Here is a 115,343-nt window from a genome sequence, read left to right on the forward strand (position 1 = left end):
TTATAAAAGCAAGCTATGGATTTGCATTAACAGACAAGTGTCCATATACATATTTTTCAGATTTAATAGTGGGAGAAACTACTTGTGATGGAAAAAAGAAAATGTATGAATATCTAGAAGAAATAAAACCACTACATGTTATGCAATTACCTCAAAATACTAATAGAGAACATGCTCTTAAAGTATGGAAAGAAGAAATCAAATATTTTATAGAAAAGCTTGAAAATCAATTTGATGTTAAAGTAACAGAAGAAGCACTTAAAGAAGCAATTAAAACTCGTAATGAAGAAAGAACTGTGTTAAAAGAGCTTTATTCATTGGGAAAATTAAATCCAGCACCAATAAGTGGATTACAACTTCATAAAATAATAGATGCAACTCACTATACTTTTGATAAAAAAGAACAAAATAGAATGTTAAAAGAAACAGTAGAAGATATAAAAGCTAATTATGATGCAAAAAAAGATACTTATAAAAATGGACCAAGAATATTAATTACTGGTTGTCCTATAGGTGGAGTAGCAGACAAAGTTTTAACTGCCATTGAAGAAAGTGGTGGAGTAGCAGTTTGTTTTGAGAACTGTTCTGGAATTAAAGAAAAAATTAGATTAGTTGATGAAACAAAAGATCCAATTGATGCATTAGCAGAAAAATATTTAAGTATTCCATGCTCAGTTATGGCACCAAATGATGGTAGATTAGATTTAATTAGCCAATTAGTTGACGAGTTCTCAGTTGATGGCGTTATAGATATAACATTACAAGCTTGTCATACTTATAATGTTGAGACCCATAGAATTAAGAAATTTGTAAATGAAGAAAAGAAAATACCATACATGAGTATAGAAACAGATTATTCTACATCAGATATTGGACAACTTAAAACTCGTATGGCTGCATTTATAGAAATGCTTTAAAAGGAGAAGATAAGTGTGTACTATATAGGAATAGACATAGGATCTACTGCTGCTAAAGTAGCTATATTTGAAGATGATAGTTTAAAAGACACTTTTGTTATGCCTACAGGATGGAGCAGTATTGAAACTTCAAAAACTATAGACGAAAAATTAAAGTCTATGTGTATATATGAAGAAAATAGAAAAGTAGTAGCAACTGGATATGGAAGAGTTTCTGTCCCTTATGCACATAAGTCAGTAACGGAAATAACCTGTCATGGTAAGGGAGCTTCATATCTTTTAGGGGAAGATTGTACTGTAATTGATATAGGTGGACAAGATACTAAAATCATAACTGTTAAAGATGATATGGTTACAAATTTTATAATGAATGATAAATGTTCTGCAGGTACAGGAAGATTTATTGAAATTATGTCTAATATATTATCAGTAGATATAGAAGAATTATGTAATTTAGCTTCCAAGGGAGGAAATACTACAATAAGTTCAATGTGTACTGTTTTTGCAGAGTCAGAAGTCATAAGTCTTATAGGAAGTGGGAAAAAAAGAGAAGATATAGCATTTGCAATTATTGACTCAGTAGTTACAAAGGTGTCTTCATTGTGTAAAAAACATGATGAAGGAGAAAAATATTTTTTAACTGGTGGTCTATGTGAATGTGACTATATTATAGAAAGTCTTAGTAGTAAATTAAATAGTGAAGTAAAATCAGATAAACTAGCTAGATATGCTGGCGCAATTGGTGCAGCAATATTAGCTAAAAAAATAAAAAAATAGTTAAGAGGCTGCCACTTTAGGCAGCCTCTTAACTATTTTTATTGGTATAGTATTATTTAAAACATATATAAAAGTTATACTAAAAAATGAAGTATGGATACAGTAGATGGAATATTAATAGCTTCTTGTACTACTATAATAATTAATGAATTAAGAAGAGATGAAGAAAATCTTGTAGAATAGAGAAAAGGTAACATAAAAATTTATGTTACCTTCTTTACTTTAGATTTTTTTAGTATTCTAATGTCATTTCCATAAAATTTAAAAAGACTAAAATTACCGAATAATCTCGAAGTAAATCTTTCAGAATAAACATCTGATAGTTCGCTTAATGCATAATTGGTGGAAATAAGCATTTTCTTTTGCTTTAAAAGCTTTGTATTAAGTAAATTAAAAAGTTCTTTTTTAGAGAAGTCTGAGATTTGCTCTGTGCCTAAGTCATCAATTATAAGCAAATCACAATTTATAAGACAATCTTCCATATTACTGTTGTTATTAAATTTAACTTCTTTTAAAGCAGAAATTAAATCATCAGAGGTTTTGTAAACTACAAAATATCCATTTTCAATAAGCTCTTTAGCAATACAATGAGATAAAAAAGTTTTCCCAGTTCCTGAATTACCGTAGAAAAGTAAATTATCTTCAACATCGTTAAAGCTTTTTATAAATTCTATAGCTCTTTCATAGTTACGTTCCATATTTATTCTAGAACTTACCTTTTCATTATTATTTAGCTTATTAGTAAAATAATTTATGTTAAAGTTATTAAAGTTATTTTTATTAAGTAAATGCTTTAAATCTGAGTTATTGTAATAAAGTTGAACTAAATATTGTTTATAGCAATTACACTTTTCTATATAGATATATCCTGTGTCCTTACATTTATTACATCTATACTTTAAAGTTAAGTAATTAACGTCATATCCATTAGAAGCCAATAGTTCACCTTTTTTCATTCTAAGATCTATAATTTTTTCTTTTATAGAGTCTATGAAGGTTTCTTTGTTATCCATAGATTTGATTGCTGCTAAGGATAATTTTAAAGAAAGTTTTTTAATTTCGTCCTCTATTTCTATAACCATAGGTAGTTTTTGCTCAATTTCTTCTTTTCTTAACTTTAAAGCATCTTCTTCAGATTTGCGAATATCTTCATAAAATTTCATTATTTCAGAATGATGTTGTTTAATCATTATTATCCCATCCTAGTAATTGTTTCTCTAATTCTTCAAAGTTATAGGATCTTTGTTCATAATTGTTGAAGGTGCCTTTATTTGATAAATTATTGTTAACTATAGGCTTATGAGTCAGTTTTTTTCTATCCTTCTTTTCGATATCTTCCAAAGTTGAAATTCCATCTCTAAACCAACTGTTTAATATTCCATCTATATATTTAAAGTCTGCTCTATTAAGTCTTTCAAAACAGATATCACAGGATTTATATATAATATCTAGAGGAAATTTATAAACTGTTAGCCATTTAGTAAGTATTTCTTCTTGAGGCTTCATAATATCTGGTGTATTAATACCTAAATATTTTAAAATTTTTCTTATATTAATCCATTTATCTTCATGCTTTGTGATGAAACTTTGAGCATCTTCAACAGTCTGAATTTTATCATCATGCCATGCCATAGCAATTTTTTCAAAGTATCTATAATCAACCTTACCTTTAGATACGCAGTATTGTATTAAAAGAAGTATCAATTCAGGTGAAAAGTTAAAATCCTTTTGCCATCCTAAATATATTTCAATCTCTTTAGGTGATAAGGTTCTTCCTATAAGTTTTTCTATATCTTGAAGCATATCCTTAATTGAATTGTTGTTTAATTCCTTAAGAATATCAATTTTTTTATTGCTATCTTCAAGGTTATTAATTAAATCTAAAAATTCTATAGTATAGTTACTCATATTATCTATAGCAGCCATCTTTATAACGCCTACTTCACTCCAATAATTCCACGCATTTAATACGTCAGTTTCTAACAGAGATAAAGTATTTGCAATTACTGCAGAGTTAGCGCCTAGCTCTCCACTTATACAATATTTAAGTCCTAGTAGATATACTTTTACATATTCTCCTCTAGCTGTAGCCATATATTTATCTATAAAGATATTGCTTACAGGCGTGTATCCAAAATCTTTATTCTTAAACATGAAAGTACTCATGTACCATCCCTCACTTTTAGTATAAAAATACCAACATAATTATTTGCATTGTTTTAAAATATTATTCATTTTATTATCGGCTTAATCAATTGACAATTGATAGAGAACGATTGTCAATTATGCAGATTTTAACATTATTTTAAAACAGCATATATTTTTTTCTCATACTTAGTATACCACATAGTTAAATTTAAATTATGAAAATTACCTAAATACTTATATTATATTATGTTTAAAAATTATCTATAGGGGAATATTATCCTATTAGAAAGGAGGTATAGCTTGAAAAAAATTAAAAAACATATTAAGGAGATTATAGTAGTTGCAGTCACTATAATTGCTGTAAGCTACATGTTACTTCTTAATAGTTTAGATTACAATGGGTATGTGGTATATAGTGAAGATAAAGCTGTGGCTTATGTAAAAGATAAATTTTGCATAAATGATGCTTATAATAGTTTAAAAGAAAAAGCAGCTTTTAAGGAAATTCAATTAGAAGAGTACTTTAGATTTGAAAAAGGTAAAATTAATATAGACAAATTTTTTACAGAAGAACAATTAAAAAATATGCTTTCAAACTACATAATTGTTGATGCCTATGCAATGAAATCCGATGAAAAACTGATTGGATTTGTAGAAAGTGATAAGGTAGGAGAAGATGCTTTAAAAAAGGTAAAAGACAAATATATAGATACAGCAAAGCTTGAAGATATAGAAAGTATAGATGCAAATAATAATATTTCTTATGAAAAAGTAAAATGTAATTTAAGTTCAGTAATGAATAGTGAACAGATAGCAAATAATATTATATACCATAATAATAACGAGGAAAAACTAATAACTTTTACCATAACTAAAATAGAAAAAGCAAAACCAGTTATTAATTTAGATTATGAAGATTCCTCAGTTGCATTTTTAGAAAAACAGCTTTATGTGCCTGCCAATGGGGTTATTACCTCATATTTTGGAGAACGATGGGGTACTATACATAAGGGATTAGATATTGCTGCAAATGAAAATACTCCAATAAAAGCTGCTTTTAATGGAAAGGTGACATTTTCAGGAGTTTTAAATGGCTATGGTAATGTAATTATTTTATTACATGATAATAATGTAGAAACCTTGTATGCACATTGCAATAAGCTTTATGCAAATGAGGGGGAGAGTATTTCCAAGGGACAACATATAGCGGATGTAGGAAATACAGGAAACAGTACAGGGCCTCATCTTCATTTTGAGATAAGGGTAAATGGAGAAGCTGTAGATCCATTAAAATATATAATGGAAAAATAATTTCAGATATCTGGAATAAAATAGCTAGTCAAAATGCCATGAATATTTTGTGTTATATCAAGGCAAAGATTCTAATGATAGTTGCACTTAAGCAAGTTATAACGGGGAGTATAACTCAAATAGACTAGCATATTGACTAGTTATTAAGAACACATATAAAATTTTACTCTACTATATATTATATAAAGCTATTTTAGCTATATTTATAGAGTGAGGTTTTATAATATGAATTATAGCTTAATAATTTTAATAGGAGAGATTTTCAATATTATATTATATGGAAGCATAGTAGCTATATGTACATCATTAATTTGTATAGCTTTACCTTTTAAACTGTTAAGAACATTAGCAGAATATATCTGTATAACGTTTTTAATATTATGGGTATTGGTCAGCATACTATGTATAGCCACATTAATATTTGAAGTTTTACCTATAAAATAATCTCCGTAACCTATGTTACGGTTATTTTTATGATAACGTGGTAATATATAAACAAATTTGGTAATACAGGAGGAATAAGTATGAGTGCATTTTTGGCTCCAATACATACATGGTTATTTAATAAAATTGTTTTATTTGAGGATATAGAAAAAGCTTTTATTAAAGCTTATATAGAAAAGTATGGTGAAAAAGCAGAAACTATAATAAATGAATCTAAAGTTTATGGTGAAATGATAGATACAGACAAACAATTAGAGGAGATTATAGATTTAACCAATATTCATGGATGGCTTCAAAATAAAATAGTTAATGCAGAAACCCGCCAAGCTTTCATAATAACTAAGCTTAAGGAAATTTATGGAAAAGAGGTTGAGGACATAGCAGCTAAGTTTTATAGAGACAATGGGGTTAAATGTGGACTTATGTCAAAGGAAAAAGAACATCCCAATAATGTAATAGATATATTCGATGCTATGAATAACTATTTATTAGAAGGTATGCCTTGTGATAGGGTACAATCCGTTGTAACTAAAGAAGATGATATTGTTGAGTGGTATAATTCAAGATGTATTCATAAAAGCAATTATGATAAGATAGGTGGAAATGTGGAAGTATTTTATAGACTAAGATTTCATTGGTTAGCTTCATTTGTAAAATATGTAAATAGTGCATATAAATTTGAATATGAGAATGATGTAAACAAAGTTATATATAAAATAGTAAAAGTTATGGATTAATCCATAACTTTTACTATTTTATTAATGTGTTTAGGATTTTTATAAATAGCTATGGACTTAGTTTCCATTGTAATATTTAGTAATAGGATTATATATACATAGAGTATGTAGACAAAAATCTTATAACCTTAGAATAAATAATAGGGTTTTATGGGGGGGATTTATAAAAAAGTTAAAATTAGGATTGAAATGTATACTTTTTAGGTATACAATAAAGTTATACGGTTTAAGTATACTTTTAGGTAATACATTTAAATAGATAATTTTCACAAATAAAAGATAACTGGATAAGTCGATAAAATCAATGCAGAATGATAGTTATGAACCGTGTTAATTAAAGGGGAGGTGCAGTTATGTTTTTTAAAACTACAGAAGATCATGAAAATTTGAGAATGAGAATCAGAAAGTTTGCTGAAGAGAAAATTAAGCCTATTGCATTTATGTTGGATGAGGAAAATAAGTTTCCTTCAGAAGAAATTAAAGAACTAGCTGATATGGGTATGATGGGGATTCCATATCCAAAAGAATATGGTGGAGCAGGGCTGGATGTAATCAGCTATGCAATTGCCGTTGAAGAATTATCAAGAGTGGATGGTGGTACAGGTGTAATTCTTTCTGCTCATACATCTTTAGGCGCATATCCAATTGCTGGTTATGGAACAGAAGAACAAAAACAAAAATATTTAGTTCCATTAGCAAAGGGAGAAAAAATTGGAGCATTTGGTTTAACTGAGGAGAATGCTGGAAGTGACGCCGGTGGTACTGAGACTACTGCTGTACTAGAAGGCGATTATTATATTTTAAATGGTGAAAAAATCTTCATTACTAATGGTGGTGAGGCTGATATTTATATTGTTTTTGCAGTTACTACACCAGATATAGGTACTCGTGGTATTAGTGCATTTATTGTGGAAAAAGGATGGGAAGGATTTACTTTTGGACAACATTACAACAAAATGGGTATTCGTTCTTCCGCAACTGCAGAACTTGTCTTCAATAATGTGAAAGTTCCTAAGGAAAATTTATTAGGTAAAGAGGGCGAAGGTTTTAAAATTGCCATGTTAACTTTAGATGGTGGACGTATTGGTATAGCGGCACAAGCTCTTGGTATAGCGCAAGGTGCTTATGAAAATGCGCTAGAATATTCAAAAGAAAGAGTTCAATTTGGTAAACCTATTTGCCAACAACAAGCTATTTCTTTTAAATTAGCTGATATGGCAACAAAGCTTAGAGCAGCTAGATTACTTATTTATAGTGCAGCAGAGTTAAAAGAAAATCATGAACATTATGGTATGGAAGCTGCTATGGCTAAACAATACGCTTCTGACGTTTGTCTTGAGATTGTAAATGATGCACTTCAAATCTTTGGTGGAAGTGGATATCTAAAAGGTATGGAAGTTGAACGTGCTTATAGAGATGCTAAAATTTGTACAATATATGAAGGAACTAATGAAATTCAACGTATAGTTATTGCTGCTAACATAATTGGTAAAATGCCAAAGACAGAAAGTACAGGCAAGGCTACTAAAAGGGGACCTGCTACAGGTTATCGTAAGAAAGTTATCTTCAAAGATGGAACTCCTAAAGAAAAAGTTGATGCACTTGTGGAAGCACTTAAAGCAGATGGATACGACTTTACAGTAGGAATTCCTATAGACACTCCTATAGCTAAAGCTGAAAGAGTGGTAAGTGTAGGTCAAGGTATAGGTGAAAGAAAAAATATGAAACTTATAGAAGACTTGGCAGTTCAAGCTGGTGCAGCTATAGGTTCATCACGTCCAGTAGCTGAAACACTTAAATATGTACCAATAAATCGTTATGTTGGTATGTCAGGTCAAAAATTCAAAGGAAATCTTTATATTGCTTGCGGTATTTCAGGTGCAGGTCAACACTTAAAGGGTATAAAAGATGCTTCTACTATTGTTGCTATAAATATTGATGCAAATGCTAAAATATTTAAAAACGCAGACTATGGTATTGTTGGGGATTTAATGGAGATACTACCAATACTTGCTGAAGCTTTAGATAATGGAGAACCGAAGAAAGAAGCTCCACAAATGAAGAAAATTAAGAGAGCTGTTCCAAAGAAAGTTGCTCCAAGCTGGAAATATCATGTATGTAACGGATGTGGTTATGAATACGATCCAGCTGTAGGTGATTCAGAAGGAGAAATAAACCCAGGTACACTTTTCGAGAAATTACCTGAAGAATGGACCTGCCCTGCTTGTGGTGAAGAGAAAGATATGTTTATAGAAGTTTAGTTTCTATAATAATTAAGCATAATAAAAGGTTTCTAGGTAAGGAGGATTTAATCTATGTATTGTGTTAGAAATATAACTGAGGATCTTTATTGGGTTGGAGGCAATGACCGTCGTCTTGCTCTTTTCGAAAATATTCACCCTATTCAAAAAGGGGTTTCATATAACTCTTATTTACTTTTAGATGAGAAAACAGTGCTATTTGATACAGTTGACTGGTCAATTTGCCGTCAATTACTTGAAAATGTTAAAGGGCTTCTTGGGGAGAGAACTTTAGATTATATGATAATAAATCATATGGAGCCAGATCATGCTGCTTGCATTGAAGAAATTATTCTTCGTTATCCAGATGTACAAATTGTATGTACTGAAAAAGCTTCTTTATTTATGCGTCAATTTGGTTTCCAAGTTGATGGAAAATTGATAGAAGTCAAAGAAGGAGATACTATGTCATTTGGAAAACATAATGTTGTATTTGTGTCTGCTCCAATGATACACTGGCCAGAGGCTATGGTAACATATGATACTACTAACGGCGTATTATTCTCAGCTGATGCTTTTGGTTCTTTTGGAGCATTAGATGGCAAATTATTTAATGATGAAGTAAACTTTGATCGTGATTGGATTGATGATGCAAGAAGATACTATACAAATATCGTAGGTAAATACGGTCCTCATGTTCAAGCTCTTTTAAAGAAAGCAAGTACTATAGATATAAAAATTATATGTCCATTACATGGACCAGTATGGCGTAATGATTTTGAATATTTACTAGGTAAATATGATAAATGGAGTCGTTATGAACCTGAGGAAAAGGGTGTAATGATTGTTTACGGAACAATGTACGGAAATACAGAGGCAGCTGCTAATGACTTAGCAACAAGATTAGTGAAAAAAGGAATAACTAATGTAGCTATGTATGATGTTTCAAAAACTCATGTTTCTTATTTGATTTCTGAAACATTTAAATATAGTCACGTAGTCCTTGCTTCAGTAACTTATAACTTAAATATTTATCCACCAATGCTAAATTATATAATGGACATGAAGGCATTAAATCTTCAAAAACGTACATTTGCTCTTATTGAAAATGGTTCATGGGCACCTCAATCTGGAAAGTTAATGCGTGAACTTTTAGATGAGATGAAAGAAATGACTATTTTAGATAGTGATATGACAGTAAACTCTAGCATGAAAGAAGATGACGGAGATTCAATGGATGCCATTGTTGATAGCATTATCGAATCAATGAAATAATTTTTAAAAATATAAATTTAGGATCAACTTATGAGTTAAACTCATAAGTTGATCTTTTTATATCATTATATATTATAAAATTAATTATAATAACTATTAAAGAATTTAACAGAACTTTTAAAATTTATATGATAAAATTATCTAAAAAACTAATTATTATCTTGATAGAGCATTGCAAAAGTGTTATTCTTGTTCAATATAAAAATTATTTTTAAATAATCATACATATATCTTAAATCCTGAAGTAGCAAGATTTTTAATTCCTACTTTCATAAAGAAATTTATACATTTGCAATGTATATTTTATACTTAATTTGTAAATATTTAAATATATATTACATATTACATAATCGTTATATTAAAAAAATATTGACATAGAATAATTATAAGTTTATACTTTGATTATCAAAATATTTGAATATCAAAATAAAGGAAGTAGAAAAATATGAAACAATCTTCTTTAAAAAAACAGGTATTAAATGAATTATTAGTTCAAACTTTTAATGACATTTTGAAAATAGAACAAAAAGCATTAGCAGAAAGTGTTTTAAAGGATTTATCTATAACTGAAACACATACCATTGAAGCTATAGGTATGTATGAGGTTAAAACTATGAGTGAAGTTGCACAAAATTTAAAAATCACTGTAGGAACTTTAACTACAGCAATAAATAAGCTTGTAAAAAAGGGATATGTTGAAAGAAATAGATGTGAAGAAGATAGAAGATCTGTAAAGATAAACCTAACTAGAAAAGGTAAGCTTGCTTATAGAATACATGAAAAATTTCATCATGAGATGATAAAAGCTACCGTTGAAGGACTTTCACAGGAAGAAGAAGATGTTTTAATTAGATCCCTAGAAAAGCTTAATGAATTTTTTAAATCTAAATATTAGACTTTATGAACGGGGGTTAATAATGAAAAACGTTCAAATTTTAGGTACAGGAAGTTATGTACCTAGCAATATAGTAACTAATGATATGTTGTCTCAATATGTAGAAACTAGTGATGAATGGATAGTTAGTAGAACTGGAATTAAAACTAGATATATATCTAAAGATGAAACTACAACAGAGCTTGCTATAAATGCAGCTAAATTGGCATTACAAGATAGCAATACAACAGCAGATGAAATAGAGTTAATTATAGTTGCTACAATAACGCAAGATACATTAACACCATCAACAGCTTGTAATGTTCAAGCGGCAATAGGTGCTAAGAATGCTATGGCATTTGATATATCTTCAGCTTGTAGTGGTTTTATATATGGTATAGATATTGCAAGCCAATTTATAAAAAATGGTGCTTACAAAAAAGCTTTAGTTATAGGTGCAGAAGTATTATCAAAAATAATTGATTGGAATGATAGAAGTACTTGTGTACTTTTTGGAGATGGTGCTGGTGCAGCAGTAATTGCTACAGGTGATGAAGTTGGTATAACTTCTGTTCAATGTAAGGCTGATGGTAGCAAAGGAGAGTCACTAACTTGCTCTGCTGTAGATTTAAAGAACATATATAATGCTGGCACTAAAGATTTTCACGATAAAGTTGTAATGAATGGCAAAGATATATTTAAGTTTGCTGTAGCTGTATTAGAAAAATCCATAGAAAGAATTTTAGTAGAAAACAATCTTAATATTGATGATATAGACTATATTGTACCTCATCAAGCTAATTTTAGGATAATTGAGGCAGTATCTAAAAGAAAAAATTATGATATTAATAAATTTTATATGAATTTAAGTAAGTATGGCAATACTTCAAGTGCAAGTATTATATTAGCACTTGATGAACTGAATAAAAAAAATTTACTTAAAAAAGGAAGTAAAATTATTATCATAGGATTTGGTGGAGGCCTTACCTATGGTAGTGCATTAATAAATTGGAGTAAGGTATCTAAATAAAAAGATTATATGGAGGAATAAAAATGGTATTTGAAAAAGTTAAAAAAATAATAGCAGATCAATTAGGATTAGAAGAGGCTGAAGTGACATTAAATTCAACTTTTAGTGATGATTTAGGAGTAGATTCATTAGAACTATTTGAAGTAATTATTTCATTAGAGGAAGAATTTAATATAGAAATTCCTAATGAAGAAATAGAAGACATAAAAGATGTTAAAGGTATTGTTGATTATATTGAAAAAAAGATAAATAATTAATATGTATAGCTTCTCAGTTATAGCTGAGAAGCTTCCACAATTGTACATTTTAAACTGTAAATTGTGCATTAAAAATTGTGGCAAAACCACAATTTTATTTTTATAGGAGGAATAGATATGAGTTCTACAATTTGTGAAATGCTAAATATAAAATATCCTATAATTCAAGGAGCGATGGCTTGGATTGCGGATAGTTCACTAGCAGCAGCAGTTTCAAATGCTGGAGGTCTTGGGGTTATAGCGGCAGGAAATGCTCCAGCAGAGCATGTAAGAGAAGAAATAAGAAAGGCAAAACAGCTAACAGATAAGCCTTTCGGGGTAAATGTTATGATGCTTAGTCCTCATGCAGAAGATATAGCTAAATTAGTTTGTGAAGAAAGAGTAAAAGTAGTTACAACTGGTGCCGGAAATCCCGGTAAATATATTGCAATGTGGAAAGCTCATGGCATAAAAATTATACCAGTAGTACCTTCTGTTGGATTAGCAAAGAGAATGGAACGTTATGGAGCAGACGCTGTAGTAGCAGAAGGATGTGAAGCTGGTGGACACATAGGAGAACTTACAACTATGGCATTAATTCCACAGGTTGCAGACGGAGTAAATATACCTGTTATAGCCGCTGGTGGTATAGGTGATGGTAGAGGTGTAGCAGCTGCATTCATGTTAGGAGCTAAAGGAGTACAATTGGGTACTAGATTTCTAGTTGCACATGAATGTAACGTACATAAAAATTACAAAGAAAAAGTTATATCTGCAAAAGATATAGATTCAACAGTAACAGGTAGAAGTACAGGGCATCCTGTTAGAGTGTTAAAAAATAAATTGGCTAGAGAATTTCAAAAGCTTGAAAAAGAAAATGTATCTCCAGAACAATTAGATCAATTAGGAAGAGGTGCATTGCCAAAAGCTGTTATAGAGGGAGATATTGATATGGGTTCTGTAATGGCAGGACAAATAGCAGGACTTGTAAGCAAAGAACAAAGCTGTGAAGAAATAATAAAGGAAATTTTTGAAGAAACATATAAGGTGATGCTTAACTTTAGTCATTATTAATAGGAGGAAATTATGGGTAAAATAGCTTTTATATTTCCTGGGCAAGGTTCTCAGTATGTAGGAATGGGAAAAGAACTTTATGAAAATATAGATATATGTAGGGATATATTTAATATAGCTAACGAAAAATTAGGGTTTGAAATAAGTAAACTTTGTTTTGAAGGACCTATAGAGGAACTTAGCATTACAGAAAATACTCAGCCAGCTATATTAACTATGAGCATAGCTTGTCTTAAAGCACTAGAACATTATGGAATAAAATCTGATATAGCAGCAGGATTAAGTCTTGGAGAGTATTCAGCACTTATTTATAGCAATGTTATAAAATTTGAAGATGCAGTTAAATTAGTTAAAAAAAGAGGAAGATTCATGCAAGAAGCAGTACCAATAGGGCTTGGTGGAATGTCAGCTGTGTTAGGTTTAGAAGAAAATATTATAAAAGAAATTTGTAATGAAGTAAGTAATGAAGGTATTGTAGAACTTGCTAACTTAAATTGTCCAGGACAAATTGTTATAGCAGGAGAGATAAAAGCTTTAGAAAAAGCATCACAGTTATGCAAAGAAAAGGGAGCTAAGAAAGTGGTACAATTACCACTTAGTGCACCTTTTCATACATCAATGCTAAAAACAGCAGCGGAAAAATTATCACTAGAACTTGATAAAATAGAATTTAATTCAATGAAAATTCCTGTAATAACTAATATGACTGGAGATTACATAAATGAAAATGAAAACATCAAAAATATTTTAAAGTTACAAGTTATGAGTTCAGTTAGGTGGGAGGATACCATACGAGCTATGATAAGAGATGGTGTTGATACTTTTATTGAAATTGGACCAGGTAAGACTTTAAATGGATTTGTTAAGAAAATAGATAGAAAATTAAAGATACTAAATGTGGAAGATATATCTTCTTTAGAAAATACAGTAAAAAAAATAAAGAGCTAATAGGAGTGAGGAATATGTTACAGGGAAAGAATGTTGTAATAACAGGTGCAAGTAGAGGTATAGGTAGAGCAATAGCATTAAAATTAGCTTCTTTAGGTGCTAATATAGTCTTTAATTTTAAAAATAGTATTAATAAAGCTGATGAGCTTGTAAAAGAAATAGAAGCTTTAGGTGTAAAGGCTAAGGCAGTTCAAGGTGATATTGCTAAACTAAAAGATGCAGAAGAATTAATTAGGATTTGTAAAGAAAATTTTGGTTCTGTAGATGTGCTAGTAAACAATGCTGGAGTAACTAAAGATAATCTTGTTATGAGAATGAAAGAAGAAGACTTCGATATTGTTATAGATACAAACTTAAAAGGTACATTTAATACCATAAAGCATGCAACTCCTATTATGATGAAACAAAGAAGTGGAAAGATTATCAATATAAGTTCAGTAGTAGGTGTAGTAGGAAATGCAGGGCAAGCAAACTATAGTGCTTCTAAAGCAGGGGTTATAGGACTTACTAAGTCAGTAGCTAAAGAGCTTGGCAGCAGAGGAGTAAATGTAAATGCAATAGCACCAGGATTTATAGAAACAGATATGACAGAGACTTTAAAGGACAATATTAAGGAAAACTTACTTAATAACATACCATTAAAAAAGTTAGGTAGTAGTGAGGATGTTGCAAATTTAGTAGCTTTCTTAGCCTCTGAACAATCTAAGTATATAACTGGTCAAGTAATAAATGTAGATGGCGGAATGGTGATGTAGAATTTATAGGAGGATGCATTTATGGATAGAAGAGTTGTTATAACAGGTATGGGAGCATTAACTCCACTAGGAAATAATTTAGAAACTTTTTGGAATAGCATTAAAGATGGAAAGTGTGGAATAGATTTTATAAAAACTTTTGATGTTTCAAATTTTAAAGCAAAAGTTGCAGGAGAGCTTAAAAATTTTAATATAGAAGATTATATGGATAAAAAAGAAGCAAAAAGAATGGATAAGTATTGCCAATATGCCATGGTAGCTGCTGAAGAAGCTATTAAAAATTCAAATTTGGATATTGAGTCTTTAAATAAAGAAAAATTTGGAGTAATTATTGGATCAGGCATAGGTGGACTTGAAACTATAACAGTTGAGTATAAAAAATTAATGGAAAAGGGACCTAATAGAGTTTCACCATTTATGATACCTATGATAATAGGAAATATAGCAGCTGGAAATGTAGCTATAAAATACGGTGCAAAAGGAATTTGTTCTACTGTGGTTACTGCTTGTGCAACAGGTACAAATGCAATAGGAGAAGCTTTTGAAATGATAAAATCTGGTAGAGCAGATGTAATTATTGCAGGAGGATGTGAAGCACCTATAGTTGATATAGCAATGGCAGGATTTTCTTCATTAACAGCACTGACAAAAAGTGAAGATCCTTTAAGGGCATCAATTCCTTTTGATAAAGAACGTAATGGATTTGTTATGGGAGAAGGAGCAGGAATTGTTATTCTTGAATCCCTTGATCATGCAAAGTCAAGAGAAGCGAGGATATATGGAGAAATGTTAGGATATGGTGTAACTTGTGATGCTTTTCATATAACTCAACCATCACCAGATGGTGAAGGAGCAGCAAGGGCTATGAAAATGGCTATAGAAGAAGCTCAAATAGAAGCAAAAGATGTTTCTTATATAAATGCTCATGGAACTAGTACTCCATATAATGATAAATTTGAAACCTTAGCGATAAAATCGGTATTTGGAGAAGAAGCATATAAAATACCAATAAGTTCAACTAAGTCTATGATAGGACATTTACTTGGAGCAGCTGGAGCAGTAGAGGCTATAGTATGTATTAAATCTTTAGAAGAAGGATTTATACCTCCTACTATAGGGCTTAAAATTCAAGATGAAGATTGCGATTTAGATTATGTTCCTAATGTGGGAAGAAGTAGAAAATTAAAATATGCACTATCTAACTCTTTAGGATTTGGTGGACATAATGCTAGTATTTTACTTAAAAAATGGGAGGAGTAATTATGGATTTTAAAAGCTTACAGCAGCTTATAAAAGCTGTTAGTGAATCAAATCTTACATCCTTTGAGGTAGAGCAAGATGGCCTAAAAATAAAAATGAAAAAAGAAATTGAAGTTGTTAATACTCTAGAGAAGAATTCATCTTCTGTTATGCATGAAACATTAGTAGATACTCAGCCAAATTTAGAAAATAATGGTAAAAAAACTATGGAAAAATCGCCGGAGAGAGTTGAAGCAGAGGCTTATTGTAGCGAAGACATATGCACTATAAATTCACCTATAGTAGGAGCCTTTTATTCATCACCTAGTCCTGATTCCAAAGTTTTTGTAGAGGTAGGAAGTAAAGTTAAAAAGGGAGATATACTTTGCATAATAGAAGCTATGAAGCTTATGAATGAAATTGAAAGCGATGTAGATGGCATTATTACAGAGATATTAGTACAAAATGAAGATATGGTCGAATATGGGCAATGTCTATTTAAGATAAAGAAGGATTAAAATTTAATAAAAAATTATTATATGGGAGGGAAAAAATTGGAAAAGAAAAGTTATGATATAAAACAAATACAAGAAATAATACCTCATAGATATCCCTTTTTATTTATAGATAAAATTGAAGAAGTTATTCCAGGTAAAAGTGCTATAGGAATAAAAAATATAACTATGAATGAATACTTTTTTCAAGGACATTTTCCTAAGGAGCCTGTACTCCCAGGAGTGATAATTATTGAAGCATTGGCACAAGTAGGTGCAGTTGCATTACTTGATACTGATGACTTTAGAGGTAAAACTGCTTATTTTGGCGGAATTAAAAATGCTAGATTTAGAAGGAAAGTAGTTCCAGGAGATACTTTAAAGCTAAAGGTAGAAATAATAAAAATGAGGGGACCTATGGGTATAGGTAAAGCAATAGCAACAGTAAATGGAGAAGTAGCTTGTGAAGCAGAGTTAACTTTTGCAGTAGGTGATTAATTTTTGAGATAGTTTATCTATAGTGGAACTTATATTTTAATTTTATAAAAAGTTAAATTTTAAATATTATTTAGGCATGCTTTTTCACATGCCTAAGCTAGGGAAGGTACAGTTATGTTTAAAAAAATATTGATAGCAAATAGAGGTGAAATAGCTGTTAGAATTATTAGAGCTTGCAGAGAAATGGGCATAAAGACTGTAGCAGTTTATTCTGAAATAGATGTGAATGCACTTCATACTCAATTGGCAGATGAAGCAATTTGTATAGGACCTGCTAAATCTAAAGATAGTTATTTAAATGAAGAAAATATATTAAGTGCTACAGTATTAACAGGAGCAGAAGCTATTCATCCCGGATTTGGATTTTTATCGGAAAATAGTAAATTTGCAAAGATGTGTGAGGAATGTAATATAACATTTATAGGACCAAGTTTTGAAAATATAGAGAATATGGGAAACAAAGCAAGGGCTAGAGAAATGATGATTAATGCTAATGTTCCTATAGTACCTGGTTCTGATGGAATAGTAGAAAATCCTCAAAGTGCTTTAGAAGTATCAAGAAAAATAGGATACCCTGTTATGATAAAGGCATCAGCAGGTGGTGGAGGAAGAGGAATAAGGGTTATAAGAAATGAAGAAGAATTCATATCTTCTTTTGAAACTGCTAAAGCAGAGGCAAAGACTGCTTTTGGAGATGATTCTATGTATATTGAAAAATTTATTGAGGAACCAAGGCACATAGAAATACAAATACTTGCAGATAATTATGGAAATACTATCTATCTTGGAGAAAGAGATTGTTCAATACAAAGAAGAAATCAAAAAGTTATGGAAGAAGCTCCAGGTCCTACTATTTCTGAGGAATTGAGGATATCAATGGGAGAAGTAGCAGTAAAAGCAGCTAAAAGTATCGGTTATAAAAATGCTGGTACCATTGAATTCCTGTTAGATAAGCATGGAAATTATTATTTTATGGAGATGAATACCAGAATACAGGTTGAACATCCTATAACAGAAATGATTACAGGAATGGATCTAATAAAAGAACAAATAAAAATAGCTTATGGAGAGAGTTTAGCATTTACTCAAGAAGATATAAAGTTAAATGGGCATGCTATTGAATGTAGAATAAATGCAGAAAATCCAAGTAAAAATTTTATGCCATGTCCTGGGCAAATAAATTATCTTCATTTGCCAGGAGGATTAGGGGTAAGGATAGATAGTTCAGTATATCAAGGATATATTATACCACCTACTTACGATTCTATGATTGCGAAGCTTATTGTATATGGAAGAACAAGAGAGGAAGCAATAAGCAGGATGGAAAGAGCATTAGGAGAAGTTATAATTGATGGAGTTACTACTAATATAGGGTTTCAATTAGAAATTTTAAGTAACCCTAAGTTTTTAAGTGGAGACTTTGATACTAGCTTTGTTACTAGTGAACTAGGTTATAACTCTTAAGAGGGGGTAACTCAATGTTTGAGCTTAATAAATTTTTTAAGAAGAATAAATATATTCAATTAAAGATAGATAATATTGATGGCAATTCATCTAAATATGAAGATAATCAAAGTAAACCTAATATACCTAATGGCTTATGGATAAAGTGCAACAATTGTGGTAAGGCACTTTATAAAGGAGATCTAAAAAATAACCACATGGTTTGTGATAGTTGTGGCTATCATTTTAGAATAGGTGCAAGAGAGAGAATTTGTCAAGTTATAGATAATGGCACTTTCATAGAATATGATAAATATATGACATCTTCAAATCCTCTTAATTTTAAAGGATATGAAGATAAAATTAGTTCACTTAGAGAGTCTACCAACATCGAAGAAGCCGTAATTACAGGAGAAGGAAAGATTAATGGTATTGATATTGTAATTGGAGTTATGGATAGCAGATTTATGATGGGAAGTATGGGATCTGTAGTAGGAGAAAAAATTGCAAGAGCTATTGAAAATGCTACAAAATTTAAAAAGCCTATAATAATATTTACAGCTTCAGGTGGTGCTAGAATGCAAGAGGGAATATATTCCCTTATGCAGATGGCGAAAACCTCAGCAGCTATAGCAAAACATAACGAAGATGGCAACCTATATATTACTGTACTTACAGATCCAACAACAGGAGGAGTAACTGCTAGTTTTGCCATGCTTGGCGATATAATACTATCTGAACCTAATGCATTAATTGGTTTTGCAGGAAGAAGGGTAATTGAGCAAACTATTAAAGAAAAATTGCCTGATGATTTTCAAAGAGCTGAATTTTTATTAAAAAAAGGTTTTATTGATAAGGTAGTAAAAAGAAACGAATTAAAAGAAACATTATCAAAGCTTTTAAAATATCATAATTTATAATTAATTAGTGATAAAACAGGAGTGAATTTTATGGCACCATTAGAGTTTGAAAAAAGATTATATGAACTTAAAAATAATATAATGGAATTAAAAAAACAAGCTGCTGAAAATGATATGAATTTAGATAATGATATACAAGAATTAGAAATTAAGCTTTATAAAATGCAAAAAGAAGCTTATAAAAACCTTACTTCTTGGGATAAGGTTAGTATAGCAAGATTGGTAGAAAGACCTACTGCCCTTGATTATATAGAGAGAGTATTTAAAGATTTTATAGAGCTTCATGGAGATAGATATTTTGGAGATGATCCTGCTATTGTAGGTGGAATTGCTGATTTTAAAGGAACGCCTGTTACAATAATAGGAATTCAAAAAGGAAAAAATACTAAAGAGAACATAATGAGAAACTTTGGAATGCCTAATGCTGAAGGATACAGGAAAGCATTAAGACTTATGAAACAAGCGGAAAAGTTTAGAAGACCTGTTATATGTTTTATAGATACACCTGGTGCTTTTTGTGGTGTAGGTGCAGAAGAAAGAGGCCAAGGAGAGGCCATTGCGAGAAATCTTATGGAGATGTCCAGCCTAAAAGTACCTATAATATCAATAGTTATAGGAGAAGGTGGAAGTGGCGGAGCATTGGCTATGGCAGTAGCAGATGAAGTGTGGATGCTAGAACATGCTATATATTCAATACTATCTCCAGAAGGATTTGCAAGTATTCTTTATAAGGATGCTTCAAAAGCAAAAGTGGCTGCTGAAGATATGAAAATAACATCAGAACATTTATTAAACTTTGGAATCATAGATAGAATAATTAAAGAGCCAATAGGTGGTGCACATAAAGATATAGAAGAAATGTCTAACAGCATATATAGACATTTAGAAGAAACAGTATTTAGATTAAAAAAAGAACCAATAGAAGCATTATTAACACAAAGATATTATAAGTTTAGAAAGATAGGAAAAGTTATTGAATAAGTATTAAGGCGTCTGAAAGCATAAAATATCTTAATTTTTAAGATATTTTATGCTTTCTATTATTTTTAGAGGAATTTTTAGGTTAAACATCTAATAATAGGTATAACCTATTACTAGATTCAATTTAAGTATCCTTTGAATAGTTGTTTTATTTCAGACACTTTATCTAGCTTGTAATAATTAAATAGCAAATGATAACAATAATTATAGCTAGGGAAATAATTATTATTAATTTTAGATTATAATTATTAATTTTAGATTATAATTATCAATTTATATTATAATAAACTAATAAATTTTGATAAAATTATAATAAGACATCTTCGAAAAATAATTTATTAGTATGACAATCTGTTTTGTAATATACTGCTTTAGAAGAAGTTGTCAAATTATCTCACATAAAATATTTGTTGAGTTTTTGAGCAGCTATTTTTGTCTTAAACACTTAAAAATTTCTAAATAATAACTATTGAAAGCTATTAAGCTCTATGGAAGGGATGATAAGATGAATAAAAATATAGTTTTAATAATAGACTCTGCTAGTACTGTAACCCTTGACTTTATAAAACAAGAAAATGTTATAGGTATAGGAATTAATTGTAGCTATAAAGGCAAAGATGTAATAGATGACTTTGGTGAAAAATTTAATCGTAAGGAATTTTATAAAGCATTGAAATCAGGAGAAATGCCTACAACATCTCAAATAAATAGTTTTAGATTTGAGGAAGTTTTTAAACCTTTAGTTAAGGAAGGCAAATCTATAATATACATATCTTTAGGTGGAGCGTTATCAGGTACTGTTGATAGTGCTAGAATGGCTGTAGAAAATATAAAAGAAGAATATGCTAATGTAGACATATCTGTTATAGATTCAATGTCTGCTAGTTTAGGAGAGGGATTGTTAGGATACTATGCTTATGAAATGATGAAGCAAGGAAAAACTAAAGATGAAATTGTAGATTTTCTAGAAGAAGCAAAAACAAGAACTCATGCCTTCTTTACAGTAAATGATTTATCACATTTAAAAAGAGGAGGAAGAATATCAAGTTCAGCAGCGGTGGTAGGAAGTCTTTTAAATGTTAAGCCTATACTGTATGTAAACCATGAGGGACAAATAGTAAGCTATTCAAAGACAAGAGGAACGAAAAAGGCAATAGCAACATTAGTTGAAAAATTTAAAGATAATATAAATCCTGATGAAAAAATAACTGTGGCTATAAGTTATGGGGATAATTATGAAGATGGAAAGCTTTTAGAAGAAGCAATAAGAAAATTTGATAATGTAGAAAAAATAATAACTAATGAAGAAGGAACTATAATTACTAGTCATACAGGACCAGATATGGTTGGATTATTTTTCATGGGAAAATTAAGAGAAAAAATTTAGTATAGAAAATATTAGTTAACAAATTATATATAGTTGCGTATATAATTAATAATAGGAATAATAAGTAGGTGGTAATTTGAGTTTTAGAAATATGGCACGTAAAATTAAGAAAAACATAATTAACCCTCTACTTAACGATGAAAAAAGCAACAAGAGAGCTGGAAAGTATAATAGAGAGGCTGCAAAAGCTTATGCTGAGATGCATGCAGAAATTCCTAATATTAATAAATATCCTTTATTTAAGGGGGATGACTGTACGAATTTTATATCTCAGGTTTTATTTGCTGGCGGTATGGAAATGAGAGGCCAAGATTATGGTAGCTATCAAAGTTGGTTTTGTTATACAAAGGATGAGAAACAATTAAAAAAAATCTCTTTGAGTTGGAGAAGTGCAAGATATTTTAAGCGATACTGGGGTAATGAAAATGGATTTGGTCAAAATGCTGCTAAGGTATTTAAAAAAATGACAGTATTAGAAGCACTGAATGACTTTAATTCATTATATGATTTTCTTGAAATAGGGGATATAGTTCAATATGGAGATCCTCAAAATTATAATCATCCTTATCACTCTCAAGTTATACATGCCAAAGAATATAATTTAGTTCTTGGTCAAAATGATTTATTTATGGCGCAACATAGTGTAAACAGAAAAGATGTGTCCTTATACGATTATTTAAAGTTATTACAAAATAAAGAAATTAGGTATATATATATCTATCATATTGAGTAAATATTATAAAATAATTAGTCAAAGATATGACGAATATTTTGTGTCATATAGAGTCATATAGATCGATAGATTTTGTTAATAAGTAGTTACATTAGTAATATGCTGATTTAGTATAATACAAAATGATTTAGTATATTGATTAGTTATTTTTAAAAAGATATCTAAAGTAGGGCTAAGGAATTTCCTTAGCTTTATTTAGACTTCAAACTTAGTAAATATCCTGATATATTTCTTATTAGTTTCAAGTTTACATAGCGAGTGAAAAAATAAGTTTCAAGTTATCATATATTAATAACTGATTTTTATTTAAAAAATTGTATTACCTTTATTATAATATTTATAAACAATATACCTATAACTTATTTAGATATAGTTGAGTAATAAAATATTAAAACTATAATATAATTTATGTATTATAAATTCAAATATTTATATTGTATTTAAATATATTTAACATAGATAAGATTTATAATAATAAGGTTAAGTTACCTTGTTTTCTATAATTAGGAGGAAAAAAAGATGAACAAATTTAATAGGAATGATATTTGTTGGTGTGGAAGTGGGAAAAAATATAAAAAATGTCATATGAATCAAGATGAATTTTTAGGAAAATTAGAGCTTGAAGTAGGATATACAATACCTAGAGATATCATGAAAACTGAAGAACAAATAGAGGGAATTAGAAAGGCATGTAAGCTTACTAGGGATATATTAGACATGGTAGGTGAAAAAATAAAATCAGGTATTAGTACAGAAGAGATCAATACATGGATACATGAATACACAATTTCACATGGTGGATATCCTGCTACATTAGGATATCACGGGTATCCTAAAAGCACTTGTATTTCTATAAATAATGTAGTATGTCATGGTATTCCAAATGAAAAAACTATATTAAAAGATGGGGACATTGTTAATGTAGATGTTACGTCTATTTTAGATGGGTATTATGGAGATGCAAGTAGAATGTATATCATTGGAGAAGCATCAGAAGAAGCTAAAAATCTTGTAAAAGTTGCAAAAGAATGTTTAGAAATAGGAATAGAGCAAGTTAAGCCTTATAAAACTATTGGAGATATAGGGCATGCTATTCAAAAGCATGCTGAAAGCCATGGCTATTCTGTAGTATACGATTTTGGTGGTCATGGAGTAGGATTAGAGTTTCATGAAGAACCTTTTGTAGCCCATATAGGAAGACCAGGAGAAGGCATGATATTACTCCCAAATATGACTTTAACTATTGAACCTATGATTAATATAGGAAAGCCTGAGGTTGTGATACTTGAAGATAATTGGACTGCAGTTACAGAAGATAACTCATTATCTGCTCAGTGGGAGCATACTATAAGAGTTACTGAAAATGGATATGAAATCTTAACATAAAAGTTTGAGTAGATACTTATATTTTCATTATGTTTTAAAATAATGCTGATTTCTAAATGAAGGCACTACTAATTAGTACGATTAAAAAGAGATATGAATAAGGAAGAATTTATTTTACAAATTCCTCATTTTTTAATTTAGTAGTTTTAAGAAGAAGTATAGTAGATCATGATTATTTTACAACATAATATCTATATTAGAGTATCTACTCTATTTTTAAGCAATTTATTTAGATATAAATGGTAAATATTTAAAAAAATGTTTTATTTTGATATAATTATGGTAAATGATTTAGTGAGGGTCATTGAAAAAGGGGTGTAATTAAGGATGGAAATTTTAAATAATAGATATAGGGTAATTGAACATAAAAAGCAAAGCAGACTATATTCTTCTTATAAGGCAGTAGATATATTAAATAATTCGAAAATAGTACAACTTAACATTCTTAATTCAAAATACATTCCAAAAAATTTTATTAATTTTTGTATAGATAATTGTTCAAGTTTAGGTAGTATTAATAAGGTAGGATTGCTGTCTATATTTGAGTTTGGATTAGTAGACATGATCGATAATAAACAAGTTTATAATAAAATGTACTATTATACTATTGAATTAATGGATAAAGAAGATAAGCTTATTGATTTACAATGGGACACCAAAGAAAAAATAATTGATATTTTTGCTACTCTATGTCAACTTTTAAACTATCTAAATGTACAAGGATATATTTATGAACATTTAAATGGAGATAGTGTTTATTATGATAGTGAAAATAATATTATAAAATTAAAAGATTTAATTACTGTTGAATTAACAAAATATGAATTTACAGAAGAGCTTGCAAAGGAAAATTTATTCAAAGCTCCAGAAAATATAAATAAACAAGAATATACAATAAAATCTCAAATTTATTCTTTAGGTGTGTTTTTACTAATATTATGCTTACAAAGTAATGACTACAACTTAAGCAATAAAAGTATTAGTAATGTTATTAAAAATATAAACAACTATCTTTATGAAGATTATGAAGCTATAAATAAATTTGACAAAAAATTTTATGGCATTATTGAAAAGATGATAAAGTTTGACCCTAAAGAAAGATATGATAGTGTGACAGATATTATAGTAGATATCAATAATAAATTTAATACAAACTATAAACCTTATAAAAAAGAAGTACTTGAAAAATTAAATTTTAATAATAAATTAGTAGGCCGTGAAGAAGAAATAAAATCTATAATAAATATTTATAATTCTTTAATTAAGTATGAGATGTTGAACAAAATAGTTACTATACATGGGGAAACAGGCATAGGAAAAACTAAATTTTTAAAGCATTTAGAGTATTTATTAAGGTTAAAGAACACAAATGTTTATAGTACCTTAGATAAAAAAATAGATTGTAAAAGCAGTGAGAAAGTTTTTAGTGAATTTATACGACAAGTTGTTTCAAAAGCAAAACAAGAAACTATAAATAAATATGCTTATGATATTGTAAAATTTGTTCCAGAAATAGCAGATAACATAGATATAACACCTATAGAAACTTTAATAGGAGCTAAAGAAAAATTTAGAGTTATAAATAATATCAGTAATTTTATTGAAGAGGTATTTTGGGATAAGCCTATAATAGTATTAATTGATAATTTACACTGTGCAGATGATTTTACATTGGAATTTATTCTTTATAATTTTAGTAAATGTAATAAGAATAATAAATTGATGCTGATATTTACTTATTGTGATGGTGAGTGCCTAAAAAATAAAAAGTTTATGGAATTTATATATAAAGTAAAAGAAGATATAAGACTGGAAATTATACTTAAAGAACTTAATATTGATGAAGTAGGTATTATGATTAAGGATATATTATGTATGCAGTATATACCGGAAAATTTTACTGAATTAATTTATAAAAATACCAGTGGGAATCCCCTATTTGTAGAGGAATTATTAAAAGATATTTTCTTTAGAAAATATATATATATAAATGATAGTAGTGGAAAATGGTATAAAAAATATGATTTTGAAAATCTTCAATTTCCTAAAAATATGCATGAAGCGCTAGAAAGCCAAATAAATGAGTTTGATAAAATAACTTATGAGATCCTTTCAGTAATTTCTATATTTGATAAAGCAACTTCTTTAGAAATGATAAGTATATTTGTAGATATAGACATTAATAAACTTGAAAAATTTATAGATGATTTAATATCTAAAGGAGTATTATGTAAGAAAATTGAAGATAGAGGTTTTGTCTTTGATTTCTATAATAAGTTTTTAAAAATATATATTAACGAGAGAATAGATAAATATGAAAAAAAGAGTAAACATAAATTAGCGGCAGAGATGCTAGAAAAATATTATTTAGAAGGAGGAAATGAATATTTAGAGGAGCTTATTTATCATTTAGAAGGAGCAGAAGACAAAATAAAATTAATAAATTATTATAATAAAAACGCAGAGACAATGTTAATGCTGAATAATAGAAAAGATGCCATAAGTAATTTTCTTAAAATATTACATCATTTAAAAAGTAGTGGAAGCAATAGTAAGTATATATTAAATGTGATGCTAAATATAGGGAATTTATATGTTCAAGAAGATGAACAAAGCACTGCTTTAGAATATTTTAAAGATGCAGTGACCTTAGGGGAAAAAGAGCATTGTTATGAGGAAGTAGTGGATGCCCTAATTAATATATTAGAGATATATGTTGAAAGAAATTATATAAAAGAAGCTAAGGTATATGAAGAAAAAGCAAAAGAAGTCTTAAGTAAAATAAATTATGAAGATGGCTTAATAGCATATAATTTTATACTGGCTTCTATGTATTTAGCAGAAAGAAAATATGAAGAATCCTATAATATTTGTATAGAGACCTTAAAAAAATGTGATAAAAAAAACTCAGAATATAAATTTAAATTTTATAGTATAATATGCAGCATATTTATATATACAAATGAAATAAAAGAAGCATTACAAATGCTTACTGAATGTTTAGCATTGTGTAATGATGAAAATTATAGAGAAAAAATAAGGATACTGAATAATATAGGAGTTATATATAGTGATTATTATGAGGACACAGATAAAGCTTTTGAATACTTTAATACAGTATATAATTTAAGTAAGGAAAAGAATTTAGTATATGACGAGATAATAGCATTAATAAATATAGCTTTTGTTCATTATAGCTTGAATCAATATAATGATGCCTACGATAATTATATTTTAGCATCAGAAAAAGCTAAAAAGTATGATTATCCTTCTATAGGGTTTTATTGTAATACTTATTTAGGAAATATACTATATAAATTTGGAAGATATAGTGAAACTTATAAATATTATTTACTGAGTAAGAGATATATTGATGAATACAATGTAACAGAAAGGGATGCAGGGCAATTTTATCTTTTAGGATATAGGATTCACTATATTTGTGGAGAGATATGTATAGCAGAAAATTATATGAAAAAAGCTTTAGATTCTTACAATAACTCTGATGTAATATTTAGATTTGAAATTGAGCTTTTAAACTTAATTTTTAAACTTGAACAAAATAAATATGAAGATATAGAAGAATTGTTTAAAGAATTAGAAGAAAAATTTAATAATTTTACTAATAAAGATGCTGCGGCTTCAATAATATGTATTTCAGCGACAAATTTTTATTTAAACAACAGTATTAAATTAGCTAAAAGATTGCTAAAATTAATTGAACCAATAGAAAATGAAGTTAAATCCTATAGAAACATTACAAGAGTAATTTTTCTTAAGACAGTATTATATGATAATGTTAATTTAGAAAGCTTAATTGATGTTTTGAACAGTTGTAAGGAAGAAGAGCAAAGTTATTTATTATGGATAGTTTATTTAACTATAGCAAATTATTTTTATAATAAAAAAGAATTTTCTTATGCAGCAATCTATTATTTTGAAGCTTGTGGAGTAATTATAGATTTAACATTACAAGTACCTAAAGATTTTAGAGTAGGTTTTATTACTTGCAATAATATGGTATTACCATTTGAAAGATTTAAGTGTATAGTTGATTGTTATAAATATGGAAAAAATACTATAGATTCTAGTAAGAATAAAATTGAAGTTAATACAGAGAATGATGTAGAAGATTTATTTAATTTATTAAATTATAATGAATTTATAAAGAGTAATTTTTTTATGGATTCTTTAAGAGAACTAAGTTCTTTATCACTACCTACAAAAATAACAGATATAACAGATATTTTTGAACATTTAACAACAAACAGTATAAAGAATATGGAAATAATAGTTGAATACTTATGTTATTTAACTATATCCAGTAGAGCAATAGTAGTAGTTGAAAATGACAGAAAATTTGAAATTTTAGCAAGTAGTAATAGCAATAAACAATTACCCAAAGATTTAACTATACTTAATAGAGTGAGAGATATCAGAAAATCACTTATTATTAAAGATGATTTTATAGAAAGGTTTACTCTTACATCTTGTAAAATAACTAGTTCATCTATTAAATCAAGTATGTGTATTCCAATAATAATGGATGGTAAAGGTGATAAAGGAATTAAAATTTTAAAAAGGAATTCTGATATATATTATATAGATAATACTATAGGATATATTTATTTAGAATCTGAGAGAATATTAAATAATATTAATGAAGATAGCTTAAAAGAATGCTTAAAAATTACTAAGATATTAGGTATTATACTTGATAAATATAATACTCAAATCAGCTCTACTACAGATAAATTAACTTCTACTCTTACTAGAAAGTATTTAGAAAAAGCAATTAATAATCAATTAGAATATTGCAATGAATACAATTCTAATTTTTCTATTCTTATGATTGATATAGATTTATTTAAAGATATAAATGATAGGTTTGGTCATAGAACAGGAGATTTAGTATTAAAAGAAATTTGTGATATTATACTAGATAATATAAGAGAAACAGATATATGTGGAAGATATGGAGGAGAAGAATTTATAGTAATTCTTCCAGAAACAGATATGTATGGAGCTTATACAGTTGCAGAAAAAATTCGTGATAAAATCCATAAGAAAAATATATTAAAGGGTAAACGAGATGTGACTATAAGCTTGGGAGTAGCTACTTTTCCAGAACATGCTACTCAGTATGAAGAATTAATAGAAAAGGTAGATCAAGCTCTGTATATTGCTAAAAATACAGGTAGGAATAGATCAGTAGTTTGGAGTGAAAAATATAGAGGCAAATTGAATCCAACAAACAAGCTTACAGGAATTATTTCTGGTAATATAAATCAAGATTTTAGAAATGTTTCCACCATGATTGAGCTTATTGAAATTGTTGGAGCCAGTAAAGAAAGAGAAGAAATGCTCTATAATGCATTAGGAAGAATTATAGAATCAACAGAGTCAGATAATGGAATCATATTCCTAGTAAGTGATAGTGAAATAAGAGATATCTATGGAAGAAGAGCATTTGATAAAGAATGGATAAATTCTGAAAAATATAATGAAAGCTTAGTAAGAGATGTTATAGTTAATAAGAATAATATTTGTACTATAGATTGGGATAATATCAATGAATATGATTCTTTAAGTTCTATGCCAAATTGGAAATCAGTGATTGTTTCACCTATTATAAAAAATGACAAAGTTAGAGCAATTTTATATTTATCTGTTTCAGCTAGAAAAAAGGAATTTGCTTTAGATGATGTAAATTTTGTAACTATACTAGGAAAGACCTTACTTTCAAAATTATAAAGTAAAGCCATTTGTTTTATACAAATGGCTTTATTTCCGCTCTATAATTTTCATATATAGAATAAAAGTAAGTATATTATGTATGAAAAAGGGTAAAATCATAAAATGATGCTCATATATTATGGATACTATTCATGATGTAGGTGACATTAGGCATCTGAAGGAAAATAGGCTAACATATGGTCTATTATTTTTTTGAAGATGCCTTAATAATGATAGTACTGGAGCGAGAAGTTTATGAAAGAAATATTACATTTAGGAGTGGATGTAGGATCAACTACTATTAAGCTTGTATTATTAGATATGAAAGATAATATTATTTATAGTAAATATGAACGACACTACTCTAATATAAAAGAAACTACAGCTTTACTTATAAAAGAAGCTTTTAACAAATATAAAGATTATAATATTACAGCAATGATGACAGGGTCTAGTGGATTATCACTTTCAAAGCTTTTAGAATTATCTTTTATTCAAGAGGTTATTGCTTGCACAAAAGCAATTGAAGCTTTTATAGATACTGCTGATGTAGCGATAGAATTAGGTGGAGAAGATGCAAAAATAACATACTTTGAAGGCAGTTTAGAGCAACGTATGAATGGAGTTTGTGCTGGTGGTACAGGAGCTTTTATAGATCAGATGGCTACATTACTTGAAACTGATGCTCAAGGATTAAATGAGTTAGCTAAAAATTATAAGATTATTTATCCAATTGCTGCAAGATGTGGAGTTTTTGCAAAAACTGATATACAATCTCTTATAAATGAAGGAGCTACAAAGGAAGATATAGCTGCATCTATATTTCAAGCTGTTGTAAATCAAACCATAAGTGGTCTTGCTTGTGGAAAGCCAATAAAGGGGAATGTAGCATTTTTAGGAGGACCTTTGTACTTTTTATCAGAGCTTAGAAAAAGATTCATTGAGACTTTAAAATTAAAACAGGAAGAAATATTATTTCCACAAAACTCTCAACTATTTGTAGCTATTGGTACAGCTATTGAATCTAAAAAAGAGAAAGCTATAACCTTTGAACAATTATTAAAATCTGTTAAAAACTTAGATAATAACAATGTATCTGCTTCATATACATTAGAGCCATTATTTAAAGATGAACAAGAATTACAAAGCTTTAGAGAAAGGCACTATAACTATAAGGCTAAAAGAAGAGATATAACTACATATGAAGGTGAAGCTTTCCTAGGTATAGATGCTGGTTCTACAACTACTAAAGCTATATTAATAGATAATGAAGGTGCCATATTATATTCTTTTTATGATGGTAATAAGGGAAATCCTTTAGAAAGTACTATAAACATATTAAGAGATATATATAGTAAGATGGATGAGAAAATAAAAATTGTTAAAGCCACTGTTACTGGATATGGAGAAGCTCTTATAAAGTCAGCTTTAAATATTGATATTGGAGAAGTTGAAACCATCGCACATTATAAAGCATCGGAGCACTTTTTAAAGGGTGTAGACTTTATACTTGATATAGGAGGTCAAGATATGAAGTGCATTAAAATAAAGGATGGAGTGATAAATTCTATTCAATTAAACGAAGCTTGCTCATCAGGATGTGGTTCTTTTCTTGATATGTTTTCACAATCTTTAAATATGAGTATTGAAGAGTTTTCTAGTGAAGGTTTATTATCACAAAGTCCAGTAGACTTAGGATCAAGATGCACCGTGTTCATGAACTCTAAAGTTAAGCAGGTTCAAAAAGAAGGTGCAAATATTGGAGATATATCTGCTGGATTATCTTATTCTGTAATTAAAAATGCTCTTTATAAAGTTATAAAAATAAAAAATCCTGAGGAACTTGGCGAAAAAATTATAGTTCAAGGGGGAACTTTTTATAATGAAGCTGTTTTAAGAGCCTTTGAGAAAGTTTCTGGCAAAGAAGCTATAAGACCTGATATTGCAGGGCTTATGGGAGCATTTGGTGCTGCTCTTATTGCAAAAGAAAATTATAATAAAAATGAAGTTTCGAGTATTATAGCAGAATCTGACCTTAAGAAATTTAAAGTAGCAAATGAATTTAATCATTGTGGATTATGTAGTAACAACTGCTTGCTTACTATAAATAAATTTTCCGATGGTAGAAAATTTATTTCTGGTAATAGATGTGAGAGGTGTGTAGGAGTTGCTAAAAATAAAAAGAAAGCGGCAAATTTATTTGATTATAAATATAAAAGAATTTTTGGATATACACCTCTCACCATAGAAGAGGCAACAAGAGGAGAAGTAGGAATACCAAGAGTTTTAAATATGTATGAAAACTATCCATTTTGGTATACTTTCTTTACGGAACTAGGTTTTAGAGTAGTATTATCTCCAAATTCTACAAAGAAAATTTATAATGAAGGAATTGATACTATACCATCTGAGTCTCTTTGTTATCCTGCAAAAATTGCTCATGGTCATATAGTAAATCTTATAAAAAAGGGTTTAAAATTTATATTTTATCCATGTATTCCTTATGAGAAACTGGAAGATGAGACCGCAGATAATCACTATAACTGCGCTATAGTAATTTCTTATCCAGAAGTTATTAAAAACAATATTGAATTTTTGAGAAGTGGAGATATTATATATAAAAATCCATTCTTAAATTTTAATGATAAAAAGTCAATGAAAAAAAATTTATATGATGAATTAAGAGCCTTTGATATAAGTCAAAAAGAAATAAATATTGCAATTGATAAATCTTATGAGGAAGCTATAAAGGTTAAGGAAGATTTAAAAAATAAAGCATTAGAAATTTTAGGAGATTTAGATAAAAGTGGCGGAAAGGGAATTGTATTAAGCGGTAGACCATATCATTTAGATTTAGAAATAAATCATGGTATAGCCAATATGATATCAGAAGAAGGTCTGGCAGTTTTTACAGAGGATTCCGTAGCTGATTTAGCTAAAACTTCAAGGCCATTAAGAGTGCTTGATCAATGGACTTACCATTCAAGAACATATAGGGCTGCAAATTTTGTAGGTAATAGAGAAAATCTAGAGTTAATCCAATTAAACTCTTTTGGATGTGGATTAGATGCAATTGCTACAGATCAAGTACAAGAGATATTAGAAAGTTTTGGCAAAATATATACATTACTAAAAATAGACGAAGTCAATAATTTAGGTGCAGCTAGGATTAGAATACGCTCTCTTAAGGCTGCTATAGATAATAGAAATAAATTACAAATTTCTAAGTTAAAAATTATAAAGACATACGATAAAACTATATTTACAAAAGAGATGAGAGAAAAACATACAATACTTTGTCCACAATTTTCTCCAATACATTTTGAACTATTGGAAGTTGCTTTTAAAAGTTCAGGATACAATTTAAAAGTGTTACCAACAGTTAATAGGCATACCATAGAAGAAGGATTAAAATATGTAAATAATGATACTTGTTATCCTGCCATTGTAGTAATAGGTCAAATCATAAGTGCACTTAAGTCTGGAGATTATGATTTAAGTAGTACTTCTGTAGTAATTTCTCAGACAGGAGGTACTTGTAGAGCATCTAACTATATTGGTCTTATAAGAAAAGCATTAAAAGATGCAGGATATGAAAATATACCAGTTATATCTTTAAGTGTTCAAGGAATAGAGAATAATTCAGGATTTAAAATAACTGTACCAATGATTAATAAAGGTTTGATGGCAGTAACCTATGGTGATCTGTTTATGAAAATGATAAATAGAGTAAGGCCTTATGAGAAGATAAAAAATTCAACAGATTTACTTTATTTAAAATGGTTAGAAATATGTAAAAACAACATAATTAGTGGAAGTTTTAAAGAATTTAAAAATATTATAAGCCAAATGGTAAATGAATTTGATAGTTTGGAAATTAAGAATACAATTAAGCCAGAGGTAGCAGTAGTTGGGGAAATTTTCTTAAAGTATCATAGCTTAGCAAATAATAATATTATAGAAATATTAGAAAAAGAAGGAGCAGAAGTAATAATACCGGATTTAATGTATTTTCTATTATATTGTTCTTATAATCAGAAGTTTAAATATGAGAAGTTAGGCGGAAGTTTAAAAGATTTCTTAGGTGGTAAATTGGCTATTAAATATATAGAATTTTATATAAGAGAAATGAAAAAAGCTCTTAGCAGCAGTAAAAGATTCACACCACCAGAGACAATTGAAAAATTAGCCAAAAGAACAGATGACATTTTATCTCTTGGCAATCAAGCTGGAGAAGGATGGTTATTAACAGCGGAGATTGTTAAATTGTTAGAAGCTGGAATTAATAATATGGTTTGTATACAGCCATTTGCCTGTTTACCAAATCATGTAATAGGAAAAGGGATGATTAGAGAAATTAAGAGAAGATACCCTTATTTAAATATTACACTAATAGATTATGATCCTGGTGCTAGTGAAGTAAATCAATTAAATAGAATGAAGCTTATGCTTTCTACTGCAACTAAAAATCTAGAAAAATTAGAAAAAAGTAAAACAGAGATAAAAAATTAATATATTATTAAGTGAATTAATTTTAAATTTTAATGACTTCTTTATAATAAAGAAGTCATTAAAATTTAAGGATATAAAAAGTATTCATTTAAATTACAATATAAATATTTAAATGAATATTAAACTTTAACTAAGCAAAATATATTTAAAGGGATATGTGTTTCATTTATTTATCTTTGATATAATGTAATAAAGTTAGGAGTGATTTTATGAGATATGAAGTAGGTAAAATTTATAATGGATTTAAACTTATAGAAGAAAAAAATATAAAAGAAATAAATTCAATATCAAGAATTTTTGAACATGAAAAGACTAAAGCAAGGTTATTACATCTAGAAAATGATGATAACAATAAAGTTTTTTCAATAGGGTTTAGAACCCCACCAGAGGACAGTACAGGGGTAGCACATATATTAGAGCATAGTGTACTTTGTGGTTCAAGAAAATTTCCAACAAAAGAACCTTTTGTTGAACTTATAAAAGGATCCTTAAACACATTTTTAAATGCTATGACCTTTTCAGATAAGACTATATATCCTCTTGCTAGTAAGAACGAGAAAGACTTCTTAAACTTAATGGATGTATATTTAGATGCAGTATTTTACCCTAACATATATAATGAGCCAGAAATATTAATGCAAGAAGGTTGGCATTATGAGCTTGAAAATAAAGAAGATGATTTAACCTATAAAGGTGTCGTATACAATGAAATGAAAGGTGCATTTTCTTCACCAGAAGGAGTGCTAATGAGAAAGATTCAGGAAGGACTATTTCCTGATACAACCTACGGAGTAGAGTCAGGTGGAGATCCTGAACATATTCCAGATTTAACTTATGAAGAGTTTTTAGCATTCCATACTAAATATTATCATCCATCTAATAGCTATATTTTCTTGTATGGAGATATGCATTTAGATAATTGCTTAAAGCTTATAAATGAAGAATATTTAAGTAATTTTGACTGTAAAGATATAAATTCTAAGATAGAACTTCAATCACTACCTAAAGAAAAAATTGAAATCATAGAAGAATATCCTATAGCTATAGATGATAGTGAGAAAGATAAAACTTTTATGGCTTTAAATTTTATAACAGGAAGAGCCTATGAGCCTGAAGTGCATTTAGCATTAGATACTTTAGAATATTTATTATTAGAAACTCAAGGTGCACCACTTAAAAAAGCATTATTAGATGCTAATATAGGTAAAGATGTATATGGAAGTTTAGATGCAAGTATATTGCAACCTATATTTAGTATAGTAGTCAAAAATTCTGATGAAAGTAAAAAAGAAGAATTTGAAAGAATTGTTTATAATACTTTAAAGGAGCTTGTAAATAACGGAATAGATAAAAAGCTTATAGAGGCTTGTATTAACATAACAGAGTTTAGATTAAGAGAAGCAGATCTTCAGGGATTTCCTAAAGGGCTATTTTATTACATATCTCTTATGGATAGTTGGCTATATGGAAAGAGCCCTACAATTCATTTAGAATATGACGATATGATTAATAAAATGAAAACTGCATTAACTACAAATTATTTTGAGGATCTTATTAATAAATATTTATTAAATAATAATCACTCATCATTATTAATCTTAAAACCTAAAAAAGGATTAGCGGAAGAAATAGATAAGAAAACTTCTGAAAAGCTAAAAGCTTATAAAGAAACGTTAAATGATGAGGAAATTGAGAATATAATAAAACAAACTAATTCTTTAATGGAACGTCAAAATACACCTGATTCACCAGAAGTATTAGAAACCATTCCTATGCTTTCATTAACGGATATAGAAAGAACCGTTGATGACTTAACAATAGTAGATAAAGAGATTAATGGAGTTAGAGTTTTATGGCATGACACTTTTAGTAGTAAAATAGCATATATAAACGTTCATTTTGATGCTATGTCCTTAGAAGAACAATATATACCTTACGCAAGTTTACTTTCTTCATTATTAGGCAAACTTGATACAGATAAAAAATCCTATGTGGATTTATCTAATGAAATGCTAATTAATACAGGTGGAATTTATTTTAAGAGTGAAATATTTGCAGATGATTTAGATAGTAACAAATATTATCCATATATTGTGGGTTATTCTAAAGGTATTGTGGATAAAATTCCTCATCAATTAGAGTTATTATCAGAGATATTTAACTATACTAATTTTAAGAATAAAAGACGTATAAAGGAAATTGTTCAGCAATTAAAATCTAGAATAGAAATGAAAATGATTGATAGAGGACATCAAGTGGCTGCTTCAAGACTAAACTCTTATTATACACCAGCAGCTAAATATATGGAATATATCTCTGGCTACGAATACTATAAGTTCATAAAGGATATAGAAGAAAACTTTGATAATAAAATAGATGAAGTTATAGAAAAGTTAGAGCATGTTAAAAAGGTTATATTTAATAAAAATAATTTAATGGTATCTATCACAGGTGAGAAAGAAGAACTTAATGTTCTAGGAGAAAATATAAATATATTAGTTAAAGACTTAAAAGATGAAAAATATGAGAAGCAATATTACAAATTTGAAGAAGAACAGAAAAACGAAGGATTATTAACTTCTTCCAATGTTCAATATGTAGCTAAAGGATATAATTTGAAAAAACTAGGTTACGAATATAGTGGGAAATTATTAGTATTAAAAACAATAATGAGCCTTGATTATTTATGGAATAAGGTAAGAGTTCAAGGTGGAGCTTATGGTGGCTTTGCAAGTTTAGTTAGAAGTGGAAATTTAGTATTTGTATCATATAGAGATCCTAATTTAGCTGAAACTTTAAAAGCTTATGATAATGTTGTAAATTATATTAAAAACTTTTCTACCTCTGAAAGAGAAATGACTAAATATATTATAGGTACAATTAGTGAATTAGACGCACCTCTAACACCTTCAATGAAGGGAGATAGAGCTGTAGCCTTTTACTTAAGACATATTACTAAAGAAGATAGAGTAAAAGAAAGAGAAGAAGTTTTAAGTACAACAGAAAAAGATATAAGAAATTATGCAAAAATGATGGAAGAGATAATGAATAAAAACTTTTATACTGTATTAGGAAATGACAATAAAATTAAAGCAAATAGCAGCCTATTTAATAATTTAGAAAATGTATTTAAATAGGGCATATTCAAAAAAATAACTAGTCAGTATGATCGTCTATTTTTCATCATACTGCGTTGTCAGATTTCCATGATAGCCTAACTATCATGGAAATCTGTCTCCTTGTCTAATGTAAAATATACATCCATCTTTGACTAGTTATTTTCGTTCATATGCTAGAATAAAATGCCTTATGGATTTCTATAAGGCATTTTATTTTTAAAGTCTAATTGATAAAATCTTATTGATAGAAAATAATTTAATAAAGTTTCTTATTAGCTAAAAGTTATGATTAATTGACCCGTACTTAGGAATATAATAGTTTGGAGGTATATTTATGAAAGTATTATTTACTTATAATTATGGTAGAGAAAAGATTAAGGCAATAGAAGATTTAGGTTATGAAGTTATAATTAAAGATGAAAAAACTATAACCTACAGTGAAGAACTAGATGATGTAGAAATATTAGTTTGCTATAATCCTTTTGAAACTTTAGATATAATAAAAATGAAAAGTTTAAAATTAATATTATTGTCTAGTATAGGCATAGATCAAGTGCCTAAAGATATCATAAAAGAAAAAAGTATAATACTTTGTAATAATAAAGGTGGATATAGCATTCCTATAGGAGAATGGATTGTATTAAAAATATTGGAAATGCTTAAAAAGAGTAAAGCTGCTTATGAGAATCAAAGAATTCATAAATGGAAGATGGATACTTCCTTACTAGAGCTTTATGGAAAGACAGTTACCTTTATAGGTACAGGAAGTCTTGCAAAGGAAGGCGCTAAAAGACTTCAAGGTTTTGAAGCTAATATATTAGGAATTAATACTTCAGGTCATGAAGAAGAGTATTTTCATAAATGTTATTCTATAGATGAATTAGAGAAAGCACTTAATATTAGTGATGTTATAGTCATAACTATACCTTATACAGAGAAAACTCATCATTTAATAAATAAGGATATTATAAATAAAATGAAGGATGGGGTATTTTTAGTGAATGTAGCAAGGGGAAGTATAATAGATGAAAATTCACTTATTGAAGCTTTAAAAACAGGTAAAATTTCCTTTGCAGCATTAGATGTTTTTGAGGAAGAACCATTAAATGAAGATAGTATCCTTTGGAAATTAGAAAATGTAATAATAAATTCTCATAATTCATGGATTTCAGAAATGAGAAATGAACGAAGATTTACTACTGTATATAAAAATTTAAGCCATTATAAAAACAATGAAAATTTATTTAATGTTGTAGATTTAAATAAAGGATATTAATTTAAATGATGTAAAGTATTAAAAGAGCTTTTATGGATTTTATCATAAAGGCTTTTTGTTCGTTAAAGAGCTTTAGACAAAGATTTATTACATTTATAATTAGCTATTTTACAAAGATAACTATATAAAAATATAATCAATAAATTACAAGCTATAGAATCTTATAATAAATGAATACATTTTATGTATATTATATTATAATATTTTTCGTATAAAGCATTAAGAATAATTTGGGATTTAGGGAGGATATATTATGAAAAAGATATTATCATTATTAATGGTTTTAGTTTTAAGCATTGGTATGATAGGATGTTCTAGCAAAAGTACAGACAAGGCAGAAGAAAAGAAAGAAGATACTATTGCAGTTAATGTAACTGTTGATGAAGCTAAAAAAATGATTGACGAAAGTAAAGAATTACTTGTACTTGACGTAAGAAGTGAAGAAGATTTTGCTAAAGGTCATTTAAAAGATTCAAAACGCATTTTAGTTGATGAACTTGATTCTAAAGCAAATGAAATTGAGCAATACAAAGATAAAGAAGTTTTAGTTTATTGCAATTCTGGAAAGAAAAGTGATAAAGCTATGAAGATCTTAGAAGATAAAGGATTCACTAAGTTATATCACATGAATGAAGGTATATCTAAATGGACATATGATATAGAAAAATAACTTAATTTGAGAGAATATTACTTATAAAAGGTAATATTCTCTTTTTTATAACATTTTGCATATTTAAAGTTATAACTTTTTAATCTTTAGCCATTCCAGTATTATTATCTGTATTCCAAGACTGAGATTGAAAAGCAAGAAATACTGCTGTCCATGTATTTTGAGTTGGGTAATGTATTAAAAGTCCGCCATCTTGATAAACACCATTTTCACATTGATGATTCCCTTTATTACCTTGATTCATATGAATATTATGCATACCACAATTAGGTACTAATTTAAATGAGTCTTTGCCTCTATTTGCTTTATATATTCCAGGTGACCATTTTGCTCCAAAAGCATATAGGTCAGCATTTTTATTCTTTGCTTCACTTATTATCTGAATAAATTTATCTGTAATATCATTGTCAGCACCTTTTGCATCATAAGGTAAAGTAATCATATCTTCTTTAGTAAAGCCAAGATCTCCACGAATATAATCTAAAGTGTATTCAAAGCTATAAGAAAATCCATATGATACATCAATTATCTTTGAGATAATAGGATGAATAAAATTTTTATTTAAATAAAATCTTAATTCACTAGGTTTCTCAACAGATTTAACATTTATAGCTAAACTATAATGATCATTATTTGCTTGAACATGAATTTGAAAATGAGGAGTTATGTCATCCTCTCTGTCTTCCTTATAATCTATAATTTTGCACTTAAGCATTCCATAGCTATCCAAACCTAGAGATCTACATCGATTATTTTTATATTTATTACGATTATTTTTAGTTTTTCTAGGCATAATATCAATCCTTTCAGATTTAATTTCATAATAGTATCCTTAACTAAAAAAGTTATTATTAAACTAAAGCTAAAATATAGAAAGTGTATTAAATATTATTTGTTTATAAATTTAATTTTATTATTTAATAATAAAATTAGCTAGAGTAAGTAATTTACTTATAGTTTTACATTAATAGGATAATATATTTATAGACATAAAAAATATTAAAAGTAGGTGTGATATAATATAAAGTATAATTATTTTTAAAATTTAAAAAAGTAAAAAGAGGGATTTAAAATGATAGCAGAGATACTATGTGTTGGAACAGAACTATTACTTGGAGATATTGTCAATACTAATGCTCAATATTTAGCAAGAAGACTTAGTGAACTTGGAGTATTTGTTTATCATCAAAGTGTTATAGGAGATAATCCTGAAAGATTAAAGGATGCCTATAAATTAGCATTTAGTAGGTCAGATTTAGTTATTACTACTGGAGGACTAGGACCTACAAAGGATGATTTAACCAAAGAAGTAGCTTTTGAATATTTTGGGAAAGAAAGTGTATTACATAACGAATCTTTAGAAATAATAGAAGGATATTTCAACAAATTAGGAAAGCCTATGTCAGAGAGCAATAAAAAGCAAGCATATTTTCCTAAAGACGCTATAATACTTCCCAATAATAATGGTACAGCACCAGGATGCATTATTGATGAGGAAGGGAAAATACTTATAACTCTTCCAGGGCCACCAAAAGAGATGAAACCTATGTTTGAAGAAGCGGCAGTACCATATCTCTTAAAATATCAAGATGGTATATTAGTTTCTAAGGTTTTAAGAGTCATAGGAGTAGGTGAAAGTGAAGCCGCAGACATGTTAACTGATATTATAGATAATCAAACAAATCCTACTGTAGCTCCTTATGCAAAAGATGGAGAAGTAACCTTTAGAATAACTGCTAAATCACATAGTGAAGAGGAAAGTTATGAATTAATAAAACCTATAGAAGAAAAAGTAAGAAAAATATTAGGAGATAGGATTTATGGAGAAGGAGAAACTTCCTTAGAAGAAGTATTGGCAGAAATGTTAGTAAAAAATAATTTAACTATTGCTACTGCTGAATCCTGTACAGGAGGAATGATTGCTGCAAAACTTGTAAATCATTCTGGTGTATCTTCTTCATTTTTAGAAGGTGCAGTAACTTATAGTAATGAATCAAAGATAAGAAGGTTAGGTGTTAACAAAAATACCTTAGAGAATTATGGTGCAGTAAGTAGTGAAACAGCTGAAGAAATGGTAAAAGGAATAACAAAAACTTCAGGGGCAGATATAGGTATATCTACTACAGGAATAGCAGGACCAAGTGGTGGAACAGAAGAAAAACCTGTAGGACTTGTATATATAGGGTTATCTATTAAAGATGAAATAATAATTAAAAAATTAAATCTTGCAGGAAATCGTCAAAAAATAAGGGAGAGAGCTACAAATATAGCTTTAGATTTATTACGTAGAGAACTTTTAAAAAGAGGGATAAGATAGGATTAAAATCTCTTTATTACCTATTTTTTAATAAAATAATATATTTATATAAAAATAACCTTGATATTAGCTAAAGAGTTAAGTATCAAGGTTTGTTTTCTATCACCATTAAATAATACCTCTCCATATGTTTATGTAAATTAAGGAATAATCTACTAATAGGACAAGCATTAATAGCAAAATAGTCATAAAAATATAAGATAATATTCTCTTTGATATTAAAAACTCTAGAAAAAGAACTGTAGATAGGTGCATTAATTTTTATATACCTATCTACAGTTCAAGTTATATATTTATTTTTTTTGAGGGAGGATATTATCTAAGTTTATATAACCATTACCTTGCATATATTTTTTTTCTTTCAAAAACTTAGAAGATATTTTTAGTAGTCCATAAATATCTTCAAACTTTAAATCATTATTATACTCATATAATAATGCACATACTCCAGCAATAAATCCACAACCGATAGAAGTGCCAGTATAATCCACATAGGAGTGTTTAAGTTTAGCAGGATATAACTTCATCCCATCTCTTTCAGAAACATAATTTATATCAGTATTTAAAGAGGTTACATTTACACAGGCGGCTACAAAATCAGGTTTAGATAAAACTCTTGAGGATCCACAGGAGGAAAAATCATAAATTTTATTTCCTATAGTTGTATCCATTCCACCTACAGTTATTACTTCTTTTAAAGTTGCTATTCCTCTTATACTATCTTCACTATTTCCATTGTGACCAGAAGGTACTACTACAATCATTCCATTCTTAATGGCTTTTTTAAATAGCTTTGAATATAAAGCTAATACTCTTTTAGATATATCATAGGTTTCAAAAGGCAAACAGATTATTTTTATGTTAAACTCCTCACTAAGATTAATTAAATTCTCTATAGCTAATAGTGTGGTAGAAATATAAGATTTACCTATATTATCAAAGGCTTTTATCATGACAACATGACTATTTTCTGCAATACCTTTATTTTTACATTTAGATTCATATCCACTTCCGCAAATTAATCCTGTTATAAAAGTACCATGTCCGTTATCATCATAAGGATAAGTATGTCCTTTTAAGAGATCTACAAATTTTTTTATTTTATTATTTGAATGAGTAAGATCACTATGAGGATAAGTACCACTATCTACAATACCAATTCCTACGCCTCTACCACTTAAATTATAATTTCCTTTTAGTATGCTATTATTACTTTGAAGAGATATGCCATTAGAGTAAAGCACACTTCTACCGCATAAAAATGCATAATCATCTAACATCATATACTTAACTTCTGGAAATTCTAAAAGTTTATTTATAGCGGAAGAGTTTAAAATAGCAACCATACAATTTATACTTACTATTGAAAATAGATATTCGCCTCTAAAAGATTTTATTTTTTTCTCTAGTCCGTCTTTCAGACTTCTATATTGAATTATCACTCTATAACTATTATACATATTACTAGATAAAGCATCTTTTAACATTGGTGATAACTTTCTTTTAAAAGAGAACATAAAAAGCCTCCTATCGATTGTTACGCTAATAATATTATATGAATATAGTAAATAAATGTTAAAATATATATAAGAGATTTTAGAAAAATAAGTTATATATATCTAAATTAGAAAAGCTTTAATTTATTGTATGAAAAGTAGTGAAGTTTTTTAATTAATTGGTAATGATAGTTGGTAAATTATTTAATAGTCTCTCCATCACGAATTTTTGCATTACAATAGGGGCAAATATAAACATCGTCAATTTCTTTATCAATATTCAATCTAATTGGCAGTCCCTCTTTACAATTTGGACATCGCCAAAATATAAGAGATACTGTAAAAAAAATTATTAATAGTAATATAGACATAATTGTTAAAAACATTATATTATAAGCTATATTGAGTAGACTGATTGTAAAAGATATTATCAAGCATATTGAAGCTGATTTTCTATATTTATTTATATTCCTAACCTTCTTTGGCACTTCAAAGCCTCCTAGTGTATACTTCCTAATGTTTTATATAAAAAAATATTTATATGCTAAAAATTCTTATTTTGTAGATATGAATTTATATAATATAGTAAAATTATACCATATAAAATTGGATAAATTACTATATGTACAATTTTATGGATAAAAAATCAATAGCTAATCTTTAGATTTTAAATAATATATGTTGATAAGAATATTATAAGTTGGTGCATAAATTAGATTACTAAAAATATAATCTAACAATAAATAATTACATCTAAATTTTTGAGAAAGAGAGAAGTTTTTGAATATGTAATAAAGCGGTGCTTGGTAAATTTATTAGTAGTATATTAAGAAATGCAAAATATTGAGGAAATACATTATGGAAATATTTATTATAAATTAACTTAAGGCTTTTCCTCTATTGTAGTGAGTCTAGCTAAATTAGACTCACTACAATAAAAGAGCATATATCTTTTACATATAATTATTATTAACAATTAAATCAATCAATTAAATATCTATAAACATTTATAATACTTTTTCTATTTTTTAATATATTTAATGAAATTACTACTTATGTTTATAATAAATATATAATTATTTACTAATTATTTTTCAATATACTTAAAGCCATACATATCTTTACACATATTAAAGAAAGCTGTAGCAATAGGTGTAAGAGTTCTTCTAGAACTTACTATAAGATATATACTTCTTTTTAATGAAAGTCCTTGTATAGTACTTATTCTCATTTTATTACAATTAACTAAATCATCACATAGGCATTTTGATAATATGGAAACTCCCATACCTAATTTTAATAATTTAATTTGTGCATCCAAATTATCAACTTCACATAACACTTTTAATTTATTGACATCTATGTCGCCGTCCATAAGAGCGGATTCAAATGTTTTTCTAGTTGCAGACTCTCTTTCTCTTATTATAAATTTATAATTTAATAAATCCGAAGGTTTAACTACTTCTGGTAAGTTTAGATTTGGATGAGAGACTATAACTAATTCGTCGTCCATAATTTTATAGCTTTTTATTTTGCTATTATGTATCATCGTACCAACTAACCCAATTTCACAATTTAAATCTAAAATGTCTTTTATAATTCCAACGGAGCCCTGTTCTTTTATATTAAATTTAACATTTGAATAAGTATCATTAAAATTACTAATTAGTTCAGGTAATATAGAATTGCAAGGTGTGGTACTTGCAGAAATATGCAATCTTCCAGAAATATTGTTGTTGAAATTTGACATGTCTGCAATGGCATTATTTCTAGTATTTATTATATCTGTTGCATACTCTAGAAAAGACTCCCCGGCAGGAGTTAAATTAACTTCTTTAGAGGTTCTATCAAAAAGTTGAATTTTTAATTCCTTTTCAAGACTAGATATATTAGAGCTTATTGTCGGTTGTGAAAGATAGATAGCGTTTGCAGCCTTAGAGAAACTTCTTAATTTTGCCACAGTTATAAAGGCTTCTAATTGTTTAAAATCCATAATTCTCCCCCTAATATTTTATTACATTCATATATATTATCTATTTAACTATTTAATATTTCAATACAATTTAGTAAAAAGTTTAACAATATTGAAAATTATAGCTATTAATTACTTAATTATGCAAAAAAATATGAATATTTTTACATTAAATGTAACTAATTTGAAGATACTCTTACTAACATTTATAATTAAGTTATATTTTTGAAGTTTTATAACTAGTTATATAATATATTAGTTTAAAAATTAACAACAAAGTATAAACTCAATTTTAGAAGAATTAAGTTTTTAAGTACTTTATAATGAAATTAATAATATATATGGTTATTAACTTCATTATAAAATAAAGATTAAAAATAAAAAAGATGTGACCTCATCACACCTTTTGTTAACTCTTCCATTTAAATACTATAATACCTACTATCATAATAGCAATTCCTATAATCTCTTTGATTCCACATACTGCATTACATCCATCTGGACTAAACCAACCAAAATGATCTATAAATGCTGCTGCAGTCAATTGAGCAATTAAAATAATCCCTATAGCGTAAGTAGTTCCTAAGGTTGATATACTTTTCATTACTGTATATATAATAACAGCGCCTAAAACTCCTCCTAATAAATAAATTTTATTAGCATCTTTTACAGCTTTCATGTTACCATCACCAGCTAAAAGCATTACTATAAATGTAACTACAAGACCAACCCCTTGAACTATAACATTTGTTTCCCAAAGTCCAACAGTTTCTGAAAGTCTTGTATTAAAAACACCTTGAAGACTCATACTTATACCTGAAATTATAGCTATTATTATACCTAACATTTAAATCACCATCCTTAAAGATAGTGTTTCCCAATATTAGGATTAATATTAATTTAGATATATTAGATATATTGAAAAAATAACTAATAAGTAGGCTCGTCTACTTTGCGTCATAGCGTGTCATTAGAGCTCTATGATGTAAAATATATGATACATCTTTGGCTAGTTACTTCTTCATATGTTTTAGTAACCTTCGTCTTGTCTTTTATGATTTATTTCATTTTTACTTAAGTAAGCTTCTTCAACATCTTTATTGGTAAATCCTAATGCATTTCCTAAAAGAATAAATTGTTCAAATAAATCTATATAACTTTTTTCTGATTTATTCTTAGCAAAAGTATTTACTTTTTCATTAAGACTTAAGAACATACCAGTAATATCAGAGTTATCTTTAAAGTCTAAGTTTTGATTAAATTTAATGCTTTGAAGATTAGTCTCAATTCCTATACTTAAAATAAAATGAAGACAATCTACATATTCTTCAAGGATTACTGAAGCTTCAGAAGGTTTTTTTAAGCTCCAAAATTTAAAGCATCTAGTTTCATTAGCTAGTTCCCCTACTTCAACTTGAAGAGCCAATATCTTTTTATAGAATAACTCTTGATTTTGTAAATTATGTTCACTTTCAATTCTATTATCTAGTTTTTCTTGCATTTCAAATAGTTTTTTAAAATTCATTTGTGTTTACCACCTTTCATAAAAGGTTAAGTAAGAGGAAATTTAAAGATTACCATTTCACTTTCATCATTTACAGGTTTCCAAAGCTGTAATTCATTAATTTTAATTATAAAATCTCTATCATTATTTTTAGCAAAACTACAAGCAGAAGCATATTCAAAATCACTCCATTGCTTATTGGAAAAATAACTGTTTGCCAGGGAAATATGAAGATCATAATTTTCAATATTTTCTCTTACCTTAAATTTTCCCTTTTTTAATATATGATTAATATCCTTTGATAACTTTAATATTCTACCATAATCTCGTATCTTTAAATTTACAGATTTATAGGGTGGATCAAAGCAAATCACACCCTCTGATTTAGCTTCAAAGGAAGAGTATTTCTTTAGTATGTTTTTTAATGATTTTATAAGCATGTCCACATCAGGCTCGTCTATAACTTCTATAGTAATGTGAAGCTTAGGTAATTTATCATTTTTATCAAAAAGTTTATAATTATAACAAATTTCTTTTTGTATTTCTTCAATATACTTATAAGAAGAATCATCTAGTAATGCTACTAAATAATAAATCATAAGAAATACTCCTTTCTAAGATAGAGCATATTCAAAAAATAACTAGTCAATATGATAAAGTACTTTGTGCCATATTTTTGACTAGTTATTTTAGGCATATGAAAATAAATAACAAGTCAAAGATGTGACGACTATTTTGCGTCAGACAAGGAAGCAGGTTCATTTGATAGTAGAGCTATCAATGGGTTCTGCTGACGCAGTATGGCACAAAATAGTCTAGCATACTGACTTGTTTATTTTTTGAATATGCCTTATTTCAAATTGCCAACTAAAAATCTTTTAAAGGATAAGATTTAACTATATCTTTATTATTATTCATTTGTTTCCAAATCTCAATTCTATTTATTTTTATAAATTTATAGAAATCTTCCTTACTTTTTTTATTATCTATACAAAGATTTCCATTCATTGATGCTTTTCTAATAGAGTGATTAGCATTAGAAATAGGTATATTAAAAGTGGAGCCATTATACTCTTTAATGTTAACTCCATACAGTGATAAAGTATCAAACAATTTTCTAGAAATACGATTTATATATCCTTTATCTTCGACCTTTAGTCCTACCATGTTAGAGTCCTCATTAAATATGATATTATTATTTATACCTATTTTAAATTTTTTATATGGACTTAACATCTTAGTAAGAACACCATCTAGCTTATCAATATCGTTATTATTTATAACTCCTAAAGGTATATGAAGTACAGGAGTATTTTTGTAAAGTCTATATCTTTTGCTTATATTTCTTTGAAGCTCCGTAATTCCAGAAGATGATGATTCATCAAATAGTGCAACTAAATAATATTTCATAAGTTATCCTCCATAACCCAAAGGTTTTTATGTATAGTATGCAACTTTAAAGAATAATTAATTATTTTTTAAAGCCATCTTATAATATATTACACAAAAACTATTTTAATTATAATAATAAAACATTATACCATATTTAAGATAAATTGTATTTAGCCATCTTCAAAAAAATAACAAGACAGTATAATTAAATTATTTTTTCAAGATACCCTAAATAAAGTAAAAATTACGAAATATATATACATAATAACTCTTGCATATATAGGTCATAGGCTTTATATTATAATGGGAAATTAAAAGCTATGCATTTTAAAATTTAATGTTAAAATATCATATGTATATGATATAATATATTGTAATGTAAATTTTTAAATTAGAATTTGATGAGAAACTTTAATATATATTAAATAGTGAGGATGATACCGTAATGGAAAAATTAGTGATTAATGGTGGTAAATCCATGTATGGAGAAATAGAAATAAACGGAGCAAAGAATGCAGTAGTGGCTATTTTACCAGCGGCTATTACGGCAAGTAAAGAAGTTTGTTGTATTGAAAATATACCTGATATAGAAGATGTTAATTGTATAGAGAGAATATTTAAATCATTAGGATGTAATGTTGAGAGAGAGAAAAACTCAATAACTATAGATAGTAGAAATGTAGCTAGCTTAAATGCTAACACAGAAGATATGAGAAAAATGAGAGCTTCATATTATTTTTTAGGAGCTTTACTAGGTAGATTTAAGGAAGCAAGAATTGAGCTTCCAGGTGGATGTCCAATAGGGGTTAGACCTATTGATCAGCATATAAAAGGTTTCGAAGCACTAGGTGCTAAAGTTACCATTGAACATGGTGCTGTTAGTGCAAAAGCTGACAAGTTAATTGGAACTAGTATTTATTTTGATGTTGTAAGCGTAGGCGCCACTATAAATGTTATGCTAGCAGCTACTTTTGCTGAGGGAACAACTGTATTAGAAAATGCGGCTAAAGAACCACATGTTGTTGACGTTGCAAACTTTTTAAATAGTATGGGTGCTAATATAAAAGGTGCTGGTACAGATTTAATAAAAATTACAGGCGTTGATGAACTTACAGGATGCAATTATTCTGTAATTCCAGATCAAATAGAGGCAGGAACATTTATGATTGCAACAGCTGCTTGTGGAGGGGAAGTAACACTTAGAAATGTAATTCCGAAGCATTTAGAATCCATATCAGCAAAGCTTATAGAAATGGGTGCAGAAGTTATCGAATGTGATGACATGGTCACTGTTAAGTCTAATGGAAGACTTAAAGGGGTTAATATAAAAACGTTACCTTATCCAGGATTTCCAACAGATGTTCAGCAGCCCATGAGTACTTTACTGACTATATCAAATGGAAGAAGCATTATAAATGAAAGTATATATGAAAGTAGATTAAAGCACGTTGATGAACTAAAAAAAATGGGTGCTAATATAAATGTTGAAGGAAGAATTGCTATAATTGATGGAGTTGAAAAGCTTACAGGATCTCATGTGAAAGCTACAGATTTAAGAGCAGGAGCAGCATTAGTTATTGCAGGACTTGTAGCAGAAGGTGTGACTACAGTAGAAGGAATACACCATATAGATAGAGGATATCCTAATATAGAGAAAAAATTTAAAATGCTTGGTGCAGATATAACTAGAGAAATATTTGAGTAGTAGTATAAGCAAATTACTAACTTTCGGTACTTTAGTTTTTTGATACTAGGCAAAGGAGAATTATATGATATTTTGTCCATTGTTTAGCGGAAGTAGTGGGAATAGTATTTTTGTTTCAAGTAATAATGCAAAAATACTAGTGGATGCAGGAGTACCAGGAAAAAATATAGAGACGCAATTAAAGGAAATAGATCAAAGTCCTAAGGATATAGATGGAATATTTGTTACTCATGAGCATTCAGATCACATAAAAGGCGTAGGGGTTATGTCTCGAAGATATAATATGCCCATATATGCTAATGAATTAACATGGGAAGCCATGAAAGATAAAATAGGTAAGATAAAAGAAGAGAATATTAAAATAATAGATAAACAATACATAGAAATTAAAGATATGACAGTACAGACTTTTAGTATATCACATGATGCTGTAGATCCTTCAGGGTATGCATTTCATACTAAAGAAGGTATGGCATGTATTGCTACAGATTTAGGTCACTTTTCTGAAAGTGTGAAATCTGTTATAAAAGATGCTGATATATTGCTATTGGAAAGCAATCATGATGTTGAAATGTTAAAATTTGGACCCTATCCTTATGTACTAAAGAAAAGAATATTAAGTGATATTGGCCATCTTTCAAATGAAGCTTGTGGTAAGGCTATATTGGAAATAATGAATGAAAAGCAAAGAACTATTTATTTAGGGCATTTAAGTAATACAAATAACTATCCACAATTAGCATATCAAACAGTTTTAAGTCTTTTAAGAGAAAATTCAATAGAGGTAGGAAGAGATATAACTATTACTATGGCACATAGAGATAGACATAGTGAAGTTGTGTCATTATAATATTTTAAGAGCAAGAGGCTTAATAAATGCTAATGTTATTGAGCAATAAGGGGGAAGTTATGAATAAAAAAGTATTAATAGTAGCATTATGTTTAGTTTTAGCATTGGCAGCATTAGCTTTTCGTAGTTTTGAAAGCAAGGATAGAAATAGTATTTTAAGTAAAGAAAAGCTTCAAAATTTAAAATTACCATCAGAAAAAGGTGAATATATTGATATAAAGCTTTATTTTGATGGCTCTAAAAATGATAAAGATGTAAAGATAGCTAAAGAAGAAAGACTTGTTAATAAGGAAGAACTAGTAGGCGAAATAATAATGCAGGAGCTTATAAAAGGACCAGCTGTTGTTAGTGAATCTAAATCTATTCTTCCTAAGGAAACAAGACTACTTAGTTTTTCAATAAAAGAAGGAATAGCTTATGTTAATTTAAGCAGTGTAGCAGAAGTTACAATGTCTCCAGAGCAGGAGAAGACAACCTTAACTTGTATAGCTACATCCTTAACTCAACTACCTTCCATACAGCAAATAATGATTACTGTTGAAAATAAGAATATAGAAAGTTTAGGCGGAAATTATAATATATCTAAGCCGTTTTCGAAACAAGAAATAGATGGAATGCGTAAGCGATAAAATCATAATAAATATTGAAAGAAATTTAAATATTTATTATAATTAAGTATAATCAACAAAGGTATAATATTTTTATGCATAAAGGAGATAAAAACATGAGTTTATATAATGCTTGGACTAATTACGTAGTAGAGTTCGTAAGAAATAATGGTGAACCAGCATTCTGGAAAGAGTATGCTAAAATAGAAACCCTTATATATAGTAAGGTTCTAACTAATCCTGAAGGAAAAGTAAGTGGAAAGGTTAGTGATTTAGCAAAAGAGCATGAAGTAACAGATGTTCATTTCATGGGATTTTTAGATGGAATAAATGAAAGCTTAGAAAAAGAATTAGATTTAGAAAGCATAGAAGCTGATTCACAAATTGAAATTCAAATTAACTTTGACAAGCTATATTTCAACATGCTAGAATCAAAGGCTGATTACTTATATAGCTTACCACAATGGGACAGAATATTCTCAGAAGAAAAGAGAAAAGAGATAACTAAAGAGTGGAGAAGCTCTAAAATAATAGTTAAAGAAGAAAAGATTGGCAGAAATGATCCGTGTACTTGTGGAAGCGGTAAGAAATACAAAAAATGTTGTGGAAAATAATTTAAATCTAATTTCCTAATGGAATTATTTTGTTGATATTTAAATTATAAAATTCAGTGAAAGATTAATAATCCCTGTAAATAAAAAGAGCTTTATAGGGATTCTTTGTTTTGTAGAAAATTAATTAAGATACATTGGAAGAAACTAAGATATTTTTAAGAAGTGAATAATCATAATTTTATCTTTAGTTCTAATAGCTGTGACTGTGTCACAGCTTTTTATTTTTTACTAATTTTATTATTAGTATTTGAATAAATAATGTAAAATTCATAAAAACTATAGGTGTTAAATGATAGGAGTGGAGGAAGTGGAATATTTATTTGTTGTACAGGATAATTTAATAATCCCATTAATATCATCAGCATCTGTACTTACAGGAACATTAATAGGAGCTTTATTAAATTGGATTATAAATAAGAAGATTACAGAAAGAACTATTGAGGAGCAGTATAAGCTTAGGGAACAAAATAGAAAATACCAAGAAGAAATTAACACTCAAGAAATTTGTAAGTATGTAAACAATATAAGATTAGACATAGCTACTGCAATATTTCAAAGTATTAGAACTATTAAAGATATAAAAAGTGGAAAGAATGCTTACAATCATATAATACCCATAAACAAAAATTATCCTAATATCATTTCTTGTCTGATAGAAAAATATAACTTAAATGATATAAGCTATATATATCAGCTGTATGGAATAATAGAAAAGGTAAACCATGATGTGCTTAGAAGCAACTTTTATGACAAAAATATACTAAAACAAATAGAAAATGATTATTATAATATACTTATAAAACTATATGGTGAAAATGTAGATAAAATTATAGAAGTTGATATAGAAAATATTCAGTATAGAGATTTATATGATAATGATTTAATAAATAAAAAATATAAAGACATACTACAAAAACTCGATAAATTATGTTACTTAGAGAATCTTAAAAATTTTAATGAGGAATCATAATTAATGAACATCTGCATCAAGTAGTTAGTATATTTTAAAAGAAACTTCTACAAAAATTATTAAAAAACTATAATAGCTTATATCATTAAAACAAAGTAGACATTTTTATCTCCTTTTCATAAGTTAATAAAGGGGGGAGATTAATAAATGGTACAAGATAACAAAATTGAAAGCAAAAATAATATTGAATATCAGCAACCAAGTGAATTGATGAGAGAATCAGCAAGTCTTTTATATAGAATTCCAGTATTTCTAAGTCATCCGAGTCGACTTAATAGTGTTCAACAACAATTTGTAAATATTTTAATTAGAGAAATCAGAACGGCTTTATTATTTCCAAGGACATTACCAATCAGCGAACAATATACTGAAACGCCGTTAACTAATATACGTCGAATGATTTCATCTAGTTATGGATTGGTGGCACTTAATTTAAAGCAAAGAAAAGTTAATGTTATAGAAAATAATCTTGGTCAGCCTCAAGACCAGACTATATGGGAAGGTAGTCCATTTGCTCAGATTGAACCAGCTATGGCTTATCAATTTGGACTTCCACTTCTTCTCATTAGGGAAGTAGATGTGGAGCAAAATGGCATTTGGGCCTTTGGAATAGGACCATTCCTACTTTTAGAATGGGATTCTAATCAACCAATTGGGGATTTCTTTAGAAGAAATGATTGGAAAGAAATTTTTCAGAATTGGATAAGCCATGTAAGAAATGGCTATTATATTCAAACACAACCTGAGTTCCGATATAGTTGTGAAAAAAACAGTGGAAATTAATTAAGTTTTTAATATATAATAAAAATAAAAAATCAAAATTAGTCCCTAGGGTCTTTAGCAAAAGCCCTAGGGATTAATTTTGATTGTAAAATTTTTTTAAAAGAGTAGTCAATAACTAAGACTAATATTAGGAGATAATAAACACAAAATAAGTTATGCTATAATATTGTGTGAGCGATTTTTACTATAAGGAGAAACTTATGAACATAACAGTGATAACCGTAGGAAAAATAAAAGAAAAATATTTAAAAGATGGAATATATGAATACTCAAAAAGACTTCAAAGATACTGCAAGCTTTCAATAATAGAACTACCAGATGAAAAAACACCAGACAATGCTTCAGAAAAAGAAGAACTACAAATAAAAAGCAAAGAAGGAGAAGCTATCCTAAAATCAATAAAAGATAATATGTACGTAATAGCCCTGGATTTAAAAGGCAAAAATTTAACCTCAGAAGAATTCTCAAACTACATACAAGATCTAGGAACCATGGGCAAAAGTGATATAACCTTCATAATTGGAGGCTCCCTAGGTCTATCACAAGAAGTTCTAAACAGAGCCAACTACAAATTATGCTTTTCTAAAATGACCTTCCCTCACCAATTATTTAGAATGATGCTACTAGAGCAAGTTTATAGAGGATTTAGGATAATTAAGGGGGAACCGTATCATAAATAACGGGTATTTTTATTAAAGTAAGATGAAACTAATAGGTAATAATATACAATAGTATATCATTACCTATAATATTATTTCTTTCTCGGAATTAGTATATTGTATTCAGATTCTAACTTGTCTAAGATATGATTATGATTCAATCTATTGGGTTCTACAACTTCAAACTCACCTAATGTTTCAATTTCTTTAGGTGATATTATTTTGGTAGGGTTGTCCAATTTATTGTAAGGGATAAATTGAGTATAAACATTTTTACCTCTATTAGTACCTTCCGTGATTGGATTAATAGGTCTATATGCAATCATGAATTCGCCAACAACTTGTTCAATAGTTTCTAATGTTATTGGTAATAAATTGTTAAGTAATTCCTCTAGGCTAGTTGGTGATTTAGATGAGATATACATGCAATTTGCAGTAGCATCACTATCGTCACTCTCAAAACCTTTAACTATCGATAAAATATCTTCCGGAGAAAAGATATCTAGGAATTTTCTAGCAGTATTACCGGAACGTTTACCAAAGCAAATGCTAACTCCAACAAATGGTACGTCGGTTTGTGTAATCCACCAGTTAGCCCAGTCAGTTGCATCTTTAGTAAGTTTATTGAATGTGTCACTGCCGAACTCTTGTAAGAATCTTACATGACCATACCAATTACCAAAATAATCAGCAGAGCTTAATTTTGCTGATATTTTAATATTGACAGAGTTTTTCAAAGTAATAAGTACGTCGGTTTTGTTGTTTTTATTTTCAGCTCCTATACGACGAGAACTAATTATTTCAGAATCAGCTACTATTCCTAGTTCTTTCATCCACGAAGGTATAGTGGATGGGATAGTATTATAATTACATACTAAGTCAGCTATGTTTTGCTCTAGCAAGTCACTCTTTTTTGACATTTTATTCACCTCTCATAAGTTTTCTTCAGTATGGTTTTTACTATATTATACCATCAAGTTAAATTTAATGATTATTTTTTAGAATAAATAAGTATATGATATAATACATAGAGTTATATAATGTGAAATAGGGAGGAGTAAAGTTATGTTAAAAACAGTAGCTTTATTTGCCGGATGTGGTGGACTAGATTTAGGATTTGAGAATGCTGGTTTTAACATCATATGGGCAAATGATAACAATGAAAAAGTTGAGAAAACTTATAAATATAACCATAAAAATACTGAATTGATAATAAAGAATTTAGCCGATATAAAGTCAGAAGAAATACCAGAATGTGACATTATTATTGGTGGACCGCCATGTCAATCTTGGTCGTTAGCCGGAGCCATGAAGGGAAAAGAAGACAGTAGAGGTCAATTATTTTATGAGTATGTTAGGGTGATAAAAGACAAAAGACCTAGAGCATTTGTAGCTGAAAATGTTAAAGGTATAGTATCTAAAGCTCATATAAAATCTTTTAATGAAATAGTAGATATGTTTAAAGAGGCGGGATATACTGTAACTTATAAGGTAGTTAACGCAAAAAATTATAGAGTACCTCAAGACAGAGAGAGGGTTTTTATAGTAGGAGTTAGAAATGATTTGAAAGTTTCATACGAGTTTCCTGAACCTACAAATAAAGAAGGAAATTACGTAACTTTAGAAAACGCTATTGGTGATTTAAGAAATAATCCAGGTGAGTGGATGGAAGGATCATTTTCACCTATATTTATGAGTAGAAATAGAAAAAGAGGTTGGAATGAAGTCGCATTTACAGTTCAAGCAAGTGGTAGGCAGACACAGATACATCCGGATAGTCCGGAAATGGAGAAGATAGATAAAGATAAATGGCAATTTAAAAAAGAGAGTATTAATAAAGTAAGAAGGATGTCGGTAAGAGAATGTGCAAGAATTCAAACATTTCCAGATGACTTTAAGTTTTTAGGCACATCAATAAATGAAAATTATAAAATGATTGGTAATGCAGTACCAGTAAAATTGGCAGAAGCTATAGCAATAAAGTTAAAAGAATGTTTAATATCTAAATAATAAGTTACAGTAGTAAATAGAGCTAATTTAACATCATGTTAAATTAAATAGTAACACTATCAGTCTACGTGATTTATAAAAGCTATGATAAAGGTATTAGAAAGTTTTAGCAGAGACTTAACAGAAAGTTTAAGTAGAGAACAGCAGAAGACGTTGTTACATATAATAATATTTAAAATAACAATTAATAAGTTAAGGGAAATTGATTCAATAAAACTTAAGATAAATGATAGTCTAGTTGATTATCTAAGTAAGGAAGAAGGAGTATCTATTGAGGGTACCCCTTCTTCTTTTATGTTAAGAAATGTTGGAATAAATACGTTGAATTTAGATATTGCTATATAAGATATTGTAATTAACATTTATAGCTTATACAACTAAGAATAAATTAAAAAAGTAAAATTATATATGGTATAATATTATTAATTTGAGAAATTTCGTTAATTTTATATGTGATAACACTATCTAGTTCTATTAGACATTATTTTGATTTTAAAAGATAACTAGGATTTGGACGATTAATATATTTGAGGTGTATAATTATATGAAAAGAAATAAAAAAGGTAATAAAGATACAACTAATACGAAAAGAAAAAGTAAAATGACTAAAAAAAGTGATTTAGACCCAATAACTGAATTATTTTTAGCGATTAAAAAAAATAAATGGAAACTAATAACTTTAGGTTTAAATACATTTTTGGCAATCTTTGTCGCAATTAAGATTATTACCTTAAATTTGTGGGGGTAAAATCTGAATTTGCATTTAGAATGATTTCTAGTAAATCTTTAGACTATTTACCTGAAATCATATGTTTAATAGTTATAATTTTGTTTACTATAGGTTTAGAAATTATTAGAATAATAAACTTTACTAAATTTATAAAAAGAAGTATCTATTCTATCTATGTGATAATATGCTCTATTGTTGTAAATTCAATAATTATAAATAATTTATTTACCTTCTTTATGCTCTTACCTTTATTGTTTACGTATAGTGGTATATATTTGAAATTAATTCGACCTTTTTATTCAAAAGAATCTAGAAAATTAGCTCAAGATGCTTTAAATTATAAAAATAAAAAGTATAAAATACCAGTAAAAATTAATGAATATGTAGGAGTTATTTTACATTTTATAGTTGTAATCGGAGTTATAAGTAATATATATAGCATGATTCCTTCAAATCATCTTGTTGATAAAACTGGTACATATATAGTTATTTCAAGTATTCAAGATAAAGCATTAATTAGTAAATTTTCAATAGAAACTATGAGTAGTGGAACAGAGTATATTGTCCTTAACAAGGATACAATTCAAATATCAAGCTTAAGTAAACTTGATTATATTTCTCAAAATAAAAAACTTTTTATATCAGGAAAAGTAATTAAGTAGAATTCATGGTATTCTTTTATTGATTATGGATGTAATTAAATTTGAATTATCATACAATTAATTGAGTACACACAAATATTCTTAGTATATTTAATAAGAAAACCTTATTTAATACTGATACGGAGAACCATATCATAAGTAAGTGAGGGTTTTTAGCCTTAACCATTGATATAGCTTGGTTAAGGCTATATTTGCAAGTGGAAATACTGCATCGCAAATAAAATTCAACTGCTCCAAAAACTATAATTGTGTCTTCACTTTTAGCTTCACTAAGGATTTTACTACATATTTTATCGGAGCCTTCTATATATTCCGCTTTATTTATATCTATTTTATTACATAGCATATTTAAATTAACAGGCTTTATGTCTTTATTTGCTTCTCGTCCTAAAAAGGTTTTGTAATAAGAACTCTATCTGCCTTCTTTAATGCTATAACGAACTAATTAAAGAAATAGCTTTGTCCTTGAAAATTGATGGGGCTCAAAAACAGCAAAAACCTTTTTTATTGGATGACTAAGTTTAATTGGATCTAATGTAGTTGCTACTGCTGTAGGATGATGAGCAAAGTCATAAAAAATCTTAATATCACCAACATCTGCTATTAATTCTAGTCTTCTTCCTATTCTTTTAAAATTTTCAAAGGAATTCTTTATTACATCTATATCAACACCTAACTCTAAGGCAGTAATTATACTCTTTATCTCCATTTAATACTTTAAATGATGAATATTCAGGTGTATTTGAATTCAATTCTGCCTTATACTCCATGTCAAAAGGAAATTCAATCTTATTATCTATATAATATTCAACTATAGCCCTTAAACTTTTCAATATCTAATGTTCCTTGATAAAATTATCCAGTTATTAAAAAATGTATTATTTATTTAAAGTACTGCTTGAACTATGGAGGACAATGTAAAGTCTAAAAGTAATTTTATTTCAACATATAGGTATATATGTAAGAATAAGTGAAATGGAGGAAAAAGTAAAAAGCATTAATTAAATTACTTATATAACCATTTGAGGACGTATATGGATTTTGAAAAAATTGGCAACTAAGAGTATAACTAAACTGACCAGTCAGTTAATGATAAAGAGAGATTATACAAGGAGGCATAATTATGGAAAAGTTTTATCAAGACTTAAAAGTCAGCTTAGTTGAGCAGTATTCTCAATGTCCGGCTTATAAATTGTTATGTGATAGTCAAGGGTTTAATCCTACTATAAATTTAAACTCTGAAAAAGACGTGGAAAGAGTTCCGTTTATAACAACTACACTATTTAAAAAGTCAGCTGGAATATTTACTAATTTACTTAAAGTACCTATAAATACAATTGATAAGTGGACAGTATCAAGTAGCACAAGTGGTGATCCAAGTGTAGTAGGAAGACGTATGTGCGACATGATGCAGATAAGGGAATTTAACGAACTTCAAAATAAATCTTTAAGACCTGATACTGAGCAGGAATGTGTCTTTTTTCCAGATCCTGATACTATGAAAAAATATAAAAGTGAAGTAATATACGGCAAGAGGACAGAATCATATATGGGGAATCTTTTGGATATGTTTGGCTTTAAAGAAAATACAGTTTTCATTATAAAGCCGGAAGGAGATAATTTAGTTGTTGATATAGATGCATTTAAAAAGTTTTTAGTTAGTAATGATAAATTGGATAAACATCTTTCTATAAGAGGATCTGCACTTTCACTTTTTAACACAATAAATCTACTGAAAAAAACAATGCCACCATTCAACCTTGGGAAAAATGTATTAATTCAAACTGGAGGTGGTGGCTGGGATGGAAAAAAAGGAACCATAAGTAATGGTACAGCTATAAGAAAGCAAGAATTTGTTGAAACAGTTGCTGATTTTCTTGGAGTACCAGAAGAAAACTTCATTGATTCTTATTCCTTTACAGAAAACACTTTCTTTATTATCGGGCATTATTCAAAAAAATATAAAGATTATCTTTTTCATGTTCCCAAATGGGGTAAGGTTATAATAAGGGATATTAAAACTTTAGAACCACTGCATAATCCTGGAGATAGAGGGTTTATACAAATGTTAAATGCATATGGAACCCTTTCTTTTGCCGGAGCGTCAATATTAGTAGATGATATTGGTGAAATAGTTTCAATAGATGAGTGCCCTGATTGCAAAGAGAAGCTTATGACAATAAGGCTTATCGGTAGAGTAAAAGGCTCAGAAGCAAAAGGATGCGGAGCTACACTTAACGTAAAGGGGGAAGAATAATGAAAGTTGAATATACATGTGGAAATACTGTATTATCCAAAAATGTTAATGATATAAATCTTGAGCTTATTTCTTCAGACGAGAATCAGATTCTTTGTGAAATAGATAGACTTACTGCAAATAAAAACAAAGTACATGATATTCCTGTGCAAGAGACTATCGAAATCTTAGATAAGTGTGCAAAGTTATGGTTAAATAGGGAATATTCTAAAAAACATATAGAAATCTTAGCTCATATATTAAGCCAAAGTGAAGAACTTATAACATATGAACTTGAAAGTTCTATGCATATGCTTTTAAGAGAAAACTTGGAAAGAACAATTACAGAAGAACTTGGAAATATAGACGTGCTGGATAAGTGGATTAAGACAAGCTATGGAGAAGTTCACAGACAACCAAGAGGGGTTATGTTCCATAATATTTCAGGGAATGCATTTGTAGTAATTCCTATGAGCATTTCAATGGGACTGTTATCAAAGAACTGCAATTTAGTAAAGGTATCCGGTGATGAGCCATATTTTGCCAATGCGTTTTATGAGAGCTTATGTGAGATTGATCCAGACATAAATGAAAGATTGGCAGTAGTATATTTTAATAGTGAGTGCTCAGATATATATGAAGCTATAGTTAAAAAAGTAGATTGTGTAATACATTGGGGAGGTGAATATTCAGGTAAAATAATGGCAGAACTTTGTGCTAAGTATAATAGTCACTTAATAATGCATGGAGCAAAAATTAGTTTTGAAGTTATAGATGAGGCGGAAGATATTAATATGCTTGCTGAAGCTGTAGCAAAAGATGTTATATGCTGGGAACAAAAAGCATGCTTATCGCCTAGATTAATATTTATAAACAATAAAATAGATACTAATTTATTTGCTATAAGTGTTGCAGAAAGCTTGAAAAAACTCTCATTAAGCTTTCCAAAATCATATTTAAATCCCTGGAGTTCTATCAAGACACTGCAAGATAGACAATATTGCTTGTTAAAGTATGGAATTAACAAAAGCAAGATGTAGCAGTATATTCATCGTACAATGCGGATTACACTGTTATTTTGAATAGTACAATGCCTGATAAGAATGATATAGACAGGTGTTTCAATAGATTTATATTTGTTTGTCCCTATAGTGATAGCGAAGAAGTATATGAATATGTTGAAAATAACCTTAAGAAGTATTTACAAACTATGGGATATAAAGGAACAGATGAGCAATTTATTGAGAAGATGACTATGTTAGGCGTTAGCATAGTAACTAGACCAGGTGAAATGCCACTACATTATCCTGGAACTTCTCATGATGGAATTCACAATTTAAAAGAAATGACTTCTATAGTTAGTAATCAGTTAAATTACTAAACCTATTTCATTATAAATCAAAATATAAATAGTGATAAGGAGAAAATTGGTCATGGATTTAAATAACAAGAAAATAATATTAACAGGAGCATCATCAGGAATAGGAAAAGAAATTTTAAAGCAGCTGCAGCTATATGATATAAAGGTAATAGCAGTTGGAAGAAATATTTCTAAAATACCTGAAGTAAAAGATAAGATAATTCCTTTTGCATGTGATGTATCAAAAAAAGAAGAGGTAGATAAGCTATTTGATTTTGCAGTAAAGACACTGGGAGGAATAGATATTTTTATAGCAAATGCAGGTTTTGCCTTTTGCGAAAATATTGAAGAGGCAAATTGGGAGCGTATAGAGCAAATATTTAGTACAAATGTTTTTTCTCCAATATATTCTGTAGAGAAAATGAGGGTTCTTAATGGAAATAGAAAATATTCAGTAGTTATAACCTGCTCAGCTGTTAGCGAAATTCCTCTACCGGGATATTCATTATACTGCTCTACAAAGTATGCAATTAATGGCTTTGGGAGGGTATTCATGAATGAAGTAAGAGATAATGAGATAATTTCATTAGTTTATCCTATAGCTACAAATACAAACTTTTTCAAAAATGCTGCTGATAAAGCACCAATACCATGCTCAGTCCAAGGACCAGAAAAAGTGGCGCATAGTGTAATAACAGGAATCAAGAATGAAAAGAGGTTTATCTATCCATCTAAATACTTTGCAATCTCAAGAGGTTTTACTAGGGTATTTCCTTTTATGACTTCAATATATGTGAAGGTGCAAAGAAATAAGTTTATTAAGTGGGTACAAACTCAAAATAGTAGCCTATAATGCCACGGGGACGTTTCGTTTGGAACACTAAAGCATTTTGGATACATTAACAATTAAAGAAAAGAAGTAAAAGGATAAATAGATTTAGAATATGATATGGTGAACCGTGCCATAAGTAAATAAGGTTTTTGGAAAAAGATATTAAAGATAAAAGTAATATAAAAATTTGGATAATAAGAATACAAACTATAAATAATAAGTTTATATTTAATAAGTTTTATAGTATAGAATGAGGACGGGAAATTCTATAACTAAAATTGATAATATGATGGCAATTCTTTGGATGTTAAAATCTGGAGAAAAAATTACTGCAAAGCAAATATCTGAAAAGTTAGAGATTAATATAAGGACTGTTTATCGTTATATTGATACACTCTCAGCCAGTGGAGTACTCATTATATCGGATACAGGTCATAATGGAGGATACACTTTATTGAATAATTTTATTGAAGCTCCTCTCTTTTTGATGTTGAGGAACAAACAGCACTACTTCATGCTGCTATTTTTGCAAAATAAGCAGGAAATTTTTGATGAAGCATTAGAAAGAGCAACATCGAAGCTAAAAATGTATTCAAATCAAGAACAGGAAAGAATGCTTAAGCAGTATTTAGAAGGAGTTGAAGTAATAAGTTCAATTGGAAAACCGCATATAGAGCCAGTATCGAGGAAGCTAGAGGATAGCATAGTCAATGGGTTATCTATAGAAATTGAATATCATACAAGTAAAGAAGAACAATCAAAGTGTAGAACTATTGACCCATATGGGCTAGTTTACTGGAGTAATAAGTGGTATATAGTAGGTTTTTGTCATATACGAAATGAAATCCGTAGTTTTAGAGTAGATCGGATTTATAATATTGCTCAAACAAAGATTAAGTTTAATCAACCACAAGATTTTTCAGCAAGTAAATTTTTTATGGAAAAACTATTAGATTCAGTAAAAGATAAGAAAAAGTTCATTTATTTAGTTATTGGCGGCAGGACAAGTTTTATGCCAACATTGGCTTTTAGGACATCATTTTAAAGAGCGAACTTCAAATCAAGTTATATTTCTACTTGAAGAGGAAATAGTTTATACGTATGTACCATATTTACTTTTACCATATGGCAAATCTATTCAAGTAATTGAACCATTAAGTTTAAAGGAAAAAATTATTGAAACTTTACTAGAATTAATTAAATATTATAAAATTTAATAACTTCACTGACCAAAACTGTCAGTGAAGTTGTTTTATAATAAGTTATGTAAACAGCAAAGTTATTTGAAATAAGATGTAAAAGTAGATATAAAAGGAGCATATATTATGAATATAAAAAAAGTGTATCTTTATGTTTTTGATACTATGTCAGACTGGGAAATAGGTTATTTAACTACAGAATTAAACTCGGGAAGATATTTTAAAAAAGGAGTACAACCTATACAAGTAATTACGGTAGGAAACAATAAAAGCCCTATTACCACAATGGGAGGACTAAAAGTGTTACCAGAAATCTCTCTTGATGAATGTAATCTTAAAACTACAGATGCTTTAATTCTACCAGGTGGATTCACATGGACAGAATCAATCCATGATGCTGTATTAGAAAAAGCTGAAAACGCCTTAATGCAAGGTAATGTAGTTGCAGCTATTTGCGGAGCAACAGTAGGACTTGCGAAGAGAGAATTGTTAAATTCTAGAAGTCATACAAGTAATGATTTAGAATATCTTAAAATGATAGTGCCTAATTATATTGGAGAAAAATATTATAAGTTTGAATCAGCGGTGACAGATGAGAACTTAATTACTGCATCTGGAATAGCACCATTAGAATTTACTATGCAAGTATTGAAAGTGTTAGATGTATTTAAATCAGAAACATTACAGGCGTGGTTTAATGTTTATAAAACTCAAGAGGCAAAATATTTCTTTGAATTAATAGATTCAATGAATAAATAAGGAATAGAACAAAGAACAATTTAGAATATAATATGTTCAAAACCTGTGGACTTTTTAACTTGCAATTTGTAAAAAGAATAGGAGTGTAGTAGGCTATAAAAAGCATATTCACTCCTTTTTAAATGTCCTTTTATATATTATTTCTTAAATTCAATAGTTTTAGTTATTCCCATATGGTTGTGAAGCTCACATACTAAAGTCACGTGCTTCTAAGATCACTCTTAGATTTTCCCACATCATCCACCTCGTAACCTACTATGTCTATGGGCGTTAATTCGGATACTTCCTACCCTACTTTATTATATTTATATAATCATAAACCTATATTTAAATCTTTTAACCCTTGCATTAATATATTTTTACTAGCATTTATATCTCTATTATGATGTACTTTACAGATTGGACAATCCCATTCTCTAAGTGTTAGATCTTTTACCTCTTCATTTTTATATCCACAATGCGAACACAGCTGTGAGCTAGCAAAATATCTATCAACTTTAGGATATATTCTATCATTCCATAATCCTTTATATGTTAACTGTCTTATTAATTCATGCCATCCACAATCATGTATTGCCTTAGATAAATTAGGGTTTTTAACCATACCTTTGATATTTAAGTCTTCACTAAATATAAATTGGTTTTCTCTTATAATTTGTAAAGATATTTTATGTAGATTATCAATCCTTTTATTACTTATTTTTTCATGCAATTTAGCTATATTATTAGTTTGCTTTTGTAACTATTGCTGTGTAATTGCATTTTACATAATTGTCTTTGTAATTTTGCTAATTTCTTTTCATATTTATAAGTCAATTTTTGATTATCAATTGGCTCACCATCTGTTGTAATTAACAAATCTCTAATACCTAGATCTATTCCTATCTTATTATCATTTTTAGATAATATATTATGCTCACATTCTACATTAAAACTAACATAATATTTACCGCTAGGAACTTTGCTAATTGTAGCATATAATATTCTACCTTCAAATTCTCTATGTAGCTTAGCTTTAATCTTACCTAGTTTAGGAAGTTGAACTAAATTATTTTTGAATAAAACTTTAATATTATTATTAGTAAAGTTAGTTTTATATGAATAATAATGATTATGCTTTGACTTAAACTTAGGGAAACCAACTTTATCATTATTTTCTTTAACTCTTCTAAAAAAATTTTGATAAGCTTCATCCAAATTATAAATAGAGTTAGTCAATGCAAATTTATCTACTTCTTTAAGCCAAGAATATTCTTTCTTTAGCCCTCTATTGCAGTAATTATTACAGTCCGTTTTAGATAAAGATTTACCTTCATTTTTATATAAATCTATTTTCATAGCTAATATTTTGTTATAAACAAATCTACAACAACCAAATATTTTAGCTAATTGTACTTCCTGTTCTTTAGTTGGATAAATTCTATACTTATATCCTTTTATTACTGTTTTTGTTTCCATAGATAAACTTCACCACTTTTCTATATCTTTTATTAATATTTTACACACCATACAATATAATATTCTATTGAATAAATATAACCTCTGTGAACTTTTGACATGTATTAATTACCTCATGCATTATGATAATATATTAATTGAACAAGTAATATACATATTTATACTATATTTTTATTCTAAATATGTCGCAACTAACTCATGGCTGAAGTCACGAGAGCGCGTGGGGATTCTTCAAATTTCAATAGTAAAACTAAGGATAATTTGAAATATTTTTTATTATAACTTAAATCGTTGAATTTAGATAAAAAATAGCATGCTTTAAAATTATTCTAATAATATAAAGATTAGAAAAAGTCTTTATCATCAAATCTATCATATTCAATACTAACTTACGATAACAAGGTATACTTTAATCATAATATTTTGAATATACTATATATATAACTGCGGTATAATAAAGTGGAAAAGCACTTGCATAATTTACCTAAAATACAGGTACGAGATATAAATCTAAAAGAACGACTGATAATGACTTACAATATTAATTACTGAGGAAAGGGTGCGTATGAAAGAAATAAAAGATTTTGATAAGGTGTACAAGTATTATGATAAATTTATGGCTATGTTTAATTTATATAAACATGAAGAAATAAAGTCTGCTGCAAATATTGATGAACATGAAGTAGTTGTAGATATAGGCGGGGGAACTGGAAGGTTAGCTCAGTATATTTGTAATAGTTGTAAGGCTGTATATGTACTTGATGAAAGTAAGAAGATGCTTTCAATGGTAAATCAAGGGGAAAATTTGGTATGCATAAGGGGTAATGCTTTGAAAACTCCATTTGAGGATAATTCTATTGATATAGTAATATTAAGTGATGTTTTTCATCATATTAAAGAACAAGAAGACCTTATAATTGAAATAAATAGGATATTAAAGTGTGGTGGAAAGATAGTTATGCTGGACTTTAATAGAAAACATATTAAAACAAAGCTACTAAGAGCATTTGAATTTATTTTATTTGGACGATTATTTTTTAGAACGAAGGATGAAGTTAGGAATTTATTAGAGGAATATTTTTACATACAAGGGGCTTATGATAAGAGGTATTATTTTATATTTGTAGGAGAGAAAAGATGATAAATAAAATATGGTTCTACTCAAAGATTGGATATAAGCTTATAAAAAAAGAAGTTGTAAGCGGGGATGACTATAGGGAAGAGTATGATAAAGTTTCAGATACATATCATTTTTGGCTTAAAGAGATGAGTAGATATACAGACAATATTATCCATTCAAAGTACATAGAAATAGATAAAGAATTAAAAATACTTGATTTTGCTTGTGGGACAGGCTACATAACAAAAAGTTTATTAAACAAATCCATAAAATATAAAATTACTTCTGTAGACCAATCAAATAAAATGCTAGAGAAGCTTTTGAATATCAATGATCCTAGAGTGACAGCTATTCAGAGCGATGGTATTGAATTTTTAAAAACTACTAATGAAAAATATGATGTTATATTTTTTGGTTGGGCACTTTCTTATTTTGATCATAATGAATTATTAAAGCTTTTCAACAGGGTTTTAAAATCAGGAGGTATATTAGCAATAATCACAAATGTTGAAGGAACTTTGGATAAAATAGAAAGTATTTTTTTGAAGGTTATGAGTGAGAAACAAAAGGAAGTAATTAAACCTATGGATATAAAATTAAATTTACCTAAAGGAAAGAAAGGATTAGTTAAATGGTGCAGCCAATACGGATTTAGAGCTTTGGAGGTAGAAGAAGGTGAGGTATTCTTTAATTTTAAAGAACCAGAGGAACTCTTACAGTGGCTAAATATAACTGGGGCGGCGGCAGGAACTAGGAAGATTTTTAAGAACTACAATGAAGTTAAACCTTTGATAATTGAAAAAATAAAAAAAGAAAAATATAAAAATGGAGCTTATGAAATAAATCATAAATTTGCATATGGTGTCTTTAGAAAGGAGTAGAAATAAATGAGTATTAATAATTTAAAGATTATGGCAAAAATGGCTATAGATAAAAATGTTCTAAAGAGCCTATTAGAAATTTATAATATTTTAAAAGAAGATGAGAAATTCACCCTATTAAAATACATAAAAATGATGAAGGGTATTTTAAAGGGAGAGAAGATAGTGAAGCATCAGGATAAGTACATATTGAGCACCTTTTTTCCACCTTTTCCATCTAAATCATTTATACAAAATATCTTAGCAGTAGATGAGCCTATAAATATATTCACAAAGCAAATGTATGCTGAAAGAACTGCACCTATATCTATGTACTTATGTATAACAAGTAAATGTCCTAATAATTGTCTTTATTGCAGTGCAAAAAATAGGGCAGCAGAAAAGGAATTAACAAAGGAAGAATGGATTAAGGTTATAGGGGAGCTTCAAGATATGAATGTACCTATTATTGGAATAACAGGAGGAGAGCCCTTAGTACGTGAAGATATATTTGATATTATAAGGGCTATAGATAGTAGAAGCACATCAATTTTGTTTACTAGTGGTTTTAATTTAAGTTATGAGAAAGCAAAAAAATTAAAGGATAGTGGACTATTTGGTATAGGAATAAGCTTAGATTCTTATGATAAAGAGAAACATAATAAGAATAGAAACAGTGAAAATGCTTTTGATTATGCACTTGAAGCACTTAAAAATGCAAATAAGTCAGGGCTGTATACTATGGCACAAACAGTTGTATTAAAGGAGAATCTTGATGAGGAAAAACTGTTTAGGTTATTTAAGCTTGCAAAAGATAATGGTGCCCATGAAGTAAAAATACTGGAACCTATACTAAGCGGAAATCTTTTAACTGAAAAGCAATTAAACAATGTATTTTATAATAAGAATGATAGGGAAAAGTTTATAAAAATCCAACATAAGGCAAATAAAAGAAGTGATTTACCTAAGATAACAACTTTTGCGTATACAGAAAGTGAAGCTAAATTTGGTTGCGGTGCAGGAAATCAACATTCCTATATAAGTACTTCAGGAGAATTGTATCCTTGTGACTTTGTACCTATGAATTTTGGAAATGTAAAAGAAGAGTCTATAAAAAGCCTTTGGATTGAAATGAAAAATTATATTGGTAAACCTAAAATAGGGTGCTTTGCCCAGAAGGTAAATAAAGAAGTATTTAAGCAATCAGAAGGTATGCTGCCACTTAATAAGGAAAAGGCAATAAGTATTTGTGATAAAAATAAAAGTGATAAATATCCCAAATACTATAGGGATTTGCATAAATAGCATTTAAACGTGAATTGTTAAAAAGCTGTAGATAAAACTACAGCTTTTTTAGTCTATAGAAGGCTAGTACCCAATTTAAATCAAAAAGTTCACATCTGACTTTGTGATCTGATATTAATATCTAAGTAGTATACATGAAGCAACCACACCAGCTCCAACTGTCCATAAAATAATATAATCTCCACGTTTAAGGTTACCATTTGAAACAGAATCGGCTAAGGCCATAAATGGGCTTGTAACACTTGTATATCCAAATCTGTCACCTATGAATGGAAATTTGTGTTCTGGTTCTTCTAAAGTCTCTCTTATCATATCAATATTTTTCTTTGCAAATTGAGATAAGCAATATAATTTAACATCATCTTTAGTTAGATTATTTCGACCTAGTATTTCATTTATTGAATCAACAGAACTTGCGAATGCATCATCTGTATTAAAATCTAGCCATTCTATTAGTCTATTATCTTTTGGCGTATCTCCATCTATTGGTAATATCTTAGAAAAGCCATCATGAGGAAATTTTATATAGCAGTTTAATGAACTATCTACATAAGATGAACTATCTATGAAATCTGATATATTATCATCAGTGTTTTCTAGTAAAACAGCACATGCAGATTCTCCAAAGTTAGCATAAGTAATAGGTTCTGATCTTCTTGAATATCTAAATGATAAATCTGAACCTACAAGTAAGCTATATTTAATTCTGTTATTACTTTTCATTGTTCTACAGACTTGATCCATGGCAATTATCATTCCTGAACAATTACCATTCATATCATATGCATTTGCATTCTTAGATAAACCTAAAGCATCATGAATTTTAACAGCATTTGTAGGAGATAGATATTCTGGGGTAGAAGATACAAATACAACTAAATTTATATCTTGTACATCTATATTTGCAGTACTTATTACTTTGTTGCAAGCTTCTATAGCCATAGTTAAAGAATTTTCATGAAAATCTTCAGAAATATATCTCTGGTCTCTTCCAGTAACATTCAATAACCCGGAGATATCTACGTTTTGCTCCGAAAAATGTTTCAAAAAATATTCATTAGAATAGCTTGTTTTAGGATGGTAATACTTGATGTTTTTAATTTTTATACTCATTTTATCTCCGCCTTATTCTCATTGTTAAATATGTCCATTTATAATTATCGAAGAATATTTCAGTAAATTAAGAAAACCATACAAAAAAGTAGGGAAGATGGTAAAGCTATATAGCAATATTACGAAAATAATAATGGGACATTGAGTAAGGGGGAGTAGTAATGGATTATAAAAAAAATGCGGAATTGAAGAATAAAATAATGTTGGCAGCATTTATATCATCAGTAGTATTAAGGGCAATTGTTGATATAATTTTAAATACAGATAGGAATGCAATATTAATATTAGTTGGAGTTTCCATACCTTTAGCTGTAATTGATTTTATATTAATAAAAAAGAAATATATTATTCAAACAATGTATTATACGGTAATGATGTACACTGTTGTTATATGTATAATGTTTATATCAAACCCAAATTGGACTAATTTTATTTTGATATATTATGGTTTTATATTAATGAGTGTATATCAAGATTTAAGGATATTAATTATTGAAGCAATTTTGGCTATAGTACTTGTAGTGTATTTCTTTTTAGGCTATAAAACAACATTGTTTGCTTCAGCAGAATACTATGAATTAGTATTTTATATAGGATACATAATAGCAGGGTCAGCTATATTATCAATTAATGCCATTACTACCAAAAGGATTTATAAAGATTTAGAAGAAACTCATAAGGCTACTGAAGAAGCTAAATCTAGAGCAGAGTTGTTGCTAGAAAAAATATATAGTACTATAAAAGTTTTAACAGTAACTAATGAGAAAATAAAAAGCGGAATTTCTGTAGCAGGACAAATAGCAGAAGAAATAACTAGCTCTACAAGCGACGTTGCTAATAGTGCAGCCAAAGAAGTGGATGTAATGATTGGAATGAAAACTTCAATAGAGGGTGGAGTGGAAAAAGCAGAAGAAGTTACGAATGCCATTAAAACTATGGAGGAATTATCTAAGTCAACTGAAAATGTTGTATTAGAAGGTAATAATAAAGTAGATATATTATCTTCAGAAATGAATAAGGTAAATACAAATATTTTAAGTGTGGTATCCATGATAAATGAATTAAGTGATGAAAATACAAAAATAGTTCATATTATTAACAGTATTACAAAAATATCAGAGCAAACCAATCTATTAGCTCTTAATGCATCAATAGAAGCAGCTAGAGCTGGAGAGTATGGAAAAGGTTTTGCTGTGGTTGCAGAAGAAGTAAGAAAACTTGCTGAGGATTCAAAAACATCTACAGATCAAATAGAATCAATATTGAATAATATATCTAATAAAACAAAGGTAGTTGCAGAAGAAATATTAAAAGAGGAAAAGTCAATCGAATTATGTAATGAGCATACAAATGATGTTAAAGAGTTATTTAAAGATGTCAATAAGAATACCTCTAATGTATTAAGTTATTCAGGAAATGTTGGATCACAATCTGTATTGCTTGAAAGTACGATGAAAAATACATTAAGTTTAGTAAATGATATTAGTGAAACTGTAGAATCCACTGCAACTGCTATGGAAGAAATTTTTGCGGCTATTGATGAGCTTAATAATAGCATAATGGATATAACAAGTAGCTATGATGAAATAGATGATATATGTAATGAATTAAACTCTATAAGTGAATAAAGTAGATAATATAAAAAGATGGTTATTGAAGATTAGCAGTGATCATCTTTTTAGCATAGCATAGTTATAGTGGATAATGTTAGAAATAAGACTAATTGATAGCTATTCTTAATAAATAACAAGGAGAATTCTCTAATGATGGGAAGGCTCCTTATTTTTTATTATAGATATAGGCAGTGGATATAGAGATACAGTGCGAAAATTTAATATATACTCTGGAAAATAAATTTTCTATAAAAATAGCTTAAATCCTTAGAAATTAAGAATTAATAATGAAGAATGAATAATTTAGGAAAAAATTCACTAAAAGTGAATTTCTTAAAATAAAATTTGTTTTTAAAAAACTCCAAAGGCTTTGGCCGTGGAGTTTTAACCATAATTCTTCATCTTTCATTCTTAATTTTTCATTCATAGAAAAGAATTTTTGTTATTGAAATTAAAATCATGCATAAGTTAAATTTTCATTGTGGAACCCTATAAAAGAGTATTGACTCTAACATAACGTCATAGTGTAATATAAAAACAAGCTTGAATATATTAACAAAAACTCATAGTCGACGGAGTGTTAAATAGTATTAATAGCTTTAAAATTAAATTTAGAGGTGTAGCAATGAGAACAGTGAAACAAGTTTCAGATTTGACAGGAATAAGTGTGCGCACACTACATTATTACGATGAAATAGGACTGTTAAAGCCAAGTAAAATTACAGAGGCAGGTTATAGGCTTTATGATGATGAAGCCCTTAAAACTTTGCAGCAGATTTTATTTTTTAAAGAACTTGATATACCTTTAAAAGAAATTAAAGATATAATGATGAGTCCATATTTTGATAAAATGCAAGCTCTAAAAAATCAGAAAAAGCTGCTTATATTAAAACGGAAAAGATTAAATGGTTTAATAGAGCTTATAAATAAAACATTAAAAGGAGAAAGCACGATGAATTTTAAAGAATTTGATATGAGTGAGTATTTTAATGTATTAGAAGAATTTAAAACAGAACATGAGGATAAGGTAATTAAAATTTATGGTAGTGTAGATAAATATAATGATTTAATTGAAAAAATTAAATCTAAGGAATATAAAATTGCTAAAAGTGCTATAAAACAATATGGAAGTATTGGAAGATATGCTAAAGCTATAAAGAAAAGTCTTAATAATGATATATTAACTACTATGGCGGAACAATATGATAGGTTTAAAAAAGATTGTTTAGAAGATAAGCATCCTAAATTAAAAGAACTATATAAAAAGCTTGTATCCGACCTAAGTAAAGATCCTTCTTCAAAGGAGATTCAACAAGTTGCTGGAGAAATAACAAATACAGCAAAGAAAGATTATAAAATTTTCAAAATGGAAAATGGAGATGATCATTGGTACTATATGGTGAAAATTTATTTGGTGTACCCTGAATGGATAGAAGCAGTTGATAAGAAATATGGTCATGGTGCATTTAAATTTATAGGAGAAGCTCTAAAAAATTATTTGGGAAATAAGCAGCCTAAATTAGAAGAATTATATGAAAAGCTTACATCAGATTTAAGTAAAGATCCCACTTCAAATGAGATTCAACAAATCGTTGAAGAAATATCAGATGAAACTGAAAAAAGTCATGAATTTTACAAAGTAGATGAGGGAGATAATTATTTAGGATATATGGCAGAACTTTATCTATCAAATCCTAGCTGGATAAATGTAACTGATAAAAAATCCGGCGCTGGCGCATCTAAATTTATAGGAGAAGCTTTTAAATTTTATTCTGAACATAGTAAATAATAAATTGAAAACTATAAGTTATTTGGCATAAGAAACTAAAGTCATAAATCAACTGTAGTTAAATAGTTAGAAATGAAAAGTCCCGTAATTTTAGAAAAGAAATTATGGGATTTTTCTTAATGCTACTAACGGATGCATTAAAAGTGTTATCACTTGCTTATGATACGGTGAACCGTATAAGTAGTAAAGAAAGTTTTTATAATAGAGAGCCAAGGGAAATATGTGGATGGCTTGAAGAGCATATGAATGTTTATGAGTATTTTACTACAATGGATTCAAAAGAAGAAAGTTTGAACAGATTAATTTATTGATATCATTGAAAAGGAAAATTTAAATAGATTTAAAATATAAGTTTATTTTTGTTGAATTTTAACGCAATATAAGCATAATAAATGAGCAAAATAAAAATAGGATGCTACATTAAATTTTATAAATAAAAATAGTAGCTATCCATTTGCGTGCGGCGCTACTATTTTTGAGATTTTTTCTATAATTTGTTTACATTTAATTGTACAGGCCTCTTAGTTGACTTTTATATTATAATTTTAAATTTGTATTATATAGAAATCATGGGTCAATCTCCACTGAATCAACATTTTAACCTTTCTCCGTTTAGTTCTTCTTTTTTACGAAAATCAAACTTACCATTTTCATCAACATTAACAGGCATAATGTTTTTTAAATATATAGAATATAATCCTCCGTAATCGCTTTCATTAAGTTCTTTTAATGCCTTTGCAACTTTAATCCTTCTACCATTACGTATCTCAAAAGATTCATTATATTTTCGTAACCTTTCAACTTCTTTTGGTGAACAATCTATATATATTTCATTTGTCCAGGTTTTGCCACTTTCATTATGAGCTTCAAATTTTGTTTTAATATCTTCTGAAATTTCTTTATCAACTGCACACATAGCACCTTCTATTTTATATTTGTTCTCGACATGTATATGAATGATCCTAATACACATCCAGAGAAAAACATTTTCTCTATATTTATATACCAATAAAACCATTGTAACTGTCGAGGAAAGAATTAGATCTAGCAGTATTGTTTCTATTGTATTTAAAGTAAAAAAACCTCCCTTATTTGTGATATTGAGAACCGTATCATAAATAAGGGAGGTTTTTTTATTGTTTAAATATATAAATAAAATATAGTTCAATTTGTTATTGTAATTTATCATTATTTTTAAAATAATTTCATATAGTAATTATTTTAAGTAAATTTCACTTAAAAAGAAATCTAAAATATGAAAATGATTGTTTGTGAAGCAATTAAAATTGCTATTAGCAGTTAATTTACTATTTATGATGACTTAATATTTTTTAAATGATAAAATACATTACATATAGTAGGGAGGGCTGGGATATGGACGATTTGGATATTAAAATTATAAATATTATTAGCAATAATGCAAGAGTATCTCATGAAGAAATAAGTAGAATTCTTCATATCTCAAGACAAGCAATTCATCAAAGAATAAAAAAATTAGAAGAAAGTGGAGTAATAAAAGGTTATAAAAGTATCATTGATTGGACTAAATTGGGTGAAGGTACTAAAGCATATATTTATGTAAAAGTAAATATGTCAAATTATAAAGAAGATATACAACAATATATTAATATCGATATACCTAATGTATTTATAGAAGAATGTCAAAGGATTCATGGTGATTGGTGTATAGTAATTAAGGTTAGGGCAAAGTCTACATCAGATATTACAAATTTCATTGACGAATTATGGAAGGTGAAGTCTACTATAGACACGTCCACTACATTTATTTTATCAACAATAATAGAAGATGACATAAGATAATAATTGAATTAAAGGGTGAGAATGGATGAAGTTTAATAAAATAGTATGTATTGATAAGACAGGATTGGAACCTTGGGCAATTGAAGAATTAAAGAAGTATTCTAAAAAAACGATTGAGGTATTTGATGATTATCCACAAAATAATAGCGAAATTATACAAAGAATAAAAGATGCTGATTGTGTGCTTGTGTCTTGGAATATACAAATAAGTAAAGAGGTAATTGAAAGATGTAGCCAGATCAAATATATTGGAATGTGCTGTAGCCTTTATAATGAAAATTCAGCAAATGTTGATATTAAAACTGCAAGAGTAAATAATATTGAAGTTCGAGGAGTTAGAGACTACGGAGATGAAGGAGTAGTTGAATTCATCATTAGTGAATTAATAAGATTATTAAAAGGTTTAGGAGAATATCAGTGGAGAAATGAACCTGTAGAGTTAATGCAAAGGGAAATTGGAATAATTGGAATGGGAACAACGGGGAGAATGTTGGCAAAAATAGCATCTGATTTCGGAATGAAAGTTTATTATTTCAGTAGAAATAGAAAATTGGATATCGAAAATGAAGGGATAGAATATCTTCCACTTAATGAGTTGTTGAAAAGAACAGAAATTGTATCAATTCATTTGCCTAAAAATACAATGATACTTGGAAAAGATGAATTTTCATTGTTTGGTAATGGCAAAATATTGATTAACACTTCTTTAGGTACCACATTTCAAGTACCTGCATTTTTGGAATGGATACAAAGAAAAGGGAACTTTGCAATATATGATGAAGATGGCGTAGGAAGTTACAAAAAAGAGTTTGAGAAATATCCTAATATAATTTTATCTAAAAAAGTAGCGGGCTGGACAAAAGAAGCAAGGCAAAGATTATCCAATAAAGTTCTACAAAATATTGAGGAATTTTTAAATGAAACTCATGCTTAATAGTCATGTATTCGGTAACAAAGGGCAAACCGTATCATAAATAATTAAGAGACCTAACCTTAGCTATTGATATAACTTAGCTAAGGCTATTTTTTTATTTAAAATATATACAAGTAAATCGAGTATTTATATAATTAATGTACAAGGTGTTGAGGAAGTGATATAAGTGAATATAACCAAAATGGTAAAAGAATTGCAGAGTGTTATGAATTTAGAGTTTGATGGAAGGGCTAAATTTTTTCATGAATGTAAAGAAAAATTAGAAATAGAAGTTAATAATAATCCTTCTAATATTCAAGCTTTTTCGCTTATGGCAATGATAAATTTAGAGTTACGGAATGATACAAAAATTTCAATTGATATTTTAGAAGATTGTTATAACAAAAATAAAAATAATATGTCAAAGGATGAATATTGTTTTTGGGCTACTAATATGGCTTATTTGTTAAGTGAGGAATACGAAGAGGTCGATAAATCAATTGAATTGCTTACAAAAGCAATAGAATATGAATCAAAATATGATAATACATATTATGCTTTAGGAAAATTATTTTTTAAGAAAAAGGACTATAAAGAAGCAATAGTATTGTTTAATAAGGCTTTTGAAATTTCTCCTCATAAGGTATATAAATATAATGAAGCTGTTAGTTTAATTGCATCAAATAATAAGCAAGAAGGTATATCTAAGCTAAAGTCAATCTATAAATACCCCTATAAAGATGAAGAGATAGATGGAAGAATTGCTTTACTTCTTGGAAGAGAGTTAGCGTTGAATGGAGAATTAGAAGAGGGTAAAAAAATAATTCAATTGTTATTAGAGAGTAGTTATGAAAGCTTAGAGGTTTGGGCTAATGAATTAGCAGAATGTATGTATATACTCGGTGATTATCATAAGTGTATAGAGTTATATGATGTAGATAAACTTTATGAAGATCAAAGTTGGATTGGACAGTATTTTTATGCACTAAAAGAATCATATAGTATAGATGCATCAGAGAAAAAGATGAATGAAATTGAAAAAGAAATAGAGCAGAATATTTATGAAGAAGAAACTAATTATGCAGATTGGGATAGTGAAGAGGAGTGTAAAGAATATATTGATGGAGAAAAGGTTAGATTAAATAACATTAAAGAATGTTATAGACAGGTTGTTAATGGCATTAAGCCTTTTGTAGAAGTAGATTACGATATATTTTATAAATGTTATTACATAAATTGCCCTCGTCATTATATAAAGTAAATATTTAAAATTAAAACATTTATTTTGTTTTAAGGCTATCAAATAAATTATAAAGATAAAGTTTGATGGTGTGAAAAGTCTTATCATAGGAAATGATTCTTTATGCACTGATAAATTTTGAATATATGTAGAATTATGGATATTTGTGTTGTATATTGAGATAAATGTTGGGAAATGGTACAATTAGGAAAGATTATTGATATGAGGTGATAAAATGATAATTTGGGGGTGGGGGAAAGTGACTAGAAAGAGTGTCGGACCAGTATTTGAACGTCCATGTAACTATTGTAATAGTACCGAAGTTTGGAATTTATGTGTTGTAAGAACATGGTTTACGTTATTTTTCATTCCAATAATACCATATAGAAAGCAATATTGTATTACTTGTCCAAAATGTTATAGTTACATAGATCTTACAGAAGAGCAATTTCAAGAAATGAAGCTCTCTATAACATCTCAATCTAATAATATCAACCAAAATCCTGTTAATGATGATATGAAATATAGAGGAAAGACAGAAACTCAAATTAACTATTTAAAACAGATGGAGGAGTATAAAGATGAGGCTAACTAGAAAATAGTTAACCTATCTTTCGTGATGTTATTATAGAATTATAATTATTAGTAGAAAAGTCCTTAACATTTTTGTTGGGGACTTTTATATTAGTAATATGCTCACCATAAATAATGACTTGACTGTGAAAGTCTAGTATAGGATTGAGAGTAAGGACTATTAAAGGTTAAATACTTTTAGAAGGTGATTAAAATAAAAGATGACATAGAAGTAAAGATAGTGAAGATAGAATGGCTTTCAAAAGAAGCGAATGAAGCGATTGTAACGTTTGAAATTAATAATAAAGAATATCGAGCATTTGGATTTCCTGCAAGTTTTGAGGTTGGAATCTCTTATAGAGTTGAATTTGATTTTTTAGAGGGAATAGATATTCAATGGGAAATCATGTTTAGTAAGAATAAAGATAAAGTGAAGGATTTAATTGTTAAACCAAATAGTATATGGTCTTACTCTGTATATGGAGAAACATTATCAATTAACCCTGTTATAGTTGATTGTGGTATTGCAGAATTTGATTTAGGGTACTTTTCAAGAGATGAGCAGTTAATAGGTGAATATATGTTTTTCGATATTGCAAGATTAGACATATATGAAAAAGATAAATGATATTATCTAAAAAGTTAAAAAACAAGAATTTGATATTAAAATGGTAGGTTTGAAGCATTTATTAAAATAGTAGAAAATAATATTAAGGAGGATATGCATGGATATTATTGTTACTCTAGAAGAATTAGAAAATATACTTAATGTAAAGTTTCCAAGGACTTTTCATGAGATATATAGTTCAGGGGCAATGGAATGGTTAAAGCATTCATATGATTGGCTTAATGAAAATAGAGAGGTAGTTGAAACGAATATAGAATCATTTTTTTATAGGGTTGGAGGTGATTGTGAACCAGTTGTTTTTCCAGAAATACAAGAAACAATAAATTACTTTAAGGAAATGCTAGAATATGATGATGACTATAAACTTGGAAAGGTAAAAATTAATCCTAAATATAGGTTTATTCCTTTTGCACAGATGGGTTCAGGAGATTTGTATTGTTTTTGGTATGAAGAGAACAAGCAAGAACCAAAAGTAACTGTATACGGACATGATACAGGAGATATGGATCTTTGGGCAAATGATTTTGATGAATTCTTATTTATTCAACTAGGAACATCTGTAGTAGATTGGGGAGATAATATTAATGATGATTCTATACAGGCCCATGCAAGGTTTTTAGAGGATGAATATAAAAAACTTTTTCAAAGTGGAGATGGAGAGAAAATAAAATCAATTATTGAAAGTATGGGTAAACCTAAGCAGATAGAATATCTTGTATAGTTGTATGAAGTAGGAGAAATTAAAGTGTTAAGAGATAATAGTTATTAGGATAGGTTTTAAAAGCCTATCTTATTTTTATAAAAAATATAATTAAAATTTGAATTGGATATGATTATAATTATATTGTACATGGGAAAGTCTAAGATTTTTTATTTATAGTAAGGTGAACCGCATCATAAATAAGGGAGGTTTTTTATTGTTTAAATACATAAACAAAATATGGTACAATTTGAATATAAAACAAACATTTAATTAATAAGTAAATAGCAACCTCTCATATTTGTACATTAGATGAGAGGTTTTTAAATATATGATTCACTATACTATTATTTGTAAGGAGATAGCTTAATGGAATGGTTAGAAAAATTAAATGAAGCACTAGGATATATTGAAGCAAACTTAGATGGAGAAATTGAGTATGAAAAAGCAGCAAAGATAGCATGTTGCACAGTTTATCATTTTCAACGAATGTTTTCATATATAGCAGGAACGCCACTATCAGAGTATATAAGAAATAGAAGATTAACAAAAGCTGCATTTGATTTACAAAGTGGAGATAAGGTAATTGATGTAGCCTTACGCTATGGTTATGAATCTCCAACTGCTTTTAATAGAGCTTTTCAAAAGATACATCATGTATCACCTTCAGTAGCGCAAAAAGAGGGAACCTTCCTTAAAGCATATCCTCCTATTAGTTTTAAAATAACAATAAAAGGAGTAGGAGAAATGGAGTATAGTATAGTTAAAAAAGAAGAAATTAGAATAGTGGGAGTAAAAGCACTATTAGAAAAGAATATTGAGAAGAATTTTAAATCTGTACCTAAGTTATGGCAAGAATCAGCACAAAATGGAACAATTAATCAGATAGTATCTCTTATGAATTCAGACTCTAAGGGAGTATTAGGGGTTAGTGCTTGTATGGATAGCTTAGAGAGATGGGAATACTATATAGCTGTAGAAACTGATAAAGAAGTACCAGAGGGGATGTATGAATATGTAATACCTGCAGGCACTTGGGCAGTTTTTCCTGGACAAGGTGCTATGCCAACAGCAATTCAAGAAATTGAAAAAAGAATAATTACAGAGTGGTTACCAACGTCAGGATATGAATATGCAGATGCACCAGATATTGAATTATACTTAAATCAAGATCCAGCTAATTCAAAGTTTGAAGTTTGGATACCAATTAGAAAAAATCAATAAAAGTTGAATGAAGTAACTATAATTATTAGTATTAGATGGGCATTTATATTAGATTTAAATTTTATTTTATTTTAATATAGATAAACTACTTTAAAAATTAATGTATATATCCATGGTATCTTAATTCACAATTCACAATGCAAAATGCACAATTATGGTGGAAATTAATTCTTTATAGATTAATTTCTTAAACTAAATTTTACTAGCACTGTATTGCTAGTCTCCACCTCTGGGGAACAGTAGTGAAACCCTTTGGGTTCCCCTGAGGTGCAGTATGGCCAGGAACAACACCTATTTATTTAACTAAAATAATGTAAATAGGTAATACACCTAAATTTACTGAAATTGTAAATTGTGAACTGTGAATTTTGAATTTAGTAGTCTTAATGACAATACCAATAAGTGTTAATTATTTTCAGAGATAGGTTAAATTTAAAACTGATATATCTATATATGAGGGTGGATGAAATTATATGGCAAACTACAAAGAGATAACTTGTACTACAGCATGTAATAAATTAAAAAGAAAAATACCATTTGCTTGGGATTTAAATATATATAGGGGGTGTGAGCATGGCTGTAAATACTGCTATGCTATGTATTCACATCAATATATGGGTTCTGAGCAATATTTTGAGGATATATATGTTAAAACTAATATTGTTGAACGATTGGAAGAACAACTCAGCAGTCCAACTTGGAAAAGAGAAGTTGTTAATATTGGTGGCGTAACCGATAGCTATCAACAAGCAGAAGCACAGTACAAAATAATGCCAGATATTCTACGATTGATGATAAAATACAAAACGCCTTGCATCATTTCCACAAAGTCAGATTTGATTTTGCGAGACTATGATTTAATTGCAGAACTTAGTTCTATTACTTATGTAAATGTTGCAGCAACCATTACTTGTATGGATGAAAATATTCGTAGAAAAATAGAGCCAAATGGTGTGGAATCCCTTAAAAGATTTGCTATGTTAAAGGAGTTCTCAAAGACAAAGGCATCCACGGGACTTCATTTTATGCCAATCATTCCATATATAACAGATGGAAGAGATAATATTGATGCTCTATATTCTAATGCTGCTGATTGTAGGGTTAGTTATGTATTACCTGGAGTACTCTATCTAAGAGGAAAGACTCGTCCGGTATTCTTTGATTTTATAAAAAAGGATTTTCGCCATTTGTATGAGCCATTACAAACCCTATATAAAACAGGTGGTGCCAACAAGGAGTATAAAGATAAGCTTTATATTATGGTTAATGAATTAAAAGGCAAATACAATCTTTCAGGTAGTTATTCAAAGCCAATGAAAGATAAATTAAATAAATCTACTAATGAGCAGCTCTCTTTTTTATAATCTCTTATATTATAAGCATATAAATAGATTGCATTAAGCCAAGTGACAGTTACTTGGCTTAATATCGAAGAAAATTTCATCAATTCACATCTTTAAAGTGGTATAACCTATACCATTTCCCCGGTAATTCTTATTCAAAATTACAATTCTAATTTTCATCCAGAAGGTTTCTTGTGTTTTCCAATACTAATTAACTTAATCGGTTATTTTGTCATTATGTTTATTCACTAGTATCTTTTTATTTTTTATCACATTTATTGGCCTTTTTAAGAACAGTTTTTTAAGCTTTTATCCACTATTTTTTCTGTAATATGAACCACTAAACTTATGGAATCATGATGAAATCTATAAAGATCAGATTAAGGTGAAAGGTAAAGTCATCACTGCTTCGAATTTCCTATCGTTAAATATGGAACCCATAAAATACTTAATATCACAATTAATATCAAAATAAAATATTAAATATGTGTTACTATCTTTAAAAAGGAGGAATGTTTGATGATAGACACCAATATGAAAAGAATACTTGATTTTGTCGAGAAAAATTTAACAGAGGATTTTTCACTAAGTGAATTGGCAAGACAGTGCAATTTTTCACCCTATTATTGCTCTGTTATTTTTCATCGTTATTTTGGTGAAACAATGAAAAGCTATATGCAAAAGCGACGTTTGATTTGTGCTGCAAGTGAGCTTAAAAGAAGTAATGACAGAATTATTGATATTGCGATAAAATACGGCTATTCGTCTCAGGAGGCATTTTCAAGAGCGTTTTCTGCTATGATTGGAATGTCGCCAAAAAGGTTTCGTGAAAATCCGCTACCGCTTGCTGTTTATCAGAAAAATAGTTCTCCACCATTTCAAAATAAGGAGAGTACAGCAATGAAAAATGAAACTATTAAGAATGTACAAAGTCAAATTGAAAGAAACTACCCCTTAAAAACATTGCATATTTTAAACGGTTTGTGTATGCTTGATTCTTTTCAAAGAGATAACTTGATGAATGAAAAAGCTGTCTATATTCCATTTAATGAAGCCATGTGCTGGGGTGAAACGGACGAAAAAATTTTCTCGCCTGAATTTATTGAAAAAAGAGCGCATTCCTTAAGCTCGACAATTGAAGGATATAAAAAAATTGTAGTAGAGCCATTAAAGCCGCTGTTTGATGAACAGTTTGACATTATCGTTTTATGGTTTGGTGATGATATGTTCTGCCAGATGAACTTTATTACGATTCTTTCGTATTTGGAGCAAATTCATTTTGATGGTGATGTACTTTTTTGCATGGCACAAGAGCAAAAGGATAAAATGCTGCCTGATGCTGTGGAAATTGATACAGAGGGTTATAATTATATCTATAAAACCATACTTTGTGATAGAAAAAAATGTGATGCAAAAATGCTGCCTGTCACTTATCAGGCAATGAATTTATATCTTGGCTACCGAGAAGAAAACAGTGATATCATACGTTATATCAAAAACAATCTTAATAAGAAAAATCTCGTAGAAGAACTACTTACACTGTTTTCACAGTACGGACTTGGAGATTTACAATATGAGTGGATGATTGAAGAAATAAAGAAGGAAAAAACCATATGAAAATTGATTAACTGTAGCGGCGAACAGTGTTCGCCATATATTATTAAATAAATGTTAAACTATAAGGCGTATTAAAAAGAACTAGCGAACACTATTCACCCCTACAATGTAAAAATCAGTTTTAAATAAAACTATTATTAGTTTGCTAAAGAAGTTAAATAGGGATAAGCGTGAATTTTCATTGATGTAAATCTACGCTTATCCCTATACTTAATTTCTGTTTTTATTATTTTATTGTTTTGAAATAATCTAGTCAGTATATAGGGTTCCACAATAAAAATTTAACTCATACATAATTTTAATTTCCATAACAAAAATTCTTTTCTATGAATGAAAAATTAAGGATGAAAGATGAAGAATTATGGTTAAAACTCAACTGCTAAAGCCTTTGGAGTTTTTAAAAAATAAATTTTATTTTAAGAAATTCACCTTTAGTGAATTTTTTCCTGAATTCTTCATTCTTCATTATTAATCCTTAATTTCTAAAGATCTAAGCTGTTTTTATAGAAAACTTATTTTCCAGAGTATATATTAAATTTTCACATTGTATCCCTATAGTGTCTGACCGGTTAATCTAATAAACTGTATCCTTCTTCTTGCAGCTTTGCTTCATGTGCAATGAGACCATTAACAATAGTATCTACGTGCTCATTAAATTCAACACCTAATTCTTCAGCAGATGTTATTAGTTGTTCTCGATTTACTGCTTTGGCAAAGGCTTTATCTTTCATTTTCTTTTTTACAGATTTGGCATTTAATCCTTCAAGTTTTGTAGGACGCATTAATGCAATTGCAATGATGAAGCTTGCCATTTCATCCACTGCATGTAGACATTGACGTTCTTTTGAGTCTCTTGGGATTTTAGTTTCTGAAGAGTGAGAAAGAACACTTGCAATAAATGTTTCATCAAAGCCTGCAGCTTCAAGAATTTCAGGCGCACGATTTGGATGTTCTTCAGGGTATTTTTCAAAGTCAATATCATGAAGCAATCCTAATAATCCCCAATAATTTTCATCTTGCCCAAATTTTATTGCATAAGCTATCATTGCGCCTTCAACAGCAAGAGAATGTCTTAATACACGGTCTGTTTTAACATGTTCTTTTAATAATGCTAATGCTTCTTTACGTTTCATATGTACCTCCTTTTTAAGCTAAAGTTAATAGTAACTTTTTGACTTAGTTCATTAATTTTCTATAATTGATTTTATATAAACTTGCCTATTTAATTAAAAACTGTTGATTTCAATTTGTAAAAATAAAAATATAGATAAAAATTAGGCAAGTATTTAACAGAGCTATTTTTTAGATAATAAAATTTTATAATGATTATATTAAATTTGGTTATTTTTTAATTTTAAAATAGTTATTAGCTAAAGAAATAATGAGATAGAACAATAGACAAGCAATAGTGCCATAACAATATTGACAATTTTATAATTTTTTATAAGGAACTTTTGAAAAATAGAGCCAAACAATGCCCAGCAGCAGGTTCCTAGAAAGCCAATAAAAGCAAGAATTAAAGAAAAATATAAAAGCGTAAATGTAGATTTGTAATAAGGCATTATAAATGTTGAAACTGTTGCAAGACTATAAATAATAACACTAGGATTTACAAATTGTAAAAGTAATCCCGATAAAAGTGTGTTTGTACGCTTTTGTGTCCTATCGTCATTTTGAGGGTTACTTTTGTAGATTTGCCATGCAAGCCATAGAATATAAGCTGCACCAACGTAGGCCATAATTGATTTAATTGATGGGATATAGTCATAAAGTATTACACTAAATATACTGCTTAGAACAAATATAGTAAATACACCAAAGAAAACACCTACATTAAACATTATGCTTTTCTTAAATCCGTATCGGCCTGCATTTGACATTGATATAATAGTATTTGCCCCAGGAGCAAAGTTTGCAATAAGGACATAGGATAAGAATGCTGTGAGATTTGGCATGTATATTTACCTCCTAATTTTCGTATGATATAATATACAAAAAGAACGATATATTATACTGTACAATATAATGATACTATTTGTGCAGTATACTGTCAATGAATTGGAGGTTAAATTTTGGAAAAGCTTAATTTGATTATTGCGAAAAATTTAAAAAGACTTCGTGAAGAAAAAACACTTAGTCTTAATGAGCTTTCGAAGATGACTGATGTAAGTAAGAGTATGCTTGGCCAGATTGAACGATGTGAAGTAAATCCTACTGTGTCAACAATATGGAAGATTGCAAATGGACTTAAAATATCATGTACTGAACTTATGAGCATGCCTGAGGCTGATTTTGAAATTGTAGATAAGTCTCAAGTACAGCCACTTATTGAGGACGAGGGCAAGATTAGGATATTTCCTGTATTTCCTTTTGATAACACAACTCGATTTGAAACCTATTCTATTGAGATTGATACTAAAGGACATCTAGCTTCGGAAGCTCATCAACAAGGTACCCAGGAATTTATAACTGTATTTTCTGGAGAGCTTACTATAAATATAAATGGTGAGGATTTTGTTGTAACAAAGGGTAATTCTATACGATTTAAGGGGGATAAATCTCACGTTTATAAAAATATAGGTGATACAATTTGCTCAGTAAGTATGGTTATTTACTATCCAATGTAGGATTTCATTTTGCTTGTTAATAAGGTTAGGATATATAGTTTAATTATATGAGTAGTTATTTTGTGTTATTAGAATTATTTGATATTCAGCCAGGTGATACATTACTTTTAATGGCTGACAAAAAGTGTGCAAGATAATGGATGGATGAATTTTGCTAATAGGATTTTTGCAGCATAGAAAAATACAGAGGATCCACAAGACGGGGTATAATATGGATAAGGAAAAAGTAGTAATTGCAGGTGCTGGTATCCATCTGTTTATATTAAAGGACTTAGTAATATAATTTTATCAGGCCAATGGATTAGTCCACCAGGTGGACTTCCAGGGGCAGCAATTGCTGGCAAATTTGCAATTCAAAGAATTCTTAGTAAAGAGAAGTGAAATATTAAGATATAGAATAATATATAAATTTATGGAAGCATCATTTATGTAAAAAATATAAGAAATTTAAATTTAAGAATATTTATTTTGTTTTAGGGAATAAATTTAATTAATTAAATTAACTAAGAAAGAAAAGATTTAGTATTTACTTGAAAATCAGTATGAATATATATATAATTAATAAATAATAAAATATAGCAAAAAACAGTGATTATAAAAGCTACGATTTATGAATTTCTTCAGAGAGCCGATGGATGGTGTGAATCGGTGAAAGGTTAGATCTTTCCACTTTTGGAGCTGTCGGTGATGAATCGAAAGGGTGGTATCCTCTATAATACTAATTTCGAGTGGCTGATTTTAAGTATTTATCAGCAATTTGGGTGGCAACGCGGATACCTTCCGTCCCAGTTTATATATTGGGATGGGGGTTTTTTTATTTTATGGTTTCAAATAATAATATATATATTTAATCAGGAGGCAAAAATATGTTAGATTTAAGATTTGTAAGAGAAAATCCAGAGATTGTTAAGCAAAACATAAAAAATAAGTTTCAAGACAATAAGCTAGATTTAGTAGATGAAGTAATTACTTTGGATGCTGAGTTAAGAGATACAAAAAAGGAGGCTGAAGCTTTAAGAGCTAATAGAAATAAGATTTCAAAGCAAATCGGTGCATTAATGGCTCAGGGGAAAAAGGAAGAAGCAGAAGAAACAAAGAAGCAGGTTACTGCAAATTCAGAGCGTCTGGCTGAATTAGAAGCAAAAGAAGATGAATTAGAAAAAAAAGTTAAAAAAATTATGATGACTATTCCAAATATAATTGATCCAAGTGTACCAATTGGAAAAGATGATAGTGAAAATGTAGAGATAGAACGTTATGGTGAACCTGTCATACCTAATTTCGAAATTCCATATCATACTGAAATTATGGAGAAATTAAATGGAATTGATTTAGATAGTGCTAGAAAAGTTGCTGGTAATGGTTTTTACTACTTGATGGGCGATATTGCAAGACTTCATTCTGCAGTAATTTCTTATGCTAGAGACTTTATGATAAATCGTGGTTTTACATATTGTATTCCACCATTTATGATTCGTAGCGAAGTTGTAACTAGTGTTATGAGCTTTGCGGAAATGGATTCTATGATGTATAAAATCGAAGGCGAAGATTTATATTTAATAGGAACCAGTGAACATTCTATGATTGGCAAATTTATTGATACCATATTACCAGAAGCTTCTTTACCTCAAACATTAACAAGTTATTCACCTTGTTTTAGAAAGGAAAAAGGAGCTCATGGAATAGAAGAAAGAGGAGTATATAGAATTCATCAATTTGAAAAGCAAGAAATGATTGTTGTATGTAAGCCTGAAGACAGTATGATGTGGTATGATAAATTATGGCAAAATACAGTAGATTTCTTTAGATCTTTGGATATACCAGTAAGAACTTTAGAATGTTGTTCCGGAGACTTGGCAGATTTAAAAGTAAAATCAGTGGATGTAGAAGCTTGGTCTCCTAGACAAAAGAAGTATTTTGAAGTGGGAAGTTGTTCTAACTTAGGTGATGCACAAGCCCGTCGTCTAAAAATTCGTGTAGATAGCGAAAATGGAAAATACTTTGCACATACATTAAATAATACAGTAGCAGCACCTCCAAGAATGTTGATTGCTTTTTTAGAGAACAACTTAAACGAAGATGGCTCTGTAAATATTCCAGCTGCACTACAACCATATATGGGCGGTATGACATTGATTAAATAATAATAACGGCAGCGCATTGAATTTTAAATTTGATGTGCTGTTGTTATTTTTGGAATAATATGCAATTAAAGTGATTTACTGTAATTAAACTATTTTCAGTATTTATAATCATATTAATATGTACAGTAATTTAATATAAGGCTATGATATAATTTAGATGGCAAAATTATTTATATTTTAAGAATATGGGGTGACAATAAGTATGTCATATAAAGATGAGGGTAAGTATGATAAGGAATTATATGAAAATTTGAGAGTTGACTGTGAAAAATGTTTTGGGTTTTGCTGTGTTGCATTGTATTTTTCAGCTTCTGAAGGGTTTCCAATAGATAAAGATGCAGGTAAGCCTTGTATAAATTTACAATCTGATTTTAAATGTGCTGTTCATAAAAGTCTTAGAGAAAAAGGGCTTAAAGGATGTACTGCTTATGAATGCTTTGGAGCAGGACAAAAAGTTGCTCAGGTTACATATGAGGGACGTGATTGGAGAAATAATTCAGAAACTGCAAAACAAATGTTTGATGTGTTTTTGGTTATGAGACAACTTCATGAAATGTTATGGTATCTAACAGAAGCGCTGAGGATACAGTATGATAGTGGTATAAAAGAGGAAATCAGCTACATGATAAGTGAAACCATGAGGATTACTAATCTAGATGCTGATGATCTCATAGAACTAGATATAGTATCACACAGAAATAAAGTTAATGCTCTACTTTCAAAGACTAGTGAACTTGTGAGAAATAAAGCTCGTAAAGGACAAAAAACTACTTTAAAACGTAAAAATACAATTGTTGGAAGGTTAAATCTTATTGGTTCAGACCTTAAGAAAGTCAATCTAAAAGGAGAAGATTTGAGAGGGGCATTTCTTATTGCAGCAGACCTTAGAGAAGTGGATTTAAGTGGTGCAGATCTTATTGGCGCTGATTTGAGAGATGCTGATATAAGAGGGGCTAATATCACAAATAGTATATTTATTACGCAAGCTCAGATTAATTCTGCTAAGGGAGATTCTAATACAAAACTACCAATATCATTAATTCGTCCTACATATTGGGATAAATAATTAACTTAGAAATAAGTTTTAAATCCAATATAATAATGTTGTGGAATTTTTACTGACAAACTAAGGAGTACAGAATTCTAGCAATAAGAATCCACCAACTAAACTAGTGGATTCTTATTTGAATTATAGTAGTGTAATATCTAAAGTGTTTGTTGGGTAGATGAAACTGTTATTTCTAGTACTCTACTTAGAAAAGGAAACTTTTCTTTCATCATATCAAAATCTAAACCTGATTCAAGGAATTTTGCAGTTCCTTCAATTAAAAAGCCTGTTCCTAAGCGTTTATATCCCATAACTTTTTCGCTTCCTATAGTAACTTTAACTTTGTTATTTAGTTCCACATTTTTTTGTGTTTTACGCATGCCAGCAGCTGGTATTAATAATCTACCATCTTCAGTTACATTAATATATGAATTCCAAGTATTAACCACATGAGCTTCGTTATTGCTCCAAGATACAATAGCTACTACTCCTTCATGAGAAATAACCTCAAGCAATTTTTCATTTAACATTTCTATTCCTCCTTATATATTAGTTACATTAGTCATAGCACTTATAAGTACCCTCGTCCCTTTTTCTTTTTGCGTTTTTAGATACGAAAGATCCTTCTATAACATTTTCATAACCTTTTTTTAAAATAATATTTTTAATATAGTCAACATGAGGACATCTATCATAGTGATTATTGTCCGTTGTCATACAAGAAGATAAGTGTATGGCAACTTCATCTTTACTTATATTATTTTTAATTCTTAATTTTTTAGAAAGATGCTCTAATTTAGCAGCAATTCCCTTTCCACAGCAACCACCACATGTGAAAGAAATATATCTAGTATCGTCATCATAGTTTCTAAAAATTTCGTCCTTATTGTAAAAAGCATTTGTGCAAGCAAAGCCACTACATCTTCTATGTGCAATATGGCACTGAATAATAACTACATATTTTGTACTCATTCATCTCTCACCTTTCTTATAAATCAGTAAACTATTTTTTACATATTACAAAATGTCAATAAAAAATCTTAACTGTGTGTTCATTGACTTTTGAATAAAGCAATTATACAATCAATGTGGAATTATCAAAAGTGCCAATTTTGTTTATTTTATAGGATACAGTTATAAGGAGAGTGCTTTTTATATGATCGTTTTACACAATGATTCAAAAGTTCCATTATATTTGCAAATTTATGAACAAATAAAAGAAGATATACTTTCTGGACAAATTTCTGAAGGTAGTAAGCTGCCTTCTACTAGAGCTCTTGCAACAACATTAAATATCAGTAGAAACACAGTTGAAAGTGCTTATCTACAGCTATACTCGGAAGGATATGTTACAAGTAAAGCAGGGAGCGGATTTATTGTTGAAAAATTAGATAGTAGTATAATCTTAAAACTAAAGAAAGAAGATTCTGAGAATATTGAAACATATAAAAATACATTATCTAAAGTGGCTTCTGATGAAAGTTATAAATATAATTTTCAATATGGAACTCTAAGCGCTTCTGATTTTCCACTGCGTTTATGGAAGAAAATCTCAAATAAATGTTTAGCATCTTTGAGTTCTGAGGATATGACATCATATAATGACAGCAAAGGTGAACTGGAATTACAGATAGAAATTATGAAATATTTAAATAAATCAAGAGGTGTTTATTGTAATCCTGAACAGATTATTATTTCTTCAGGCATTGAATACTGCTTAAGCTTAATATGCCAGTTATTTAGGCAGCATTTTAACCAAATAGCTTTTGAAGATCCAGGGTACACCGGTTCAAGAGATATATTTATTAATAATGGATACAATGTTGTTCCCATTGAGCTAGAAGCTGATGGAATTAATATTGAGCAATTGGAAAATAGTTCTGCAAAAGCAGTATATGTAACACCTTCGCACCAATTTCCAACTGGATCAGTGATGCCAATTCAAAAAAGATTGAAGCTTTTAGATTGGGCTATAAGAAAAAATGGAGTTATAATTGAAGATGATTATGATAGTGAGTTACGGTACAATTCAAGACCAATTCCATCAATACAAGGTATTAATTCTAAAGAACATGTTATATATATAGGTACATTTTCAAAATCTTTGTCACCTAGTCTACGCTTAAATTACATGGTATTACCACAATCATGGTTAGTAAGGTATGATAAACTTTTTAGTAGATATCAAACATCTGTTCCATTAATTGAACAAAAAATAGTTCAACAATTTATGAATTTAGGTTATTGGGATAGTCATTTAAGAAAGATGTGTCTTTCAAACAAAAGAAAACATGATATATTAATTCATACAATCCACGAATTAATGGGGGATAATGTTATTATTCATGGTAAAATGCAGGCTTGCATATCTTATTGGAGTTGAATAATGGACTATGTGAAGAAGAAATAATAAAAAAGGCTAAAGATTATGGTATTAAAGTGTATCCAGTATCAAAGTACTGGATGAGATTAGAAAAATACTCTAATAATATGATTTTACTTGGCTTTGGAGGCATGAGTGAAGGTGAGATTATTGAAGGTATAAGGATGCTTAATAATGCGTGGTTTAATAATTAATGATAATTTATCTTAAGCTATTTTTTAGGTAATATTAATGTTTTTGTTAACATAGATAAAACCTTAATATTATGTTTCAATAATTATTAAACTTGAAATATGTTTTGTAATAACCTATAATATTCCGAATAATTATTTGCTTATATAATAAAAAATAATAAATTGTAAAAAATAGGGGTAGGAGTAGATAGATATGCATAAATGCAATAACATCATTAATCATTATAATATTAGGAATAGGAGTTATAGGAGCAGGTATTTGGATGAGTCAAAGTATAATACTATTATAAATTTTAAATTGTATAATTAATTATAATAGGTTTATTTTAATAATCAAATATGAGGTTAATGTTTTTTTGTGTATTAAGACTATCGGATATATTAGGTTTAGTGTTAACTTTAATATAAATCAAGGAAGGTGAAATATTGGCTGAACAATTATTTCAAGCAAACAATCTTATTTATAAGTATAATTTAACTTATGATAATGTAAGAATTGAAAAAGATAAAATTAATTTTATTGTTGGAGAAAGTGGAAGTGGTAAAAGCACTTTTTTAAAGTTATTGAATAATTCTATAAGTCCAGTGTCTGGACAGTTGTTATATAACGGTAAAGCAATAGAAGAATATGACCCTATTGCTTTAAGACGTGAGGTAAGCTTAGTTTCTCAAGAACCTTTTCTTTTTGATGAGAGTATTTTGGATAATTTTAAAACTTTTTATTCTTTAAGGCAAGTACCTATGCCTAAGAAAGAATATATTAGTTACATTACTGAGCTTTGCTATGTAAATGTTCCTTTAGATCAAAATGCATCTACCCTTTCTGGTGGAGAACGTCAAAGAGTTTATATATCTATTTTTTTATCATTATGTCCTAAGGTTATATTATTAGATGAGCCAACTTCAGCCTTAGACGAAAAAAGCAGCCGTAAAGTGATCAAAAATGTTATAAACTTCTGTAAAGAAAAAAATATTGATATGGTAATCGTAAGTCACGATAGGAATATTGTTGAAGAGTTTTGTGAAAATAAAGTTGAAATTGCAAAGGAGAGTAGTAGATGGAATCCATAGTTGCACTGAGTATATTACAGTTTTCACTTATTTATTTATTACTGATTATTGTGTTACTAATAATGAAAAAATCAAAAGTTAATCAAATAAAGCTTCTTTTAGTTGCAAGTTTAAGAATGTCAGTTCAACTTGTGATTGTAGGCTATATACTTCAATACATATTTAGCAATCCCAAGCCTATATTTACTGTAATTTTCTTGGTACTTATGATAACATTTTCTATTAATAGAGTAATTAAAAGCAGAAAGGACTTAAACCATAATTTTAAGATTGCAATAGGGGCTTCTCTAACATTTTCAGGGCTTTTTGTTCTATTTTTCTTTGTGGCTATAGTGATTAATAAATCTATATTTAATCCTCAATATACTATACCTTTAGCTGGTATGATAATTGGTAACGCTATGACTGGAATAAATATTGGAATAAAAGCCTTTATGGATTCCATAGACAAAGAAAAAAATAAAATTAATACTTTACTCAATTTAGGAGTAGAACCTAAAGATATTTTGAAGCCTTTTGCTAATAATGCTTTAGAAACTGCCTTAATTCCTACACTAAATTCCATGGTAGGAATGGGAATAATCTTTTTACCTGGAATGATGACAGGACAAATATTATCTGGTACAGTACCTACCACAGCTATTATGTACCAAATAGCTATTATGATTGCAATCTGTACTTCTGTTTGTATAACTGTGTTTTTATCTTTAAATTTAGGATACAAATCTTTGTATAATAACAGAAAACAATTCTTATAAAATGTATAAAAAATTAAATCATTAAATTTCCTTAAGAAAAACTATAGTTTATAGAAAAAGGTGAGTAAATGTTTAAAACAAAAGACATGGTAGAAGCGGCTATGTTATCTGCGTTGTTTGTGGTGTTAAGCGTGATAGCTATAGGGACTGGTATTGGATATTCGCTATATTTAGATATACTAGTTCCTTTAATTATTAGTCTTATATATTTAAAATGTGGATTTAAATATACAGCATTATCAGCAATAACATCATTGACGATTATAATATTAGGAATAGGAAACATAGGAGCAGGTATTTGGATGAGTCAAAGTATGATACTAGGGCTCATGTGCAGCATATTCATAGAAAAGGATGGCCAAATTATCGATGATATGGGTTATTGTTCCATATTTGCTTGTATATTAATGATATTTATAGATATATATTTCTCTAAACTTATAGGATATAGCTTTATAAAAGAATTTGAAGGATATGCTAATTCATGGAGCTTTAAATATATAAAACCACAAGTTATTTTATATGTTTTAATAGCATGTGTTCCTGCCGGTACTGTAGTTGTTACATACTTAGGAACTTTAGTCCTAGGAAATAAATTAAAGCTTTTAAATGAATATGGAAATGAAAAATTTAAATTGATTAAGAACTATAGAAAAGTTGGTTATTATATGTGTTGTTCTAAAAACATTATCATCATGGCAATTGCATATTTGGCCTCTTTAGAAGTTTTAAATTTATTAAATTATCATATAAAAATAGCATATATTAGAGTTATCGCTATATCAATTAAGTATACATTATTGTATGTTGTCTTAAAAGATGCCAATTCTTTTATAGGCAAGTATGTGTATATGAAAACTAAATCTAGGACATTTTTTAGAATAGTAAATTTAAGCACATTAATACTTCTAATAACTAAATTTAAGATAACTTCATGGATAATGATATTAGGAGATATACTTATAAATTTATCTTTAAACATGAGAAATAAGCAATTAGTTTTTTTAAAGAAATGTATATAAAATTCGTTTATATAATGCTAAAAACCGCCCAATTACTTTTGTTAGTTATTGGGCGGTTATCTTATATAAAAAGTTTTTTATTATAAAAATGTGTTAAATAAAATTACTATAAATTATCTAATTCTTTCCTTTGACATAGTAACTACTTACTATTTATACTCTTTTGCAAGTTTTTCAAAAGCTGGCATAGAATTAATTATCTGTTCAGTCTTAACACAATAAGAAATTCTTACGTAGCCTGGGCATCCAAAATCATCAGAAGGAACTAATAATAGTTCATGTTTTTTTGCTCTTTCACAGAAAGCATTAGCATCTGGTTCCATTGATTTAGCAAACAAATAAAATGCACCATCTGGTTTTATACATTGGAAGCCTAATTCTGTTAACCCATTATAAAGCAGATCTCTATTTTTTTTGTAAATAGTAATATCAGAAGTTTCACCAATACATTTTGCAATAACTCGTTGGAATAGACTTGGAGCACATACATATCCAAGTGCTCTTCCTGCACCACATACTGCAGCATATACATCTTCTGCATCTTCCATCTCATTAGATACAACAATATATCCTATTCTTTCTCCTGGTAATGAAAGAGATTTACTAAAGGAATAACAAACTAAGGTATTGTCATAGTATTTTGTTAAGTATGGAACCTCAATGTCATCATATACTAATTCACGATAAGGCTCATCTGAAATTAAATATATAGGATGACCATATTCTTCTGATTTTTCCCTAAGTGTTTTGCAAAGTGCAATGATATTTTCTTTAGATATAACTACTCCTGAAGGATTGTTAGGAGAGTTGAAAACAACTGCTTTAGTCTTCGGTGTTATTGCTTCAGTGAATTTTGCTATATCAATTTGAAAATCATCTTCATTGGATGGAACCGCAACAAGCTTTCCGCCAGCACTTTCAATAAAAGTACGATATTCAGGGAAAAATGGAGTGAAAACAATAAATTCATCTCCTGGAACAGCCAATGCTTTTAAAGATATAGTAAGAGATGCAGCTGCTCCAACAGTCATATATATATTATCAGCACATAATTTTGTATCATATTTGTTATTGATAAAATCTGCAATTGTTTTTCTAACATTAACGTCCCCTTGAGCTGATGTGTAACCGTGTAAAAGTATAGAGTCCTCTTTTTCTAGTAAGTCTATAATAGTTTCTTTTACACAATTTGGTGCCGGAATGCTAGGATTTCCTAAACTAAAATCATATACATTTTCTGCTCCTATTTCTTTTGATCTAATTTTTCCATATTCGAAAATATCACGTATAATAGAGCGTCTTTTTCCAAGTTTGACCATATCATTTGAAATCATTTTAAATTACCCCCAAATAAAATATAAATTAAAATTATTACCCTTAATGTTTGCTTTACAAGAGATTAATTAATCAATTTTATTGTCTCTTCGGCTATGCATAAAATGGATTTTTGTTTTTTCTGTATAGCATAATTTACTCTTTAGTTTAATATCCTAGTTTCACTAAGATAGAATTTTTGAATTTTCTGATATTAAATTAAAAATCTATCTTTGCTCACTAATAGTATAACATAGAGGATAGAATTTCGCTAAGGGAGTTTTTTGATTTTTCATAATTGAGTGATTTTAATAATTATATTATTTTTAAGGGGAAATTTAAAGTTAAAAGGAACTATATGAGACATCATGTTATCGTATATAATAATATTTTATATTAATTGACATTTAGAAAGATATAAAATAAAATATACATACCGACCGGTGGTATGTAAGGGGAGTGATAAATAATGGCAAGAAATAAATACCCAGAAGAAACTAGAGAACAAATATTAGATATATCTGCAAGATTATTTATAGAAAAGGGATATGAAAAGACTAGCATACAAGACATAATAAATGAATTGCAAATGAGTAAAGGGGCAGTTTATCATCATTTTAAATCAAAGGAAGAAATTTTACATGGAGTTCTGGATAGAAAATTTTTAAGAGTTAGTTCTGAAATAAATAGAATTATTTTAAGTAAAAAAGATTTAACTGCATTAGAGAAGTTGAGAATGATGTTTATGTACAGTATCAATGATGATGAAAGTAGGCTAATGGATATTTCTATAAAATCAAAGTGTAAAGATCCGTATTTTATATTTGGAAATATTGAAGAAATGATGAAGCGTGTAGTTCCAATAATTAGGGATATAATTGAAATGGGACAAATAGATGGATCATTAAAGTCAGAATATCCGGAGGAATCTGCAGAAGTTATAATGATGTTAACAAATATATGGCTCTCACCAATTATATTTAAGAGAACTCCCGAGGATATAGTAAAGAAAATAAAGTTTTTAAAGTATATGCTTGAAAATATGGGAGTACCTATTATTACAGAAGAAATGATGTCAGATTTTATTAAAAGATATAAAGAATTATGTGAATAAGATATAAAAGTATTTTTTATATCTTACTTATTAATAAGTAAAGGGGGTTATAAGATGTTAAACCTAATAACAAAAGAGCAGCAAAAATACTATTTTAAATTATTTAAGATATCTGTTATAGGACTATTTATCTTAATATATTTTATGGCTGTAGTTTCAAGAGTTGAGAATAACCCTGATATGCAAGTATATAAAAATATTTTTAAATTTATATGTGGAGTAGAGGTATTATTATTTACAGCTTTATCTTCAATGATGTATTTTAAAATATCAAAAGAAGATATAAGTAGAAAGGAACTATCCTTAAGATTCTTTTCTATAGGAATACTTACAGCAATTTTTATGATATTAGGATATATAATAGTTACAGGAGTATTCTCGATTACAGAGAGCATAAAACCTATATTAAATGATTCAATATCATTTTCAATGATATTATTTGGTATAAAGGAAATTATAATAACTTCTATAATTGTAGCTTCAGTAGGTATTATTGGAATTTGGTTAGCAATAGAAAAGAAATCTTTAGCTAGCAATATGGCAATATCAATGGTCATAATTATTTTATTAGAAACCTTAATAAACGGATTAAGCTTGAATATACAACTAAAGGTAAGCATTATATTAGTAATGCTAGCTATGATACTTACCTTTATCAAGAGGAGAAAACAGGCTATTTAATTATAGTTTTTTATTTTTAGTGGCACATACTGACGATTGGTTTTATGCAAGTAACATGAAAATATAAATGAGATAATTAAATTAGAAATATATGAAAGATATATGTAAATAAAGATAAGGAAGCTTTAATGATAGAATCAATTGATTTTAAAAATTGTTACACAAGTAAAGCTTGCGTAATAATTTTAAACTATTCTTTTATGAGAACTTTTTCTACTTCGGCTATATATATTGTATGATGATCTTTTTCAGGATACCATTTTTCATCTAGTTCGCTTGCGATAAAGCATTCAGGCTTAAAATCCTGAGCATATAGTTTTTTACATATAATTGCAAGGTTTGCCTCTTCAAAATATGGAGTATTATCTAAATGTTGAACTGTTAAATTACATTTAGAAATCTTATCTTCATCTCTACCAGATACAGTTCCAAGATAACCTAATTGCTTTTTAAAGTTTTTATCAAAGAATGTTAGAGAAAAAGTATCAGAGTTATCTACAAACTCTTTAGTAAAACGCTGAGGTCTTATAACAATATAGGCTACATTTTTACCCCACATAACACCAAAGCCACCCCAAGATGCAGTCATTGTATTTACTTTATTATCTTTTTCAGCTGTAATGAGCATCCAATCTGTGCCTATAAGTTGAAATGGGCTTTTATTTAGCTCTTCAGGTTTTATTTCTACAAATTTGTTCATAATATAATCTCCTTTCATAATATAAATTATTTTACAAAATACTTTTGAATATATTATTATATAAATAATAATAAAAAGATAGTATGCACTTTAAGGTAAGATACTAACCAAAAGGAGAGAGTGAAGTGGATGAAAAAATAGAAGTATACTCAGCACCATTTGAATATACGTTATCTATAATTGGTGGTAAGTGGAAGATGGTTATAATGTTTTGGCTATCTAAATGTAAAGTTATGCGTTATGGAGAACTAAAGAAATCTGTTAAAGGTATTACTCATAAGATGTTGAGTAGTCAACTAAAAGAGCTTGAATCTGATGATATTATAGTCCGTAAAGAATACCATCAAGTTCCGCCAAAAGTAGAATATTTTTTATCAGAAAAGGGATTATCTCTTATGCCTATTCTAGAAGAAATGTGTAAATGGGGAAGTTTGAATTTTGATGATAATGGCTGTGGGGAATCAAAGGATTTAAAGAAATGAAATCACCTCTGGGGAACTTAATCAATTGAGAATTGAAAATGGAGAATTGACAATTGTGGTGGAAATTAATTCTTACAAATTAATTTCTTTAAATAGATTTTTCAATAAAAGTTACTGCGTCACTTTAAAAAGAAATAAATTTAGGACTTCTCTTATAGAAAGAGAAGTATCAATAATTCTCCATTGTCAATCGTCAATCCTCAATTGTATAAGGGTTCCATTGAGGTGCAGTATAGTTTGGATCAAAACCATTAAATTTATACTAATACTATGAAGATATACAATGTTATTAAGATATTGCTTAATGTGCAAATGTTGTTATATATATCACTGGACCCCAGGGGTCTATGTAGAGAGTAGTTGCAGATTTAGATTTTGTGACTACTTTAATTTTATCTAAAACCTATGATTTTGTTATAGACCCCAGGGGTGAAAGTTAATACTGAGAAATATCAATAATTGTGAATTAAATAAAATTATCCATTGTCAATCGTCAATTTTCAATTGTAGAAGGGTGTATATATTTAAAGATAAATAGAAAAATTATATATGAAAAGTACAAAATTTTTTTAAAATATGTGTGGACATTAAAAAGTCATAGTATATAATATACTTTATACCATAAATCAGCAGGCTCATATTAAGAGTAATTTTAAACATATGATGAAAGGAGTTAGAGAATATAATGAAATTAATATTAAAATATTTAAAGAATTATAAACTGTTTATTATGTTAAATGTAATATCGGTTTTTGGTTTTGCATTAGTTGAATTAGGTATTCCAACAATAATGGCTAAAATCATTGATGTGGGTATAGCTAATAGTGATATAGCTTATATAAAAGAAAAGGGTCTTATACTTGTAGGCATATCTATAATTGGAGTTATGGGTACTATATTAGTTGGATATTGTTCTTCAAAAATATCCACTAGCATAACTAGAGATATGAGAAATGATATTTTTAGAAAATCACAGGAATTTTCTCATAGTGAATATGATAGATTTGGAGTATCTTCAATGATTACTAGAACTACTAATGATGCATTCCAATTATTACTATTTACTAATACTTTACTTAGAATAGCATTAATTACACCAGTTATGTTTACTGTAAGTTTAGTAATGATTCTTAGAACAAGTTTGCCATTGTCTGTAGTTTTAGCAGTAACAATACCTTTTATAATAATAGGAGTAGTTATTATAGCTAAAAAATCTCATCCAATGTCACAAACTCAGCAAAAGAGATTAGACAAATTAAATCGTATATCTAGAGAGAATTTAACAGGGATAAGAGTAATTAGAGCTTTTGGTAATGATGATTATGAAAGAAAAAGATTTGGTAAAACCAATGAAGACTATACAGATATCTCCAAAAAGCTGCATAAACTTATGGCAGTCTCACAACCTACCTTCTTTCTCTTATTAAATATAGCTATTTTAGCAATACTTTGGATTTCAAGTAAGATGATAAATGTAGGAACCCTTCAAGTTGGGCAATTGGTTGCCTTTATAGAGTATTTATTCCATGCTATGTTTTCTATGATGCTATTTTCAATGGTATTCGTTATGTATCCTAAAGCGCAGGTTTCAGCAGATAGAATTCAAGAACTATTAGAATCAGATCCACTTATAAAAAGTCCAGAAAATGGAGTTAAAGATACAGAAATCAGAGGATTAGTAGAATTTAATAATGTTACATTTGCTTATCCAGGTGGAGAAGAACCTGTACTTAAAAATATATCTTTTACAGCGAAAAAGGGAGAGACAATTTCCTTTATAGGAAGTACTGGTAGTGGAAAAAGTACTTTAATTAATTTGATCCCAAGATTTTATGATGTTACAGAAGGTAACATAAAGATAGATGGAGTAGACGTAAGAGACTATGATTTAAATTCTCTAAGACAAAAAATTGGATTTATACCACAGAAAACTTTATTGTTTACAGGTACTATAGGAAGCAATATTAAATTTGGTAAAAAAGATGCAGATAAAGAAGAAGTTGAACATTCTGCAAAAGTATCTCAAGCCTATGATTTTATCACACATAAACCTAAAAAATTTGACGAATCCATAAGTGAAGGTGGATCTAATGTATCAGGTGGACAGAAACAAAGGTTATCTATTGCAAGAGCAGTAGTTAGAAAACCAGAAATTTATATATTTGATGATAGTTTTTCTGCCTTAGATTTTAAAACTGATGCGACTCTTAGAGCAAGATTAAAAGAAGAAACAGGGGACGCTGTGGTTTTAATAGTTGCACAAAGAATAGGATCTATAATGGATAGTGATAAGATTATAGTATTGAATGAAGGAGAAATAGTGGGAATAGGCACCCATAGGGAATTATTAAAGAACTGCGAAATATATAATGAGATTGCATCATCTCAACTTACAAAGGAGGAATTAGCATAATGAAAAAATTTAAGGCTAGTATAAGTAAAATTGCTCCTTTTGTAAAAACCTATAAGTTTTCTTTTATTGGTGCCATAATATTTATAATATCAGCAGCTTTTTTTAATGCTGTTGCACCAATGACAGAAGGTTTAATAACAACACAACTTATAAAGGATGCAGTTAATATAGGAAAAGGTATAGAGGGAGCAGCTGTAAACTTTAATTATATTACAAAGGTACTTGGGCTTTTGGCGGGTATATATGTATCTAGTACAATATCTACCTATATAGCAAGTTTTTTATTAACTAATGCTATTCAAAATACCATGAGAGATTTAAGAAATGCTATTCAAGATAAGATTAGGAAATTACCAATAAGCTATTTTGATAGTAACAGCTATGGAGATGTATTAAGTCGTATTACAAATGACGTAGATACAATATCTAATGCAATGCAACAGAGTTTTATACAGATAGTTAATTCAATATTATCTGTATTCTTAGCAGTTATAATGATGTTTAGAATTAATACTAAAATGGCTCTTATAGCTATACTTATAATACCTCTAAGCTATTTAGTATCAAAATTCATAGTTGGTAAGTCACAAAAATTATTCTCTAGACAACAAAGATCTTTAGGAAAATTAAATGGTACAGTTCAAGAAATGTATACTGGATTTAATGAAATAAAGCTATATGGAAAACAAAATGAAGCTATAGAAGAGTTTGAAAATATAAATCAACAGCTTTGTAACACAGGATTTAAGGCTCAATTTATATCAAGTATAATGTCTCCAATGATTTCTTTAATAAGTTATCTAGGTATTGCAGCTATAGGGGTTATTGGAGGAATTTATGCTATTGGTGGAGTAATAACAGTAGGTAACCTTCAAGCTTTTATACGTTATATATGGCAAATAAATCAACCACTTTCTCAAGTAACTCAGCTTTCATCTACAATACAATCTGCTTTTGCAGCAATTGAACGTGTATCTGAAATATTAAATGAAGAGGAAGAGATTCCAGATCCTGAGAACTCAATAAAGCTTGAAAATCCTCGTGGGGATGTTACCTTTGAGCATGTTAAATTTGGCTATAGTGATGATAAACCACTAATAAAGGATTTAAGTGCAGAAATAAAAAGCGGTCAAATGGTAGCTATAGTTGGACCTACAGGAGCAGGTAAAACAACTTTGATAAATCTATTGATGAGATTCTATGATGTTAAAGGTGGAGCTATAAAGATAGATGGCGCAGATATTAGAGATATGAAACGTGAAGATCTACGATCAATGTTTGGAATGGTTCTTCAAGATACATGGTTATACAAAGGAACTATTTATGACAATATTGAATATGGAAGATTTGGAGCAACTAAAGAGGAAATCATAGAAGCAGCTAAAATAGCTAATGTTCATCACTTTATTAAAACTCTTCCAGATGGATATAATATGATTCTTAATGAAGAAGCTTCTAATATATCTCAAGGAGAAAAGCAGCTATTAACTATAGCTAGGGCTATAATATCAGATCCAGCTATATTAATATTAGATGAAGCCACTAGTTCGGTTGATACTAGACTAGAATTATTGCTTCAAAATGCTATGAGAAACATAATGAAGGGAAGGACTAGCTTCGTTATTGCTCATAGGCTTTCAACTATTCGTAATGCAGATTTAATATTGGTTATAAATGAAGGAAATATAATAGAGCAAGGAAATCATGAGGAGCTAATGAAAAAAGGTGGCTTCTATGAAAAACTTTATAATAGCCAATTTGCAAATAAGGAAGAAGCTTAATATATTAGAAGAATAAATAGTAGCATTTTGTATGCTACTATTTATTTTTTATAAAAAGTAACTATATCACTTTAAAATAAATTAATTTTAAATTCTTAGTTTTCAAAATAGAATTTCTAAAAAAGCTAATAATAACATAGTAATACTGACAGGTTTATGTCAGTATTACTATGTTATTATTAATATAAAATTATATAAAAGAGAAAATAGATATAAAACATTTGATAATAAAAAATATAAGGAGGCTTTATTATGGAAACTATGGATACGATTTTCCAAAGAAGAAGTATAAGAAAATATGAAGAAAGGGAAGTTTCTGATGAAATCATAAAGGAGCTTTTGAAAGCTGCAATGGCTGCGCCATCAGCAAATAACAAGCAACCTTGGGAGTTTCTAGTGATAAAAAATAAAGATCAAATGAATAAAATAATTGAAGTTGATCCTGAGGCTACTCCACTTAAAGGGGCTTCAGTTGCTATTGCAGTTTGTGCAGATACAAATATTTATAGTGGAAAACCCGATATTTGGGCTCAAGATTGTGCTGCAGCAACTCAAAATATACTATTAGCATCACATGATAAGGGGCTAGGTGCAGTTTGGATTGGTATATATCCTATGGAACAAAGAACCAAAGATGTTCAAAGTGTACTAGCATTACCTGAAGAGATAATTCCTGTTTCAATTATATCCATTGGTTATCCTGCTGAAAAGAAAGAACCAGCAAATAGATATAATGAATCAAAGGTACATTTTTATACATGGTAATTTAATATGCAAAAAATAGAACGATTAATGGCTATTATTTTAGCCTTAAATAATAAGAAGAAAATGACCGTAAAAGAGTTAGCAGAAATGTTTGAGGTTGATATTAGAACTATTTATAGAGATATGCAGGCACTAAGTGAAATCAACGTGCCTGTGATATCTTATCCAGGCAGTGAGGGCGGATATGAAATATTAGATGACTATTTCATACCACCAATAATGTTTAATAAAGATGAGGTCTTTGCTTTACTTCTTGCTAAAAAAATAGTTGATATAGTTGATATTCCAGGTTATGCTGCTTTTGCTAATTCTGCATTCTTAAAGATTGAAAATCTTGTAAACAAATGTTTTAAAGAAGATTTTGAGGATATTCAAAAGAAAATAGTTTTTGATATAAAATGTAATGATATTACCATTGAAAATTCTTATGTTTTCGATATTGTAAAACGAGCACTTAAGTATAATTTCAAAATAAAGATAAGTCATAATAAAAACATGGAATCAGATTTAGTAGATCAGATAATAAGGCCTTACGGAATTGTATTTGAAGATGGTATATGGTACATTGTTGCATTTTCAGAGTTAACTAATTCAAAAATTCATGTAAACATTGAAGAAATAAAAAGTATTTCTTTATTAGATGAAGTATTTGATTCCCCTAAGGATTTCAATATGGAGGATTACTATAGTACTTGTTGTTTTAAAAATGCCTATGAAAATAAAAATAGTATAATCATAAAACTAAGAGTAAGAAAGGATTTATATCCTAGTACTAAGGATCATGTATCTTTTAAATATGGAGAAGTTAAAGAAGAGAAAGATAGCTATATAGTTGATGTGAAAACAACTAAAGTTGATTACTATGTGTCGTTAGCCTTTAGATTTTTTAAAGGGGTAGAAATTCTTGAACCATTATGGGTTAGGGAAAAATTAAGAGATGAATTGAAGGCATTAAATAAAACCTATCAAATTTAATTTTAATAATATGAGTTCTATTGAAAAATCAATTATAATTAAATAGACCCCTTGAAGAGTTAAGAGGATTTCGTATAATAAGATTAAACTTAAATATAAACATAAATATAAAAAATATAAACGTAAAGGTGATGTAAATTATGCAAAAAGAGGTAGTTTTAAATTAAACTAACTGAATAACGGTGATTTTTAGAATATAGATTAAAAAATCTTGGGTATATCAAGGTTTATTTCCTCTGCAATTAATTTTTAAATTAATAGTAGATGTTTATTTATGTATTTCTAAAAATGACCAATATAATGATGAGCATGTTACACCTTATCTGCATAGTAGGAAAACCGTGTTCTAAACACGGTATTTTTATACCTATTTTTGCTATGTTTATATTTAGGTTATATAATTATGAGGCTGTAAATGGGCGTGTGTTCATTTGCAGCTTTTTTATTTAAGGAGATAATATATATGAAAATAATTAATATAGGAATTGTAGCTCACGTTGATGCTGGAAAAACAACTACAACAGAAAATCTTTTATATTACAGCGGAGCTATAAAAGAAATTGGTAGAGTTGATTTAGGTAACACACAAACTGATTCAATGGACCTTGAACGTAAAAGAGGAATTACTATTAAGTCATCAGCTATATCATTTATGTGGAATGATATTAAAATAAATATTATTGATACCCCAGGACATGTAGATTTTATTTCAGAAGTAGAACGATCATTAAGTGTATTGGATGGAGCAATACTAGTTATATCTGCAGCAGAAGGTATACAATCTCAAACAAGAATACTATTTAATACGTTAAAAGCACTTAAAATTCCAACAATAATATTTATAAATAAGTTAGATAGAGTTGGAGCTGATTATGATAGGCTTATTAATGAGATAAAATCAACTATCTCTGATAGGATAGTTAGATTGCAAAAGATTAATGGTGAAGGAAGTAAGGATATTTATCTAAATGATTTATTTGAAGAAAATATAATTAGCGATGATATGATTAATGTTCTATCAGATTTAGATGAAGCTTTTTTAGAAGCATATATTGAAGAAATAGAGTATGATAAAAAAGATATACAGGAAAAACTTTCATTCTATTCAAAGCAAGGTAGTTTATATCCAGTGCTTTGTGGTGCTGCATCAACAGGACTTGGCATTAGAAATTTATTAGATGGAATTTGCAGCTATTTGCCATTTTCTAGTGGAGATAGTAATGATGATTTATCTGGGGTAGTATTTAAAATTGAAAGAACAAATGTAAATGAAAAAAAAGTATATGTAAGGCTATTTGAGGGGCAAATATCTGTAAGAGATACAATTAGTGTACCTAGTAAGGATATGGTAGAAAAGGTTAAAAAAATTAGTGCGCTAGAAAATGGCAAGTTTGTTGAAGTATCAACTATAAAAGCTGGAGATATAGGAATATTATATGGCCTTAAGAGTTTCCAAATAGGTGATGTTATAGGTATAAAAAATCATAAAATGAAAAATATATCTATAGCTAAACCAACATTGAAAACTACAATTTCTGCTATTAATAAAGAAGAAAATAGGAATTTGTTTGAGATATTAACACTACTTGCGGAAGAAGATCCTCTATTAGAGATAGGAACAGATAACAATCAGAAAGAAATATATATTAATTTATTTGGTGAAGTTCAAATGGAGATATTAAGTGCTATCTTAGAGGGTTCTCATGGAATAAAGGTAAAGTTTTCAGATATCCAAACTATTTATAAAGAAACTGCGAAAGGTATTGGTACATCTATAATTCGTATGCAGGAAGAATTAAATCCTTTTTGGGCAACTGTTGGTTTAAAAATAGAACCTTTAAGTAGAGGCGAAGGACTTAAATATATTTCAAAGGTTTCAACAGGATCAATACCAAAATCTTTTCAAAATGCCATTGAAGAGGCAGTAATTAAAACAAGTAAACAAGGATTATTTGGGTGGGAAGTTACTGATATAAAAGTTACACTAATTTATGGAGAGTTTAATAGTGTTATGAGTACTCCAGCAGACTTTAGAAATGTAACACCTATGGTATTTATGGAGGCATTATATGAGGCTAAAACAGATTTATTAGAGCCTTTACACGAATTTGAACTTAGAATTCCTAAAAATGTTTTAAGTAAAGCGATTTGGGATTTAGAAATTATGAGTGCAACTTTTGAAAATCCTATTGTTATCGATGAGGAAGTTTATATAAAAGGACTTATTCCGGTAGAAAGTTCAAAAGAATATAAATTAAAAATAGCATCATATACTGGAGGTAAAGGGATGTTTGTAACAAAATTTCACGGTTATCAAAATACAGAGTTTGAACCCTATAAAGTGCGTAAAAAAACAACTTATGACCCTCTAAATAAAAAAGAGTATTTACTTCATAAATTAAATGCAATTAGAGATTAATTTATATCATAAGAATAAAAGCTCATATCATTTTAGTGATATGAACTTTTATTTTTTAAAATTGGTAAAATAATTCGAAGAATATATATTCGTATATAATAAGAAAAAAAGTGAAATTAAAGGTATTAATAATAGAAATAAAGAATCTAGAAGAGTCAGCTTAATTTTATAATTAATAGAAATAAAAACCTGAAGGTGTAAGAACTTCAGATTTTTATTAAAATTTATAGTATTTATTTTTTACTAGCAAGTTTAAATCTTTCGTTTACAGTATCCCAGTTCACTATGTTCCACCAAGCTTCTACGAAGGCTGCTCTTTTGTTTTGATATTTTAAATAATATGCATGTTCCCATACATCTAGAATTAATAAAGGTTTAACTGCCCATTGGGTTAAATCTTGATGTTTTTCTGCAGTTAATATTACTAATTTTTGAAACATACAATTCCAGCATAGTATAGCCCAACCAGAACCTTCTACTGCAACAGCTGCTGCAGAAAATTCTTTTTTAAAGGTTTCAAAGTTTCCGAAGTCTGTATTTATTTGGTTTAATATTTCGTCCTTAGGTTCTCCACCATTAGGAGCCATGTTTTCCCAAAATAATGTATGTAATATATGACCTGCTCCGTGAAAAGCTAACTCTCTTTCGTAGTGTTTAATTAGTGCGTAGTCACCTGTTTTTCTACATTCCTCAATTTTCATCTCTGCATTATTTAAGCCATCTACATAAGTTTTATGATGAAGATCGTGATGTATTTTTAAAGTAGCTTCATCATAATGAGGTTCTAGAGCATTATATGCATATGGTAAATCTGGTAAAGTATGAGCCATTTTATCACCTCTTAAATTATAATTTTAGGCGTCTGAAATAAAATAACTAGCAAAGGACGCAATGAATAGCTTATATCAAACAAGGTATAGTTTCCATTTATAGTTGTGTTTATTGCTAAATTATTACAATAATAATATGGCAAAACACATTAGCATACTAAGTAGTTATTTTTGAAGATGCCCTGTGTATCTATTATTACTCTTAGCTTATTTTTTATGCATAATCAAGTTTGTCATAAATGATAAAGTATAGGAACAGATAAACTATATTATATTTTAAGAAATTTATTAAGAATGAATTTTCTCTTGCACTTATTGACCAAAATAAAATTTAAAAATGAATTAAAGAATAAGGTTTATTTACTAGGAAATAGAAAAATGATAACTATAAAAAGATGCACTACGCTATTAAAGATACCAATATAGTTTATTTACATTAGATTAGATAATTTGGTATTTATATTTAGAAATGATAATCTATTTTATAAAAATAATATGATATAATATCAGTAAAATAGCTAATAATTTAATATATAGCTATAATATTGTATAACTTATAAGAGTAAATTATATTAGAGTTATTATAGATTTTATTTTAGAGTCATATAATAAAGATTTTAAGTTTTGAAAGGAGAATTAAATTGAGTGGTATATTGGATAAGTATAATGAGTCAATCACTTTAACATACAACTATACTTTTAGAATGTTAATTCATTTAAAGAATATTAGAGACAATTTTGACAACATGGATAACCCTGATGAAATAACTAAAGAAGTATACAGAGATTCAATAATAAAGAAGTATGAGACGTTAGAAGATTTAACATGGAAATTGTTATCTAAAATATTTAAAGCATCTGGATTGGAAATAAATAATCCTAGAGGATGCTATAAACAGGCATTTAAAGAAGGATTAATTGATGATATTGATGTTTGGAATGATATTTTATTATCAAGAAATTCTACAACACATATTTATGATGAAAAAGATTATGAGGAAATCAAGAACAAGATAATAAATCAATATATCGATGCAATAGAAAAATTATTAAACAATATTTCAAATGAAATGATGTGATAAAATGTATGGAATTAATGAGAAGGTATATGAAAGTTTAATTAAGTATTTTAGAGATAATAGTAAAATACAAAAAGTGATTTTATTTGGTTCAAGAGCCGAAGGCACAGAAACTATAAATTCTGATATAGATATTTGCATAGAATGTACTAAAGAGAATAGAGGGACTATTGTAGAAGAGATAAATGATATAATAGGTATATATTCCTGTTATATTGTTTTTTTTGATTTACTAAATGAAGAAATAAAAAAGCAAATTTTTAGAGATGGAATTACTATCTATGAATCTACAAGTAGTCTTTAAAAAAACAATTACTATTAAAAAACTCATTTATAACTGTTACGAAAAAACGTATCATAAATAAATGAGTTTTTTAATATATTAGTATTAAATTTTTATATAATTTTCACATGAGAAAATTATATTATTTTAAAAAATGTTTTTACTCTTTGTTCTATTATAGTGAGTATATGACTATAGAGGAAATATATAAAAGAACTAAGAATGAAGGATATAAGTCGAATAGATTACGTAATGATACATTTAAACTATCTAAAAAGTGGACAATATAAAGTTTAAAACTATATCAAAGAAGGTTATAAGATAGTTATTTAGATAAATATAAACTTATATAAATTTTTGTATTTATATGAAAGACTTTTATATAGTATCATTAATTTATAATTGAATCTAATAAATCATTAGCTTCATCTTCTGTAATTTTCCTAATTAAAATTATCTCATCAATTAGAAATTTTCGTGCATTCATTAGTAGTTGGCTTTCGCTTGTGTTAAGAGCTTTTTCCTTATTTATCTGTGTTAAGTTATAGACTACCTCAGCACCATCTTTTAAGGAGCCGGTTTTAATCTTATCCATGTTAATTTGATATCTTTGCTTAGAATTAAGTGGTTCAGTTGGCTCTGATTCTGTATCTGTATCAGCAAGATTAGACAATACGTTTTTTAGGGTAGAATCATCACTAATTAAACGTATATTTGAATTAGACATTCTCCACGATGGAATCATCATTTCCATATTGTTTGTTAACATTTTTATTACATAATATTGTTGCTTCTTTCCTTGGAAATCTTTTTCTTCTATACCTTCAATTACTCCTGCACCCTGCATTGTATATACAATTTTATCACCAATCTCAAACAAATAACTCGCCTCCATATATTCTTTATTATATTCATTATATTAAGTATAACACATATGGAGTTTTTTATCAAACTTATAATAATATCATAGGCTATACAAGCATGTCAATATTATAATTTGAAAAAAAACAAAACTTAAATTACAATTAATGGAGTTATATATTTAGGAATAATGAAAGATATTAACTAATGAATTTACATAAAATGTTTTGGAAATATATTTACATATTGTTGGTTGTATTTTTATATGTTATAATAAAAACCATATAATTAAGTATTAAAATTAAAAATGAAATTAAGGAGAGTGCTTTATGAGTGTAGGTGTTTTTAACTAACTAATTGAATAGTTATTTCTTAAAAACTTTTAAAAATCTGAGATATTTCAGGTTTATTTGTTGATGAATTTTTTAAGAAAAAGTTAGAACACGGATAGCATTCAACCTTATTATATATGTTATTAAACCGTGCTTTTGTGCGGTATTTTTATACCCAAAAGGGAAATTGTATATTTTTTACTGTAGATTTTGTAAGTATTATATTAAATTCTTAAGGGGATTTTTTGACCTGTAGAGTATTATTTTAATATGTACATTCTATGGTTTTAAATAATACTATTTTAACATATACGACTTAAAAGGCTGTAGTGACTTGATGTTGCTATAGCCTTTTCTTATTTTTCTATCTAATGTTTCTAACTTGGCTATGGGGTTAGGCATCTTTAAAAAAATAATAAACCAGTATGTTAGCCTGTTTTAAATTACTGATATTTGAGAGAGAGGGAGATACTAATGGAAAATTATTTAGAAACTGTAAACAAGAATGTAAATATAGATGAAGGAGTACAAGCTATAACAAATACATTAATTAATATATATTTTAAAGAAGGCATTTCTACAAAAGAATTAGCTAGAAAAATTTTTTTGCCTATCCCTGTAATTACAGCTATAAAAAAAGAACTTATCAAGTGTGAATTAGTAGTTCAGGATAGAGGGGTAAGACTTACTAGGAAAGGTAGAGGATTTGTAGAAGAAAATCTAGGGTTTTATGGATTGAATAAAGAGTTATATACGAAATTATTCTCTGAATCATGGAAGGATCTTAAAGAGATTAATGAAATAAAAGAAGCTTTAAGTGAAATATTCTTAAATCGTCCTCAGGTTGACGTTACTATAGATCAATCAAAATGTACAGTGGACACTGCTATAAAAAGAGCAGTATTATGTCTTAGAAACTCTGCATTAATAGGAAAAAGGATTTTATGTTTAGGTGATGATGATTTAGTAAGTATAGCTTTAGGATTTTTATTAAAGAAACTATTTAATGATATAAGATACTGCAAAACAAGGATTTTTGTAATGGATATTGATAATAGAATTCTTGATTATATAAGCGGTATAGCTAAAAAGGAAGAACTTCCTATTAATTGTGAGTATGTAGATTTGAGAGCCCCATTATCAGAAAGTTTTAAGGGGCAGTTCGATTGCGTTTTCACTGATCCACCATATACCCTTCAAGGAATGAACTTATTCCTTTCAAGAGGACTCGAAGCTTTAAGAAATCAAAGTGGTCTTAATATATTTTTTTCTTATGCGCATAAGTCTCCAGAATTTGAGCTTATCATGCAGAAATCTTTTGTTGATATGGGACTTATGATTTCAGAGATATTAACTGCATTTAATGATTATGATGGGGCAGGAATAATTGGAAATATAGGACAGATGATTATTCTTAAAACTACTAGTAGCAGTAAATCTTTAATAGAAAACTGTTATCAAGGACCAATTTACACTGGAGAATTAAAAGTAACAGTTCGCTCCTATAAGTGCAAGGAATGTGGCGAAATAATGAAAGTTGGACTTTCAGAGAAATTTAATACTATAGAAGAATTAAAAGAAAAAGGTTGCTATAAGTGTAATAATCAAATATTTCAGCTTATTGAAAAAAGAAAAGCATAATACTAATAAATAATAGAAGTTAGAATGAGTTTTAGTAATTCATTTATGATATATCTTTAGTATTATTAATGATTAAAGTTATTTAAATATTTAAGCTGATATTAAAAGGAGAGATTATGATTAGGTTAGAACAACTCGGAAGACATATTTTAGTAGAATATTATAATTGTGATAGAAAAATACTAAATAGTTACGATAAGGTTGAAGAATATATGTTACAGGCAGCAGAAGAAGCTAAAGCTACAGTGGTGGCAAGTACATTTCATATGTTTAATCCTTGGGGAGTTAGTGGAGCTGTTATTATTCAAGAATCACATTTAACTATTCATACATGGCCTGAATATGGATATGCAGCTGTGGACTTATTTACTTGTGGAGATACAGTTAACCCTTGGAATGCATTTGAATACTTAGAAAAAGAATTAAAGGCGGGAAAGGTAGATTATACAGAAGTATCTAGAGGAATAGTAGATCGTATTCGCAAAAATGCTAAGGAAGATCTAGGAGAAATTAAGTTTAAGCCTTAAATTAAGAAAATTTTAAAAATAACTAGTCAGTATGATAACATACTGACTAGTTATTATATATAGATAAATTATCTTAAAAATTAATGTATATCTGAATATAGCTACACTCTTGAGTATTTCAATTCACAATTATGGTGGAAATTAATTTTAACCAAACTAATTTCTTTAACTCACTTTTTTACTAGCAATACAATTGCTAGTTCTTTTGTAGGTGCGAACATTGTTCGCCAGTTATTTTGTTCATCTAATATCACTTAATTCTGACACCATGATTATATGAATATGATTTGGTATAATAGTATATTTATTAATTTTGATATTAGGATAATATTTTTAAATATTATTTATTTAAATATTAACTATATGTTAAATATAGGGTAATGGAAACTGATTTGAGTTTTATGGAGAACACTGTTTTCCGCTACAGTTAATTAATTTTAAATTTTTCAGCTTTTGCTGAGAAATATCCATAATTGTGAATTGTAAATTTGATAATTATCCATTTAAAATTCTCAATTGATTAAAATTGTGAATTTAAATACTTCAATAAAATAATATTCTTAATCCACCTTATAGGGAATTTTCTTATAAGGTGGTGCTTATCTGATTTATGTTGATTTCATATAATTAAAGTAAGGCAGATGTCTAAGAAATTTTATATGGAGTGATTGATATGAAGATAGGAGTAATGATGGGAGGAATTTCTTCGGAAAGAAAGATTTCTATACTTTCAGGTAAAGAGATATTAAATAATCTTGATAAAAGCAAATATGAGGTTTTACCTATAGTAATAAATTCAAAAGAGGAAATAATAGAAAAGGTTAAAGGAGTAGATTTTGTATTTATAGCTTTGCATGGAGCTTTCGGAGAAGATGGAATAGTACAAGGAGCGTTAGAGAGTATATCCATGCCATATTCAGGTTGTAATGTTCTTACTAGTGCTATTTGTATGAATAAAAACCAAACTAAAAGAATATTAAAAAGTGAAGGAATAGTAGTTCCATCAAGTATTATAGTTAATGATATAAATCGATTACCAATGAATATTATAGAAGATTTTGGTTATCCCATGGTGGTTAAGCCTAATAATGGAGGTTCAAGTATAGGAACATTTTTAGTATATAATAAAGAAGAACTCAAAGATAGAATTTTAAAAGTATTACAATATGATAATGAGATATTAATTGAAAAATATTTAAGAGGGCATGAATATACAATACCAATGTTAAATGGAGAGGTATTGCCAATAATAGCTATTAAAGCTAGAAATGAACTTTTTGACTATAATTCAAAATATGAGGATGATGGCGCTGAAGAAATTATTGCATCATTACCCTATGAACTAGAGGAAAAAATGAAACAAATAGCAAAGCAATGTTGGCATATATTTAATTGTAAAGCATATGTGAGAATTGATATCATAGTAAGTGAGGGAGTTCCATATGTGTTAGAATTAAATACTTTACCTGGAATGACAAAGAATTCCCTTTTCCCAAAGAGTGCAGAGGGCGCTAATATGAAATATAGTGAGTTATTAGATAAAATCATTGAATATTCGCTAGCGTGAAAGGAGAAAATTTTTGATTTTTTCATCATTTAAAATCAATAATGAACTACCAATATATATACAAATTGAAGAGCATATAAAAGACAGTATAGCAAAAGCACTTCTTCAAAAGGGAAGTAAACTACCTTCTACAAGAGAAGTCAGTGAGATGCTAAATATAAGTAGAAATTCAGTAGTTACAGCTTATGAAAATTTAGAAAGTAATGGTATTGTTGAAACTTTAAAAGGCAAAGGAACTTTTATAGCTATAGAAACAAAGTTAGTAAGTGGAGAGTTCAACATTGATTGGAATTCTAAGATTAATAATTATGGGAGCACTTGTAGAGATTTAGACATAATTAAAACTGAACTACCTTGGAAAAAAGGAATGATTTCTTTTAAAAGTATTGCTCCAGAAGAGAATTTATTTGATTTAGAGGAGTTTAAAAGGGCTTTTTTAAATGGATTTTCTTTAGAAGGAGATAAGCTATTAAATTATGGCTATGCTAAGGGATATAGACCATTAATAGAGTATCTTATGGATTATATGGAGGATAAGGGAGTTAATACAAAAGGAAAAGAAATATTAATAACTAATGGATTTACTGAGGGTTTCGATATAGCACTGAGTTCTTTAACAGTGCCAGGAGATATGATTATTTGTGAAAATCCCACTCATAATACCGCTTTAAAGATTATGAAGGCTCACGGACTAAATGTAATTGGAATACCTGTGACTTTTGATGGAATTGATACTAGAATATTAGAAGATACTTTGCAAAGTAATTCTGTAAAATTATCATATATTGTTCCTTCATATCATAATCCTACTGGTGTTGTTATGAGTGGTGAGAGAAGACAGGAAGTATTTAGGGTTTTTCAAAAATACGGGGTACCTATAATAGAGGATGGTTTTAACGAAGAATTATTATATTCTGGTTCTCATCTTCCATCAATAACATCACTTTGTACAAAAGGTAGTGGAGTTATTTATATTGGAAGTTTTTCTAAAATACTTTTTCCCGGATTAAGGTTAGGCTGGATTTTTGGGGATGCTAAATTGATAGATACATTAGAGAGTGTTAAAAGAGCTAGAACTATTCATTCTTCATTTCTTGATCAAGGGGCATTTTATCATTATATGAAAAGTGGGGCTTTTAATAGATATGTAAAGAAAATTAGAAAATACTATGGATATAAGTATGAATTTACCTTAGA

At 28.4% G+C, this 115,343-nt stretch carries 104 protein-coding genes and 2 pseudogenes (2 of these 106 running past the window's edge); 81 read left to right on the top strand and 25 right to left on the bottom strand.

From position 1 onward, the window contains the following. Together ACWPW7_RS02970 and ACWPW7_RS02975 are read left to right on the top strand one after the other, a co-directional pair. On the top strand, nucleotides 1-917 hold the 3' portion of the coding sequence (locus tag ACWPW7_RS02970) for a double-cubane-cluster-containing anaerobic reductase (protein ID WP_454052285.1). Its footprint begins 229 nt before the window's first position; 917 of the gene's 1,146 nt are visible here — the last part of the coding sequence; its start codon lies beyond the left edge, outside the window; its stop codon occupies nucleotides 915-917. A gap of 15 nt (nucleotides 918-932) precedes the next feature. Then, nucleotides 933-1,694 carry an acyl-CoA dehydratase activase gene (locus ACWPW7_RS02975; protein WP_454052286.1) on the top strand — a complete coding sequence of 254 codons (762 nt, stop codon included), beginning with the start codon at nucleotides 933-935 and terminating at the stop codon, nucleotides 1,692-1,694. Between the two features lie 203 nt (nucleotides 1,695-1,897). Here the strand turns inward: ACWPW7_RS02975 and ACWPW7_RS02980 are convergent, their stop codons facing one another. After that, nucleotides 1,898-2,884, bottom strand: a complete 987-nt coding sequence (locus ACWPW7_RS02980; protein WP_454052287.1) for an ATP-binding protein — start codon at nucleotides 2,882-2,884, stop codon at nucleotides 1,898-1,900. Continuing rightward, the gene (locus ACWPW7_RS02985) at nucleotides 2,877-3,860 is read right to left on the bottom strand and encodes a DnaD domain protein (protein WP_454052288.1); all 984 of its coding nucleotides are present in this window, start codon (nucleotides 3,858-3,860) and stop codon (nucleotides 2,877-2,879) included. The genes ACWPW7_RS02980 and ACWPW7_RS02985 overlap by 8 nt, the downstream gene beginning before the upstream one ends. Before the next feature lie 282 nt (nucleotides 3,861-4,142). Here ACWPW7_RS02985 and ACWPW7_RS02990 point away from each other — a divergent pair, with 282 nt between their 5' ends. From ACWPW7_RS02990 to ACWPW7_RS03110, 25 genes are all read left to right on the top strand, one after another. Then, a complete protein-coding gene (locus ACWPW7_RS02990) occupies nucleotides 4,143-5,153 on the top strand; it encodes a M23 family metallopeptidase (RefSeq protein ID WP_454052289.1) in 1,011 nt (336 codons plus the stop codon). A gap of 225 nt (nucleotides 5,154-5,378) precedes the next feature. After that, nucleotides 5,379-5,597 carry a hypothetical protein gene (locus ACWPW7_RS02995; RefSeq protein ID WP_454052290.1) on the top strand — a complete coding sequence of 73 codons (219 nt, stop codon included), beginning with the start codon at nucleotides 5,379-5,381 and terminating at the stop codon, nucleotides 5,595-5,597. 80 nt (nucleotides 5,598-5,677) lie between these two features. Continuing rightward, nucleotides 5,678-6,334, top strand: a complete 657-nt coding sequence (locus ACWPW7_RS03000; RefSeq protein ID WP_454052291.1) for a hypothetical protein — start codon at nucleotides 5,678-5,680, stop codon at nucleotides 6,332-6,334. A gap of 353 nt (nucleotides 6,335-6,687) precedes the next feature. Beyond that, nucleotides 6,688-8,595: an acyl-CoA dehydrogenase family protein gene (locus ACWPW7_RS03005; protein ID WP_454052292.1), complete on the top strand. Its 1,908-nt coding sequence runs from the start codon at nucleotides 6,688-6,690 to the stop codon at nucleotides 8,593-8,595. A gap of 54 nt (nucleotides 8,596-8,649) precedes the next feature. Beyond that, the gene (locus ACWPW7_RS03010) at nucleotides 8,650-9,849 is read left to right on the top strand and encodes an FprA family A-type flavoprotein (RefSeq protein WP_454052293.1); all 1,200 of its coding nucleotides are present in this window, start codon (nucleotides 8,650-8,652) and stop codon (nucleotides 9,847-9,849) included. A gap of 445 nt (nucleotides 9,850-10,294) precedes the next feature. Next, complete coding sequence (locus ACWPW7_RS03015; RefSeq protein ID WP_039634522.1) at nucleotides 10,295-10,744, top strand: MarR family winged helix-turn-helix transcriptional regulator; 450 nt, start codon at nucleotides 10,295-10,297, stop codon at nucleotides 10,742-10,744. A 22-nt stretch (nucleotides 10,745-10,766) separates the two neighbouring features. After that, the gene (locus ACWPW7_RS03020) at nucleotides 10,767-11,753 is read left to right on the top strand and encodes a beta-ketoacyl-ACP synthase III (protein WP_454052294.1); all 987 of its coding nucleotides are present in this window, start codon (nucleotides 10,767-10,769) and stop codon (nucleotides 11,751-11,753) included. A gap of 23 nt (nucleotides 11,754-11,776) precedes the next feature. After that, nucleotides 11,777-12,010 carry an acyl carrier protein gene (gene acpP, locus ACWPW7_RS03025; protein WP_291569066.1) on the top strand — a complete coding sequence of 78 codons (234 nt, stop codon included), beginning with the start codon at nucleotides 11,777-11,779 and terminating at the stop codon, nucleotides 12,008-12,010. A 117-nt stretch (nucleotides 12,011-12,127) separates the two neighbouring features. Further along, nucleotides 12,128-13,063 (top strand): enoyl-[acyl-carrier-protein] reductase FabK, encoded by a 936-nt coding sequence (fabK, locus tag ACWPW7_RS03030; protein ID WP_454052295.1) that lies wholly within the window; start codon nucleotides 12,128-12,130, stop codon nucleotides 13,061-13,063. A 12-nt stretch (nucleotides 13,064-13,075) separates the two neighbouring features. After that, a complete protein-coding gene (fabD, locus tag ACWPW7_RS03035; RefSeq protein ID WP_454052296.1) occupies nucleotides 13,076-14,011 on the top strand; it encodes an ACP S-malonyltransferase in 936 nt (311 codons plus the stop codon). 14 nt (nucleotides 14,012-14,025) lie between these two features. Next, nucleotides 14,026-14,766, top strand: a complete 741-nt coding sequence (gene fabG, locus ACWPW7_RS03040; RefSeq protein ID WP_454052297.1) for a 3-oxoacyl-[acyl-carrier-protein] reductase — start codon at nucleotides 14,026-14,028, stop codon at nucleotides 14,764-14,766. Nucleotides 14,767-14,787: 21 nt separating this feature from the next. Then, entirely contained in the window at nucleotides 14,788-16,026 is a 1,239-nt protein-coding gene (gene fabF / locus ACWPW7_RS03045; protein WP_454052298.1) for a beta-ketoacyl-ACP synthase II, read from the top strand. A gap of 2 nt (nucleotides 16,027-16,028) precedes the next feature. Continuing rightward, complete coding sequence (gene accB / locus ACWPW7_RS03050; protein ID WP_454052299.1) at nucleotides 16,029-16,523, top strand: acetyl-CoA carboxylase biotin carboxyl carrier protein; 495 nt, start codon at nucleotides 16,029-16,031, stop codon at nucleotides 16,521-16,523. A 36-nt stretch (nucleotides 16,524-16,559) separates the two neighbouring features. Then, complete coding sequence (gene fabZ / locus ACWPW7_RS03055; RefSeq protein WP_236887416.1) at nucleotides 16,560-16,997, top strand: 3-hydroxyacyl-ACP dehydratase FabZ; 438 nt, start codon at nucleotides 16,560-16,562, stop codon at nucleotides 16,995-16,997. 114 nt (nucleotides 16,998-17,111) lie between these two features. Further along, nucleotides 17,112-18,461, top strand: coding sequence for an acetyl-CoA carboxylase biotin carboxylase subunit (locus ACWPW7_RS03060; protein ID WP_454052300.1), 1,350 nt, complete (start codon nucleotides 17,112-17,114; stop codon nucleotides 18,459-18,461). A gap of 14 nt (nucleotides 18,462-18,475) precedes the next feature. Further along, nucleotides 18,476-19,360, top strand: coding sequence for an acetyl-CoA carboxylase, carboxyltransferase subunit beta (gene accD / locus ACWPW7_RS03065; RefSeq protein WP_454052301.1), 885 nt, complete (start codon nucleotides 18,476-18,478; stop codon nucleotides 19,358-19,360). Between the two features lie 30 nt (nucleotides 19,361-19,390). Further along, entirely contained in the window at nucleotides 19,391-20,341 is a 951-nt protein-coding gene (locus tag ACWPW7_RS03070; RefSeq protein WP_454052302.1) for an acetyl-CoA carboxylase carboxyltransferase subunit alpha, read from the top strand. 505 nt (nucleotides 20,342-20,846) lie between these two features. Then, nucleotides 20,847-21,728, top strand: a complete 882-nt coding sequence (locus ACWPW7_RS03075; RefSeq protein ID WP_454052303.1) for a DegV family protein — start codon at nucleotides 20,847-20,849, stop codon at nucleotides 21,726-21,728. Nucleotides 21,729-21,804: 76 nt separating this feature from the next. Next, nucleotides 21,805-22,461 carry an amidase domain-containing protein gene (locus tag ACWPW7_RS03080; RefSeq protein ID WP_454052304.1) on the top strand — a complete coding sequence of 219 codons (657 nt, stop codon included), beginning with the start codon at nucleotides 21,805-21,807 and terminating at the stop codon, nucleotides 22,459-22,461. Between the two features lie 519 nt (nucleotides 22,462-22,980). Next, a complete protein-coding gene (locus ACWPW7_RS03085) occupies nucleotides 22,981-23,847 on the top strand; it encodes a methionyl aminopeptidase (RefSeq protein ID WP_454052305.1) in 867 nt (288 codons plus the stop codon). Nucleotides 23,848-24,174: 327 nt separating this feature from the next. Further along, on the top strand, nucleotides 24,175-29,601 hold the full coding sequence (locus tag ACWPW7_RS03090) for a diguanylate cyclase (RefSeq protein ID WP_454052306.1): 5,427 nt from the start codon (nucleotides 24,175-24,177) through the stop codon (nucleotides 29,599-29,601). A 237-nt stretch (nucleotides 29,602-29,838) separates the two neighbouring features. Continuing rightward, entirely contained in the window at nucleotides 29,839-34,095 is a 4,257-nt protein-coding gene (locus ACWPW7_RS03095) for an acyl-CoA dehydratase activase-related protein (RefSeq protein ID WP_454052307.1), read from the top strand. 209 nt (nucleotides 34,096-34,304) lie between these two features. After that, nucleotides 34,305-37,232, top strand: coding sequence for an insulinase family protein (locus tag ACWPW7_RS03100; protein WP_454052308.1), 2,928 nt, complete (start codon nucleotides 34,305-34,307; stop codon nucleotides 37,230-37,232). Nucleotides 37,233-37,542: 310 nt separating this feature from the next. Next, nucleotides 37,543-38,490, top strand: a complete 948-nt coding sequence (locus ACWPW7_RS03105; RefSeq protein WP_454055462.1) for a phosphoglycerate dehydrogenase — start codon at nucleotides 37,543-37,545, stop codon at nucleotides 38,488-38,490. Nucleotides 38,491-38,743: 253 nt separating this feature from the next. Next, complete coding sequence (locus tag ACWPW7_RS03110) at nucleotides 38,744-39,160, top strand: rhodanese-like domain-containing protein (protein WP_454052309.1); 417 nt, start codon at nucleotides 38,744-38,746, stop codon at nucleotides 39,158-39,160. A 79-nt stretch (nucleotides 39,161-39,239) separates the two neighbouring features. On the opposite strand, the gene ACWPW7_RS03115 is transcribed toward ACWPW7_RS03110, so the two are convergent. Beyond that, on the bottom strand, nucleotides 39,240-39,953 hold the full coding sequence (locus ACWPW7_RS03115) for a DUF2278 family protein (RefSeq protein ID WP_454052310.1): 714 nt from the start codon (nucleotides 39,951-39,953) through the stop codon (nucleotides 39,240-39,242). Nucleotides 39,954-40,232: 279 nt separating this feature from the next. On the opposite strand from ACWPW7_RS03115, the gene ACWPW7_RS03120 reads away from it, so the two are divergent. Beyond that, nucleotides 40,233-41,477 carry a competence/damage-inducible protein A gene (locus ACWPW7_RS03120; RefSeq protein WP_454052311.1) on the top strand — a complete coding sequence of 415 codons (1,245 nt, stop codon included), beginning with the start codon at nucleotides 40,233-40,235 and terminating at the stop codon, nucleotides 41,475-41,477. Nucleotides 41,478-41,770: 293 nt separating this feature from the next. Here ACWPW7_RS03120 and ACWPW7_RS03125 read toward each other — a convergent pair whose 3' ends face one another. The 7 genes from ACWPW7_RS03125 to ACWPW7_RS03155 form a co-directional block, all read right to left on the bottom strand. Beyond that, the gene (locus ACWPW7_RS03125; protein ID WP_454052312.1) at nucleotides 41,771-42,994 is read right to left on the bottom strand and encodes a S8 family serine peptidase; all 1,224 of its coding nucleotides are present in this window, start codon (nucleotides 42,992-42,994) and stop codon (nucleotides 41,771-41,773) included. Between the two features lie 179 nt (nucleotides 42,995-43,173). Then, nucleotides 43,174-43,461, bottom strand: a complete 288-nt coding sequence (locus ACWPW7_RS03130) for a hypothetical protein (RefSeq protein ID WP_291569048.1) — start codon at nucleotides 43,459-43,461, stop codon at nucleotides 43,174-43,176. A gap of 599 nt (nucleotides 43,462-44,060) precedes the next feature. After that, on the bottom strand, nucleotides 44,061-44,966 hold the full coding sequence (locus ACWPW7_RS03135) for a selenium metabolism-associated LysR family transcriptional regulator (protein WP_291569047.1): 906 nt from the start codon (nucleotides 44,964-44,966) through the stop codon (nucleotides 44,061-44,063). A 388-nt stretch (nucleotides 44,967-45,354) separates the two neighbouring features. Beyond that, nucleotides 45,355-45,792 carry a DMT family transporter gene (locus ACWPW7_RS03140; protein ID WP_454052313.1) on the bottom strand — a complete coding sequence of 146 codons (438 nt, stop codon included), beginning with the start codon at nucleotides 45,790-45,792 and terminating at the stop codon, nucleotides 45,355-45,357. Between the two features lie 183 nt (nucleotides 45,793-45,975). Next, the gene (locus ACWPW7_RS03145; RefSeq protein ID WP_454052314.1) at nucleotides 45,976-46,470 is read right to left on the bottom strand and encodes a dUTP diphosphatase; all 495 of its coding nucleotides are present in this window, start codon (nucleotides 46,468-46,470) and stop codon (nucleotides 45,976-45,978) included. 26 nt (nucleotides 46,471-46,496) lie between these two features. After that, entirely contained in the window at nucleotides 46,497-47,048 is a 552-nt protein-coding gene (locus ACWPW7_RS03150) for a 2'-5' RNA ligase family protein (protein WP_454052315.1), read from the bottom strand. A 268-nt stretch (nucleotides 47,049-47,316) separates the two neighbouring features. Beyond that, a complete protein-coding gene (locus ACWPW7_RS03155) occupies nucleotides 47,317-47,859 on the bottom strand; it encodes a hypothetical protein (protein WP_454052316.1) in 543 nt (180 codons plus the stop codon). 427 nt (nucleotides 47,860-48,286) lie between these two features. On the opposite strand from ACWPW7_RS03155, the gene ACWPW7_RS03160 reads away from it, so the two are divergent. The 7 genes from ACWPW7_RS03160 to rlmH all read left to right on the top strand — a co-directional run bounded on the left by ACWPW7_RS03160 (nucleotide 48,287) and on the right by rlmH (nucleotide 54,051). Next, nucleotides 48,287-49,546: a UDP-N-acetylglucosamine 1-carboxyvinyltransferase gene (locus ACWPW7_RS03160; RefSeq protein WP_454052317.1), complete on the top strand. Its 1,260-nt coding sequence runs from the start codon at nucleotides 48,287-48,289 to the stop codon at nucleotides 49,544-49,546. A gap of 64 nt (nucleotides 49,547-49,610) precedes the next feature. Next, nucleotides 49,611-50,396, top strand: coding sequence for an MBL fold metallo-hydrolase (locus ACWPW7_RS03165; RefSeq protein ID WP_454052318.1), 786 nt, complete (start codon nucleotides 49,611-49,613; stop codon nucleotides 50,394-50,396). Between the two features lie 59 nt (nucleotides 50,397-50,455). Then, entirely contained in the window at nucleotides 50,456-51,025 is a 570-nt protein-coding gene (locus ACWPW7_RS03170) for a GerMN domain-containing protein (protein ID WP_291569040.1), read from the top strand. 95 nt (nucleotides 51,026-51,120) lie between these two features. Then, nucleotides 51,121-51,618, top strand: a complete 498-nt coding sequence (locus ACWPW7_RS03175) for an SEC-C metal-binding domain-containing protein (protein WP_454052319.1) — start codon at nucleotides 51,121-51,123, stop codon at nucleotides 51,616-51,618. 307 nt (nucleotides 51,619-51,925) lie between these two features. After that, complete coding sequence (locus tag ACWPW7_RS03180; RefSeq protein ID WP_454052320.1) at nucleotides 51,926-52,588, top strand: hypothetical protein; 663 nt, start codon at nucleotides 51,926-51,928, stop codon at nucleotides 52,586-52,588. A gap of 147 nt (nucleotides 52,589-52,735) precedes the next feature. After that, nucleotides 52,736-53,371, top strand: coding sequence for a hypothetical protein (locus tag ACWPW7_RS03185; RefSeq protein WP_454052321.1), 636 nt, complete (start codon nucleotides 52,736-52,738; stop codon nucleotides 53,369-53,371). Nucleotides 53,372-53,571: 200 nt separating this feature from the next. Beyond that, nucleotides 53,572-54,051, top strand: coding sequence for a 23S rRNA (pseudouridine(1915)-N(3))-methyltransferase RlmH (rlmH, locus tag ACWPW7_RS03190; RefSeq protein ID WP_454052322.1), 480 nt, complete (start codon nucleotides 53,572-53,574; stop codon nucleotides 54,049-54,051). 71 nt (nucleotides 54,052-54,122) lie between these two features. Here rlmH and ACWPW7_RS03195 read toward each other — a convergent pair whose 3' ends face one another. After that, nucleotides 54,123-54,950, bottom strand: coding sequence for a hypothetical protein (locus ACWPW7_RS03195; RefSeq protein ID WP_454052323.1), 828 nt, complete (start codon nucleotides 54,948-54,950; stop codon nucleotides 54,123-54,125). Between the two features lie 145 nt (nucleotides 54,951-55,095). On the opposite strand from ACWPW7_RS03195, the gene ACWPW7_RS03200 reads away from it, so the two are divergent. The 4 genes from ACWPW7_RS03200 (at nucleotide 55,096) to ACWPW7_RS03215 (ending at nucleotide 57,432) form a co-directional block, all read left to right on the top strand. Beyond that, nucleotides 55,096-56,040 carry a DNA cytosine methyltransferase gene (locus ACWPW7_RS03200; protein ID WP_454052324.1) on the top strand — a complete coding sequence of 315 codons (945 nt, stop codon included), beginning with the start codon at nucleotides 55,096-55,098 and terminating at the stop codon, nucleotides 56,038-56,040. 84 nt (nucleotides 56,041-56,124) lie between these two features. Next, the gene (locus tag ACWPW7_RS03205; protein WP_454052325.1) at nucleotides 56,125-56,385 is read left to right on the top strand and encodes a hypothetical protein; all 261 of its coding nucleotides are present in this window, start codon (nucleotides 56,125-56,127) and stop codon (nucleotides 56,383-56,385) included. Nucleotides 56,386-56,584: 199 nt separating this feature from the next. Beyond that, on the top strand, nucleotides 56,585-56,788 hold the full coding sequence (locus ACWPW7_RS03210; RefSeq protein WP_454052326.1) for a hypothetical protein: 204 nt from the start codon (nucleotides 56,585-56,587) through the stop codon (nucleotides 56,786-56,788). Nucleotides 56,789-57,045: 257 nt separating this feature from the next. Further along, the gene (locus tag ACWPW7_RS03215) at nucleotides 57,046-57,432 is read left to right on the top strand and encodes a hypothetical protein (RefSeq protein ID WP_454052327.1); all 387 of its coding nucleotides are present in this window, start codon (nucleotides 57,046-57,048) and stop codon (nucleotides 57,430-57,432) included. A 49-nt stretch (nucleotides 57,433-57,481) separates the two neighbouring features. On the opposite strand, the gene ACWPW7_RS03220 is transcribed toward ACWPW7_RS03215, so the two are convergent. Together ACWPW7_RS03220 and ACWPW7_RS03225 are read right to left on the bottom strand one after the other, a co-directional pair. Next, nucleotides 57,482-57,778, bottom strand: a complete 297-nt coding sequence (locus ACWPW7_RS03220; RefSeq protein ID WP_454052328.1) for a hypothetical protein — start codon at nucleotides 57,776-57,778, stop codon at nucleotides 57,482-57,484. A gap of 99 nt (nucleotides 57,779-57,877) precedes the next feature. Further along, a complete protein-coding gene (locus tag ACWPW7_RS03225; RefSeq protein ID WP_454052329.1) occupies nucleotides 57,878-58,141 on the bottom strand; it encodes a glutamate ligase domain-containing protein in 264 nt (87 codons plus the stop codon). 414 nt (nucleotides 58,142-58,555) lie between these two features. Here ACWPW7_RS03225 and ACWPW7_RS03230 point away from each other — a divergent pair, with 414 nt between their 5' ends. From ACWPW7_RS03230 to ACWPW7_RS03255, 6 genes and pseudogenes are all read left to right on the top strand, one after another. Further along, on the top strand, nucleotides 58,556-59,689 hold the full coding sequence (locus tag ACWPW7_RS03230) for a LuxE/PaaK family acyltransferase (RefSeq protein WP_454052330.1): 1,134 nt from the start codon (nucleotides 58,556-58,558) through the stop codon (nucleotides 59,687-59,689). Further along, nucleotides 59,689-60,708, top strand: a complete 1,020-nt coding sequence (locus ACWPW7_RS03235; protein WP_454052331.1) for an aldehyde dehydrogenase family protein — start codon at nucleotides 59,689-59,691, stop codon at nucleotides 60,706-60,708. The genes ACWPW7_RS03230 and ACWPW7_RS03235 overlap by 1 nt, the downstream gene beginning before the upstream one ends. Nucleotides 60,709-60,746: 38 nt before the next feature. Further along, nucleotides 60,747-61,049, top strand: coding sequence for an acyl-CoA reductase (locus tag ACWPW7_RS03240; RefSeq protein WP_454052332.1), 303 nt, complete (start codon nucleotides 60,747-60,749; stop codon nucleotides 61,047-61,049). A 52-nt stretch (nucleotides 61,050-61,101) separates the two neighbouring features. Further along, a complete protein-coding gene (locus ACWPW7_RS03245; RefSeq protein ID WP_454052333.1) occupies nucleotides 61,102-61,881 on the top strand; it encodes an SDR family NAD(P)-dependent oxidoreductase in 780 nt (259 codons plus the stop codon). A 247-nt stretch (nucleotides 61,882-62,128) separates the two neighbouring features. Continuing rightward, nucleotides 62,129-63,077 (top strand): annotated as a pseudogene (locus ACWPW7_RS03250) (helix-turn-helix transcriptional regulator). Nucleotides 63,078-63,185: 108 nt separating this feature from the next. Then, complete coding sequence (locus tag ACWPW7_RS03255) at nucleotides 63,186-63,818, top strand: type 1 glutamine amidotransferase family protein (RefSeq protein WP_454052334.1); 633 nt, start codon at nucleotides 63,186-63,188, stop codon at nucleotides 63,816-63,818. Nucleotides 63,819-64,131: 313 nt separating this feature from the next. Here the strand turns inward: ACWPW7_RS03255 and ACWPW7_RS03260 are convergent, their stop codons facing one another. Beyond that, entirely contained in the window at nucleotides 64,132-64,530 is a 399-nt protein-coding gene (locus tag ACWPW7_RS03260) for an RNA-guided endonuclease TnpB family protein (RefSeq protein ID WP_454052335.1), read from the bottom strand. Between the two features lie 5 nt (nucleotides 64,531-64,535). Further along, nucleotides 64,536-65,276, bottom strand: coding sequence for an RNA-guided endonuclease TnpB family protein (locus tag ACWPW7_RS03265; protein ID WP_454052336.1), 741 nt, complete (start codon nucleotides 65,274-65,276; stop codon nucleotides 64,536-64,538). A gap of 565 nt (nucleotides 65,277-65,841) precedes the next feature. Between ACWPW7_RS03265 and ACWPW7_RS03270 the strand changes: the two genes are divergently transcribed. From ACWPW7_RS03270 to ACWPW7_RS03280, 3 genes are read left to right on the top strand one after another with little or no spacing between them, the layout of a single operon-like run. After that, nucleotides 65,842-66,417: a class I SAM-dependent methyltransferase gene (locus ACWPW7_RS03270; RefSeq protein ID WP_454052337.1), complete on the top strand. Its 576-nt coding sequence runs from the start codon at nucleotides 65,842-65,844 to the stop codon at nucleotides 66,415-66,417. After that, complete coding sequence (locus ACWPW7_RS03275; protein ID WP_454052338.1) at nucleotides 66,414-67,277, top strand: class I SAM-dependent methyltransferase; 864 nt, start codon at nucleotides 66,414-66,416, stop codon at nucleotides 67,275-67,277. The genes ACWPW7_RS03270 and ACWPW7_RS03275 overlap by 4 nt, the downstream gene beginning before the upstream one ends. Nucleotides 67,278-67,283: 6 nt before the next feature. Continuing rightward, nucleotides 67,284-68,561, top strand: a complete 1,278-nt coding sequence (locus ACWPW7_RS03280) for a radical SAM/SPASM domain-containing protein (protein ID WP_454052339.1) — start codon at nucleotides 67,284-67,286, stop codon at nucleotides 68,559-68,561. A 114-nt stretch (nucleotides 68,562-68,675) separates the two neighbouring features. Here ACWPW7_RS03280 and ACWPW7_RS03285 read toward each other — a convergent pair whose 3' ends face one another. Then, complete coding sequence (locus ACWPW7_RS03285; protein WP_454052340.1) at nucleotides 68,676-69,674, bottom strand: ketoacyl-ACP synthase III; 999 nt, start codon at nucleotides 69,672-69,674, stop codon at nucleotides 68,676-68,678. A gap of 161 nt (nucleotides 69,675-69,835) precedes the next feature. Here ACWPW7_RS03285 and ACWPW7_RS03290 point away from each other — a divergent pair, with 161 nt between their 5' ends. The 3 genes from ACWPW7_RS03290 (at nucleotide 69,836) to ACWPW7_RS03300 (ending at nucleotide 73,387) form a co-directional block, all read left to right on the top strand. After that, nucleotides 69,836-71,302 (top strand): methyl-accepting chemotaxis protein, encoded by a 1,467-nt coding sequence (locus ACWPW7_RS03290; protein ID WP_454052341.1) that lies wholly within the window; start codon nucleotides 69,836-69,838, stop codon nucleotides 71,300-71,302. A 610-nt stretch (nucleotides 71,303-71,912) separates the two neighbouring features. Beyond that, nucleotides 71,913-73,076, top strand: a complete 1,164-nt coding sequence (locus ACWPW7_RS03295; RefSeq protein WP_454052342.1) for a MerR family transcriptional regulator — start codon at nucleotides 71,913-71,915, stop codon at nucleotides 73,074-73,076. Nucleotides 73,077-73,180: 104 nt separating this feature from the next. After that, on the top strand, nucleotides 73,181-73,387 hold the full coding sequence (locus ACWPW7_RS03300) for a hypothetical protein (protein WP_454052343.1): 207 nt from the start codon (nucleotides 73,181-73,183) through the stop codon (nucleotides 73,385-73,387). 278 nt (nucleotides 73,388-73,665) lie between these two features. Here ACWPW7_RS03300 and ACWPW7_RS03305 read toward each other — a convergent pair whose 3' ends face one another. Then, nucleotides 73,666-73,992, bottom strand: a complete 327-nt coding sequence (locus ACWPW7_RS03305; protein ID WP_454052344.1) for a hypothetical protein — start codon at nucleotides 73,990-73,992, stop codon at nucleotides 73,666-73,668. A gap of 458 nt (nucleotides 73,993-74,450) precedes the next feature. On the opposite strand from ACWPW7_RS03305, the gene ACWPW7_RS03310 reads away from it, so the two are divergent. From ACWPW7_RS03310 to ACWPW7_RS03350, 9 genes are all read left to right on the top strand, one after another. After that, entirely contained in the window at nucleotides 74,451-74,897 is a 447-nt protein-coding gene (locus tag ACWPW7_RS03310; protein WP_454052345.1) for an Lrp/AsnC family transcriptional regulator, read from the top strand. A 25-nt stretch (nucleotides 74,898-74,922) separates the two neighbouring features. After that, a complete protein-coding gene (locus ACWPW7_RS03315) occupies nucleotides 74,923-75,831 on the top strand; it encodes a D-isomer specific 2-hydroxyacid dehydrogenase family protein (RefSeq protein ID WP_454052346.1) in 909 nt (302 codons plus the stop codon). 166 nt (nucleotides 75,832-75,997) lie between these two features. After that, the gene (locus ACWPW7_RS03320) at nucleotides 75,998-77,071 is read left to right on the top strand and encodes a tetratricopeptide repeat protein (RefSeq protein ID WP_454052347.1); all 1,074 of its coding nucleotides are present in this window, start codon (nucleotides 75,998-76,000) and stop codon (nucleotides 77,069-77,071) included. A gap of 214 nt (nucleotides 77,072-77,285) precedes the next feature. Next, complete coding sequence (locus ACWPW7_RS03325) at nucleotides 77,286-77,645, top strand: zinc-ribbon domain-containing protein (protein ID WP_454052348.1); 360 nt, start codon at nucleotides 77,286-77,288, stop codon at nucleotides 77,643-77,645. Nucleotides 77,646-77,828: 183 nt separating this feature from the next. Then, a complete protein-coding gene (locus tag ACWPW7_RS03330) occupies nucleotides 77,829-78,251 on the top strand; it encodes a hypothetical protein (protein ID WP_454052349.1) in 423 nt (140 codons plus the stop codon). 97 nt (nucleotides 78,252-78,348) lie between these two features. Continuing rightward, nucleotides 78,349-78,972 carry an SMI1/KNR4 family protein gene (locus ACWPW7_RS03335; RefSeq protein WP_454052350.1) on the top strand — a complete coding sequence of 208 codons (624 nt, stop codon included), beginning with the start codon at nucleotides 78,349-78,351 and terminating at the stop codon, nucleotides 78,970-78,972. A 348-nt stretch (nucleotides 78,973-79,320) separates the two neighbouring features. Beyond that, nucleotides 79,321-80,175, top strand: a complete 855-nt coding sequence (locus tag ACWPW7_RS03340) for an AraC family transcriptional regulator (protein WP_454052351.1) — start codon at nucleotides 79,321-79,323, stop codon at nucleotides 80,173-80,175. Nucleotides 80,176-80,648: 473 nt separating this feature from the next. Then, the gene (locus ACWPW7_RS03345) at nucleotides 80,649-81,539 is read left to right on the top strand and encodes a radical SAM protein (protein WP_454052352.1); all 891 of its coding nucleotides are present in this window, start codon (nucleotides 80,649-80,651) and stop codon (nucleotides 81,537-81,539) included. Nucleotides 81,540-82,037: 498 nt separating this feature from the next. Beyond that, complete coding sequence (locus ACWPW7_RS03350) at nucleotides 82,038-83,135, top strand: helix-turn-helix transcriptional regulator (RefSeq protein WP_454052353.1); 1,098 nt, start codon at nucleotides 82,038-82,040, stop codon at nucleotides 83,133-83,135. A 569-nt stretch (nucleotides 83,136-83,704) separates the two neighbouring features. Here ACWPW7_RS03350 and ACWPW7_RS03355 read toward each other — a convergent pair. Both ACWPW7_RS03355 and ACWPW7_RS03360 read right to left on the bottom strand, forming a co-directional pair. After that, the gene (locus ACWPW7_RS03355) at nucleotides 83,705-84,268 is read right to left on the bottom strand and encodes an HD domain-containing protein (RefSeq protein ID WP_454052354.1); all 564 of its coding nucleotides are present in this window, start codon (nucleotides 84,266-84,268) and stop codon (nucleotides 83,705-83,707) included. A gap of 237 nt (nucleotides 84,269-84,505) precedes the next feature. Then, nucleotides 84,506-85,090, bottom strand: coding sequence for a LysE family transporter (locus ACWPW7_RS03360; RefSeq protein WP_454052355.1), 585 nt, complete (start codon nucleotides 85,088-85,090; stop codon nucleotides 84,506-84,508). 117 nt (nucleotides 85,091-85,207) lie between these two features. On the opposite strand from ACWPW7_RS03360, the gene ACWPW7_RS03365 reads away from it, so the two are divergent. The 3 genes from ACWPW7_RS03365 (at nucleotide 85,208) to ACWPW7_RS03375 (ending at nucleotide 88,972) form a co-directional block, all read left to right on the top strand. Further along, a complete protein-coding gene (locus ACWPW7_RS03365; protein WP_454052356.1) occupies nucleotides 85,208-85,762 on the top strand; it encodes a helix-turn-helix domain-containing protein in 555 nt (184 codons plus the stop codon). Nucleotides 85,763-86,628: 866 nt separating this feature from the next. Then, nucleotides 86,629-87,906, top strand: coding sequence for a serine--tRNA ligase (gene serS, locus ACWPW7_RS03370; protein WP_454052357.1), 1,278 nt, complete (start codon nucleotides 86,629-86,631; stop codon nucleotides 87,904-87,906). A 202-nt stretch (nucleotides 87,907-88,108) separates the two neighbouring features. Next, the gene (locus tag ACWPW7_RS03375; RefSeq protein ID WP_454052358.1) at nucleotides 88,109-88,972 is read left to right on the top strand and encodes a pentapeptide repeat-containing protein; all 864 of its coding nucleotides are present in this window, start codon (nucleotides 88,109-88,111) and stop codon (nucleotides 88,970-88,972) included. A 140-nt stretch (nucleotides 88,973-89,112) separates the two neighbouring features. On the opposite strand, the gene ACWPW7_RS03380 is transcribed toward ACWPW7_RS03375, so the two are convergent. Beyond that, the gene (locus ACWPW7_RS03380) at nucleotides 89,113-89,484 is read right to left on the bottom strand and encodes a pyridoxamine 5'-phosphate oxidase family protein (protein WP_454052359.1); all 372 of its coding nucleotides are present in this window, start codon (nucleotides 89,482-89,484) and stop codon (nucleotides 89,113-89,115) included. 28 nt (nucleotides 89,485-89,512) lie between these two features. Then, a complete protein-coding gene (locus tag ACWPW7_RS03385) occupies nucleotides 89,513-89,926 on the bottom strand; it encodes a CGGC domain-containing protein (RefSeq protein WP_454052360.1) in 414 nt (137 codons plus the stop codon). A 184-nt stretch (nucleotides 89,927-90,110) separates the two neighbouring features. On the opposite strand from ACWPW7_RS03385, the pseudogene pdxR reads away from it, so the two are divergent. The 4 genes and pseudogenes from pdxR to ACWPW7_RS03405 all read left to right on the top strand — a co-directional run bounded on the left by pdxR (nucleotide 90,111) and on the right by ACWPW7_RS03405 (nucleotide 94,382). Further along, nucleotides 90,111-91,531: pseudogene (gene pdxR, locus ACWPW7_RS03390) on the top strand (MocR-like pyridoxine biosynthesis transcription factor PdxR). A gap of 426 nt (nucleotides 91,532-91,957) precedes the next feature. Continuing rightward, on the top strand, nucleotides 91,958-92,602 hold the full coding sequence (locus ACWPW7_RS03395; protein ID WP_454052361.1) for an ABC transporter ATP-binding protein: 645 nt from the start codon (nucleotides 91,958-91,960) through the stop codon (nucleotides 92,600-92,602). Then, nucleotides 92,590-93,360, top strand: coding sequence for an ABC transporter permease (locus ACWPW7_RS03400; protein WP_454052362.1), 771 nt, complete (start codon nucleotides 92,590-92,592; stop codon nucleotides 93,358-93,360). Before ACWPW7_RS03395 ends, ACWPW7_RS03400 begins: the two co-directional genes overlap by 13 nt. Before the next feature lie 68 nt (nucleotides 93,361-93,428). Then, nucleotides 93,429-94,382, top strand: a complete 954-nt coding sequence (locus ACWPW7_RS03405) for a hypothetical protein (RefSeq protein ID WP_454052363.1) — start codon at nucleotides 93,429-93,431, stop codon at nucleotides 94,380-94,382. Nucleotides 94,383-94,531: 149 nt separating this feature from the next. Here the strand turns inward: ACWPW7_RS03405 and ACWPW7_RS03410 are convergent, their stop codons facing one another. After that, complete coding sequence (locus ACWPW7_RS03410) at nucleotides 94,532-95,716, bottom strand: pyridoxal phosphate-dependent aminotransferase (RefSeq protein WP_454052364.1); 1,185 nt, start codon at nucleotides 95,714-95,716, stop codon at nucleotides 94,532-94,534. Between the two features lie 449 nt (nucleotides 95,717-96,165). On the opposite strand from ACWPW7_RS03410, the gene ACWPW7_RS03415 reads away from it, so the two are divergent. Then, entirely contained in the window at nucleotides 96,166-96,810 is a 645-nt protein-coding gene (locus tag ACWPW7_RS03415) for a TetR/AcrR family transcriptional regulator (protein ID WP_454052365.1), read from the top strand. Nucleotides 96,811-96,864: 54 nt separating this feature from the next. Then, nucleotides 96,865-97,491: a hypothetical protein gene (locus tag ACWPW7_RS03420; protein ID WP_454052366.1), complete on the top strand. Its 627-nt coding sequence runs from the start codon at nucleotides 96,865-96,867 to the stop codon at nucleotides 97,489-97,491. 190 nt (nucleotides 97,492-97,681) lie between these two features. On the opposite strand, the gene ACWPW7_RS03425 is transcribed toward ACWPW7_RS03420, so the two are convergent. After that, nucleotides 97,682-98,191 carry a flavin reductase gene (locus tag ACWPW7_RS03425; RefSeq protein ID WP_454052367.1) on the bottom strand — a complete coding sequence of 170 codons (510 nt, stop codon included), beginning with the start codon at nucleotides 98,189-98,191 and terminating at the stop codon, nucleotides 97,682-97,684. Nucleotides 98,192-98,316: 125 nt separating this feature from the next. Between ACWPW7_RS03425 and ACWPW7_RS03430 the strand changes: the two genes are divergently transcribed. The 6 genes from ACWPW7_RS03430 to tet all read left to right on the top strand — a co-directional run bounded on the left by ACWPW7_RS03430 (nucleotide 98,317) and on the right by tet (nucleotide 107,026). Further along, nucleotides 98,317-98,673, top strand: coding sequence for a winged helix-turn-helix transcriptional regulator (locus tag ACWPW7_RS03430; protein ID WP_454052368.1), 357 nt, complete (start codon nucleotides 98,317-98,319; stop codon nucleotides 98,671-98,673). 685 nt (nucleotides 98,674-99,358) lie between these two features. Further along, nucleotides 99,359-101,086 (top strand): ABC transporter ATP-binding protein, encoded by a 1,728-nt coding sequence (locus ACWPW7_RS03435; protein ID WP_454052369.1) that lies wholly within the window; start codon nucleotides 99,359-99,361, stop codon nucleotides 101,084-101,086. Beyond that, a complete protein-coding gene (locus ACWPW7_RS03440) occupies nucleotides 101,086-102,867 on the top strand; it encodes an ABC transporter ATP-binding protein (protein ID WP_454052370.1) in 1,782 nt (593 codons plus the stop codon). The genes ACWPW7_RS03435 and ACWPW7_RS03440 overlap by 1 nt, the downstream gene beginning before the upstream one ends. A gap of 252 nt (nucleotides 102,868-103,119) precedes the next feature. Then, entirely contained in the window at nucleotides 103,120-103,632 is a 513-nt protein-coding gene (locus tag ACWPW7_RS03445; protein WP_454052371.1) for a nitroreductase family protein, read from the top strand. Between the two features lie 6 nt (nucleotides 103,633-103,638). Beyond that, nucleotides 103,639-104,607, top strand: a complete 969-nt coding sequence (locus tag ACWPW7_RS03450) for a helix-turn-helix transcriptional regulator (protein WP_454052372.1) — start codon at nucleotides 103,639-103,641, stop codon at nucleotides 104,605-104,607. Between the two features lie 463 nt (nucleotides 104,608-105,070). Then, nucleotides 105,071-107,026 carry a tetracycline resistance ribosomal protection protein gene (gene tet / locus ACWPW7_RS03455; RefSeq protein WP_454052373.1) on the top strand — a complete coding sequence of 652 codons (1,956 nt, stop codon included), beginning with the start codon at nucleotides 105,071-105,073 and terminating at the stop codon, nucleotides 107,024-107,026. 233 nt (nucleotides 107,027-107,259) lie between these two features. Here tet and ACWPW7_RS03460 read toward each other — a convergent pair whose 3' ends face one another. Next, nucleotides 107,260-107,856: a superoxide dismutase gene (locus ACWPW7_RS03460; protein ID WP_291562533.1), complete on the bottom strand. Its 597-nt coding sequence runs from the start codon at nucleotides 107,854-107,856 to the stop codon at nucleotides 107,260-107,262. A gap of 641 nt (nucleotides 107,857-108,497) precedes the next feature. Here ACWPW7_RS03460 and ACWPW7_RS03465 point away from each other — a divergent pair. Together ACWPW7_RS03465 and ACWPW7_RS03470 are read left to right on the top strand one after the other, a co-directional pair. Next, nucleotides 108,498-108,935: an HI0074 family nucleotidyltransferase substrate-binding subunit gene (locus ACWPW7_RS03465; protein ID WP_454052374.1), complete on the top strand. Its 438-nt coding sequence runs from the start codon at nucleotides 108,498-108,500 to the stop codon at nucleotides 108,933-108,935. A gap of 4 nt (nucleotides 108,936-108,939) precedes the next feature. Then, nucleotides 108,940-109,239 carry a nucleotidyltransferase domain-containing protein gene (locus ACWPW7_RS03470; protein WP_454052375.1) on the top strand — a complete coding sequence of 100 codons (300 nt, stop codon included), beginning with the start codon at nucleotides 108,940-108,942 and terminating at the stop codon, nucleotides 109,237-109,239. A 370-nt stretch (nucleotides 109,240-109,609) separates the two neighbouring features. Here the strand turns inward: ACWPW7_RS03470 and ACWPW7_RS03475 are convergent, their stop codons facing one another. Next, on the bottom strand, nucleotides 109,610-110,098 hold the full coding sequence (locus tag ACWPW7_RS03475) for a CarD family transcriptional regulator (RefSeq protein ID WP_454052376.1): 489 nt from the start codon (nucleotides 110,096-110,098) through the stop codon (nucleotides 109,610-109,612). A gap of 787 nt (nucleotides 110,099-110,885) precedes the next feature. On the opposite strand from ACWPW7_RS03475, the gene ACWPW7_RS03480 reads away from it, so the two are divergent. From ACWPW7_RS03480 to ACWPW7_RS03495, 4 genes are all read left to right on the top strand, one after another. Further along, complete coding sequence (locus ACWPW7_RS03480; protein WP_454052377.1) at nucleotides 110,886-112,052, top strand: bis-aminopropyl spermidine synthase family protein; 1,167 nt, start codon at nucleotides 110,886-110,888, stop codon at nucleotides 112,050-112,052. A 116-nt stretch (nucleotides 112,053-112,168) separates the two neighbouring features. Beyond that, nucleotides 112,169-112,579, top strand: coding sequence for an adenosylmethionine decarboxylase (gene speD / locus ACWPW7_RS03485; RefSeq protein ID WP_454052378.1), 411 nt, complete (start codon nucleotides 112,169-112,171; stop codon nucleotides 112,577-112,579). Between the two features lie 673 nt (nucleotides 112,580-113,252). Further along, nucleotides 113,253-114,146, top strand: coding sequence for a D-alanine--D-alanine ligase (locus ACWPW7_RS03490; protein ID WP_454052379.1), 894 nt, complete (start codon nucleotides 113,253-113,255; stop codon nucleotides 114,144-114,146). Nucleotides 114,147-114,159: 13 nt separating this feature from the next. Next, nucleotides 114,160-115,343 carry the 5' portion of an aminotransferase-like domain-containing protein gene (locus ACWPW7_RS03495; protein WP_454052380.1) on the top strand. It continues 277 nt past the right edge of the window, so the window shows 1,184 of its 1,461 coding nt (coding positions 1-1,184); it begins with the start codon at nucleotides 114,160-114,162; its stop codon lies beyond the right edge, outside the window.

This window comes from Clostridium sp. Marseille-Q7071 (genome assembly GCF_965112025.1).

Excerpts from the sequence above, each read along its gene's own strand:
- ACWPW7_RS03185 (WP_454052321.1), top strand. The coding sequence starts at position 52,736 with ATGGTACAAGATAACAAAATTGAAAGCAAAAATAATATTGAATATCAG.
- ACWPW7_RS03375 (WP_454052358.1), top strand. The coding sequence starts at position 88,109 with ATGTCATATAAAGATGAGGGTAAGTATGATAAGGAATTATATGAAAAT.
- ACWPW7_RS03060 (WP_454052300.1), top strand. The coding sequence starts at position 17,112 with ATGTTTAAAAAAATATTGATAGCAAATAGAGGTGAAATAGCTGTTAGA.
- ACWPW7_RS03000 (WP_454052291.1), top strand. The coding sequence starts at position 5,678 with ATGAGTGCATTTTTGGCTCCAATACATACATGGTTATTTAATAAAATT.
- ACWPW7_RS03315 (WP_454052346.1), top strand. The coding sequence starts at position 74,923 with ATGAAGTTTAATAAAATAGTATGTATTGATAAGACAGGATTGGAACCT.
- ACWPW7_RS03230 (WP_454052330.1), top strand. The coding sequence starts at position 58,556 with ATGGAAAAGTTTTATCAAGACTTAAAAGTCAGCTTAGTTGAGCAGTAT.
- ACWPW7_RS03010 (WP_454052293.1), top strand. The coding sequence starts at position 8,650 with ATGTATTGTGTTAGAAATATAACTGAGGATCTTTATTGGGTTGGAGGC.
- accD (WP_454052301.1), top strand. The coding sequence starts at position 18,476 with ATGTTTGAGCTTAATAAATTTTTTAAGAAGAATAAATATATTCAATTA.
- ACWPW7_RS03100 (WP_454052308.1), top strand. The coding sequence starts at position 34,305 with ATGAGATATGAAGTAGGTAAAATTTATAATGGATTTAAACTTATAGAA.
- ACWPW7_RS03360 (WP_454052355.1), bottom strand. The coding sequence starts at position 85,090 with ATGCCAAATCTCACAGCATTCTTATCCTATGTCCTTATTGCAAACTTT.
- ACWPW7_RS03245 (WP_454052333.1), top strand. The coding sequence starts at position 61,102 with ATGGATTTAAATAACAAGAAAATAATATTAACAGGAGCATCATCAGGA.
- ACWPW7_RS03170 (WP_291569040.1), top strand. The coding sequence starts at position 50,456 with ATGAATAAAAAAGTATTAATAGTAGCATTATGTTTAGTTTTAGCATTG.
- ACWPW7_RS03435 (WP_454052369.1), top strand. The coding sequence starts at position 99,359 with ATGAAATTAATATTAAAATATTTAAAGAATTATAAACTGTTTATTATG.
- ACWPW7_RS03160 (WP_454052317.1), top strand. The coding sequence starts at position 48,287 with ATGGAAAAATTAGTGATTAATGGTGGTAAATCCATGTATGGAGAAATA.
- accB (WP_454052299.1), top strand. The coding sequence starts at position 16,029 with ATGGATTTTAAAAGCTTACAGCAGCTTATAAAAGCTGTTAGTGAATCA.
- ACWPW7_RS03145 (WP_454052314.1), bottom strand. The coding sequence starts at position 46,470 with ATGAATTTTAAAAAACTATTTGAAATGCAAGAAAAACTAGATAATAGA.
- ACWPW7_RS03420 (WP_454052366.1), top strand. The coding sequence starts at position 96,865 with ATGTTAAACCTAATAACAAAAGAGCAGCAAAAATACTATTTTAAATTA.
- ACWPW7_RS03270 (WP_454052337.1), top strand. The coding sequence starts at position 65,842 with ATGAAAGAAATAAAAGATTTTGATAAGGTGTACAAGTATTATGATAAA.
- ACWPW7_RS03140 (WP_454052313.1), bottom strand. The coding sequence starts at position 45,792 with ATGTTAGGTATAATAATAGCTATAATTTCAGGTATAAGTATGAGTCTT.
- ACWPW7_RS03305 (WP_454052344.1), bottom strand. The coding sequence starts at position 73,992 with ATGTGTGCAGTTGATAAAGAAATTTCAGAAGATATTAAAACAAAATTT.
- ACWPW7_RS03450 (WP_454052372.1), top strand. The coding sequence starts at position 103,639 with ATGCAAAAAATAGAACGATTAATGGCTATTATTTTAGCCTTAAATAAT.
- ACWPW7_RS03075 (WP_454052303.1), top strand. The coding sequence starts at position 20,847 with ATGAATAAAAATATAGTTTTAATAATAGACTCTGCTAGTACTGTAACC.
- ACWPW7_RS03290 (WP_454052341.1), top strand. The coding sequence starts at position 69,836 with ATGGATTATAAAAAAAATGCGGAATTGAAGAATAAAATAATGTTGGCA.
- fabD (WP_454052296.1), top strand. The coding sequence starts at position 13,076 with ATGGGTAAAATAGCTTTTATATTTCCTGGGCAAGGTTCTCAGTATGTA.
- ACWPW7_RS03255 (WP_454052334.1), top strand. The coding sequence starts at position 63,186 with ATGAATATAAAAAAAGTGTATCTTTATGTTTTTGATACTATGTCAGAC.
- ACWPW7_RS03115 (WP_454052310.1), bottom strand. The coding sequence starts at position 39,953 with ATGCCTAGAAAAACTAAAAATAATCGTAATAAATATAAAAATAATCGA.
- ACWPW7_RS03355 (WP_454052354.1), bottom strand. The coding sequence starts at position 84,268 with ATGAAACGTAAAGAAGCATTAGCATTATTAAAAGAACATGTTAAAACA.
- ACWPW7_RS03195 (WP_454052323.1), bottom strand. The coding sequence starts at position 54,950 with ATGTCAAAAAAGAGTGACTTGCTAGAGCAAAACATAGCTGACTTAGTA.
- ACWPW7_RS03200 (WP_454052324.1), top strand. The coding sequence starts at position 55,096 with ATGTTAAAAACAGTAGCTTTATTTGCCGGATGTGGTGGACTAGATTTA.
- ACWPW7_RS03110 (WP_454052309.1), top strand. The coding sequence starts at position 38,744 with ATGAAAAAGATATTATCATTATTAATGGTTTTAGTTTTAAGCATTGGT.
- ACWPW7_RS03070 (WP_454052302.1), top strand. The coding sequence starts at position 19,391 with ATGGCACCATTAGAGTTTGAAAAAAGATTATATGAACTTAAAAATAAT.
- ACWPW7_RS02985 (WP_454052288.1), bottom strand. The coding sequence starts at position 3,860 with ATGAGTACTTTCATGTTTAAGAATAAAGATTTTGGATACACGCCTGTA.
- speD (WP_454052378.1), top strand. The coding sequence starts at position 112,169 with ATGATTAGGTTAGAACAACTCGGAAGACATATTTTAGTAGAATATTAT.
- ACWPW7_RS03460 (WP_291562533.1), bottom strand. The coding sequence starts at position 107,856 with ATGGCTCATACTTTACCAGATTTACCATATGCATATAATGCTCTAGAA.
- acpP (WP_291569066.1), top strand. The coding sequence starts at position 11,777 with ATGGTATTTGAAAAAGTTAAAAAAATAATAGCAGATCAATTAGGATTA.
- ACWPW7_RS03015 (WP_039634522.1), top strand. The coding sequence starts at position 10,295 with ATGAAACAATCTTCTTTAAAAAAACAGGTATTAAATGAATTATTAGTT.
- ACWPW7_RS03445 (WP_454052371.1), top strand. The coding sequence starts at position 103,120 with ATGGAAACTATGGATACGATTTTCCAAAGAAGAAGTATAAGAAAATAT.
- ACWPW7_RS03095 (WP_454052307.1), top strand. The coding sequence starts at position 29,839 with ATGAAAGAAATATTACATTTAGGAGTGGATGTAGGATCAACTACTATT.
- ACWPW7_RS03175 (WP_454052319.1), top strand. The coding sequence starts at position 51,121 with ATGAGTTTATATAATGCTTGGACTAATTACGTAGTAGAGTTCGTAAGA.
- tet (WP_454052373.1), top strand. The coding sequence starts at position 105,071 with ATGAAAATAATTAATATAGGAATTGTAGCTCACGTTGATGCTGGAAAA.
- ACWPW7_RS02980 (WP_454052287.1), bottom strand. The coding sequence starts at position 2,884 with ATGATTAAACAACATCATTCTGAAATAATGAAATTTTATGAAGATATT.
- ACWPW7_RS03005 (WP_454052292.1), top strand. The coding sequence starts at position 6,688 with ATGTTTTTTAAAACTACAGAAGATCATGAAAATTTGAGAATGAGAATC.
- ACWPW7_RS02995 (WP_454052290.1), top strand. The coding sequence starts at position 5,379 with ATGAATTATAGCTTAATAATTTTAATAGGAGAGATTTTCAATATTATA.
- ACWPW7_RS03385 (WP_454052360.1), bottom strand. The coding sequence starts at position 89,926 with ATGAGTACAAAATATGTAGTTATTATTCAGTGCCATATTGCACATAGA.
- ACWPW7_RS03205 (WP_454052325.1), top strand. The coding sequence starts at position 56,125 with ATGATAAAGGTATTAGAAAGTTTTAGCAGAGACTTAACAGAAAGTTTA.
- ACWPW7_RS03265 (WP_454052336.1), bottom strand. The coding sequence starts at position 65,276 with ATGGAAACAAAAACAGTAATAAAAGGATATAAGTATAGAATTTATCCA.
- ACWPW7_RS03150 (WP_454052315.1), bottom strand. The coding sequence starts at position 47,048 with ATGATTTATTATTTAGTAGCATTACTAGATGATTCTTCTTATAAGTAT.
- ACWPW7_RS03085 (WP_454052305.1), top strand. The coding sequence starts at position 22,981 with ATGAACAAATTTAATAGGAATGATATTTGTTGGTGTGGAAGTGGGAAA.
- ACWPW7_RS03425 (WP_454052367.1), bottom strand. The coding sequence starts at position 98,191 with ATGAACAAATTTGTAGAAATAAAACCTGAAGAGCTAAATAAAAGCCCA.
- fabK (WP_454052295.1), top strand. The coding sequence starts at position 12,128 with ATGAGTTCTACAATTTGTGAAATGCTAAATATAAAATATCCTATAATT.
- ACWPW7_RS03300 (WP_454052343.1), top strand. The coding sequence starts at position 73,181 with ATGGGATTTTTCTTAATGCTACTAACGGATGCATTAAAAGTGTTATCA.
- ACWPW7_RS03235 (WP_454052331.1), top strand. The coding sequence starts at position 59,689 with ATGAAAGTTGAATATACATGTGGAAATACTGTATTATCCAAAAATGTT.
- ACWPW7_RS03220 (WP_454052328.1), bottom strand. The coding sequence starts at position 57,778 with ATGCTATGTAATAAAATAGATATAAATAAAGCGGAATATATAGAAGGC.
- ACWPW7_RS03380 (WP_454052359.1), bottom strand. The coding sequence starts at position 89,484 with ATGTTAAATGAAAAATTGCTTGAGGTTATTTCTCATGAAGGAGTAGTA.
- ACWPW7_RS03280 (WP_454052339.1), top strand. The coding sequence starts at position 67,284 with ATGAGTATTAATAATTTAAAGATTATGGCAAAAATGGCTATAGATAAA.
- ACWPW7_RS03470 (WP_454052375.1), top strand. The coding sequence starts at position 108,940 with ATGTATGGAATTAATGAGAAGGTATATGAAAGTTTAATTAAGTATTTT.
- ACWPW7_RS03350 (WP_454052353.1), top strand. The coding sequence starts at position 82,038 with ATGATAGACACCAATATGAAAAGAATACTTGATTTTGTCGAGAAAAAT.
- ACWPW7_RS03440 (WP_454052370.1), top strand. The coding sequence starts at position 101,086 with ATGAAAAAATTTAAGGCTAGTATAAGTAAAATTGCTCCTTTTGTAAAA.
- ACWPW7_RS03410 (WP_454052364.1), bottom strand. The coding sequence starts at position 95,716 with ATGATTTCAAATGATATGGTCAAACTTGGAAAAAGACGCTCTATTATA.
- ACWPW7_RS03120 (WP_454052311.1), top strand. The coding sequence starts at position 40,233 with ATGATAGCAGAGATACTATGTGTTGGAACAGAACTATTACTTGGAGAT.
- ACWPW7_RS03020 (WP_454052294.1), top strand. The coding sequence starts at position 10,767 with ATGAAAAACGTTCAAATTTTAGGTACAGGAAGTTATGTACCTAGCAAT.
- ACWPW7_RS03405 (WP_454052363.1), top strand. The coding sequence starts at position 93,429 with ATGTTTAAAACAAAAGACATGGTAGAAGCGGCTATGTTATCTGCGTTG.
- ACWPW7_RS03285 (WP_454052340.1), bottom strand. The coding sequence starts at position 69,674 with ATGAGTATAAAAATTAAAAACATCAAGTATTACCATCCTAAAACAAGC.
- serS (WP_454052357.1), top strand. The coding sequence starts at position 86,629 with ATGTTAGATTTAAGATTTGTAAGAGAAAATCCAGAGATTGTTAAGCAA.
- rlmH (WP_454052322.1), top strand. The coding sequence starts at position 53,572 with ATGAACATAACAGTGATAACCGTAGGAAAAATAAAAGAAAAATATTTA.
- ACWPW7_RS03275 (WP_454052338.1), top strand. The coding sequence starts at position 66,414 with ATGATAAATAAAATATGGTTCTACTCAAAGATTGGATATAAGCTTATA.
- ACWPW7_RS03340 (WP_454052351.1), top strand. The coding sequence starts at position 79,321 with ATGGAATGGTTAGAAAAATTAAATGAAGCACTAGGATATATTGAAGCA.
- ACWPW7_RS03325 (WP_454052348.1), top strand. The coding sequence starts at position 77,286 with ATGATAATTTGGGGGTGGGGGAAAGTGACTAGAAAGAGTGTCGGACCA.
- ACWPW7_RS03090 (WP_454052306.1), top strand. The coding sequence starts at position 24,175 with ATGGAAATTTTAAATAATAGATATAGGGTAATTGAACATAAAAAGCAA.
- fabF (WP_454052298.1), top strand. The coding sequence starts at position 14,788 with ATGGATAGAAGAGTTGTTATAACAGGTATGGGAGCATTAACTCCACTA.
- ACWPW7_RS03165 (WP_454052318.1), top strand. The coding sequence starts at position 49,611 with ATGATATTTTGTCCATTGTTTAGCGGAAGTAGTGGGAATAGTATTTTT.
- ACWPW7_RS03490 (WP_454052379.1), top strand. The coding sequence starts at position 113,253 with ATGAAGATAGGAGTAATGATGGGAGGAATTTCTTCGGAAAGAAAGATT.
- ACWPW7_RS03310 (WP_454052345.1), top strand. The coding sequence starts at position 74,451 with ATGGACGATTTGGATATTAAAATTATAAATATTATTAGCAATAATGCA.
- ACWPW7_RS03225 (WP_454052329.1), bottom strand. The coding sequence starts at position 58,141 with ATGGAGATAAAGAGTATAATTACTGCCTTAGAGTTAGGTGTTGATATA.
- ACWPW7_RS03400 (WP_454052362.1), top strand. The coding sequence starts at position 92,590 with ATGGAATCCATAGTTGCACTGAGTATATTACAGTTTTCACTTATTTAT.
- ACWPW7_RS03210 (WP_454052326.1), top strand. The coding sequence starts at position 56,585 with ATGAAAAGAAATAAAAAAGGTAATAAAGATACAACTAATACGAAAAGA.
- ACWPW7_RS03480 (WP_454052377.1), top strand. The coding sequence starts at position 110,886 with ATGGAAAATTATTTAGAAACTGTAAACAAGAATGTAAATATAGATGAA.
- ACWPW7_RS03125 (WP_454052312.1), bottom strand. The coding sequence starts at position 42,994 with ATGTTCTCTTTTAAAAGAAAGTTATCACCAATGTTAAAAGATGCTTTA.
- ACWPW7_RS03155 (WP_454052316.1), bottom strand. The coding sequence starts at position 47,859 with ATGAAATATTATTTAGTTGCACTATTTGATGAATCATCATCTTCTGGA.
- ACWPW7_RS03135 (WP_291569047.1), bottom strand. The coding sequence starts at position 44,966 with ATGGATTTTAAACAATTAGAAGCCTTTATAACTGTGGCAAAATTAAGA.
- fabG (WP_454052297.1), top strand. The coding sequence starts at position 14,026 with ATGTTACAGGGAAAGAATGTTGTAATAACAGGTGCAAGTAGAGGTATA.
- ACWPW7_RS03335 (WP_454052350.1), top strand. The coding sequence starts at position 78,349 with ATGGATATTATTGTTACTCTAGAAGAATTAGAAAATATACTTAATGTA.
- ACWPW7_RS03345 (WP_454052352.1), top strand. The coding sequence starts at position 80,649 with ATGGCAAACTACAAAGAGATAACTTGTACTACAGCATGTAATAAATTA.
- ACWPW7_RS03415 (WP_454052365.1), top strand. The coding sequence starts at position 96,166 with ATGGCAAGAAATAAATACCCAGAAGAAACTAGAGAACAAATATTAGAT.
- ACWPW7_RS03295 (WP_454052342.1), top strand. The coding sequence starts at position 71,913 with ATGAGAACAGTGAAACAAGTTTCAGATTTGACAGGAATAAGTGTGCGC.